The sequence below is a fragment of the Brevibacillus reuszeri genome (genome assembly GCF_002897295.1).
Taxonomy (GTDB): Bacteria; Bacillota; Bacilli; order Brevibacillales; family Brevibacillaceae; genus Brevibacillus; species Brevibacillus reuszeri_A.
In genome coordinates this window covers 173,015-271,879 of the sequence record NZ_BEXF01000009.1, presented here as the reverse complement: position 1 = coordinate 271,879, position 98,865 = coordinate 173,015, and the positions used below count along the sequence as shown (strand labels likewise).

At 43.6% G+C, this 98,865-nt stretch carries 80 protein-coding genes, 3 pseudogenes, 1 riboswitch and 3 other annotated features (1 of these 87 running past the window's edge); of the genes and pseudogenes, 17 read left to right on the top strand and 66 right to left on the bottom strand.

Features of this window, described 5'->3' with window-relative positions; all coding sequences use genetic code 11:
- Nucleotides 1-1,028 precede the first annotated feature (1,028 nt).
- The 11 genes and pseudogenes from C3B52_RS16745 to C3B52_RS16700 all read right to left on the bottom strand — a co-directional run bounded on the left by C3B52_RS16745 (nucleotide 1,029) and on the right by C3B52_RS16700 (nucleotide 14,153).
- Nucleotides 1,029-2,483 (bottom strand): hypothetical protein, encoded by a 1,455-nt coding sequence (locus C3B52_RS16745; protein ID WP_103107538.1) that lies wholly within the window; start codon nucleotides 2,481-2,483, stop codon nucleotides 1,029-1,031.
- 7 nt (nucleotides 2,484-2,490) lie between these two features.
- Nucleotides 2,491-3,123 (bottom strand): SLATT domain-containing protein, encoded by a 633-nt coding sequence (locus C3B52_RS16740; protein ID WP_103107537.1) that lies wholly within the window; start codon nucleotides 3,121-3,123, stop codon nucleotides 2,491-2,493.
- A 304-nt stretch (nucleotides 3,124-3,427) separates the two neighbouring features.
- On the bottom strand, nucleotides 3,428-4,108 hold the full coding sequence (gene istB / locus C3B52_RS16735) for an IS21-like element helper ATPase IstB (protein ID WP_103107536.1): 681 nt from the start codon (nucleotides 4,106-4,108) through the stop codon (nucleotides 3,428-3,430).
- A 21-nt stretch (nucleotides 4,109-4,129) separates the two neighbouring features.
- A complete protein-coding gene (locus C3B52_RS36490; protein ID WP_164684818.1) occupies nucleotides 4,130-4,345 on the bottom strand; it encodes a hypothetical protein in 216 nt (71 codons plus the stop codon).
- A 217-nt stretch (nucleotides 4,346-4,562) separates the two neighbouring features.
- Entirely contained in the window at nucleotides 4,563-5,549 is a 987-nt protein-coding gene (locus C3B52_RS16730) for a hypothetical protein (protein ID WP_103107535.1), read from the bottom strand.
- Nucleotides 5,550-5,867: 318 nt separating this feature from the next.
- Nucleotides 5,868-7,556, bottom strand: a complete 1,689-nt coding sequence (locus C3B52_RS16725) for a UvrD-helicase domain-containing protein (protein WP_103107534.1) — start codon at nucleotides 7,554-7,556, stop codon at nucleotides 5,868-5,870.
- Nucleotides 7,541-9,607: an ATP-dependent nuclease gene (locus tag C3B52_RS16720; RefSeq protein ID WP_103107533.1), complete on the bottom strand. Its 2,067-nt coding sequence runs from the start codon at nucleotides 9,605-9,607 to the stop codon at nucleotides 7,541-7,543. Before C3B52_RS16720 ends, C3B52_RS16725 begins: the two co-directional genes overlap by 16 nt.
- A 535-nt stretch (nucleotides 9,608-10,142) precedes the next feature.
- Nucleotides 10,143-10,523 (bottom strand): cytidine deaminase family protein, encoded by a 381-nt coding sequence (locus C3B52_RS16715; protein WP_103107532.1) that lies wholly within the window; start codon nucleotides 10,521-10,523, stop codon nucleotides 10,143-10,145.
- A gap of 297 nt (nucleotides 10,524-10,820) precedes the next feature.
- Nucleotides 10,821-13,097 (bottom strand): ATP-binding cassette domain-containing protein, encoded by a 2,277-nt coding sequence (locus C3B52_RS16710; RefSeq protein WP_103107531.1) that lies wholly within the window; start codon nucleotides 13,095-13,097, stop codon nucleotides 10,821-10,823.
- A gap of 249 nt (nucleotides 13,098-13,346) precedes the next feature.
- A pseudogene (locus tag C3B52_RS16705) lies at nucleotides 13,347-13,542 on the bottom strand (dihydrofolate reductase family protein); the annotation flags it as partial.
- Between the two features lie 8 nt (nucleotides 13,543-13,550).
- Nucleotides 13,551-14,153 carry a TetR/AcrR family transcriptional regulator gene (locus C3B52_RS16700; protein WP_123058861.1) on the bottom strand — a complete coding sequence of 201 codons (603 nt, stop codon included), beginning with the start codon at nucleotides 14,151-14,153 and terminating at the stop codon, nucleotides 13,551-13,553.
- 125 nt (nucleotides 14,154-14,278) lie between these two features.
- Here C3B52_RS16700 and C3B52_RS16695 point away from each other — a divergent pair, with 125 nt between their 5' ends.
- From C3B52_RS16695 to C3B52_RS36480, 3 genes are all read left to right on the top strand, one after another.
- Nucleotides 14,279-15,706, top strand: a complete 1,428-nt coding sequence (locus C3B52_RS16695) for an MDR family MFS transporter (protein ID WP_235615751.1) — start codon at nucleotides 14,279-14,281, stop codon at nucleotides 15,704-15,706.
- A gap of 587 nt (nucleotides 15,707-16,293) precedes the next feature.
- Nucleotides 16,294-16,638, top strand: a complete 345-nt coding sequence (locus tag C3B52_RS36485; protein ID WP_164684817.1) for a hypothetical protein — start codon at nucleotides 16,294-16,296, stop codon at nucleotides 16,636-16,638.
- A 115-nt stretch (nucleotides 16,639-16,753) separates the two neighbouring features.
- Nucleotides 16,754-16,945 carry a hypothetical protein gene (locus tag C3B52_RS36480; RefSeq protein WP_164684816.1) on the top strand — a complete coding sequence of 64 codons (192 nt, stop codon included), beginning with the start codon at nucleotides 16,754-16,756 and terminating at the stop codon, nucleotides 16,943-16,945.
- A gap of 275 nt (nucleotides 16,946-17,220) precedes the next feature.
- Here the strand turns inward: C3B52_RS36480 and C3B52_RS16685 are convergent, their stop codons facing one another.
- The 3 genes from C3B52_RS16685 to C3B52_RS16675 form a co-directional block, all read right to left on the bottom strand.
- A complete protein-coding gene (locus tag C3B52_RS16685) occupies nucleotides 17,221-18,408 on the bottom strand; it encodes an MFS transporter (protein WP_103107527.1) in 1,188 nt (395 codons plus the stop codon).
- 67 nt (nucleotides 18,409-18,475) lie between these two features.
- On the bottom strand, nucleotides 18,476-19,525 hold the full coding sequence (locus C3B52_RS16680) for an LLM class flavin-dependent oxidoreductase (RefSeq protein WP_164684815.1): 1,050 nt from the start codon (nucleotides 19,523-19,525) through the stop codon (nucleotides 18,476-18,478).
- Between the two features lie 62 nt (nucleotides 19,526-19,587).
- Entirely contained in the window at nucleotides 19,588-19,869 is a 282-nt protein-coding gene (locus tag C3B52_RS16675; RefSeq protein WP_103107526.1) for an ArsR/SmtB family transcription factor, read from the bottom strand.
- A 597-nt stretch (nucleotides 19,870-20,466) separates the two neighbouring features.
- Between C3B52_RS16675 and C3B52_RS16670 the strand changes: the two genes are divergently transcribed.
- The 3 genes from C3B52_RS16670 to C3B52_RS16655 all read left to right on the top strand — a co-directional run bounded on the left by C3B52_RS16670 (nucleotide 20,467) and on the right by C3B52_RS16655 (nucleotide 23,912).
- Nucleotides 20,467-21,627: a serine hydrolase domain-containing protein gene (locus C3B52_RS16670; RefSeq protein ID WP_164684814.1), complete on the top strand. Its 1,161-nt coding sequence runs from the start codon at nucleotides 20,467-20,469 to the stop codon at nucleotides 21,625-21,627.
- An 879-nt stretch (nucleotides 21,628-22,506) separates the two neighbouring features.
- Nucleotides 22,507-23,133 carry an FMN-dependent NADH-azoreductase gene (locus C3B52_RS16660; protein ID WP_103107524.1) on the top strand — a complete coding sequence of 209 codons (627 nt, stop codon included), beginning with the start codon at nucleotides 22,507-22,509 and terminating at the stop codon, nucleotides 23,131-23,133.
- Between the two features lie 242 nt (nucleotides 23,134-23,375).
- Entirely contained in the window at nucleotides 23,376-23,912 is a 537-nt protein-coding gene (locus tag C3B52_RS16655) for a dihydrofolate reductase family protein (protein ID WP_103107523.1), read from the top strand.
- Nucleotides 23,913-24,359: 447 nt separating this feature from the next.
- On the opposite strand, the pseudogene C3B52_RS37805 reads toward C3B52_RS16655, so the two are convergent.
- The 17 genes and pseudogenes from C3B52_RS37805 to ilvB all read right to left on the bottom strand — a co-directional run.
- Nucleotides 24,360-24,584 (bottom strand): annotated as a pseudogene (locus tag C3B52_RS37805) (ATP-binding cassette domain-containing protein); the annotation flags it as partial.
- Nucleotides 24,585-24,738: 154 nt separating this feature from the next.
- A complete protein-coding gene (locus tag C3B52_RS16645) occupies nucleotides 24,739-26,106 on the bottom strand; it encodes an MFS transporter (RefSeq protein ID WP_103107521.1) in 1,368 nt (455 codons plus the stop codon).
- 151 nt (nucleotides 26,107-26,257) lie between these two features.
- Nucleotides 26,258-27,274, bottom strand: a complete 1,017-nt coding sequence (locus C3B52_RS16640; RefSeq protein WP_373419731.1) for an agmatine deiminase family protein — start codon at nucleotides 27,272-27,274, stop codon at nucleotides 26,258-26,260.
- A 201-nt stretch (nucleotides 27,275-27,475) separates the two neighbouring features.
- Entirely contained in the window at nucleotides 27,476-28,348 is an 873-nt protein-coding gene (locus tag C3B52_RS16635) for a MerR family transcriptional regulator (RefSeq protein ID WP_103107519.1), read from the bottom strand.
- A 121-nt stretch (nucleotides 28,349-28,469) separates the two neighbouring features.
- Nucleotides 28,470-29,342: a carbon-nitrogen hydrolase gene (locus tag C3B52_RS16630; protein WP_235615749.1), complete on the bottom strand. Its 873-nt coding sequence runs from the start codon at nucleotides 29,340-29,342 to the stop codon at nucleotides 28,470-28,472.
- A 41-nt stretch (nucleotides 29,343-29,383) separates the two neighbouring features.
- Nucleotides 29,384-30,338: pseudogene (locus tag C3B52_RS16625) on the bottom strand (agmatine deiminase family protein).
- A 347-nt stretch (nucleotides 30,339-30,685) separates the two neighbouring features.
- On the bottom strand, nucleotides 30,686-32,098 hold the full coding sequence (locus tag C3B52_RS16620; RefSeq protein ID WP_164684812.1) for a purine-cytosine permease family protein: 1,413 nt from the start codon (nucleotides 32,096-32,098) through the stop codon (nucleotides 30,686-30,688).
- Nucleotides 32,099-32,106: 8 nt separating this feature from the next.
- The gene (locus C3B52_RS16615; RefSeq protein WP_164684811.1) at nucleotides 32,107-33,429 is read right to left on the bottom strand and encodes an ArgE/DapE family deacylase; all 1,323 of its coding nucleotides are present in this window, start codon (nucleotides 33,427-33,429) and stop codon (nucleotides 32,107-32,109) included.
- A gap of 22 nt (nucleotides 33,430-33,451) precedes the next feature.
- Nucleotides 33,452-33,565 carry an SDR family oxidoreductase gene (locus C3B52_RS16610; protein ID WP_201264901.1) on the bottom strand — a complete coding sequence of 38 codons (114 nt, stop codon included), beginning with the start codon at nucleotides 33,563-33,565 and terminating at the stop codon, nucleotides 33,452-33,454.
- Nucleotides 33,566-33,861: 296 nt separating this feature from the next.
- Nucleotides 33,862-34,140, bottom strand: a complete 279-nt coding sequence (locus C3B52_RS16605) for a hypothetical protein (RefSeq protein WP_103107516.1) — start codon at nucleotides 34,138-34,140, stop codon at nucleotides 33,862-33,864.
- Between the two features lie 788 nt (nucleotides 34,141-34,928).
- The gene (dapA, locus tag C3B52_RS16600) at nucleotides 34,929-35,801 is read right to left on the bottom strand and encodes a 4-hydroxy-tetrahydrodipicolinate synthase (protein ID WP_103107515.1); all 873 of its coding nucleotides are present in this window, start codon (nucleotides 35,799-35,801) and stop codon (nucleotides 34,929-34,931) included.
- A gap of 111 nt (nucleotides 35,802-35,912) precedes the next feature.
- Nucleotides 35,913-36,093: riboswitch (Lysine riboswitch) on the bottom strand.
- A 377-nt stretch (nucleotides 36,094-36,470) separates the two neighbouring features.
- A complete protein-coding gene (locus tag C3B52_RS16595; protein WP_103107514.1) occupies nucleotides 36,471-38,240 on the bottom strand; it encodes a methyl-accepting chemotaxis protein in 1,770 nt (589 codons plus the stop codon).
- Nucleotides 38,241-38,340: 100 nt separating this feature from the next.
- Nucleotides 38,341-38,802: a DinB family protein gene (locus tag C3B52_RS16590; protein ID WP_103107513.1), complete on the bottom strand. Its 462-nt coding sequence runs from the start codon at nucleotides 38,800-38,802 to the stop codon at nucleotides 38,341-38,343.
- A 78-nt stretch (nucleotides 38,803-38,880) separates the two neighbouring features.
- Nucleotides 38,881-39,504, bottom strand: coding sequence for a 50S ribosomal protein L4 (gene rplD / locus C3B52_RS16585; protein WP_103107512.1), 624 nt, complete (start codon nucleotides 39,502-39,504; stop codon nucleotides 38,881-38,883).
- Between the two features lie 364 nt (nucleotides 39,505-39,868).
- Entirely contained in the window at nucleotides 39,869-40,135 is a 267-nt protein-coding gene (locus C3B52_RS16580) for a CD3324 family protein (protein ID WP_103107511.1), read from the bottom strand.
- A 491-nt stretch (nucleotides 40,136-40,626) separates the two neighbouring features.
- Nucleotides 40,627-40,872 carry an ACT domain-containing protein gene (locus tag C3B52_RS16575; protein WP_103107510.1) on the bottom strand — a complete coding sequence of 82 codons (246 nt, stop codon included), beginning with the start codon at nucleotides 40,870-40,872 and terminating at the stop codon, nucleotides 40,627-40,629.
- A complete protein-coding gene (gene ilvB, locus C3B52_RS16570) occupies nucleotides 40,869-42,575 on the bottom strand; it encodes a biosynthetic-type acetolactate synthase large subunit (protein WP_103107509.1) in 1,707 nt (568 codons plus the stop codon). Before ilvB ends, C3B52_RS16575 begins: the two co-directional genes overlap by 4 nt.
- A 112-nt stretch (nucleotides 42,576-42,687) precedes the next feature.
- Nucleotides 42,688-42,958 (bottom strand) — a binding site (T-box leader).
- Nucleotides 42,959-43,098: 140 nt separating this feature from the next.
- Nucleotides 43,099-43,368 (bottom strand) — a binding site (T-box leader).
- 133 nt (nucleotides 43,369-43,501) lie between these two features.
- Nucleotides 43,502-43,770, bottom strand: a binding site (T-box leader).
- Between the two features lie 555 nt (nucleotides 43,771-44,325).
- On the opposite strand from ilvB, the gene C3B52_RS16565 reads away from it, so the two are divergent.
- Nucleotides 44,326-45,210, top strand: a complete 885-nt coding sequence (locus C3B52_RS16565) for an alpha/beta fold hydrolase (protein WP_103107508.1) — start codon at nucleotides 44,326-44,328, stop codon at nucleotides 45,208-45,210.
- A gap of 309 nt (nucleotides 45,211-45,519) precedes the next feature.
- Nucleotides 45,520-46,713, top strand: coding sequence for an MFS transporter (locus C3B52_RS16560; RefSeq protein WP_103107507.1), 1,194 nt, complete (start codon nucleotides 45,520-45,522; stop codon nucleotides 46,711-46,713).
- Nucleotides 46,714-46,784: 71 nt separating this feature from the next.
- On the opposite strand, the gene C3B52_RS16555 is transcribed toward C3B52_RS16560, so the two are convergent.
- Nucleotides 46,785-47,351 carry a DUF1273 domain-containing protein gene (locus C3B52_RS16555; RefSeq protein WP_103107506.1) on the bottom strand — a complete coding sequence of 189 codons (567 nt, stop codon included), beginning with the start codon at nucleotides 47,349-47,351 and terminating at the stop codon, nucleotides 46,785-46,787.
- A gap of 273 nt (nucleotides 47,352-47,624) precedes the next feature.
- Between C3B52_RS16555 and C3B52_RS16550 the strand changes: the two genes are divergently transcribed.
- Nucleotides 47,625-49,037, top strand: a complete 1,413-nt coding sequence (locus C3B52_RS16550) for a sigma-54 interaction domain-containing protein (protein WP_103107505.1) — start codon at nucleotides 47,625-47,627, stop codon at nucleotides 49,035-49,037.
- Between the two features lie 64 nt (nucleotides 49,038-49,101).
- On the opposite strand, the gene C3B52_RS16545 is transcribed toward C3B52_RS16550, so the two are convergent.
- The 7 genes from C3B52_RS16545 to C3B52_RS16510 all read right to left on the bottom strand — a co-directional run bounded on the left by C3B52_RS16545 (nucleotide 49,102) and on the right by C3B52_RS16510 (nucleotide 58,470).
- Nucleotides 49,102-50,727 carry an amidohydrolase gene (locus C3B52_RS16545; protein WP_103107504.1) on the bottom strand — a complete coding sequence of 542 codons (1,626 nt, stop codon included), beginning with the start codon at nucleotides 50,725-50,727 and terminating at the stop codon, nucleotides 49,102-49,104.
- Nucleotides 50,728-50,753: 26 nt separating this feature from the next.
- The gene (locus C3B52_RS16540; protein ID WP_103107503.1) at nucleotides 50,754-52,235 is read right to left on the bottom strand and encodes a sodium:solute symporter family protein; all 1,482 of its coding nucleotides are present in this window, start codon (nucleotides 52,233-52,235) and stop codon (nucleotides 50,754-50,756) included.
- Nucleotides 52,232-52,432 carry a DUF3311 domain-containing protein gene (locus C3B52_RS16535; protein WP_103107502.1) on the bottom strand — a complete coding sequence of 67 codons (201 nt, stop codon included), beginning with the start codon at nucleotides 52,430-52,432 and terminating at the stop codon, nucleotides 52,232-52,234. The genes C3B52_RS16540 and C3B52_RS16535 overlap by 4 nt, the downstream gene beginning before the upstream one ends.
- Nucleotides 52,433-53,386: 954 nt before the next feature.
- Nucleotides 53,387-54,733, bottom strand: a complete 1,347-nt coding sequence (locus tag C3B52_RS16525) for a glutamine synthetase family protein (RefSeq protein ID WP_103107500.1) — start codon at nucleotides 54,731-54,733, stop codon at nucleotides 53,387-53,389.
- Nucleotides 54,727-55,935, bottom strand: coding sequence for a M20 metallopeptidase family protein (locus C3B52_RS16520; protein WP_103107499.1), 1,209 nt, complete (start codon nucleotides 55,933-55,935; stop codon nucleotides 54,727-54,729). Before C3B52_RS16520 ends, C3B52_RS16525 begins: the two co-directional genes overlap by 7 nt.
- Nucleotides 55,936-55,953: 18 nt before the next feature.
- On the bottom strand, nucleotides 55,954-57,303 hold the full coding sequence (locus C3B52_RS16515) for an APC family permease (RefSeq protein ID WP_235615748.1): 1,350 nt from the start codon (nucleotides 57,301-57,303) through the stop codon (nucleotides 55,954-55,956).
- A 15-nt stretch (nucleotides 57,304-57,318) separates the two neighbouring features.
- Nucleotides 57,319-58,470: an amidohydrolase family protein gene (locus C3B52_RS16510; RefSeq protein ID WP_103107497.1), complete on the bottom strand. Its 1,152-nt coding sequence runs from the start codon at nucleotides 58,468-58,470 to the stop codon at nucleotides 57,319-57,321.
- Between the two features lie 320 nt (nucleotides 58,471-58,790).
- On the opposite strand from C3B52_RS16510, the gene C3B52_RS16505 reads away from it, so the two are divergent.
- Together C3B52_RS16505 and C3B52_RS16500 are read left to right on the top strand one after the other, a co-directional pair.
- Nucleotides 58,791-60,578 carry a sigma 54-interacting transcriptional regulator gene (locus tag C3B52_RS16505; protein WP_103107496.1) on the top strand — a complete coding sequence of 596 codons (1,788 nt, stop codon included), beginning with the start codon at nucleotides 58,791-58,793 and terminating at the stop codon, nucleotides 60,576-60,578.
- Nucleotides 60,575-61,906 (top strand): aspartate aminotransferase family protein, encoded by a 1,332-nt coding sequence (locus C3B52_RS16500; protein WP_103107495.1) that lies wholly within the window; start codon nucleotides 60,575-60,577, stop codon nucleotides 61,904-61,906. Before C3B52_RS16505 ends, C3B52_RS16500 begins: the two co-directional genes overlap by 4 nt.
- Before the next feature lie 95 nt (nucleotides 61,907-62,001).
- Here C3B52_RS16500 and C3B52_RS16495 read toward each other — a convergent pair whose 3' ends face one another.
- The 4 genes from C3B52_RS16495 to C3B52_RS16480 form a co-directional block, all read right to left on the bottom strand.
- Complete coding sequence (locus tag C3B52_RS16495; protein WP_164684810.1) at nucleotides 62,002-63,252, bottom strand: serpin family protein; 1,251 nt, start codon at nucleotides 63,250-63,252, stop codon at nucleotides 62,002-62,004.
- 87 nt (nucleotides 63,253-63,339) lie between these two features.
- Nucleotides 63,340-64,119 (bottom strand): hypothetical protein, encoded by a 780-nt coding sequence (locus tag C3B52_RS16490; RefSeq protein ID WP_103107493.1) that lies wholly within the window; start codon nucleotides 64,117-64,119, stop codon nucleotides 63,340-63,342.
- A 111-nt stretch (nucleotides 64,120-64,230) separates the two neighbouring features.
- Nucleotides 64,231-65,283 carry a DUF4179 domain-containing protein gene (locus C3B52_RS16485; protein ID WP_103107492.1) on the bottom strand — a complete coding sequence of 351 codons (1,053 nt, stop codon included), beginning with the start codon at nucleotides 65,281-65,283 and terminating at the stop codon, nucleotides 64,231-64,233.
- Nucleotides 65,276-65,776, bottom strand: coding sequence for a sigma-70 family RNA polymerase sigma factor (locus C3B52_RS16480; RefSeq protein WP_103107491.1), 501 nt, complete (start codon nucleotides 65,774-65,776; stop codon nucleotides 65,276-65,278). The genes C3B52_RS16485 and C3B52_RS16480 overlap by 8 nt, the downstream gene beginning before the upstream one ends.
- Before the next feature lie 527 nt (nucleotides 65,777-66,303).
- On the opposite strand from C3B52_RS16480, the gene C3B52_RS37800 reads away from it, so the two are divergent.
- On the top strand, nucleotides 66,304-66,423 hold the full coding sequence (locus tag C3B52_RS37800; RefSeq protein WP_123058860.1) for a DUF3977 family protein: 120 nt from the start codon (nucleotides 66,304-66,306) through the stop codon (nucleotides 66,421-66,423).
- Between the two features lie 428 nt (nucleotides 66,424-66,851).
- Here the strand turns inward: C3B52_RS37800 and C3B52_RS16475 are convergent, their stop codons facing one another.
- Nucleotides 66,852-67,883: a Cfr family 23S rRNA (adenine(2503)-C(8))-methyltransferase gene (locus tag C3B52_RS16475; protein WP_103107490.1), complete on the bottom strand. Its 1,032-nt coding sequence runs from the start codon at nucleotides 67,881-67,883 to the stop codon at nucleotides 66,852-66,854.
- Nucleotides 67,884-68,510: 627 nt separating this feature from the next.
- Nucleotides 68,511-69,428, bottom strand: coding sequence for a LysR family transcriptional regulator (locus C3B52_RS16470; protein ID WP_103107489.1), 918 nt, complete (start codon nucleotides 69,426-69,428; stop codon nucleotides 68,511-68,513).
- Nucleotides 69,429-69,589: 161 nt separating this feature from the next.
- Between C3B52_RS16470 and C3B52_RS16465 the strand changes: the two genes are divergently transcribed.
- Nucleotides 69,590-70,564, top strand: a complete 975-nt coding sequence (locus C3B52_RS16465) for an HPP family protein (RefSeq protein ID WP_103107488.1) — start codon at nucleotides 69,590-69,592, stop codon at nucleotides 70,562-70,564.
- A gap of 210 nt (nucleotides 70,565-70,774) precedes the next feature.
- A complete protein-coding gene (locus tag C3B52_RS16460; RefSeq protein WP_103107487.1) occupies nucleotides 70,775-71,683 on the top strand; it encodes an EamA family transporter in 909 nt (302 codons plus the stop codon).
- A gap of 282 nt (nucleotides 71,684-71,965) precedes the next feature.
- On the opposite strand, the gene C3B52_RS16450 is transcribed toward C3B52_RS16460, so the two are convergent.
- Nucleotides 71,966-73,465, bottom strand: coding sequence for an Ig-like domain-containing protein (locus C3B52_RS16450; RefSeq protein WP_103107486.1), 1,500 nt, complete (start codon nucleotides 73,463-73,465; stop codon nucleotides 71,966-71,968).
- 637 nt (nucleotides 73,466-74,102) lie between these two features.
- On the opposite strand from C3B52_RS16450, the gene C3B52_RS16445 reads away from it, so the two are divergent.
- Entirely contained in the window at nucleotides 74,103-74,594 is a 492-nt protein-coding gene (locus C3B52_RS16445) for a hypothetical protein (protein WP_103107485.1), read from the top strand.
- Between the two features lie 305 nt (nucleotides 74,595-74,899).
- Here the strand turns inward: C3B52_RS16445 and C3B52_RS16440 are convergent, their stop codons facing one another.
- The 7 genes from C3B52_RS16440 to C3B52_RS16410 all read right to left on the bottom strand — a co-directional run bounded on the left by C3B52_RS16440 (nucleotide 74,900) and on the right by C3B52_RS16410 (nucleotide 84,153).
- Nucleotides 74,900-75,658: an SDR family NAD(P)-dependent oxidoreductase gene (locus C3B52_RS16440; protein WP_103107484.1), complete on the bottom strand. Its 759-nt coding sequence runs from the start codon at nucleotides 75,656-75,658 to the stop codon at nucleotides 74,900-74,902.
- A gap of 59 nt (nucleotides 75,659-75,717) precedes the next feature.
- Nucleotides 75,718-77,106 carry an APC family permease gene (locus C3B52_RS16435; protein ID WP_103107483.1) on the bottom strand — a complete coding sequence of 463 codons (1,389 nt, stop codon included), beginning with the start codon at nucleotides 77,104-77,106 and terminating at the stop codon, nucleotides 75,718-75,720.
- Between the two features lie 56 nt (nucleotides 77,107-77,162).
- Entirely contained in the window at nucleotides 77,163-78,617 is a 1,455-nt protein-coding gene (locus C3B52_RS16430) for an NAD-dependent succinate-semialdehyde dehydrogenase (protein ID WP_103107482.1), read from the bottom strand.
- Nucleotides 78,618-78,666: 49 nt separating this feature from the next.
- Complete coding sequence (locus C3B52_RS16425; RefSeq protein ID WP_103107481.1) at nucleotides 78,667-80,025, bottom strand: glutamine synthetase family protein; 1,359 nt, start codon at nucleotides 80,023-80,025, stop codon at nucleotides 78,667-78,669.
- 35 nt (nucleotides 80,026-80,060) lie between these two features.
- Nucleotides 80,061-80,822, bottom strand: a complete 762-nt coding sequence (locus C3B52_RS16420; protein ID WP_103107480.1) for an SDR family NAD(P)-dependent oxidoreductase — start codon at nucleotides 80,820-80,822, stop codon at nucleotides 80,061-80,063.
- On the bottom strand, nucleotides 80,806-81,921 hold the full coding sequence (locus C3B52_RS16415) for a M20 family metallopeptidase (RefSeq protein ID WP_103107479.1): 1,116 nt from the start codon (nucleotides 81,919-81,921) through the stop codon (nucleotides 80,806-80,808). Before C3B52_RS16415 ends, C3B52_RS16420 begins: the two co-directional genes overlap by 17 nt.
- Nucleotides 81,922-82,089: 168 nt before the next feature.
- On the bottom strand, nucleotides 82,090-84,153 hold the full coding sequence (locus C3B52_RS16410) for a sigma-54 interaction domain-containing protein (RefSeq protein ID WP_164684809.1): 2,064 nt from the start codon (nucleotides 84,151-84,153) through the stop codon (nucleotides 82,090-82,092).
- 179 nt (nucleotides 84,154-84,332) lie between these two features.
- On the opposite strand from C3B52_RS16410, the gene C3B52_RS16405 reads away from it, so the two are divergent.
- Nucleotides 84,333-86,072 (top strand): methyl-accepting chemotaxis protein, encoded by a 1,740-nt coding sequence (locus C3B52_RS16405; protein WP_164684808.1) that lies wholly within the window; start codon nucleotides 84,333-84,335, stop codon nucleotides 86,070-86,072.
- A 140-nt stretch (nucleotides 86,073-86,212) separates the two neighbouring features.
- Here C3B52_RS16405 and C3B52_RS16400 read toward each other — a convergent pair whose 3' ends face one another.
- Nucleotides 86,213-86,920 (bottom strand): VanW family protein, encoded by a 708-nt coding sequence (locus tag C3B52_RS16400; RefSeq protein WP_235615747.1) that lies wholly within the window; start codon nucleotides 86,918-86,920, stop codon nucleotides 86,213-86,215.
- A gap of 370 nt (nucleotides 86,921-87,290) precedes the next feature.
- A complete protein-coding gene (locus tag C3B52_RS16395) occupies nucleotides 87,291-88,307 on the bottom strand; it encodes a phosphotransferase (protein WP_103107553.1) in 1,017 nt (338 codons plus the stop codon).
- Between the two features lie 358 nt (nucleotides 88,308-88,665).
- On the opposite strand from C3B52_RS16395, the gene C3B52_RS16385 reads away from it, so the two are divergent.
- The gene (locus C3B52_RS16385; protein WP_103107475.1) at nucleotides 88,666-89,118 is read left to right on the top strand and encodes a VOC family protein; all 453 of its coding nucleotides are present in this window, start codon (nucleotides 88,666-88,668) and stop codon (nucleotides 89,116-89,118) included.
- 167 nt (nucleotides 89,119-89,285) lie between these two features.
- On the opposite strand, the gene C3B52_RS16380 is transcribed toward C3B52_RS16385, so the two are convergent.
- From C3B52_RS16380 to C3B52_RS16330, 11 genes are all read right to left on the bottom strand, one after another.
- Entirely contained in the window at nucleotides 89,286-89,558 is a 273-nt protein-coding gene (locus C3B52_RS16380) for a MerR family transcriptional regulator (RefSeq protein WP_235615746.1), read from the bottom strand.
- A 152-nt stretch (nucleotides 89,559-89,710) separates the two neighbouring features.
- Nucleotides 89,711-89,983: a DUF3471 domain-containing protein gene (locus C3B52_RS16375; RefSeq protein WP_103107474.1), complete on the bottom strand. Its 273-nt coding sequence runs from the start codon at nucleotides 89,981-89,983 to the stop codon at nucleotides 89,711-89,713.
- Between the two features lie 385 nt (nucleotides 89,984-90,368).
- Nucleotides 90,369-91,712, bottom strand: coding sequence for an SCP2 sterol-binding domain-containing protein (locus tag C3B52_RS16370; protein WP_235615745.1), 1,344 nt, complete (start codon nucleotides 91,710-91,712; stop codon nucleotides 90,369-90,371).
- Between the two features lie 14 nt (nucleotides 91,713-91,726).
- Nucleotides 91,727-92,305, bottom strand: coding sequence for a TetR/AcrR family transcriptional regulator (locus C3B52_RS16365; protein ID WP_103107473.1), 579 nt, complete (start codon nucleotides 92,303-92,305; stop codon nucleotides 91,727-91,729).
- A 61-nt stretch (nucleotides 92,306-92,366) separates the two neighbouring features.
- Complete coding sequence (lpdA, locus tag C3B52_RS16360; RefSeq protein ID WP_103107472.1) at nucleotides 92,367-93,776, bottom strand: dihydrolipoyl dehydrogenase; 1,410 nt, start codon at nucleotides 93,774-93,776, stop codon at nucleotides 92,367-92,369.
- A gap of 195 nt (nucleotides 93,777-93,971) precedes the next feature.
- Nucleotides 93,972-94,649 carry a deoxyribose-phosphate aldolase gene (gene deoC, locus C3B52_RS16355; RefSeq protein ID WP_103107471.1) on the bottom strand — a complete coding sequence of 226 codons (678 nt, stop codon included), beginning with the start codon at nucleotides 94,647-94,649 and terminating at the stop codon, nucleotides 93,972-93,974.
- Between the two features lie 67 nt (nucleotides 94,650-94,716).
- Nucleotides 94,717-95,460: a GntR family transcriptional regulator gene (locus C3B52_RS16350; RefSeq protein WP_164684806.1), complete on the bottom strand. Its 744-nt coding sequence runs from the start codon at nucleotides 95,458-95,460 to the stop codon at nucleotides 94,717-94,719.
- Between the two features lie 128 nt (nucleotides 95,461-95,588).
- Nucleotides 95,589-96,368 (bottom strand): nucleoside phosphorylase, encoded by a 780-nt coding sequence (locus C3B52_RS16345; protein WP_103107469.1) that lies wholly within the window; start codon nucleotides 96,366-96,368, stop codon nucleotides 95,589-95,591.
- Nucleotides 96,361-97,002, bottom strand: a complete 642-nt coding sequence (locus C3B52_RS16340) for a YczE/YyaS/YitT family protein (RefSeq protein WP_103107468.1) — start codon at nucleotides 97,000-97,002, stop codon at nucleotides 96,361-96,363. The genes C3B52_RS16345 and C3B52_RS16340 overlap by 8 nt, the downstream gene beginning before the upstream one ends.
- Before the next feature lie 252 nt (nucleotides 97,003-97,254).
- Nucleotides 97,255-98,505 (bottom strand): MFS transporter, encoded by a 1,251-nt coding sequence (locus C3B52_RS16335; RefSeq protein WP_103107467.1) that lies wholly within the window; start codon nucleotides 98,503-98,505, stop codon nucleotides 97,255-97,257.
- A 308-nt stretch (nucleotides 98,506-98,813) separates the two neighbouring features.
- On the bottom strand, nucleotides 98,814-98,865 hold the 3' end of the coding sequence (locus tag C3B52_RS16330; protein WP_103107466.1) for an SDR family oxidoreductase. 848 nt of this gene lie beyond the right edge of the window; only the last 52 of its 900 coding nucleotides appear in the window; its start codon lies off the right edge, out of view; it ends in the stop codon at nucleotides 98,814-98,816.

Here is a 98,865-nt window from a genome sequence, read left to right as displayed (position 1 = left end):
CGATTTAAGCAGAGTTTAAAACACTCGTGATCATGAAAAAGTTACCCACCCAACGGGTGGTAATATTTTGCCATGGTGGTCAATTTTTTGATGAGCACGGTGGTCAACTTTTTAGTTGACATTCACATGTTCCAGGCCATTTCTTGACAAAAACATAGCAACAAGATTAAGTGTAAGTCCAAATCTGTACTTGTTTGTGTCACTGTCTGGCGAAATACACGTACTTCTATAACTGTCGAGTAAAAGCTTACGTAAATATATCTATGTACTTGAGTAATTCCAATAAAGATGGGACTATTACAATTAAATAGAAAGTTAGCATGAATTTTTACTTTTTCAGTTTCAGTTCATAAAACAGCCATTTCATGAACTGAAATAAATTATATATTCGGCTATCGTAATTAAATTCTGTTGAACTTTTCCCACTCTTTCTATGTGGACATCAAATCCTTCTCTTTTATTTTACTTCTAACTCATTGATGAGAATTTCAGAAAGTGCTTTTCTTTTTCTCTTACCTTGTTCTCATATGCAAACTACTCCTCTTCTCTTCCCAAAAGTTCCTCTTCTAGGAGACCCGAAGGGTCACCTCCGTTATGAGTTCGTTTGCGTATTAGATTCATTAAACCAAATACTTAATTGCAACAACTGTCGGATTTAGTTGAACATATACTTCACATATTCCTGTGAGTTGAAAAATTTCAGGGAATGATCCAACATTCAAAGGATTATCAAACTCACTCTTTCCGAATTCAATTCATTAATTATCGTTGGCGCTGGTAACGCACGATTCAAATTGCGGTGGAATTGGCTTCAGATGCTTAGGTTACCAGCGCGACACGACTTCCGTTGTTTTTAACCTGCAAACCCTTTTAGGCAAGGGTTGTCCACTTCTGAGGCACTACGGTAACTGATGACACGGCTTTTGGCTAGCCATCGTGTGTAGAACTGGTTGGTAGCAATACTTTCCGTATACTTAGAATATTGCTTGAACGTTGGAATCAATGGGAAGTGCTCCTGGGCATACATTTTAATAATTATCCAAAACAAATGTTTCAAGAAATTCAACATATCCTGGATTTACCTTCTCAATTTTATAAAGTAGTTTTTTATTTTTAAGGCCACTCTGAAATAAATATGAAACCGCAACCAACGTATCTCTAAAAGTAAAAATGTCATTACGAAATAAATAATTTAAGATAGTCTTTATTTTCTTTCCATTATCTATTACAACCTTTTCTTTTTCCAAAAATCTATAAACCATAATATATAAAATTGTAAATTGTGAGGGATTAAACAGTATATACTTCCAGTTTCTAATTAATTTCTTTAAATTCTTTTTGTCCATGTCCTTCCATTTTCTAGAGAAAATAATATTGTTTAATACCTTGTTTTCATCTTCTCCTTTTATTGATATGTATTCCTTTATTAATCTCTTGTACTCTACTAGATCTATCCCATTTTCTTTTTCTAATTTACATAATTCTTGAACTAGAAATAGTAGGTTACCTTCCTCAATAACTTCCATCGCTCTTTCTTCGACTAATTTTTCACTTGTAAATGATGAAGTGCTCTCATCATAACCATAATCTGATAAGAACAACTCATATCCATTTTGATACTGTTCGGGAGTCAATATTTTAGTCTTTGAAGTATTCAAAACAAGTGAATCTTCCCAAAGATAGTAACTAATTACATTCAGAACATTATTAAATTTACTCTTATCTTCTCCCTGATCTAAATCAACTATATACATATCATCAACAAAACGAAGTAGCCAAAAATTCTCTCTTTCCAATATCTCTTGAATCTTCAAATCAAATTCTACTAAATAGAACTGAGATAAAATTGATGATGCTATTGAATAGTGAAGCTGCGGGAGACTATCAAAACCACAAAAGTTAAAAAAGTACTCCAAATCATCAATTATTTTTTTGTTTCCTAATAGTTTTCTTAATTTAAGTATCAAATCATTAATTCTTATTGAATTAAAAAAATCTTGAATGTCAATTTTTAGTACAGAATTACCAAAGTAGCTTTCTCTTTCCTTTTGAAATGATTTATAACTCTCGTTGTACATCGCATATTTATCTATATCTTCCTTTGACGGATCTAAATCAAGAAAACCAGAATAAAAAAGACTCATCCTCTCTCTGGAAAAATCAAGATTAAAGTTATTTTTTAAAAACAAACGTGATAACTGAAAAACCAAATATGTGTAATATGTGTAATACAACGGATTAATAAGGTACATTTTTCTTGGTGTGAAGTAGTCACTTTTGTATACAAAATCTCTTACTTTACATGGATCATAAAGTCTACAGAATTCTTCTACTGGTTCGCTTAATATTTTTAGAATTTTTTCCTTATCATATCTTCTTAAACAGGATGCATTCGAAATTGTCTGCGGGTTATACTTTTTAGTTGTAGACATTTTAATAACATAATCATACGCAAGCTCAATTAATTTTTCTTTGTTTTTCATTAAAAGATCACTCCAACATTAGGAGAATTATTGAAAGAAGAGGCACTACCCATATTAGATGAATATTTATATTTAATATAATGTTGTCAACGGTAAAGTCACGGACTTTTATTAGTTTGTCTTTGTCTATGCCATAGACACTTTTCGCATTATCTACTGGGTCATGGTTTTCATTATTTTTGAGAACAGTTTGATATTCGTGCATTATAGTATTAAAGTGGTTTAGCATCTTTTTTTCATCAGGTGTATTCTCTTGGCTATTTTTCAGTATTAATAACTCTTTTAATCTTAAAATTAAGTCCTCAATATCCAAATGATGATAGTGGACTCTCAAAGCTCTCTCATTATAATTAAGTTCATTAATATAATATTGTATTAATATCACATAAATTGAGAATACTCCCGAAAGTACACTGAACATAGTACCATCAAACTTTGGATTTATGTCCTTACCGCCTAGAGACAACACAACAAAAATTACTGCCTCTATATTTAAAGCAAAAAATATTGATTTCCATTTTTCGCCGTAGGATTTTAAACGAATACTCATTTGAATCCTATTATTCCTAGTCTTATTAAGCGTTTTAATTTTTTTATCTATTTCAGAATAAATATCAATATCCGTATAAATTTTTTCCAAAATTATCTCCCCCAAAACTAATTGTACTAGGTTTGGTCCTAATTTCCTATATGTATGTGCTTAGAAGTAGTTCTATAGGAAGCATGAGGCTATTAATCCGATTAACATCACTGATGATAAGGCTCGGCGTATTGTGTATCTGTATAACGTATAGAGCAGATTGAAGTGCGATTTGATTTGTGGTAAACGAACCTCACGACGTAGGACGAGCACAGATTGTGTCCGGCAGATTCCTGTGTTTTGCAAGTAGAAAATGCTCAGTTTTGCAGCCAAAATTGCCTAAGCACTTGCCAGGGGTTTGAAACTAAACAGGAATCCTATCCACAGCCTGCTTGAAGCGGAAACTCTCACCCGTGAATGAAAGGATATGAGCGTGGTGCACCAGGCGATCAACGAGCGCCGACGTGAGCATCGTGTCTCCAAACACCGACATCCATTGGCCAAACTCTAGGTTGGATGTAACGATTACACTCTGTTGCTCATAGCAATCTGCAATCACGTTAAACAATAACTCAGATCCGGTTTGGCTGAACGGCACGTAGCCGACTTCATCAAGGATGAGTAAATCTATCTTTTTCAATTTCTCTCGAAATCGGCTGAGTGTCTCGGCTGCAAATTTTTCCTGAAGCACAGAGAACAAATCGGAAGCTCGGAAGAACTGTACCGCCTTGCCCCGGCGACAAGCCTCCACGCCAAGTACCGTTGCCATATGGGTTTTTCCTGTGACTAAGGCACCCATTAAGAGTAAATTCTCTTTTCGTTCGAGCCAATTTAATTCCCGGAGAAGCTCTGGACTACTGCCATTCGGGAAAGAGATATGCTCATACACGTACCCCTCGAATGTCTTAATACGGGGGAACCCTGCCTGTTGGACAAGCTTTCCCAGCTTGGCACGACGGCGACCGTCCAGTTCCGCAACAAGGATTTGCTCCACAATGCCGGTGCGAATCTGCTGATTCGATACATACTCAACGACATGTGCCAATCGCCCAAGTCTGTCGGCAACTCAGATCACCCCCACAAGTTGATCATAGCGGTGGAGGGAACCTTCTGTGCGAGTTCCCGGAGGGGACAGTGTCTCCTCCCACATCACAGGAAGATCGCGGATGCGGTATTTCACGCCTAGCACGGCCGTGATGCGCGTAACCGTTGTGTCTTGGCCTAGTAGAGCTATTGCCTCCTGAATTTGTTCGATGGTGTAAATGTTACACCAATGCGACAATGCCTAGAGACGATCTTTCCGTTGCGTCAAACCCTTTACGGTCGCATACCCCTGCAAGATCTCTGGAAGCATAATTTGTTCTCCACGTGCCCCTTCGCAAAAACGCCGGAAACCTTCGGTTAATTGCCGTTCGCTTTGCTTCTCGATATGAACGACAGCAGCGGAAATGCTTGAGTTATCAGATTGATAAATCTTTGTAAAAGCCTTCGATAATGCTTTAATTCAAAATCTTACTTATATTTTCTTCTCCAATTTGTATTAATTCATTCAATATATCATTAGTGATAACTGGCTTAACACGATTGGAGACAATCTTTTGATATTCACTGTGAATTTTAAGTCCTTTGTCTTTACCAAAACACTCAACAAACGGGTTTTTATTTACCTCATGTGTAGTTGCAAAAATTTTCTTTAAATCCTTATCCATTGTACAAAACAAGAAAACTTCATTTGTTTGGTTATCATTCCAATACAAGGTACTCCAAAAAGATAGGTAAGTTAAATCCCATGCTTGATTTCTACATTTCTTTAATACTTCATCGAAATGTTTACTGCTAATCTGTTTAATTTTTCGTGAAAACAGTAGGCACGCATAAACTAAGGTGTATTGACAAAACAATAAGTTATCATTGTTCCAGGTAATGAACTCTATCAGCTTTTCAGTACTTTTTAGTTCTTGCTTTGCTAATAGAAAAGTTAAATGTAGCATTTCAGCATAGTGCATTTTGTAATGATCGCTCTCAACATTAAATTTATATGATTCCAAGTCTTTAGAAAGTTTGATCTGTGGTATAGTTCCTCTAATCCCCAAAGCAAGATCTAGCCACTGAAGAGGAGAATAAAAATTAAATATCTCAAGAAATATATTATTCTCTTTACTAGCCTTCAAATCATCATTTAAATTGTAAGCATATTCATTAAGTGCAATTCCTGCAGTAATTCTCACTCCATTAAATTCAGCCCAAAACATAATGCTTCCTATTACTTTTAGGAGATAGCGATCATTAAGAGTACCTTGTAGACACAAATCAATCAGCTTAGTGAGGATGTTTCTATCTAAGATTAGAATATAATCTCTACCGTAGTAATTAGTGAAATCAGGAATTCCTTTTGGAGAAATTCTAGGATGGAATATTAGTTGGTTTTGGAGAAGGAACATCGTTACTTCTTTAACATGTTGTTCAGATATCCTAATGATCTTCATATCTTCTCCTCAATATATTTGGTAATATTCATTTTGCCGAATAGGTCCCTGCATCCATGCCGGCCGATACAGTTGTATGAGAAAAGCGGTTAGTGACTTTTTTACTGTTTCACAATCTGGCAATCTGGCTTTTACCAGACAAGGTTTGTTGGGTTGTAATTCATTTGTTTAGTTTAGTAGACTGGTGCAAACTTATAAATATTCTTTTCTACCCTTTGCTATATTAAGGCCATTAATAATATCAACTTTCTAATAAGAAAAAGCCAATAGTTGCTTGCAATACATTATTCATCTTACTGTTACCTAACCTAGTTAGACTTATAATTTTTTAATTAAGCAAATATCTTCTAGCTTTTTTATAGCTACCTCAGAAATCTCAGGAACACAAATAAATAAATTCTGCACCGCTCTACTACTAGCTACATAGTAAACTCTGTGGTCTTCATTTCCATGAATATCGGGGTTAAGGAGGAAGCCTAAATCTCGTTCCTCATTGTATTTGTAACCATCTTTACCTTTTACTATTACTAGTACATTATCAAATTCGCTACCCTTTGCTTTATGAATTGTACGATGCAAACTATTATCCTCCGCTATTTTTACATGCAGAGAAATATTCGAATATAATGTGTTTTTGTAATAGTTCTCTGTATCCGATGGAGGTTTTCCGTTCCTACTTTCTCTTATTTTTGTAAGTTGGAAGTATCCTAAAGCTAATACTTTTTCGTACAGTATCCATAGAGAATCATTGCAATATTCCTGGTAATCATTCAGCATTGTCTTAATAACAATTAATGAGGTTTTTTGACCATTATAATTGTCTGTCATTTTCAAATGCCTACTTAATTCTTTAACAGCTTCTTTATAGTGAGAAAGCCTAGCGTACTCAATAGCTTTTATTATTGAAATAAATATTTTTCTCCTGTCGTTGTTGGAATCTATATATGTTTCATCAATGGGCAACCATTTTTGTCCACCATTTTCCTCCAAATTGTTTCTTACGGAATTAGCCATAAGATTCGAATAAGATAGGGTAGTAACTGATCCTCCACTCACTAGTTCCTGCGCATGCTTTAGTGCCTGTAATGGCTTTCCTATAAGAATTACTGGTAGATCACCGGATTTCTTCTGTGGACTTTTTTGAACGAGGTCTTTCCTAATTGCATTTAATAATTCGATTATTTTTTCAGAACTTCGATGGTTATCCTCAATTTTGTAAGAAATAATACCAGGTAGCATAAAATCATTAAATTGCTTTACGTCTGCTCCCTGAAATTCATAAATGGATTGTGCTTTATCACCAATGACACCTGCAATTACTTCTTTACTGGCAATTAGTTTAATTATTTCAGTTTGAACTGGATTTGTATCTTGAAATTCATCGATAAAAAAGTAAGGGAATTTGGAACGAATTATCCGACAAGTGTCGGGAAATTTATTTAGAATTTCCCACGCAAAGGAAAGAACATCTTCATAATGTATTATTCCTTTTTCCCAAAAAAATCCTTTGTATTTTAGTAAACGATTGTGGTGATCACTTTTCCTTCCTTTTATATGCAATTTACAGAGTTCACCATCAATAAACCAAAAAATTCTTTTCAATTCCTGTTCTTTAACATTTTTCATTCCGAGATCAGTCCTACTAAAATAACCTTTCGATACAATGTGCTCATATGGGGAATCTACTTTCATAACGTTAATGTCATATTTATCACTGATCAAATACAAGTAGGGTTTCACAATATGAGCAAAAAGAAAACTATGAATAGTGCTAACTTCTACATGATCTGTTTCATCTCCAAGTCTTTTTAAAATAGTTTCAACTCCAATATTAGTGTAAGTGATACAAGCAATTTTTCTATTGCGTCCTAGACGCTTTGAATTATGGAGAACATTTTTTATATGATTTATTAAAAACTTCGTTTTGCCAGCACCTGGCCCGGCAGATACTTTAAAGTGGTGTTCTATGTCTATCTTCGAATTAGAGGTGATTAACTGCATATCCATTTTATCGCTTCCTTTATGTAATCTGGAACCGTAAACCCAGCGGTATTGCCTACTCGGAGGTTTTCTTCTAATGCTTTAGATAATTCGTAGGCATTATCTCCTTTTTTAATCGAATTTAAATACCTCGAAGCAATTAAATGTTCTCGGCTATCAGAGCCTAGGTACATTTCTATACTTTGAATGATTCTGTTATTTTCCTTCCCTCTTTTACCCAACAAACTAATCATTTCGTCAAGCGTTTTTCCTTGCTGATAATAATCGAATAAGCTGCTAAGCTCTTTAGAGTTTGATATAGAGTCCGTCAAAATTAACTTACATTCCGGATTGGTGTAAGCCATTGTGTACTCAAACGTCTTGCCTTGTCCTTTTTCTTGTGAAAAACAAGCTATATTTATACCTTTACTTTTTTTGTTGGGATCAACGATATACTTATCAACGATATCATTGGAACAAGGTTTGTAAATGTAATAACTCTTATCTAAATCAAGCTCATAGGGGTAACATTTTTCAAAACTTTCCCCATTCTTATTTTCTTTTCTAACTGGATCAAGGTCTGTTATACACACAACCTTTTTATGTATTGTATGCTCATGAGTTGAGTCAAAAAGCTTTAGAAAGTGCTCAAAATACCGTCCACCTATGTTGATGACCGATATGTGGTTACTTTCTAAATCGAACCCTTCATACTGAGCAAATAAAGACATATTTAATTGCTCTGTGATTCCCTCAACAAGAATTACACCTTTAGCAAATAACATGTCTGACTTTGTGGAATCCAAGAATCTTTGAACATACGCCTTTGATTTTAAATCATCACCAAAAGCTCTGCCTAAATATCCGATGTTCAAAGTATTATCATCATTTCTATGAAAACAGATTATCTCATCCAAATTAACTGCTGATGTAATATTGGGAGAATGGGTTGAAACAAAAACTTGTCTGGCCTTGTCTTTTACATTTTCTTTTAGAAACTTCAGGAATTTATACTGCATAGCAGGATGTAAGTGAGCTTCAGGCTCTTCAATAGCCAAGATTGGAAAGACTTTAGCATTACTTCCAAGATAATCACCTGAAGCATCTTTCTGCATTTTTGCTAAAAGAAGTGACATGAAAATTAAATTATTATATCCAAGTCCATTATGAGTTGCTGGTATTGTAATTCCTGTCTGATACTTAACTATTAATCTCAGCGCCGAATACAACTCAGAATCCAATATATGTCCATCAAAATCTGGCTCTGCATTACCAAATGATGCTCCAGTATCATTTGCGTAACTGAGCATCTCTTTTTTTCCTTGCGACATCCTTCTTTTTAACATCGTTATTAACTCAGATGCACTTACAGAGAATTCCTTCCTTAATTCAGATATTTCTTTTTGCTGTGTAGCTTTGTCCTTTGCTTTATCATTCTTTATTTCGTAATCCATAAAGAAATCAATAACTTCACGCAATAATGTATTCTTTCCAGTAAACAGATCCCTTTCAACGTCCCTAATCGCATCCAAAAACTGAAAATCTATCTTTTTTAAATTTTCTGGGTCTGCAGTATGTTTGTAATCAGGATTTCCCCCATAAATATTACTCTTATATTTCCTTAAAAAATTATGTTTTATAGTTAACCAATAGTCCTCGATATCATCAGATAGTAATTCAGACATAATATTTTTATACTCTGCTTCTTCTTTTTCAGGTAGATAGAATACATACGTCAATTGTGCCTGATAAGGACTTTTTAGATCAGTCAACCATGTAGAAACTGTTACTAAGTCCTCAGAAAACTCTGCTTCATTTTCTGATTCTGAAAAATTTATGCTAATTGATACCTTAGGAGACTTTGCCTTCAGTTCCTCTATACTTACTTCTTTATTGAAATCATCTATGGATAATTTTTGAGACGCTCCAAAATTTAAAACTAGATCCAATGCTTTAAATAAGTTTGATTTTCCGGAATTGTTATGGCCGATTACTATATTAATTCCCTCATTAAATTCTATTATGTTATTCGCACCTTTAAAACGATAATTCTGTATGTTTATTTGTGAAATGTACATACACATCCCCCTTTACAGTTAGATCTACTTTCAAAATTACCTATGAGTGCGATAATTATTTAGGATTCCTTTCTTTTGTTTCACTTTCCAAAGAAAATCACCATTTACAAACACTGTATAATTCTTAGATCCTATCCATTTAACGATCTCCTCGTACTCGGGACTCTCTCTACATTAATTACTTAGTTCGACATATTATACTAATTACCTACTTTTTCTTTCGACAGTACAGGGATTTTTTACTAATAAATTTTTGCTTTCAAATCTAAAAAACACAAACGGTAAAGTACAAAGAAAATATTAAATTAATGTCGTTGATCTGAAACATTTTCTGAAGAGGTCTGTTTCCTCGGCAAAACTCTGCACTAAAACAACACAAAAATAAAGTGGTAGACTGGTCTCTTTGTTATTTCACTATCGAACCGGTCGTAATTTGACACTTTTACTAGACTATTGATGTGGCATGAAAAAGAGACTCTTGGCAACGACTCCAAGAGCCTCTTTAAAGCTTTGCGGTGTTCAATAGATTCCTGGCTTATTTACGCCAATCATGCGGCAACAGTTCTTTCAGCGTGACAATCACACCATCATCCACCATGACTTCAGCGCTTAAGTTCTCATCATTTAATTGACTAATAAATTCACGACACCGTCCACATGGTGGCATGATGTTCCCATTGCTTCCGACTGCAATCATTTTTACTACCCGATTTTCTCCTTGCGTTATAATCGTTGCAGCAGCAGTATGTTCTGCGCAAAATCCTAGCGAACATGCAGTATCGATGCAAACCCCTGTATATATTGTGCCGCTTTCAGACAGTATCGCTGCACCAACGCCCCCAGCGCTCGCATATTCCGATAGCTTTCGTGGATTGATAACAGCATTTGCCTTGCTGTAGAGTTCAGAAAACGTCATCTTTTTCAGCTCCCTCTTGTTTTCGTACAATTCAACTATTTGCTATTTATTAAAATACAAACAGCACGTTTCGTACTAATTCTTTCACAATCGTGATCATATTCCTTTGGTCAGTCCAAACGTCAATTGAAATTCAATATGCAGCGTATCCTACAGAGCTACGCCAAATAGACTTAATCTTTTGTTCCCCATTGGGGTGTCCTCTTCTGTTTCCTTTTTCTTATTGGGGGAGACTGGGCGGATACAGATAAAGACATTGTCGACGTTTCGAAATAGGGTCCGTTGCAACGTACCCCGTCATAAAGACGCTTCCTGGCCGGTTTCTGCCTTGCGCAAATACGCCCCCGTTATCGAATGCTCGGCAGCGGCAAGCTGGACAGGAGTGCCTTCGAATACAATTCGCCCTCCCCTTTGGCCGCCCTCGGGACCCATGTCAATGATCCAGTCCGCGCTCTTGATCACATCCATGTTGTGTTCAATGACCACCACGGTGTTCCCCCCGTCGACCAAGCGGTTCATAATGTCCAGCAGACGAGAGATATCGGACATATGCAATCCGGTTGTCGGCTCGTCCATGACATAGAGACTACCTTCCTTGTGAAGTTCCCCTGCCAGCTTGATGCGCTGGCATTCCCCACCCGACAAGGTACTCAGAGGCTGGCCCAGCGTTACGTATCCGAGTCCCACATCCTCAAGCGTCCGCATTTGCCGGAGCAGTTCCTTCCCGCTGAAGAACGCCGAAGCTTCCCGCACCGTCATGGCTAGGACGTCGCTGATGGATTTTCCGTTCAGTTTATACTGTAGCACTTCATCGCTGAACCGCTTGCCCGCGCATATTTCACATGTTGTTCTTACCGGCTCGAGAAAGGCCAAATCCGTATAGATCATTCCAAGACCTTGACAGTTAGGACAGGCTCCCTTGGAGTTGAAGCTGAACAGGGAAGCGCTCACCTTGTTGGCTGCTGCGAACTGTCGGCGGATCTCGTCCATCATCCCCGTGTAGGTAGCTGGATTGGAACGGATGGACGTGCCCACGGCCCTCTGATCAATGACTATCGCTTCCGGATGCGACGGCAGGAATACTCCGTTAATCAGCGTACTTTTGCCTGAGCCGGCTACTCCCGTTACCACAGTTAGGACACCGACGGGTATATCGACTGTGACATCCTTCAGATTGTTCAGGCTGGCGCCAGCTACGGTCATCCGACCCTTGGGCACCCTGGTTGAAGTTTTCAAGGGCAGACTTTGCTTCAAGTACCGTCCTGTCAAGGTATTCGCGCTGAGTAAGCCAGTATAGTCGCCTTCGTAGACGATCTCTCCGCCGCGGGTTCCCGCATGAGGTCCAACATCGATGATGTAATCGGCGATCTCCATGACTTCGCGGTCATGTTCGACGACAAGTACGGTATTCCCTTTGTCCCGGAGCTGACAAAGCATACCATTCAGACGATGGACATCCCGCGGATGCAGTCCGACGCTCGGTTCATCGAAAATGTAGATCATGTCGGTAAGACTGCTGCTCAGATGTCGGATCATCTTGATGCGCTGTGACTCCCCGCCCGACAAAGTTGCCGTAGGACGATCCAGACTCAGATACTCCAGCCCGATGGACACCAGATGGTTCAACCTGATCAGAATCCCGTCAATCATCGGACCGGCAACGGGATCACCGATACCTTCAATCATGCGTATTAGATCACCAATCTCCATCGCTGCACATTCGGCAATATTGTATCCATTAATCCGGCAACCCAAGGCCGCTTGATTAAGCCGGCTCCCCCCGCAAAGGGTACACTCGTTATAGGATAGAAAGCGGTCAAGGGTTTCGCGTTTGGCATCTGACATCTCGCTGCTGTCCCTCTTTACATACAGGCGGGTGAGCTTGGGCAGCAGACCTTCATAATCCGATTCGATATCGCCGCCCTTGGTACGGTATACGATCTTGCTTTCTTTGCCGTGGAGGAGGGTATCCCATTCTGCCGGCGTATAGTCGACAAGCCGCTTGTCGTTGTCGAACAAGCCGGAATGGGTATACGAATTCAAGTACCAGCTGCCCACTTTAAATACGGGGAACAGAATTGCGCCTTCATTCAGGGATTTGGACCTGTCGAGAAGCTTGTCCACATCAAACTGAACCACCTGTCCGACTCCGGAGCATTCCAGGCACATGCCGGCCGGTTCGTTAAACGAAAAAACATGAGAAGAGCCTACAAAAGGCTTGCCGATTCTGGAGAACAGCAGGCGCAGCATCGCATAAATATCCGTGATTGTGCCAACCGTCGAACGGGAGTTGCCGCCGAGCCTTTTCTGATCGATCACAACTGCTGTAGACAAGTTCTCGATGAGATCGGCATCCGGCTGACTAAACCGGGGTATCCGATTGCGGATGAATGCGGAAAACGTCTCGTTAAGCTGCCTCTGAGCTTCGGCGCTGATGGTGTCGAAGACCAGGGAAGATTTGCCCGAGCCCGAGACGCCGGTGAAGATCGTGATTTTTCGCTTCGGGATACGGACATTCACGTTTTTCAGGTTATTCTCGCGTGCTCCTTCAATTACGATATCATGGCCGTTCATAGACTCCACCTCGGATCTCTATTTGCTAAGCTTTAACAATATAACTGAATAATCATGACACCTACTGTCATGATTAGACGAATGTTCTCCGCTGGTAAAGTTTATTCGGCACCTGGAAGAGTTACGATGCAGCGAGACTCGCTAGAAAATAAAGTTTACGACTTAACTCGGTAAAGAAAAAAGCGGAGGTCGAAGACTAGGGAATAAAGTCTTAGACTTGCCGCGTTTAATATGAAACGAACGATTTTATCATTGGAATGGTGCACCGTCAAAATGATAAGTGAGTTGTACAACGTCTGAGGGGGAACGTTCTTTTATAAACCATTTTTAAATTCAGCCTCTGCTTAATATCCACAAACAGCAGTTTTCCTTCTCCCAAGACAACAGGATGAACAGATAATATGAATTCATCGACAAGACCTAAACTGATACAGGTGGTAAAAATGTGTCATGCTATTTTTCTTTTTCTTCTCCAAAATCAAAAATACTTGCATTCACCAATCTATGAAAATATTGATCTATCTGCGTTAAGTCCACCAGATTGGGGTTTTTATGCCACCAATTACTTAAAGCAACCATTGCAGCAACATGGAATTCTGCTAACAAGTCATGAGGGATATCGATCGTTTTGGAATGCTGGATAAAATTTAAGGTGTCTTTTTTCAATAGCCGCATGGAGTAAGTCGACATGCAGTTAAAAAAGAGTTCATCACTTTGCTGTGAACGAACTAACTTATGGGACTCGGAGCCTTCAAAAAAACCATTGGACCAAAAAAAGGGCCTTAAAATTCTTTTTTCTAATGGGATATCCCAATATTGCTCCATCAGCTGATTCAGCCCATACTCCAACAATCTGAATTTATCCTCGAAATGCTTATAAAACGTGGAACGATGAACCATTGCTTCTTCGCAAATTTGGTCTACAGTAATTTTGGAAAATAACATCTTTTTATCTGTCATTAGATCAAACAGGGCTTTCCATAACAATTGCATGGAGCGACGCTTTCTCAAATCCATCCCTATTGCCCCCTCTACTCCACTCAATTTCTCAGACATTTATTTGATTCTGTCTCCTAACTGACCAAAACAGATGTTTTAAATATATTTTGCTGCGCAAATGATCACTACAATGGGAAACGACTTAACACTCAACCTATATGGTACGACAGGGAGGTACTCACATGGACTTGGATTTACAGAAAGTGAAGCGAATGCCAATTATGGTCGCCCTCATGGTAGGAGCGTTTGTGGCGACATTAAACGAAACGTTGCTAGGCAATGCCTTGCCTGTGCTGATGAAGGAGTTCCAGGTAGGTGCCACCACCATACAGTGGCTAACTGCGGCTTACCTGCTCGTTGTCGGCGCGCTCATTCCCGTAACGGCTCTAATTCAACAATGGCTTACAACAAGACAGCTTTTTTTAATTTCAATGATTACTTTTTTAATAGGTACGATCGTCGCTGCAATGGCACCTACTTTTATGTTGTTATTAGTTGGTCGAGTGATTCAAGCCATTGGTACGGGACTAATTATCCCGCTGCTGATGAATACGTTGTTAAATATTTACCCTGCGGAAAAAAGGGGTTCGATTATGGGGGTACTCTTCTTAATATTTACATTTGCCCCCGCTATTGGACCTACACTTTCAGGCATTATTATTGATGCAATGGATTGGCGCTGGCTGTTTTATACCATTATTCCGATTGCTATGATTTCTATCATTGTCGGGTATTACTATCTTGTAAATGTGACCGTGCTGACAAAACCCAAAGTTGATGTGCTGTCCATTATATTATCGACGTTAGGTTTTGGCGGTGTTGTGTATGGATTCAGCGCTACAGGAAATGAAGGCTGGTCTGATCCGCAAGTTTATTGGTCAATTATCACGGGCGGCCTGTTCTTAATCTTATTCACAGTTCGGCAACTGCGTATTTCAAACCCGATTTTGGAATTACGTACCTTCCGATTTTCGTTGTTCTCTCTCTCGATTATACTATTGATTATTGTTATGATGGCAATGTTCGCAACAATCACCTTATTACCTATGTTTTTGCAAAGCGTGTTGCTGGTGACGGCATTTCAATCAGGACTTATCATGCTACCCGGAGGTGTGGTAAATGGGCTTATGTCGCCTGTTACCGGAAAACTATTTGACCGATTCGGTGCCAGAGTCACTATTATTCCGGGTATATTGATCTTATGCATTGCGATGTATCTCTTTACCGGGTTCACATTAGAGTCGACGAGCCTCCAAATTATCTTAACGCACTGTCTATTAATGCTAGGTGTCGCACTCATTCTGGTCCCGGTCCAGACCTATGGACTGAATCAGATTACGCCTGAATATTACGCTCATGGATCAGCTATTTTCAGTACGTTGCAGCAAATTGCTGGAGCGATCGGCTCAGCATTGTTCATAGCGACCATGTCAGCGCGATCCAGTACCCATTTAGCACAGTCATCTAACCCCGATGACGTAACTGAACAATTAACTGCATCTGTTGCGGGGTACAGCGACACGTTCATGCTTGGCTTCATCATTTCGATCATTGCCTTAGTGGTAGCTCTCTTTTTAAGAAAAAACGCAAAGGAAAAACAAGCGGGTTGAACTCTCCGCTAATTTCAGGACTGCTCTGTCGCAACAAGTAGAGCAGTTCTTTTCTCTATCCCAAAGCAAAGGGCAATCATTTGTTCGTAACGTTTGGTCGCGGCCAGGAAAAGCTTCAATTCCGGATTCCTTTTTTTGCTTTCAGATTCAGAACTCTTCTACATCTGTATGTTCCTCAGTCCACCTCCAACGCCACCAACGCGGACACATGAAATTCTGCTAACAAGTCTTGTGGGATATTAATCATTTTGGGAGCTTGAAGATTATGAACATGTCTTTCTTCATATACCGCACGGAGAAATTTGTCATACAGTCAAGAAAAGTTTCATCACCTTGTTGCGTATGCACTAACTTATAGGACTCAGAGCTTTCGAAAAATTTATTGGACTAAAAAAATGGTTTTCCAATCCTTTTTTCTAATGGAAGGTCCCAATATCGCTCCATTAATTGATCCAATTGTTCAGTGATAGTAAAGTTTTAGACCAGAACCCCTTATCGTACAAGGAGTCCCGGTCTTTAAAATCACCAGGTATTTGAAAATTAGTTTTAGACTTAACGTTACAGTGGACGGAAGAGAGGTTTTGGATATGGGTCCATTACGGAGCAGCGAAGCTCGGCAGAGGAGAACTCTACGAAGTGATCGACACGATTACTTTCCTACGACGAAGCGTCATCGGCCCCTGGATCCTCCATCTGAAAGGCCGCCAAACCAATGGCGTCAGAAGGTTGGAGGTGTCTCGCCCGAGTTTGCCGATGCGTTGAACAAAACCGTCCCCGTCCATTCCGCCAACAGCTTCTATCATGCGCTTAAAGCCACGATTCGGTTGTATCGGAATTTGCGGGACCGTATCAGCGGAATCAAACGAAAAGAAGATGCCGAGCAAGCTGCCGTCGCTTACTTGGATAAGGTGTATTCCTCTCTTCCCCGTTAAACAACTTTGGTTAGCAAGAGCACCCACCCCATAGGCTGGTGCTCTTTTGCATGCAGGGGGGACAGTCTTCCTCCCAACATCCTCCACTAGACAACGTTCGCCCGTACTCGCCACGATGGAACTGACATTTCTGTTATGTAGAGGTCGCCATCATGGGGGAGCAGCCGGATCCGAACTTTATACACCTGTACGTTCATACGGAATACAGCCTGTTGGAGGCGGCTTGCAAGCTGAAGGATTTGATCTGGAGGGCAAGGTCGTGAAACATGCACGTGCTTGCGATTACCTACAAGGGAGCGGTTCGTAATATGTCCAAAATACAGATACATATGGGAACTCGGCTTAATTCAGTCCATTATTCCACATCTCTGCCCGTTAGTTGAGAAAACGGTAGCCAATTACGCTGACTGCCGTTCTTCATCCTTATTAAGCAATAGAACCCTTTAGTTTAACACTTTTTAATTCACACTAACTTCATTACTTCTAGCGATGAATTAGATGAATTGAGAAAATACATTCCCCTCTTAATTAAATTTAAATCGCAAGATAATTCTTTATAACGGTAATCTCAGCACCAGTGTATCAAACTTTTGTCTCAGACAGTTCTTGTCCTCTAATATCAGATTGGCTCCGTATGGATAAAGATACCACTGCTGGCAGGAGCGCAAACGCTACACCGATTGCGCCAATCCAACCGACGGCTTGAAGCGATATGTTTTCTACAACCATACCCCCAATTACGGCTCCAACGGCCATGCCCAATTGTACGATGGAAGTGTTCAAGCTCAGAATGATTCCCGAGGCATTGGGTGCCATGTCAATCAAATAAACTTGTTGGACCGGACCAGTCGACCAGGCAAAAAAAGACCACAACATCAGTAAAGGCAGCACGAATACGGAAGAATGGGAGAATGCTGTTATTAGTAGCAGGATCCCGGAGTGGAGAAGCAATCCTCCAATCATAGTACGGGGAATCCCCCATTTATCTGCGCCATAGCCGCCAACCTGAGAACCAAGAAGACTGGCTATACCGAATGCAAATAGCCCGATACTGACCATCTGGTCGCTCATTCCAGTAATGGTCAGGAGGAACGGAGAAATATAAGTATAAATGATCGTATAACCCAGAATCCAGAAAAAGCTAATGGACAAGGCAATAGAGATTCGAGGCGTTTTAAGCAGGGAAAGCTGCTCCTGTATGGGAACTGGAATCTCTCCCTTGGACTTGGGAATGGTCAGCAGAAGCACAAACATAGCGATCAGGCTGAGCACTCCGATACCCGTAAAGATGATCTTCCAATCATAGGAGCCGGCAATAACTCTCCCCAGAGGAACACCTAGAATAAGCGCGAGATTAAAGCCTAAGAGAACCGTAGCAATCGCACCGCCTTGCTTGCCCGGCTGAGCAAACTTAGAGGCAACGGTTAGAGCGACCACCATAAAAACACCGGTTCCAATCGCCAAAATAATTCTAGCTCCGAACAACATGGTGAAGCCAGTCGTTGTAATCGTGACTAAATTTCCTAAAAGAAATAGCGCCAAAGCAGCCAACATGAGTTTTCTTCGGTCCATTTTTGCGGTGATTGCAATCAAAATCGGAGTACCGATCGCGTATGCAAGTGAGTAGACAGTGATAAGCTGCCCGGCTGCTGCTAGCGTCACGCCGACATCAGTTGCGACCCTATCTAATATTCCAGCGATAACAAATTCAGATGTCCCTACCAAAAAACTGACGATGGCCAGTATGTAAATTTTCCATGAGTTTAGCATGTCGATCCCTCTCATTCTATTTTCGCAATTCTAGAAACGTGCGAATAATACCCAGATAAAAATCCTCTTATTGTTTGGCAAGCTCCTTACGAACAATAGGTGCAACCTTAGTTCCGAGAAGCTCGATCGTCCGTAGCAATTCGCGATGCGGCAGTGAGCTGAAATCGACGTACATAAGGAAACGGGTCAAGCTTAAATTCTGCTGTGCAAGCAGAATCTTCTCCGCCACATATTCTGGATCTCCAACATATAAGGCACCACGAAGGTCGCAAGCTTCTTCGAACGAGTTACGAGTGTAATGTGGCCACCCTCGTTCCCGTCCAATCTGGTTCATCTGCTCGGACATAACGGGAAAGTATCGTTCCGCCGCAGCTTCAAACGAATCCGCAATGAAACCATGGGAATGCGTTGCAATCTGCAAATTGCCGGAATCGTGCCCTGCCTTCTCGGCGGCTTCCTTATATAGTTTCACCAAAGGGGCAAACCGTTCCGGCATCCCACCGATAATCGAGAAGATAACAGGTAGTCCCAGCGTGCCGGCTCGAACTGCTGATTCCGGGCTGCCGCCTGTGCCAATCCATACGGGCAGCTGGGCCTGCTGTGCACGGGGGTATACGCCCAAATTGTTAATTGCCGGTCGATGCCCTCCACCCCAGGTCACCTTCTCCGTAGTCCGTATTTGTAATAAAAGCTCAAGCTTCTCTTCGAACAACTCCTCGTAATCGTTCAGGTTATATCCGAACAGCGGAAACGACTCAACGAAAGAGCCGCGCCCGGCCATGATCTCGGCCCGCCCATTTGATAGACAGTCCAGCGTTGCGAAGTCCTGATATACACGGACCGGATCATCCGAAGAGAGCACCGTTACGGCGCTAGATAGCCGAATTCGCTTGGTTGTAGATGCTGCAGCTGCAAGAATGATAGCCGGAGACGAGCTTGTGTAGTCGATCCGGTGATGCTCGCCAATAGCATACACATCGAGCCCAACTTGATCTGCCAATTGAATCTCCTCGATCGCTTGACGCAGCCTCTCTGCCGGCGAGACACCTCCATGATCAGAACTTGTGTGGAGAAAAGTGGTAATTCCCAACTCCATGATCTTTGACTTATCTTCCATCATAGTTTACCCCCTAACTAATTCGTCACTTCTAGAAATATAGAAATGTGTTTTAAAAAAATTTACGCCAGCAAATAGGGCGCAAATTTCTCAGCAACTTCTTGATTAACACTATAGTGAATAAACGATCCATTCTTACGCGAAGTGATTAAGCCAGAGTCGGTTAATTGCTTCAGATGATGCGACAACGTTGAACCAGCCACCGTTTCGAGTCTTTCGCCAATAGCAGTAAAGCATTGATTGCTCTCCTTTGCTAGCAGCAAAGCGATTTTTAAACGCGTGGGTTCACCTAAAGCTTTATATACTTTGACCGCCTGCCCCATTTCTTCTTCGTTTTCAGCCATGATGATCTCCTTCCCAAGTGTTATTCTACATTTCTATAAGTGTCGAAATGATCTTAGCACTTCATTGTTGAAATGTAAAGTGCTACTGTTCAGTGATAATAAAGTTTTAGACCAGAACCCCTTATAGTACAAGGAGTCCCGGTCTTCAAAATCACCAGGTATTTGAAAATTAGTTTTAGACTCAGCTTTAGAATTAAGCAATCCCTGGCTCTAAACTGAATAAAAAAGTCTTAGACTGACTCATTGAACTATCGAACCCGTTAGCGTAACATGCACCGTCGACTTGTGCCAGCAGTGCTTGCCTTACAGATTTTAAAATACTGACTAATTTCGACCCACCTTTTCTTGTACGGTAAAGTTTATCTATATATGTTTTTGATGTTGAAGTATCCATTATTCATTGCTAATATTTTTACTGAAAGGTGGTTGATTTTGATGGCAAATCATTTTGCCTGTATGTCACGCGGCTCATGCAAAGCCTATTCCTTAGGGCGAACCTTTTCATGGGCGGACGATAAGTAACCTGTTCGCCCAAAGGCGTTTAAAAGGATGGGCTTTGCACCTTATTGTTCAATTAAAATAAGGGAGTTGAGTGCATTGACCAATCCATTTAGTAGAAAACGTCAAAATCTCACAGACCTACAGATTCGGGTCAAACAATTGTTGGATGAGCTCGCGCAAGACGATATAGGCGCAGGATTCCAAGTTGCAGCTTATTGGCACGGAGAGCTGATTCTCAATGCTTTTTCAGGCAGCGCTGATTCCGCAGGACGACGATCCGTTGACTCAGATACCTTATTCGTTGTGCAATCTTGCTCCAAAGGCATTATTTCAACTGCCATTCATATTCTCGTCCAACAAGGCAAGCTGGCTTATGATGAACGGATCTCCCATTACTGGCCCGAGTTCGGAGCGAACGGCAAGGAAAAGATTACTCTCCGCCAGGTGCTTACCCATTCGGCAGGAATTCCCTTGATGCCCACGTACGCGGATATGCGGCTCATCACTGACTGGCGAGCAATGGTCTGCGAGATGGAGAAGCTAGAGCCAATATGGAAACCTGGCAGCAAGTCAGGTTATCATGGTCTGACTTTCGGTTGGATTTTGGGGGAAACCGGATCCCGAGCTGATGGCCGGACTTTTGCCCAAATTATTCATGAAGAGATTTGCAAGCCTTTAGGCATCGAAAAGAACCTGTATTTAGGTGCTTCCTCAGAAGCGGAATCCCGTATCGCCGAGATTAGCGGTGAAGCCGTACCCATTGCTTCCATGCCGGATGACATGCTTTTCAAGCGAGTTCTGCCTCCTGCCCTGGTCCCTGTTGCAAATCCGGAATGGAATTCGCCGTGGTTCCATGCAGCGGCCGTACCCGCCGTGAATGTTATCGCTACAGCGCAGGCGTTAGCGTGCATGTATGCCTCACTGATTGGTGACGGTGTGAATGGTAGACGTCTGCTCGAACCAGCATCCGTAGCGGAGGCGACGTCACTACATTTCGAAGGTATCGACGAAGTTGCACTCGCTCCCAATAGGTTGGGACTTGGCTATAGCCTTGGCCAAGAGGGTGATGTCATGGGAGGTAAGCCGACGGCTTTCGGCTATGCAGGTTTGGGTGGCATGATTGGGTATGCCGATCCATCGAATTGCTTTGCCGTGGCTGTGCTGTGTAATCGTATGAGGGTTGGACGGGGAAATCGGTCCCCTGATCGGCTTGTATCTGATCTAATCCGCGAGACACTTAGTAATGCTGAATCATAATTCTATGCCTTAAAATGAAGGGCCCGACATCGTTTTAGAGTCGGGCCTGTTTACTTTATATAGGGCAGCCGAGCAATAACTAATTCAACTATTCTGCCCGTTCGTATTATGAGGTCAGCCAGTTTTTACTGGTTGACCATTTTTTATTTGGTTCTACGATTACGGTAGCCGAGGTAGAACGTCCCTGCCCGTGGGGCATTGACCCCGTCAGCTAAACTGTTCACCCCCTACTTGTAGAAACATGCTTGAGGCTGGTTGGGACAAGATCCCGTATAACAAGCGAAGCTATGATACTACAAGCAGGACTAGGGGTTACCGGCAAAATATCTTGGAAAAGGAGCGATACAATGAATCCAGTTGTTGGTTTGGATATATCTAAAGGGAAAGTCAAGTTCAAGCATTTTTAGACAAGAGTCAGCCATACGGAAAAAGCTTTAGTATTTCGCATAATCGTGAGGGACTAGATACTTTTCCTCACTTTCTCAAGAATGTAGAAAGTATAACTGGTAAACAACCTCCGGTTGTTTTGGAGTCAACTGGACATTATCAGACTCCAATTACTCAGTTTCTAGTACGACGTTTTCTTAAATCCGTCCTCATCGCTCCTTTACTCCTATTTATTTCTCAGACATTTCTCTGATTTTGTCTCCTAACTACCCAAAATAGATATATTGAATATATTTTTCAAAGAATATTTTCACTAAAATGTGAACGAATCAAGCATACTTTCGTACGAAAGGAAGAAACACTTGCACTTACAAAACGTGAAGCGATCACAGATCACGGTCGCCACTTATAGTGGGAGCATTTGTGGCAACTTTAAACGAAACCTTGCTATTGATATCTTAAATATGGATTCATGAACTGAGGAGGATTCTAATGTCTACAGTTTTATTTGTGAAAGCAAATTTTCGTCCAATCGAACAAGCTGTAAGTGTAAAACTTTATCAGGCTTTTCTTGAGTGTTATAAAGAGTCCCATCCTGAGGATTTGATTATCGAGCTTGATCTGTTCTCAGAAAATCTACCCTATTATCATGCGAATACACTTAACGGTATTTATAAATTGGCAAAAGGTATGGAATTGAATTCAGAAGAAAAAGAAGCGACAGATACTGCGAATAAGTATTTAAACCAATTTCTCGAAGCTGATAAGGTTGTATTTGCTTTTCCTCTATGGAACTTTAGCGTACCTGCTGTATTGCATACGTATTTTGATTATTTATGTCAAGCGGGTAAAACTTTCCGATATACTTCAGAAGGTTCAATTGGTTTACTCTCTGACAAGAAAGTAGCTCTCTTAAATGCAAGAGGTGGTGTCTATTCTGAAGGACCTACAGCCTCAATGGAAATGGCCGTAAATTATGTAACGAACATGATGAATTTTTTTGGTGTAAAAGACCTTACAACAGTTATCGTAGAAGGCCACAATCAGTTCCCGGATAAAGCGGAAGATATTATTCGTAATGGAATTGAAAGAGCAGTGAAAGAGGCAGAAACCTTCTAAAATGTTATAAGAGTTTCAAAGATCTATAGTATGTGTACTCTTCTCTTCGTGGGTGATGTTCAGACAACCACCATTCCCCACAGAGTTGAGCACTTTTTCGTTTGTCAACCGATGCATTTCTTAATTGGTCACCTTTCTGTTCGTTCTGAGTATGACCTATTTAATGCTATGATTAAATAAGTAGCAAGGAAATACTGCTTCCCCAAAAAACAACTCCATCATGAAAAAAGGAGTAGATCAAAATGCAACGACCTGTCGTATTATTCATCGCAACAACTCTGGATGGGTATATTGCGCGCGAAAACGGTGAGATTAATTGGCTATATGAGGTAGCGGGAGACGGAGATAACGGTTACAGTGAATTTTACGAAACGATAGACACAGTCTTAATGGGGAACAAAACATACGAGCATACTTTTGAATTAGCTGATCAATTCCCCTACCCAGATAAAAAGTGCTACGTGTTCTCACGCTCGAAACATGATCCAAATCCACACGTTACATTTGTAACCGAAGATGTGCCTAGGTTCGTCGAGAAAATGAAAGAAGAAGAAGGCTCCAAAATCTGGATCGTTGGCGGAGCAGAAATTCTGGACGTTCTTTTAAAAGGAAGACTGGTTGACGAGTTTATCATCTCGATCATGCCAACGATATTAGGAAAAGGCATCCCGCTGTTTAAGAAAGATAATCCGGAATTGAAGCTCTTCCTGAGAGAGTCAAAACGCTTTGGTCAAATTGTTCAGCATCATTACGTAGTGAACAATGAGTATCAATCATAAAAAGAAATAAGTCCCTGAAGGTGACAGTATCCCGTCTGAGTAGACAGTGACAACCCCGCCCACCGCAAAGTAGGTGGTACACTCTACTTGGAGGGGATTTTTTTGAATAAATTTATCAGAAAAACCAGTTATCCTCAGCTGTTCATATGTCATCTTATAGTCTATTGGGCATTACCAGGCTGCTGTTGTTCAGTTTCTGGAGGTCTTCACTGTTGTGAATCCGTTGATAGTTCAATAAACCCAGCTAGTCAAACACTTTTACGAAGATTAAGAGCTTTTCTTATACAAAAATAGCGTGAAATCAACAACATCAGTCTACTACTTTAGTTCCTCTGAACAACAGCTGGTAGCCATATAAATAGACAAAGGACACTTCTTTTACATCAAGAAGTGTCCTCCGAGAGTAGAGAACGCCACCTTGCGAAAAATGGGGACTTTAACTGCCTAATCGAGTATTATAATCGACGAATTTTTTAAAAAGGTACCCGCATGCGAAATTCTTTGTTTCTCTCCACCTGATAAAGTGGAACCTCCTTCTCCTACAATTGTGTCGTATCCATGCTCTAATTTCATTATAAAATCATGACAATCTGCACGGTGACAAGCTTGCTCGACTTCTTCACTCGCGGCATTTTGCACGTGTCTGGTATGAGGAGTTGAATTTTGACTCAACTAGTGACCACCTTTTGTCTGCAACATGATCATACTAATTACAAGCTACGATTGTTTTATCCAAGGCGTTAAATAATTTGGACGTTTCTTCCTGGGTGTGGTCAATCCAGTGATAGGCAACCGTTACCGTCCCATAGAAAAAGGCGGATAACAACTATAGAAAACGCTTAGCCTCCTGTACATTAAGATGATTTTCACTGTTATGTTTTTTCGCTAATGAATATCTCCAGACAAAAATAATACTAATTCCACAAAATACTGCTGGTATGATCGTACTCATATTACCTAATCCATTAAGAGCTGTATTTGTTACCCTTGTTGGTTCGTATTGATAAAAAGATAAAAGGAATCCCTGAAGCCACATTCCCAGAGCAGTACCTAATTTAAGTACGAAATTGGAAAAAGCGATGATCACACCCTCATTTTTGATCCCAGTCTCTGACTCCGTCACATCCGCAACCTCATAAAGCATACCTGTCGAGTTTACAAAGAATCCAGCTTCACCTACGGCACAAGCTAATAAAAGGCCCCAAATACTCACTGTTGTCAAAGGGATGAATTTAAATATTCCGAAAACTACTGTTATAAAAATGGTTGAAAGCAGTACAGTATTTCGATTCCCAATTTTAGCGCCAAGTTTCCCCATGACTGGTGAAATGAAAATCACCATGAGGGCAGCTGCCAATATCATCGTTGAAATAATTCCTTCACCAGCCCCCAATACATTTTCAAATAAATAGATTTGATTTACAGTAAACAATGTATCACCGATAAAAAAAAATAAGGTATAAAATAGTACATTTCGATAAGCTTTGATACGTAATCCTTCTCTTATCGATCTGAAAATGGAGACTTTCACTGCTTCGTTCGTTACTTGATGAATAGGTTCATTTCCGCTGGTTGAAAAATAGGATACCAGAAAAGAGCCAGCAATTAATACACCCATTAGAAGAGCGGTTATACTCCAAGCAGAATCAGTACTTCCAAATACCTCCTCAAACTTACTAACAATTAAGATAGCATAGCCTGCAATCGCATATCCCAAATAATTAAAGCTTGTAGACATCCATCTTAGAGAAAGTCGATCACGTGGATCCCTGCTTATTTCAGCCCCTAAGACCAAGTATGGTACATCTACTGCGGATAGCATAAACCAGAAGAGCATATTCATTACGGTGAAGAATAACACTTGAGCAACCCCAGTTAATGGAACATTTGAAAATAAGAAGAATACTACAATTGCTAATGGAATACTAAATTTGATGATCCAAGGTCTTCTTCTACCTTTTGGATTTTTGCTATTATCTGAGAGATGACCAATATAAGGATCTATAACAGCACTCCAAATGACTGCAATTAAGGAGATGGTCCCCGCTATTAATGGATTAACTCCTGCATAATCAATTAAAAAATACATAAAAAAGAGATTGTAGAAATTGTAAGCGATATTTTCTCCAAAGGTCCCAAAAGAGTATCCTATTTTCGTTCCGAGCGAAAGCTTGCTGTTAGTGTTCACACTCATAATGACTGCCCTCCTTGTTTGATAGTAGTTGTGATAAATTTCCCTAGTATTTGATCGGAAAGTTAATCCTAGGGAAATCTATCACTACACAATAACTACAGTGGCTTTTACACATTTCTTGTGAAAGCGTACTCAAAAAATGAATTGCTGTTTAATACGGATGTTGTTGCGTTACGCAGTGAATCATGCCACCGTACTCGTACAATTTACTTACATTTACACCGACAATTCGTCTCCCCGGAAATTGCCCTTCAATGATTTGAAGCGCTAGCTTGTCGTGCTCATCATCATAGATGGGAACCAAAACAACCTCATTCCCGATGTAAAAATTTAAATAAGACCCTTTAGAGCCGGCTTCTTCTACTATTTTTCTTGTTAGTGGTAACGGGATGAGTTGAAATGGCGCTCCATCTGTATTTCGCGCCTGTTGTAACTCGTGATAATGCTTTTCGTACGCTTCCATAAGATACGTTTCACTTTCGCCAAAAGGGTCATTCTCATAGAGAATGGTATTTTCATTTGAGAATCGTGCTGCCCCATCGATATGGAAATCCGTATCTTCGTTATAGTTATCCTCCCCACGAAGACCAGTTATCCAGATAAAATTCGTTACCCCTAAATGTTTGGTTAACGCTCTTTCAATTTCTTCCTGATGAAGTGTGGGGTTTCGATTTTCATTGATAATCGATGTTTTTGCTGCCATCAAGGTGCCTTTTCCATTCACTTCGATTCCCCCACCCTCCAGACAAACATTTACATCAATTTTTGGCAGGCAATAGTTTTGGCTGATTTTTTTTGGTACCTTTGCGTCGTTTTCATAAGGGTATTTATTTCCCCAACCGTTGAAATTCCAATCTGTTAGACAAAGATTCCCTTCATGGTCTTTCACAAATATAGGGCCATTATCTCTAATCCAGATGTCGTCGGTTTCTTGAATCAAGAAATCAATTTTATCCATATCCACTTTTGCTTTCTTCAGTATCGTTTGAACATGCTTTTTTTCATTTTCATTACATACAACAATGTGCACATTTTCTCCATAGTGAAGCTCTTTTGCCATCGTTACCCAAATATCATCAAGTTTTGCCCTGTATCCCTCGCCTCTATGAGTTCGATCATGGGGCCATTGGAGCCAGGTTCCCTCATGTTTCTCCCACTCTGCAGGCATATAGTATTCGATGTCTTCTTTCCTTTTCACACGGTTTCACTCCTTGTACGAATGTAATGTAAACTCATTCTATTCGTTGCCAATGTGTCAAGGTCAACCACATTTTCCGCTAACACTTTAAGAGCACTTTGTGAAGGAAAATGCTTTTAAACAAGAACCAAACTATAAAAGCGAGGTACTGGTTTATCCCAGCTACCTCGCCTAGATCAATTTGCTTAAAATGTCGATTACTCCCTGCTTTTGTTTTGCAATCGGAATACAAATTTCTGTTATATATTCAGAGTGATTATTTGTTACTCTGATATCCCTATAATATCGTTCTACTGTTGGTCCTATGATCGAATAGTTATTCTGCTTTGCCCAATTAATAAGCGTTATGTACGCGTTGCCAATGCTGTCATAGCTGCCATAAAAAATCGTACTCATATAAAAGCCGCCCTCGATCAATTGTGTGTAAAATGCATCAGTCTTGTATTCTGCGTTTACGGGTATACAAACTTCGATGTCCGTTTTATCTGGATCATAATCGGAATAAGATTGATGAAAGATCGTCATATGCGTTCCAAGAGACACCAAGTCGTTGCTTGCAGCAATGACTCCGTAAAGCTCGTCGATCATTTGATCTATTTCTACGTCTTTGGTTCGTTTTCGTTGACATAACGCTAGAAATTCTCCTCGATGTCCGGTTAAAACGTCGTAGCTTCGTTTTGCACCAACTATTTTTTCTTCCCCTGTTATCCCTCTAATTTGCTTTTCCAGCTCTACTACTAAATAGTGATTTTCTGTTGTAGAGTGTTGGAGATAGTCGATTTTGAGTTGAAGCATTTGTTTGGTGTACTCAACGTCATTTTTACTGATGATTTTTTTTACCTCATCCAATGAAAAGCCATACCTTCTAAATTGTTTGATCATTGAAATGTTGTACATTTCCTCATCGCTATAATACCTATACCCGTTTTGATCGACATAGCTAGGCTTTAATAATCCAACCTTGTCATAATGCCTCAACATCCTAGAAGATACCTTACTTATTTTCGAAAATTCACCAATTGTATAAATGCGGTTCACCTTCATTCTTCAAGAAATACTGTTTATATATAGGGCTACAGCCACATCAGAGACTGTAACCCTTTACCGGACAAAAATTATTTATCTCAGGAAAAAATCCGATCGTCTACAATGAGCTTTTCATTTGTCATAGGGAAACTTTAAGTATTTCACTATAGGAATCGGGTCTTCTGTCCCGGTGGAATTGCAGGATATCTCTTGTACGTTTTATTTCGTTCAGATCTATTTCTTGCACAAGGACTTCATCTTCGTTCGTTTTCGATTCAATTAAGATTTGGCCCAAAGGATTGCTTAAAAAGCTTCTACCATAGAACGTCATGTGCCCACTTCCATCTGTTGCATCTTCCCTACCAACTCGATTCACGGCAGCGATAAACATTCCGTTGTGAATACCATGTGCTTTGATTGCGTCCATCCAAGATTGTGATGTGTCTAAATCTGGGTGATCCGGTTCTGAACCAATTGCTGAGGGGTAAAAAACGATTTCCGCACCTTTTAGGGCCACAATTCTCGAAGGCTCTGGGAACCATTCATCCCAGCAAATGAGCACTGCGATGGTTCCGTGTTTTGTTTTGAAAACGGGGTAGCCTGTATCGCCTGGAGTGAAATAGTATTTTTCAAGATATTGCGGACCTTCAGGAATGTGATGCTTTCTGTATTTTCCCAGATATTGACCATCCTCATATACGGCAACCGTATTAAAATACATTCCAGCTGCAGCATACTCATAAAGGGAACAAATTAGCGTGACACCTAATTCCCTGGATAAGTCCCTGATTGTAGTCCAGGTAGGACCATCTAACGGTTCTGCCCAGTTGTATTTCTCGACATCTATGACTTGCGGAAAATACATGGCATCAAACAACTCTTGCGTGCAAATCACTTGTGCTCCTTGCTCCGCCGCTTGCCGGATCAACGCAATCGCCTTATCTACGTTTTCTTGTCTATCTGCTCCACAAGAATGCTGGATCAAACCTACTTTCACCTTTCTTTCCATCATGAAGCATACCCCCTTCTTAAAATTCTATTAAATTGAAATAATTACTGAGGTTGTTGCTGAGTTACGCAGTGAATCATGCCACCGTACGGATACAATTTACTGACATTGATACCGACAATTCTTCTTCCGGGGAATTGCCCTTCAATAATCTGAAGACCTAACTTGTCATGTTCATCACCATAGATAGGAACCAAAACAACTTCATTTCCTATGTAAAAGTTTAGATAGGAACCTTTAGAATCAGCTTCTTTCACTTTTTTTCTTGTTACAGGTACAGGAATGAGTTGAAAAGGCTCTCCATCCGTATTTCTTGCTTGTCGTAGTTCCTGATAATGCCTTTCATACGCTTCCAAAAGCTGTGCTTCACTTTCTCCAAACGGGTCATATTCATAGAGGATCGTATTTTCATTTGAGAAGCGGGCGGCACCATCGATGTGGTAGTCTGTTACTTCATCATGGTTATCCTCCCCACGAAGCCCCGATATCCAAATAATGTTCGTTACACCTAAATACTTGGATAACACACTTTCGATTTCTTCCTTGCGAAGCGAAGGGTTTCGATTATCGTTTAGGATGGAGGTTTTTGTTGCCAATAAGCTACCTATTCCATTTACTTCAATTCCTCCGCCTTCCAGGCAAACACTAGCCTCAATTCTTTAGTACAAGATTACTATTGTCATCTTTCACAAATGTTGGACCATTATCTCTTATCCAAATGTCATCCGTTTCTTGAATCAAAAAATCAATTTTATCCATATTTACCTTTGCTTCAATCAATTTAGATTCAATATGCTCTTTTTCTGTATCGTTGCATGCAACAATATGCACATTTTCTCCATAGTGCAGCTCTTTGGTCATTGTTACCCAAATATCATCCAGCTTCTCTCTGTAACCATCGCCTTTGTTTGTTCCATTGTGGGGCCATTGGAGCCACGTTCCCTCATGTTTTTCCCATTCTGCTGGCATATAAAAGGCCATATTTTCGTTACTTCTCACAAGGTTTTCACTCCTTCTCCGAATGTAAAACCCATTCTATGCCATAACAATGTGTCAAGGTCAATGACGATTCCACGAACTCTGTTTGATGAATATCAAAAAGAATTGGTAGTTTTGGACCCTAAATTAAAGTCCTCGATTACTATAATGCCCGGCTACCAAATCCGTTGATGCTCCTTCACTATTAGCTGGACTCGGGATTAAAGGAGATGTTTTTATAAAATTCATCTACCTTTGTGTATTTCTTTACATATTTTTTAAAGAGAGAAAAAGAGAAAGAGCTGCGGTTTGTTCGCAGCTCTTAGGCAATATCGGTCCGTATCATTTTCTATAAGTTTCTCTCCTCTTTATGCACTGATCCTTGTCAGTTTCTCCTGCTGTTTACGGACTTGTCCAGTTAGCCTTTGATGCAAATAATAGCCCAGCCCCGTGAGGATCAGGCAAATAGCTGATTGGAAGTATTCTGGTGGCGTTACTTGATAGATAAAGAATCCGAATACTGTCCAAATGAGTGCCGGTACATTCCAGCCGTTTGTATACCGGTAGATGCCATGATCATCAAAGAGCTGATCGACAACCAGCCTTCCTTTTTTCACCAACACATAATCAGTTATCAAAATGGCAGCCAATGGCGCGTAGAAAATTCCGGAGACCGTCATCGTCCCTTGCAACTTATCTAACATCGTTGGGAAAATGGACAAGCCGACCCCAATGACGGAAACGATCAGAGTGGCCCAAAAGCGGCCGAGCTTTGGAATCATATTTACAACCGAGAGCGATCCGGTATAGATGTTCAAGACGTTGATCGTCCAGTTATCCAGCACGACCAGAAGCAGGATGATGAATAGGGCTATGCCGCTGCTCGCAATAGAAGCTGCTCCCTCCAGCCCATTTGGCACTTTTCCAAGTGTTGCAGCCGCAGAATAAGCGCCGACAAACGCTGAGGTAAATGTACCTATGCACGCTGCTGCCATGGTGCCGATCCACATGTCAACGCGGGTTCGCGAGTAGCGGCAAAAGTCCGCCGCATCGGTGGTCATCGACAGCCAAATCGCTGTCAATGAGTTCAAGGAAACGATGAATGCGCCCCACCCCCAACCGATTGTTCCTTCGTATCCGAACACTTTGGGTATCGCATAGTTCGGATCATCATGGGTCATGAACAGATAACAGACGAAAATCAGTGCGATAAGTTTGATTGGCAGTGCCACGCGAGATAGAAACTTAAGCCAGTTGTAACCGAAAGTGGCGATAACAATTTGGAATATTGCAAAAGTTAAGCTGACAGCGACAACGCTCACTTCCGTCTGAAACAGCTTGTTGATGACCACTACGATAGCGGCCGCTCCCACGATAGTTTGAATGGAAAACCAATAGATGGCCGTGATCGCACGAAAAAGCGACACTGTGTATTTTGAGCCTCTGACGCCATAGACCATCCGCGTCGCAACCGCACCTGATACGCCGTGATCAACGCCGATCGTAGCCATGACGAGATAAGCGCCAAAGGCGACCGCGATCCCCAGGACAACGGAGGTAATCGCCGCCCAGAATGATAAGCCAGACGCAACCGCCACGCCGCCAATCAGAATCATGCCAGGATTCATTAAAAAATTGATAATCATGAAAAAAATGTCATACCATTTCACTGTTCTCTTTTCTTCAGGAACTTGTTCGATTCCATACTGCTCTACGTTTTTCGGTTGGCGATATTTTTTGAACACATCAGTATCAGTATGAGGACTCTGATTTATTTCCACGCGCTTTATCACTCCTTTTCTTTTTCGTCATCGCCTAAGATTCCATACCATTTCAATGCTGACAAAATCAGCACCTTGGTCACCTCAAACAGCGAGTCCAGCTCCACGTACTCATCTGGCCCGTGCGGTTGTGCACCGACCGGTCCGTAAATCACGCCCGGAATGTTGCGACCTGCATACCAGGCCACATCGCACACGGCTACAAATCCTTGATACACTGGTGAGATCCCAAATCCTGCTTGACCGTCGGCAATGATTTTGACAATATCATGATCCAATGGCGTATTGACTGGTGGGAAGTCGACACCTCGTAGCCCCCATTCCACTAAAGGCGGATTTTCGCGCAACCAGCTGTCGGTAATGGCCGCTGCACTAACGGCAGCTTCAAATTCTCGCTTGATGGCTTCCGAGTTCTCCGTCGGTAAATACTTGATGTCGTACTCAATGACGCAATAATCCGGAATAATCGCTGGATTCGTTATCGTTTCGGGAATTCCGTTTTTGACACCCGCTCCAGCCAGCATGACGCCCGCATTGATCGCGTTTGCCCCTGGAGGCAACAGCGGGTGACGTCGATTCAAACCCCAGTCTCGTTCCAGCTCCGAGGTTGCCTGAATGATTTTCATTGCCTTCTCAATCGCATTCACACCGGTCCGCTCATAACCAGGATAAATGTGACGATAGCGCCAAGCCGAGTGTGCAGCGACTCCTTTTACCGAAACCCGCGCCCAATGAAGCCCGCCTTCTACCGGATTGATGGTGCCGTCGGTCGGTTCCGTGACGATTACACCGGCACCGCGATACCCGCGGTCCAGCACAGCGCGAGTGCCAGCTCCGCCGTTCTCTTCATCAATGACGATATGAAGATCCAGATCAGAATTCAATTCCACGCCCAAATCCGCGAGAAACTTGGCCACCATGATATTGCTCACCACACCCGCCTTCATGTCCATGGAGCCTCTACCATACAACCTGCCTCCATGAATCTCAGCCTTCCAGGGATCGACACTCCAGCGGCTTATGTCCCCTTCTGGGACGACATCGACATGGCCATTCAGGATAAGCGTATTGTCTCGAGATTTTCCTTTTATGGACGCCACTACGTTGGGTTGTCCCTCATATACATCCCACTTATCTACAGTAAGCCCCATCGAAAGCAAGTAATCCTTCAGGAACTCCTGTAGTTTGTCACTTTCACTCGCTTCAGGTCGTTCCAAAAAATTCGGATTCACACTTTTGAAGCGGACCAGTTCTTGCAACAGCTCGACGATATGCTGCTCATTGCGCTCGACCCATTCCTGTACGATTTCTTTCCAATCTTTTGCCGCCATATTGATTCCTCCCTTTTTCAAATTAAGCCAGTTCGCCACCATCAATCGGAATCAGCTGTCCTGTGATATAAGCCGACTCATCGCACGCAAGGAAGGCGAATAGCCCTGCCACCTCTTCAGGCAAATCAACTGTCACTGTTGTTTTCCTCCTTTATTTCGAACTTGCAAGAAAAGATTTGCAACAATTATGCCATCGTTGTTTGCACGTAAAATCAGCAATTTAGACGCTCATATTGCGACAGAAATTTTTCGCCGAAAAAAATTATATGAAAGATATTTTTCTGAACATTTTAAATTTGATATACTTCTCGAACGAATGGAATAAGGAACTTAACACTGTTCCTCAATGAAGTTTCTTCCTTCACAAGTTAAAGAGGTGCAGGTTCTCCCCTGCACCCCACTATTCATCACTAATAGATTGTATTGCTCTACTTATTCTGTTCGATTCGTGGCAGCGTCGTTACCATCAGTATCCCTCAAGTTTTTGGTATCGTTGTTGCCACTCCCTGCACCCTCACCCATCTTGTTACCCAATGCACCACCTGCAACGGCACCTGCAATGGTGCCAATTGGTCCAAAAACAGAACCCAACGCAGCTCCTACAGCAGTACCGCCAATGGTTCCTACAGTTTCACCTGTGTCTCTGCCGACCGTATTGGTAGTGCTAAGGTCATCAGCATCGTTCTGATTACGCTCGGTGTTTTCAGCCATGCTACTCACTCCCGTGTTTTGTGATTGGGAAGCTACCCTTCAAGCGACAGTCCCATGGAATATTTTGCCCACCAGAATAGTTTGTATTCCAAAAAAATACCTGTATTTGTTGATTCGATGGATCGATAAAGGAACTTTATTCGTTATTAGTAATTAGGGTTACTGCTTCGTATTATGGTATGTGCACCACGTATCACACCAATGTGCTACTAACCCCTTCACGGTTGCAACCGGCGCCACTTCGGCCACAATCGTAGCCATGCAATGATCCACATTCGACTTAATAACCGGTGTAATATCTTTGTAGGCGTAAGGCGCTTCTTTCTTCAATTCGAAAAAATTGCAGATGGATTTTGGAAATTCCCGAACAGAAACGCGCTTGCCTAGCGAATTAACCGTTTCAGTTCATTTATAGCGGTGTTGATTCCGACCTTTTTCCTTGCAGAAATCTATAAAAGGTTCGATCCGCTTCACGACTCGAGCTGCATTATCGTAGTTTGGTTGCCGTTCGTTATGCGTTTGCCAAATTAGTAGGAATGTCAAAAACCCGATAATAAACATTATCGGGCTGATTAATTAGGGCTTTCTTAGTATTGTAACTGGCCAGGCTGGACGCGATAACAATGATGATGGAAAGCTCCTTATTCACTGAATTAGAGTTATGCGTAAAATTTTCGTATGCGGTCTATCTCCTCCCCCGTTTTGGGGTGTAAATGTTCGATAGGCTGCTCTACGAACGAAATGAATAACCGTAAATGGCATTGCTTGAGAGGAGCTCCCTTTGTGAATTATACGAGCTGCTGCAGGACGCTTTGTAATGTGTTTGTTTCTTCAGCGGTTAGTGGAACCATTGGAAGGCGGACGCCGCCGACGTTGATTCCTTTCAGATTTAGCGCTGCTTTCACCGGTGATGGGCTTGGGGCAGCAAATAGTGCATTCATAATCGGAAGCAGTTTGCGATGGGCTGCAGCTGCTGCTTCGATATTTCCGTTTTTAAAGAGGTTGATCATTTCCTGCATCTCATTTCCAATGATATGGGAGGCGACGGAAACAATTCCTGCACCGCCAATGCCTAAGACAGGCAATGTTAAACCGTCATCACCGCTATATAAAGTGAAATCATTTGGTGTTTGGCTGATCACATCTGCCATAGCATCTAAATTGCCGTTTGCTTCTTTTATCGCTACAATATTTGGAATCTGGGATAGGCGAACAATTGTCTCAACGGACATATTTACTACGCTGCGCCCAGGAATATTATAAAGCATAACTGGTAGTGATGTTGATTCAGCAATGGCTTTAAAGTGCTGATACATACCTTCTTGGGATGGCTTGTTGTAGTATGGAGCCACAAGCATAATTCCATCAACACCAGCTGCTTCAGCCTGTTTGGTTAAACTGATGGATGCCCTGGTATTATTCGAACCAGTTCCTGCTATAACAGGTATTCTACCGCCTACTACGTCTACTACAAATTTAAATAACTCTACCTTTTCCTCATTTGATAAGGTAGGGGATTCACCTGTTGTTCCTGCGACTACCAATCCATCTGTGCCATTTTCAATTAAATAATTTACTAACGTTCTCGTCGCGTTAAAATCAACATCACCATTTTGATCAAACGGTGTAACCATAGCGGTTAAAACTTGGCCAAAATACATTTTTCCTCACCCTAACTATTATTTTCTATAAATCAGAGGCAGAATCAACGCAAAAAAGCAGCAACGAAGGCTCGCTGCTGCAATAGAAACATAAACAAATCAAGTTCCCGTGCGTGAGATAGCCCTCCATATAGTTCCCTATATGACAGTTCTGTATTTATTCAATAGCAGAACCAGCCCTAAGACAAATGAGAATCTTATAGGCTTCGGCAAATCCCCCTTTCCACAATCATCTCAGGACCTCATTATCCTCCAACTGTGTACTAATGGTCTTTGCGCCTCTATCCTCACTTCAAATGGTTTGAAGTAAGAAGATATTTAATTAACACTAAATCTATCAGATTTGTCCTTCTAATTCAAGGGGGCAAATTTTCAGAGATTACATGTCCACGTCAGAAATAGAGGTGCATGAATTCTCTCCCTATCCAAAAAGCCGTTCTCTCCATCAAGAGAGATTAGTTGCTATGGGTGCACTTTACGCAGTTCGATCATAATCACGAAAGAATCATATGACTTTTTCAATACTCACTGACTATAGATATCTGCGTAATTCTCCACAAGCTGACTCATTCATGCATGATCTAAAACCATAGTAGCTATCCCCGTTTCAAAGGAACCCTACAACATCGCATAAGCATATAGGGTTTGATTTTCTCCCAGTTGCCGGGCTTATAGTTTGAACTGCTTCACGAGCTGAAGCAGTTCTTCTGATATCCGACTCATCAAATCCGCTGATGCAGAGATTTCTTCCATGGCTGAAAGCTGTCCAGCAGTGTTGGTGGAAATCGTCTGTGCCAGATCGTTGGACCGAACCGCCATGTGATCGATCTCCAGCAGGGAAGCATGGAACTCCTGGGAGCTTGCGGATATTTGTTCAGCTGCAGCTGATGTCTCCTGTACGTGATACACGGCGCTACGTGTTGCGACCAGAATTCTTTGGAACGCTTCCCCCGAGTCCCGGATGGAATCAACGCCAGTCTGCACCTCCTGCTCCCCTTGATCCATAGCAGTGGCGGCTTTATTAATATCGGCGAGAATAGCCTGAATCAGCTCAGTGACCTCCATCGCGGATATCCTGGAGCGCTCCGCCAGCTTTCTGATCTCATCCGCAACAACTGCAAATCCTTTGCCCTCCTCACCCGCCCGTGCAGCCTCGATCGCTGCATTCAGCGCCAGCAGATTTGTTTGCGACGAAATGGTCGTCATCGCATTAATGATCTCTCCAATCTGATGCGACCGTTTGTTTAGCTGATTAACGATCAGTGAGAGGTCGCCCACCATTGTGGATACGGCAAGCATTTGCTCCGCTGACTGTCTAATCAGCTCGTTTCCATGTTCAGCATGGCTTAAGGTAGCCTGTGAAGCCTCAAAGGCTGTCGATGAGGTGGATGCGATGCGCTGTGCGCTGGCCGACAGCTCCTCCATGGCATAGGTGCTCTCCTGCAGGCTTCTTTTTTGCGTTTCATTGCTCATGGCCACTTCTTGTGCAGATACGGAAATTTGGTCTGTGGCTGCTGTCGTCACCCCGAAGGTGACAGACAAGTCGCGGGAGGACGATGACAGGGCAGCAGCATGGGACAGTAGCCCTTGCGTCAGCTCTCTTAATCGGCTGTGCATGGTCTGGAAGGAGGCGGAGAGGTCGCCAATTTCATCCCGGCTATGTATGGCAATCGCTCTTTGTGACAAGTCGCCACCAGCGACCTGTTTGGCCAGCTGCGTCAACTGGACTAGCGGCTTGGTAAGACGCGTCGCGAGAAGGATAACGATAATCCCTCCGACTGCAATACAGCTCAGTAGCGTATAGACTGTGCCTTGCACAATACGTTGCTGCCCCGCGTTATAATCCTTGATATAAGAGCCAGCTACAATCGTCCATCCCCAGTTTGGGTCCCTTAGAGAATAGGCAATTTTCATAGCATCAGCTTTCGAGTCTGGCAGCGGCCACCTATATACGGTAACTCCACCTCCTGGCTGCTGACCCTTCTGAAGCATATCCCGGATATGATAAAAGCCGTCACTTGTCTGCATGTCCCAAAATTTCTCTCCCTCCTGTGTCGGGTGGGCAACCAGATCACCCTGGTCGTTTAGAACAAAGAAATACCCGTGCTCGCCAATATCTATATTTGTATTGATTGTCCGTGTACCATCCGCCTGCTTTGGCCCGAGAAGCAGCTGCTTCATCTTCTCCTGTGCCTCTTCCTTGCGTAATGAGCCTATCTTGACAGCATCCTCTAATGAAACGATCAGCTCCGCAGCCATATGAACCGTGTTTCTAAGATTGGTCTGTGTCTGCAGGTCGCTTTCACGGGCTGAAACCCAGATACTCATAACTCCTACCAGCAATGCTGGAATGATCAGGATTGCGAGCGAGATGACCAGTAATTTATTACGTATTGTGAACCGCCATTGATTTCTCGTTGGTTTTGTCTTTTTTTTCATGTATATCCTCCCGTAAAACCATATAGATTCTGCCACGGATGATCAAAAACAGCAGTCCAAAGTACCCTTTGAACTGCTGTCATGGATCAGAATTTGAAGATTATTTTAATGCCTTCAGCATGGCAGAGACAAAGCCGATATGATCGGTCGCATGCAATACAGTGGAGACAATTAGCTCGCTATACGTCTCGGCCTTCAAAAAGTTTTCTTTTACAGGTACGTCCAGCTTACCCTCCAGCAATTCCCGGATCTCGTCCGGCTGCTTCCTCAATTGGTCAATTAGTACATCCCATGCAGGCGATTCGCCATGCCAATCTGAGGGCTTGGTTCCATAGGCAAAAAAGTACTGGTAGCTTGCGGGAAGCCGCTTATTCAGTGAGAATTCCGAAAGGTCGAATACATGAAACTCTGTCACAGCAAGCACATGACCTATATGCCAATGTATGCTGTTCTTGAAGCCTTCCGGCACAAGATTACGCTTGTCCTCCGGGCATTGGGCAACCAACTCTATCAATTGATTGTGGCGGCTCTTTAAAATATCGAAAATAAAATCTGTTCTCATGCTTCATACCTCCTCAGAATGGTCAATCTGATATGTGATTATCTACAGCTGATTTGTTACACCATTTGATGTCTTTCGTTACGAGTACATTTCCGTAATCATGGTGACAGCTTGTTTAGTGATGATTAATTTATTACAATTGAGAACATTGTAAACATTAAGTGAATCAGCTACGGTGGTTTCTACACCGGGTATGTTATTGGCGCTTTTAAAAACAAAGTTATTTATCATAGGTGTAACAATTAGCACCTTTTTCTCTGCTCCAAGAGCATTCAGCATGGCTACTATAGACTTTGTCCTGTAATTTTCTAACTTGATCTCGTCGACGACAATGAATTCTTGGTTCTGTACTTTGCTGGATAATGCAGATTTTATAGCGAGCTGCTTAACCTTTTTGTTGAGCTTGTAGCTGTAATCGCGAGGTTTAGGAGCAAACACAACTCCTCCGCCACGCCAATGAGGCATGCGAATCGAACCTGCTCTAGATTTATCAATTTTATTCTGCTTATAAGGTTTTCTGCCGCCGCCTCTAACTTCACCACGTGTTAATGCAGATTGTGTTCCACTGCGATTATTTGCCAGATAATTTATAACTGCATCATACATTACCGATTCATTGGGAATAATCCCGAAAATGGATTCTTCAAGTTCCATTTCACCAACATGACTACCTTCCATATTAAAAATGGTAACATTCAACATGATTCTTTCCTCCAGATCTTAAACTTTCACGATATTGGCACCCACATCTGTTGATTAACGTTTTTTGTATATTCACAATAGCATCCATTATTTTTAACCTCCGTTTGACCTGCTACATTTTAGAAGAACCTGTAGTTATAAAGCTATCAGATAGAAATCCCATAAACTATATACAAAACGGTTCTGTAATGTTTGGTATAACCTTTAAGATAAGTCCTTTAAATGTAGTTTTGAGCTTTATTCAAATACTCATATCACTTTTTCTTTCTACATCAGGGGACATTAAAAAAGATGATCCCATGTAAGTACAGGGATCATCTTCACAACGTAGTGTATTTAATTGGTCCAAAAATAGGATCACATTTCAGCGATATTTATATATTATTTTTCTGATCGCATAAACAGAGAGGTGGTAGGTTTCTGCAAGTTCTTGAATCGAATTACCAGAAGTATATCCTTTTATTATTTCGCTATTTCGCTTATCAATTTCTTTACGAAAACCGGATTGTTCTCCCCAATTTTTATGTTGATTTTTTATTGCGGGAATATAGATGTATTCACCTTGTACATAATCTTGCAATTTTTCAACCAACTCTTTTGGGAGAATTTCATTAGCGTTGATATATCTCATGTAGACTCACTCCTTGAATAAATGAAATATCTCAAGTAGCAAAGCCAGCATGATTGGTGACGGTGTTATTCCATGCAAATATCACCACATATCTGTCTTTGCATGGAATGGAACATGGGTGATTGTAATATTTTTATGAGACAAAATTCATTCTCCTTTATAGATTGATACCCGCAACCACACTGGGTAAAAATGCAGTATGATTACTTGTCAAAATAAAAAGAGCTACAAGAAAGTTACCTTTCTTATAGCTCAAAAAATACGGCACATCCAACCCAGTACAGGGTAAAAAGGATATATTTTCTGAGTGAAAAAGAATAAGGTAACTAACTTGCCAACAAAGAATAAAACCATGCTTTATTCTTTAAAAAAGCGGCAAGGAATATTACATTACCCTCTTCAACTCCATTCGTTAAGTGTCAGCAAAATTTTAGCATACTGGCTTTTACATTACAATTATAAAGAGAAGGGTATGGAACTAAAAGTTGTTTTTAAGATGGGTCAGAGCATTTGAAAACGCTAATCACGTCAACTTGCTTTTCTAACTGCTTGCTGAGGTGATCAATCATGCTGGAGTCGCATTGGACGGTAATGCTTACGTTGGATAGATGCTGTTGATCCGCTCTATTTATAGACATACGATCAATCTGAATTCCTCGACGAGAATATACACCCAGGATTCGCAGAAAAGTTGCTGGGTGATTGACCACCATCATTTGTATCGTTTGTTCGTTCATTCTTCCCACCCTTTCATGATTAATTCGCTATTTGCTTTGCCTGGTGGTACCATGGGAAACACATTCTCGCTCTCTTCTACCAAGAAATCGACAACGACAGGGCCCGGATGAGCTAGGGCTTCTTGGATGACAAGTACCGCATCTGCCCTCGTTTCGGCTCGTAATCCTTTCACACGAAACGCCTCAGCTACCTTGACAAAGTCTGGCCCACCTATCTGTGACTCTGACAAACGATTTTCATAAAACATTTCCTGCCACTGCCTAACCATTCCAAGGAAGCGATTATTGATAATAAATACCTTCACAGGAATGTCTAGCTCGGCAATTGTCTGCAATTCCTGAATATTCATCTGAAAAGAGGCGTCTCCTGCGACACAAACAACGGTTGATTCAGGTTTAGCGATTTGAGCGCCTATCGCGGCAGGAAAGCCAAATCCCATCGTACCGAGTCCTCCGGATGTAAGAAACGTTCGAGGCTTCTTAGCACGGTAAAAGTGTGCCGCCCACATCTGGTGCTGTCCTACTTCGGTTGTGACGATTGCATTTCCATTCGTGATCTTGCTCAACAAATCAATGACGAATTGTGGCTTCAATGCACCATCTTGATCCTGATCATACGAAAGTGGATACTCTTGCGCCCACTGCTGCACCTGCATTCTCCAATTCTCACAATCAGGGGTTGGAAAAGGTAGTAACAAAGCTTGTAGAGCTGTTTTCACATCGCACACCAGTGCATAGTCAGCAGGAACGATTTTACTCAGTTCAGATGGGTCAATATCGATGTGAATTTTTGTAGAGTGTGGAGAAAATCTCTCTAGTTTCCCTGTAACCCGGTCATCAAAACGAACACCAAATGCTAACAAGAGATCACAATGATACACAGCCATATTGGCGGCATACGTTCCATGCATACCCAACATCCCAAGGAACAAGGGCTCATCAGGAGGATACGCTCCCAATCCCATCAATGTCGAGCAGACTGGGATGCCGGTTTCCTTGGCAAAATGGAGTAATTCCTCGGAAGCGTTACCACTTACAATTCCTCCACCGATGTAAAGAAGCGGTCGTTTTGCCTGTGAGATTGTCCGACGGATCGCTTCCATTTGATCCCTATCGATTTCAGATATTTCTTGCTTGATTCGTGTCGTCGCAGGTAAGGAAGTTTGGTACATGCAACGGGTACTCGCGATGTCCTTTGGGATATCAATAAGTACCGGACCTGGTCTACCCGTTGAAGCAATCTGGTACGCTTCCGCAAGCAAGCTTGGCAGTTCTTCCGGAGTCCGCGCCTGAAAGCTATATTTCGTCACTGGTGCCGTGATTCCGATAACATCCACCTCTTGAAATGCGTCTGTACCGATGAATGAGGAGGCAACCTGGCCTGTTATGACTACAAGCGGAACGGAATCCATATAGGCGTCTGCAATACCTGTTACCAGATTCGTCGCTCCTGGACCTGAGGTGGCAATGACTGTCCCAACTCTCCCGGTCGACTTGGCGTACCCTTCTGCAGCGTGGATTGCTGCTTGTTCGTGCCTGGTCAAAATGTGTCGAATCCCGCTTTGATACAGGGCATCATAAATCGGTAAAATCGCCCCGCCCGGGTAGCCAAATACGGTATCAACCCCTAATTGTTTCAAGGTCTCAATTACTTTCTTGGCACCTGTCATTTCCACGTTGGCATCGTTTTTTGATTGTTCCATACTTGGTCATCATCCCCTTCAAATGTTTAATTTGGGTTATTTAATAAAAAAACTCCCGCCTCAGACAACCATACGATGACATTGAATTTGATCCAATGTACGACCGATTGGTTGCTGAGGCGAGAGTTTCGCGGTACCACCCAGCTTCTCCGCCACTGTTACAAAAGGCGGACTTAAAAAGATCGTCCCTGACTGATTGTCAGTTCAGACCTCGGTTCAGTAACGAGAACCATGTCGTTGTCCACTACTGATACACAATTGTGTCGTTCGCAGACAAAGCTCAGAGGTGATATTCGAATAAGGGTAATGACCGTCCTTTCAGCTCACGGGACAGCTCTCTTGCATTAGAGCCTGATTCTACTTGTCCTCTTCAACGCTATTTTTTCATCTATGAATTTTAGTAGGATAATCTCAATTTCTCCATCAATCATGAACCGTCATCCTTTCTAAACTTTCAAAAAAACTCCCGCCTCACACAACCAAGCGATGACATTGAATTTCATCCAATGTTCGACCGATTGGTTGCTGAGGCGAGAGTTTCGCGGTACCACTCAGCTTCTCCGCCACTGTTACAAAAGGCGGACTAAGAAAGATCGTTCCTGACTGATTGTCAGTTCAGACCTTGGTTCAGTAACGAGAACCATGTCGTTGTCCACTACTGCTACAAAGTATGTCGTTCGCAGACAAAGCTCAGAGGTGATATTCGAATAAGGGTAATGACCGTCCTTTCAGCTCACGGGACAGCTCTCTTGCATTAGAGCCTGATTCTACTTGTCCTCTTCAACGCTATTTTTTCATCTATGAATTTTAGTAGGATAATCTCAATTTCTCCATCAATCATGAACCGTCATCCTTTCCACTAAAAAACTCCCGCCTCACGCAACCAAAGGCGACATTGAAATTCATCCAATGTGCGACCAATTGGTTGCTGAGGCGAGAGTCTCGCGGTACCACTCAGCTTTTCCGCCTTTTTCAAAGGGCGGACTTAAGAAGATCGTCCCTGACTGTTCGTCAGTTCAGACTTCGGTTCAGTAACGAGAACCACGTCGTTGTCCACTACTGCTACAGAAGTTTGTCGTTCGCAGACAAGGCTCAGAGGTGATATTCGAATAAGGGTAATGACCGTCCTTTCAGCACATGGGACGGCTCTCTTGCATTAGAGCCTGATTCTACTTGTCCTCTTCTACGCCATCTATTAGAAAAAGTTCTCTTGCTATTGTTAGAATTGATTATAATTTTTAGAAATCATTTTTGTCAAGCTGGTGACCTACGTTATCCATTAGCTTAACCGGTCAGAACTGTAGAACTTTTGCCATGCACCCCTTGAATGTCCCACAGGTTAATGGCGTTATACCAAGCAAAGGTTCGATCAAGGGTTCACTCTGGGTACGGAAAAGCCACCCGAAGCTGCACCTATCATCCAGTCCCTAAAATTTAACACCCTGGTCTTACAACCATTTCATTATCGGTCCGCCCCTCGGTCTGCCTTCTTCGGTTAACATCTCCTAATTAAACGACTTAGCCGATGAATCAAGTGTATGTACAGGATCGATGCCAGCCATCTTCAACGAGAACGAACTGTTATATACAAATAATTTATCTGTTACAATCGTATTTTTCTCTATAATAAAACGATTAATTGACACTTTTTTAATACTGTATTATATTTTTAAAAAGTCTGTATTAGTAAAATTCAGATTCCCAAATTTATTTACACATCATTATAAACACGATTAGGAGGAAGAATTGTATGTCTAACCATGCATCGAGCATTCCATCACTAAGTAACAGCGGCATTCACTATTATCAAACCTATGAAGAAAGCCTTGCTCTTTGGCCAGTCGATTATGAAGCATTTTATGTATCCTCCCGTTTCGGTCAAACACATATCATTGCAAGTGGACCAAAGGATGCACCACCACTCGTATTGCTTCATGGAGCATTGTTTAGCTCCACCATGTGGTATCCAAATATTGCTGATTGGAGCAGCAAATACCGGACCTACGCAATTGATATCATGGGTGATAAGAACAAAAGTATTCCTGAGGATTTAAATGGTACCAGAACTGGTTACGCCGACTGGCTTCTTGATGTGTTTGACAATCTGGGTATCAAAAAGGCAAATATGGTTGGACTTTCGCTTGGTGGGCTTCATGTAATGAATTTTGTTTTACGTGCAGCAGAGCGAGTGGAGAAGGCAGCATTACTTAGTCCTGCGGAAACATTCGTATCCTTTCATCCAGATTTCTACAAATACGCACTTGGCCTTGTTCAGCCTAACGGCGTTAGTGATTTTTTACAGTGGATGATGGGAGAGCGATACGAGTTACACCCGAATTTTGCAAAGCAGTTTCATGCTGGAGTTATGTGGGAGGATGAATTAAGAAATCCCAAACCTAAAGTTGATGGATTTCCGTATGTTTTCACTGACGAAGAATTAAAATCAGTAAAAATTCCTATTCTCTTGTTACTTAGCGAGCACGAAGTCATTTATGACCCACAATCTGCTTTAAAACGTGCTTCAACTTTTGTTCCCGGTATTGAAGCGGAAATCGTTAAAAATGCCGGCCACGTTTTGTCGATGGAACAGCCAGAATACATTAATGGACGTGTACTGAGATTTTTAGATAAATGATAGACAGAAAAAAGTTGAATTCAGAGGTATATGAAGGCACCGGTATCCATGCGGCGCCTTTTCCCTACACATAAATTCGCGTGAAAACGGGATGGTATCTCAATATCACGCTGTTTCAGCATAAATTACACCATTAGCTCTACCTTTATGTTTAAAAATGTTATAAAATTGTATGTCTCTGCCGAAATTTACTGGCATAATTAATACCCCTGACGGTATGATCAGCGGTAGTGGCTATCCCCATTTCGCTTGGGTCTTATTAATCCAAAATTCAAGCCACATAAACTGCAGAAAGGTTGTATTCCATTTATGGAGCTATCTCACCTCACTTCTAAGGAACAAGCTAAGAAGGAATCGTTTTCTATCTCCTTACTCTCTCTTACACTAGGTTCTTTTTCCATCGGGATGACTGAATTTGTCATAATGGGTCTCTTACCAAATGTAGCTGAAGATTTACAAGTCAGTATCTCATCTGCAGGCCAACTGATTACCATGTATGCTCTTGGGGTAGCTGTCGGTGCGCCTATCATGACAATCCTTACTAATCGAATCCCCCAAAAGAGATTACTATGTCTGCTTATGGTTCTCTTTATTCTCGGCAACGGAATCTCAGTTTTTGCTCCAAACTACGCTATATTGATGGCGGCACGTATGCTAACTGCGCTGACGCATGGGACATTTTTTGGTGTAGGTGCTGTCGTCGCCTCCAATCTTGTGCCTCCCCATAAACGTGCGAGTGCCGTTTCCATAATGATGGCAGGTCTGACGATTGCCAATATTATAGGTGTTCCTCTGGGGACGTTTATCGGTCAACACATGGGCTGGCGATCCTCGTTCGGTTCTATTGCCATTATGGGAATCATCGCATTGATTGGCATTCTTATTTTCGTACCGCAAACCCGTCAAGAAAAAGCGGGGAGCATGATTGGGCAAATCACCGCTCTTGTCAAGCCAAAGCTCCTTCTGTACCTCCTTATCGGTGCACTAGGAAACGCAGGGCTATTCACCGTATTTACTTATATTGCGCCACTACTTATAAAAGTTACTGGATTCGCAGAATATCATGTGACATGGATTCTTGTCCTCTTCGGCTGCGGGGTGACCATTGGAAATATCGTTGGCGGTAAGCTGGCCGATTGGAAGCTGATGCCTTCCATACTAGGTCTATACTTTGCTGTTTGTATCATCCTCACCCTTTTTACGTTTACCATATATAGTCCAATAGCTGCCGTCGTGACCATCTTTCTATGGGGAGCTGCTTCTTTCGCAGTCTTTCCCGGGCTGCAAGTACGGGTGATGAGCCTAGCAGAGCAAGCACCAGCTCTTGCCTCTACCTCCAGTCATTCTGCTGGTAATCTAGGAAATGCAGCTGGCGCTTTCATCGGGGGATGGGTGATTACTCATCTTGCAATCACTTCCCTTCCATGGGTCGGTGCCGTACTCGTAGGATTGGCTCTTCTTTTGGGGATCGCTTCCTATATGGTTGAACGAAAATTCGCTTGAAAGATATGATCATTCTATTTTAAGCGACTATACAAGAATAAAAACCAGCTTTCCATAGCTGGTTTCTTTGTTTAGAAATAGTCATTGTATAATTCTTGCTGTTGTTCCTCTGCAATGTTCTGTAAATCATATGCGTTAATTCGAAACAACTGATAATCGCCGATTTCCGCTTTTTTTGCGGCTAGCTTACTTAAAAACTTCGGGGAACCTTCATTTTCTTCATCGTAAACTAACAAGATACCGTCTGAATTAGCTAGCAGGAATTTGTCTTTCTCTCCAAGCTGCCAAACTCCTTGGTAAGGTGTTTGATAGACACTATTAATATAGTCGGCTTGCATCACAATAGTTCGGTAGTAATCCTGGGTCTCTTCCTTCCACTTTTCCTCTTGATTCAAAAAAGGAGTAATTACCGCCAGTTTTAGATGTGGATACTCCTTTTTTAATTCCAGAACAGTTTCGGCTGCCCACATTTCTACCCCGAGTTGACCTGATATGATAACCCATTCCAATTCTTCCTCGAGAAATCTTACGAGTTCCCGCTTCAGTGCTGTCTTAATAATGGCTAATCCCGGATTTTTTTCATTAAAGATACCAAGCTCGTGAGCTTTATATCCTGAAACAAATAACCGCTTTAACATGATGCCACCTCTAGTTTAAAAGAAGCTCAAGCAGAAAAAAGATTGCTTTTCACTCGCCGTCACTTCTTTAAGTATAACGTCTTATATTTTTTCTTATCTTATCACAAATGTGAATGTCACCACTGTCCAAATGCGGTGATTGCAAATTTCGAGTTCGGGGCCCAGCAAATACAACCGTTCCTTAGAGAGGTCCAATCAATTTCACTATGCTATACTGATTAAAGATTCAAAAAAATATGACTCTTTCTATTTCTGTATCGAGGAGGTTTTCTTTTGGATACACACCATTTCGAATTGGAATCCGACTACTTTCTACAAATCCTGGATACGATTGATAGTGGCGTACATATCGCCGATCATAAAGGCAATACGTTATGGATCAATAGAACTGTTGAAAAAATGATAGGAATAAAACGGGAAGATCTGATTGGTATAAACGTGTCTCAGCAAGAACAAAATGGGATGTTCTCCCCTTCCGTTATTCGGACAGCGCTTGAACAGAAGAAAAAGAGCACATTGGTCCAGCGCATGCAAAACGGGAAAAAATATATGGTTTCAGCTCATATTCTCTATAATCAAAAAAATGAACCGCAGTATGTGATCGCGCACGGACCAGATTTTAACAAAGTCCTGCTGGAGGGTTCACCAGCCGAAGTCGATGAAATACGGCTTCTTTTGGAGCGCTACATTCGGGAATTGAGGCGAGCAAATGTAAAGCAAAGCTATTTCGGTAAGGAAGAGCATGCCTTCATCGGAAAAAGCAAAGCGTTTGACACGTTGACGGAATTCATTGAGAAAGTTTCTGATGTGGAGACAACCGTCCTGATTGCTGGAGAAACAGGAGTCGGCAAGAATGTTGTCGCTGAGCACATTCATCAGCTGAGTGAACGTCAAGGTCATCCATTCATCCATATTAATTGCGCAGCGATCCCCGAAGCGCTGCTGGAATCTGAGTTATTCGGTTATCAAAAAGGAGCGTTTACGGGCGCAAATAACAATGGCAAGTTAGGCTTGGTGAAAATGGCTGAAAAAGGAACGCTATTTTTAGATGAAGTTAGCGAACTGCCCCTCCCCCTTCAGTCAAAGCTGTTACAACTTCTGCAGAATAAAACCTATTTGCCTATTGGTTCTTCCGAGACTGTGAAAGCAAATGTCCGCATCATCGCTGCAACCAATCAAGATCTGGAAATGCTCGTGGAGCAAGGGAAGTTTCGTGCGGATTTGTTTTATCGGCTGAATGTGCTACCGATCCAAATCCCACCTTTACGCGAGCGTCAGGACGATATCTTTCCGCTGCTTTGTTTTTATTTACAGAAATTCAATAGCAAATATAATCGGAATCGAAAGCTAACCAATGAAGCGATTCATGCTCTACAGCAATATCGTTGGCCAGGGAACATTCGAGAGCTGGAAAATGTATTGGAACAGCTCGTCATCATGTCCAAGCAAGACGAAATCACGCTCCCCGATCTACCTAAGCGCTACCTTGAACAAGCAGAGAAGGAAGCTCACAGCTTCTCTGTCTCGCAAACCGCATGCTTAAAACAGACCCTGCATGATATTGAGAAGAAGATAATCATTCAATCATATCAAGAGCACAAAACGACGCGAAAGACCGCGAAAGCTCTCGGTATTACCCAATCTTCACTTATCAGAAGACTGGCCAAATACAATTTGGACGTATAAAGTTTATGACGAAAAAAAGCAGGTCACGTGCAAGGGGAATCCTCCTCGCGTGACCTGTTTATTTCTAACAGTAAGTTACCGCATCCGCATCTCTTACATACTCCAGCTTACCGCCAATTACCGTCATATCCACCTGAATCTCTTTTATGCGATCTTTCGCAGTTTCGAGTATCCGTTCGCTTAACACAACGAGGTCAGCCAGCTTCCCGACCTCGATACTACCCTTGATGTTTTCTTCAAAGCTTGCATAGGCTCCGTTCCAGGTGTACAGCTTGATGGCTTCCATGACGGTAATCCGCTGATTAGCTCCGACCGCTTGACCTGAGCCGCTCATTCGATTCACAGCAACATGAATGCCGAGCAGTGGATTGTAATGCGTGACAGGACAATCTGAGCTTCCCGCCGCAATGATTCCGTTGTCGATAAAATCACGCACTGGATACATGTGATTTACGCGCTCTCCGTAGTTTTTCACGTAGCCATCTCCAAATTCGTAAAAGAACGGTGGATTCGGAATAGGCACAACCTTAAGCTTTTTCATCCGTTCCAGCAAATCTGGCGTGGTAATACCTGCATGTTCAATGCGATGGCGGTGGTCGTTACGCGGATATTTTTCCAACGATTCCTCTATGCAGTTTAACACCATTTCAATCGCTCGATCTCCTTGCGCATGGGCGGTAATCTGGAACCCTTTCTTATGAGCCTCCCCAAGAATCTCATTTATTTTTTCTTGGGTGAAATACAGGATTCCATAGTTGTCAGGATCGCTTGCGTAAGGTTCTCTCGTCGCAATCGTAGGACCGCTGCTGCTGCCATCGGTAAAGATTTTCGCTGGCCCGATCCGAAAACGTTCATCTCCCAATCCTGTAATGACGCCTGCCTGAACCATTTTCTCGACAAAATCCTCGGAGCGATTTAAGGCGCCGATCATGGCATACACTCTCACTTTAATGTCATCCGCATTGACAGCCTGCTGGAGCATGCGCAGATTTTCTGGGCCGAATCCTCCCGCATCATGTATACTCGTAATACCAGCCGCAATAAAATCAGCGGATGCCATCACCATTGCTTGTCGAATCTCGTCCTCTGTATAAACCGCTAATTGCATCAAGCGTGAGTGAGCGGTTTCAATGAGCAACCCTGTCGGAATCCCTTCCTCATCACGATCGATTCTTCCTCCATCTGGATCAGGTGTTTCCTCTGTGATTGTCCCTAATTCCAGCGCATTGCTGTTTACGACTGAAATATGAGAGCATGTACGTGTGATCTGAATTGGATGCTCGGTGGAGATCGCATCCAATTCCCAGCGGGAGGGATACCGTTGTTCTTCTATTTTCGTCTCGTTGAACCCTGACGCACGCAGCCATTCTCCTTTCGGGGTATGCTCAGCAAGCGCCTTTAATTCGGCAAACAGGTGCTGCAGCGTTTTGATATGGGGCGCTTTGCAATCCACGCCGAGCTTGACGGTTCCATACGAGGTAAGATGCAGATGGGAATCGATAAATCCTGGCAACAAGCTATTACCATGCAAGTCGATTTTTTGGGTCTGTTTCCCAATCCAGCTATCAATCTCTTGATTTGTGCCGACCGCGACGATACGACTTTCTTTAACTGCTACCGCCTCGGCGATACGATTTTTTTCATCAACTGTAATCACTTGCCCATTGACAAAAACCAGATCTGCAAACATTTGATCACCTCATTGAATTTTTTACACTACCTTGCCTTTGCATATTCATGGGATGGTAGTTGATGCCTGAGCCCTTTGGTCAACATGCTGACAACAATGGTGACGAGCACGTTGGCGATAAGCGCGATGATCCCCACATTCAAATCCAGCACCCATTGTGGAAAAAATGTGAATAGAGAACTGATCGTCATTTTTGTAATCGTGGTATACGCAACGATGCTCACACCGACAATGATTCCGGCCGCTCCCCCCTGTTTTGTGATAAAACGATTCTTGGTCAAGCTAAAAATCAGTGCTGGAAACAATTGCGTCACAAAACTGTATGCCATCAAGAGCAGCGTTACGATGGTATTGCCGCCATTTAACGTAAAAAAGACGGAAGTCAGCGTTATAACAGGGACCAAATATCGCGCCAATTTCATGACTTGTACATCTGAGGCTTGCGGAACGAATGTTTTATAGACGTTCTTTGCCAGAAGCGTTGCACCCGATAACAGAAGCATGGAGCCAGGAACCAATGCGGTTAGCAGCCCTGCAGCTCCGATCAACCCAACAAACCATGGCTCAAACGTTTGAATGGAAATTTTCAATAAAGCCAGATCCGCATCAGGCCCTTTCAAGCCAGGCACCTGGCCTATAGCCGCAAACCCGACAAAAAACACGAACAAGAGCATGAGCGTATACAATGGACTGATTATGGTATTTTTACGGAGCGCGCGTTCACTTTTCGCGGCAAAAATGCCACCAAATCCATGCGGCCACATATAGAAGCCGAGAACGGTCAGCAGGACGGTTGAGATAAACCACGAAATGCTAAGCCCTTTTTCCGGTATTGCCAAAAATCCGGGTGATGCTTCCGCGATGCTTGAAAACATCGACGAAATGCCACCGTAGTAATGAAAGGGAATGTAGAATCCTAAAAAGACAACGATGCCAAAAATCATGATATCTTTGATAACGGCCGTCCATGCTGAGCCGTGTAAGCCGGACACCATCACATAAACAGTAACGGCTATGGCTCCGATCCAGATGGCGAGGGTCGGTGAAATGGAGCCATACGAAGCTTGTGAAACGATGATCCCTAACCCTTTTAATTGAAGGACAAGGTATGGAATAATCGAAATGATGCCAACAATCGCTACGAGCACCCCAAATAAAGGACTGTCGTATTTCTTTTCATAAAAATCGGAAAGGGACATCAGCTTGTGTTTGTTTGCATACCGCCAAATGGCAGGCAGCAACCAGTACCCGAGAACACATGACAATGAAATGTAAGCAAGGATATAGTAAGCAGGTCCTCCTTTCCCGTAGGCCCACGCACTTCCGCCGAGAAATGTGAAAGTTGTATAAATCTCCCCGGCCATGAGAAGGAAGACGAACAAGGCGCCGAACCCCCTACCGCCAACTGTCCATTGCTCCAAATCCATTTTCTTGCCCTTTTTTGCCCGAATCCCCAAAAATATCGACAAGAGCAAAAATCCAAAGATCATAAGTAGGGCTGCATTCATGACTGGTCACCCTCCCGATTCGCTGGATCAATGCAAAAAATTAATGCCAAAATGGCGGATGTTAGAACGACCCACAGCACAATCCAGAACAGAATGAATGGCATCCCTAACACGAATGGCGTAACCTGATTTATCAGCGGCAGCAAGCCTAGCATGCCAATAAACGGCAGCGCGCCAAGAATGTGAATGAGCTTCATAGCAATCCTCCTTTGTTGGTAATAATCACGAATCAGCTGTTTCTCCTCCTTTTCAATGGAATATTGTCTGAATGTTTCAGCTGTTCGTCAGTCTATTTAGCAATTTGCGTGCCGATAGAAAGAATGTTTTTCGATCGAATATTCCGAAAACAACACCTGGAACTGCTTGTTTTTCCGACCGGTTATCTCCTTTCGCTTCAATATTGGTTCGCTCGATTCGATTTTGCAGCACTTTTGATCAGTTTTTCAGCGCGATTGACGACAAAAGTGAATCAATTTCGAAGCGATAATCTAAGTGCCATCTGAACCTGGCGTCGATCTCCACCATTTTCGAAAAAAATGTATCTGAATATGTTCAAGACTGTTTCGACATCCTGATTCAATACACGAATGGAACAACAAACAATTTTATTGATTTTCTTTTATTACTGCATCTAACTCTCCCGCACAAAAAAGAGAGCGAGACGCAATGGTCCGCTCTCTTCTCTGTTCCCTTTCCCTATCAAGCCGTTAATTTTCTTAGAAAATGGGCATTTGCTCTTCCGCGACGTGAAAAGCAGAACACCGCTCCTTCTCTTTGCTGACAGTCACTATATCTGCAGGTGTATAGCTAGCTTTCCCTCGGACAATCATGGTCGCGCTGCCCGAAAACAGCAAAAGCGAGGTTCCACCTATGGTGGTCCTCGCTTCGCTGTGGTATGAAGGTCTCCCTATCTGGTTGCCAGTTCGATGATCATCACAATGAGCATGAGTAACTGGATGAGAATATCCATATTCATTCTCATTTTCGTTCCCTCCTGACAAAGTAGATGCCCTTCCTCCTGGCCTCTCCATCATAGAGAAGAACTTCACGTTTCCCCACTTCCATCATACTGCTAGACTTTTCGATTTATTCTTTCTGATTTACAAAGGATCGACCCTTTTCATCTGGCTGAAGATACCATGTACAGACAGCTAGAACAGATTCGAGAATAGTTTTCTCTCCCAGTCACTCACATAGCGATTAAATTTATCTGACTCTGTCCGCTTGATGTTGATGAACTCCTCCCAAATCGAACGGCCGATCGTTTCTGCCAAGATCGTATCCTCAGACAAATGACTGATTGCTTCCGGGAGAGAACGCGGCACCCAGCCGATTCCTCTCTCCTTTAACTCGGCGTTGCTCATTTTACTCACATCGGTAGTGGCTGGCTCTCCTGGCTCCATTCGACTTTGGATGCCATGCAATCCCGCTGCCACTAAGCAGGCAGCCAACAGATACGGATTACAAGTGCCGTCTGCTCCACGAAACTCGAAACGCCTCGCTCTGCGCTTTTCGGGAATGCGCACGAGTACGGAACGATTGCCTGAGCCGTAGCAAATGTGAGCTGGAGCCCATGTACCCGGCTGCATACGTTTGTAGGAATTGACGCTCGGCGCACCGATCGCAATCAATGATGAAGCATGCTTGAGAAGCCCGCCGATAAAATGGTACGCTTTCTCCGACATATCGAGTCCCCGCTGATCCGAAGTATCTTCAAAGAGATTTTCCCCAGCTTCGTCAAAGAGACTAATATGCACATGCAAACCACTTCCGGCCAGGTGCTGGAAGGGCTTTGGCATCAACGTGCCGATCATTCCCTTGTCTTTTGCGATTTGTTTAAACAGGTGCATGAACGTTACCTGATTGTCAGTTGCCTTCAGTGCTGGTGTGTATTTCAAGTTGATTTCCAATTGTCCCGGGCCGTATTCACTGGAGATTTGCTCGGTTTCCACGCCCATCTTTTCTAACGAGAGAACAAAATCCTGGACAAATTCCTCCTGGACGTCTACACCTACGGTAGAGAAACAATGGCTGTTGTCGGCTGGCTGGATCTTTTCATCTACTTCCTTGAGCAGATACGCCTCCTGTTCAAATGCCATGTACATCTTCCCGCCAAGCTTGGACTCTACCTCTGACAAAAGCCGCTTCAATGCATTTCGCGGGCACCCAGCCCAAGGATCTCCATTAGCATCGACGAGGTCACACAACATCCGTGCTGTATTTTTCCGGTACGGAAGGATAGCAAATGTCTTAGGATCTGGTATGGCAAAAAAATCTCCATCATTTGCTCCGTACGTCGGATTGGGGATGTACTCGTCAAAGCAGTCAAAACTCATGATCGCTGTACTGAAATTGACCCCTTTCTCCATTGCACTTGCGAGTTGGGCTGGGCGAACGGTCCTACCTCTTGTGACTCCGGCGTAGTCAAGAAATTCGATCCGAATAAATTCAATTTGCTCTCTCTCTACCAATGCCAGTACTTCTTCTTTTGTTAACATATCTCTTTCTCTCCTTTATCCAGCAACAATGTGAGAACTGTATGGGTAAAAAGCTTTACGCCAATCGGGATAATCTCCTGGTCAAATTGAAATTGTGGATGGTGCAAATCGTACACGGGGCGATCCGCTTGTTGGATACCTAATCGGAAATACGTGCTCGGGACCTGTTCAGCAAATGCTCCAAAATCATCTGCCCCCATAGATGGTTCTAGCAGGACGTAGACACGAGAATCACCCAATAGCTCTGCCGCGCACTGTTTCACGCAGTCCGTCAAAAGCGGGTCGTTGATGACAGGAGGCAAGCCGTCGGAGTAAATGATTTTTGCTGTCGCTCCGTATGCCTCTGCGATTCCTTCGACGAGCGCGATGAATTGCGAGCGCAATTTTTTTCTCGTCTCTCGTGAAACCGTCCGTGTCGTTCCTTCCAAGACGACCCGATCCGCTACGATGTTGTTCGCTGTCCCTCCCTGAATCTTGCCTACGTGTACAACCACTGGGTCCACGGGATTGGTATTCTTGGTTACGAGCAGGGAGAGTGCCTGAAGAATCTGACTGCTGATCGCAATCGCATCGACCGCATGATGAGGTCTGGCGCTGTGTCCACCCTTCCCTTCGATTTCAATCCGAAAATCGTCACAAGATGCCGTGATCGCTCCAGTCCTGACCCCTACCGATCCAAACGGAAGATGCGGCCACAAATGCAGAGCCAGCATCCCGTTCACTGGAGGATTCTCCAAGACACCTTGCTCGATCATCTTCTGTGCAGCCCCATCTGCTTCTTCGCCCGGTTGGAAGATGCAGCGCACGCGTCCCCTCCACTCGCTTTTCAATTGGTACAACTGATAGACAGTACCGAGCAAAATCGTGGTATGTCCATCGTGTCCACATGCATGCATGACACCCAGTTGTTTGGAAGCGAATGGCAGCTGCGTCTTTTCTTCGATGGGGAGTGCGTCTATATCGGCTCGAACTCCGATATGCGGCCCCTCTCCTCCATCACCGAGCAAGTCGACGACGACCCCCGTCTCTCCAAAACGGCTATGCGGGATGCCCCACTTTTCCAACCAAGACACAATATACGAGCTGGTCTGGTATTCCTTGAAGGATAGCTCTGGGTTTTGATGGAGGTAACTTCTGATTTCGGTCAGTTGCTGCAGGAGTTCCTCACTCAGTGAAAGCTTTTCGTGAATGGAGCTTTTCATGGTTGATCCCTTCCTATCTTAGCTTCGATGAGTAACCGTGGATTGACCTTTTTTCTGAAACAACTTGAACACAAGGAACAACGCCCCCATCCAGATTGCACCGCGCAACAGCGTCATCGGAGACCCAACGAACGAGCCGTAGCAGACAATACCGATTCCAATAAAGCCCAATATCGGGAAGAGTGGGTACAAGGGTTGTTTCCACGGCAACCGCTCGATTTCATCTGGATGCTTTTTGCGATAGAGAACGGCGGCAATCAGAGCCAATGTCCAGGATACCATCCAGGCCAGCACCAACTGATTGGATAGCTCGACATAGAGAAAATCAGGATTCAAGGAGCCCAAAATTACAAGAGCGACCGAGCAAGCCCACACAAACAAGATGCCGTACACTGGTGTTTTCGTTTTTGGATGGAGATAGCCGAAAAACGCCGGTAAAAATCCCTCGCGAGCCTGAGCATAAAAGATGCGAGAGGCTGCGTATAGCGTCCCCATCAAAATGCAGGTGGCTGCGGCAATCCAGGCGACGGCATTCATGACAAATGCCCCAGCAAAGCCAAATACTTGTCCTGCTGCAACCGTAAACGGTGAGCTGTCCATCGTAATCTGATCCCAGGGAATCAAGCCTTGCAAGACAGCCTGAGCAGCCGTATAGAGAATCAAAAACGTAATTCCGGACCAGATCAGCGCTTTCGGCAAATCTTTCGGATCCTTACATTCGCCCCCGGCAGTTGCCAGCGTGACTGCTCCCAAGTAAGCGTACGTTCCGAGCGGAATGGCCGACCAAAAGCCTTCCGATCCGTGTGGGAGAAAGGGTGTGAAATTCTCCAGATTCATATCTTTTAATCCAATAAGCGAGAAGATAGCAATAACAGCCGTCATGATAATCACGAGCAATAATTGCGTGGTTGCAGCGATTTCTGTCCCCATGATATTGAGTACAGCAAACACCGTAATAAAGAAGACGGCGAAAATGACTGACCAGTACTCTCCTTGCAATTGCGGAAAAAACCACATTGTAATTTTTCCTAGTGCCAAGCCGACGCTACCACCTGCAATGACCCATCCGAGTGCAAATGTTACCCCGGATAAAAAGCCCCACCATCGCCCCATCATCCTCTCTACCCAACGGGACATGGCTCCGGCATTGGGCATTCCGACTGCGAGTTCACCTAGCGCAACCATGAGGAAAAATTGTGACAGCCCCGCTATAAAATAGGCGAGCATGGCTCCCGGACCTGCCATGGCGATTCCCTGCCCCATTAGCAGGAAGACGCCGTCCCCTACGACAGCTCCTACCCCCAGGGCCCAAATGTGCCAATACCCCAGCTTTCGCTCCGGTGCAAGCTCCAACACTCTTTGTTCCATCATGGCACCCCCAAATTATTTGATATAGATGCTCTCAAAATTGCGGTACAATACCATTTCTCCGATATATCGTGCTGTCTCGGCATCAACGTAGTCCGACTCCACCCATGATTGCAACACTTGTTCAAAGCACTCCTTGAATAGATGCACCCCCAGCCAGTTCATTTCCGGAACGGTAAAAGCATCGGAGCCATACATCACCTTGTCAAACGGTGCGAATTCAAATACTTGTGAGAGAATCCGTTTGACTCCGTGACCGACAAATGGATTTTGCAAGGAAATGTCCATGTAGACATTTGGCAAAATACTGACGATGAATGCCGCCTCCTCCACCCAAGGATAGCCCCCGTGAACGAGATGCACCTTGGTTTCGGCGTATGCCTTGTGACGCAGCAACGGGAGCAGGAAGCTAGGGCTTGCTTTCGGCAAGACAACATCGCCATCCCCTACACCTGTGTGAATATGCATGACTTTGTTTGCAGCGGTACATTCCTCCATCGCAATGTGCAGGCAATAGTCCCGCAAAGCTTTGGCTTCAGCGCGTTCATTTGCCTTGAATTCCTCCCATTGCGAGGAAGCAGCCTGCTCATTTTTATCCATCACTTCCAGCCCACTGCGGTAGGCAATAATCGATTTTAATCCGACAACGTCTGCTCTCTCTAACGCGGTCCGCAAATCTGCACGATACATCTCGACGAACTCTCCAAAGCTGGCACATTCCTTACGAAGGCGCACCATGACAGGTTCGATCCGGTGTATTTCCCAGATTCTCGCGCCACACAGCTCTGTGTACGCCTGCTTTTTCAGCATCGGTGTCGGATACCCGAAATCGGTGATTACACCTGTGATTTTGGCATCTTCAAACAGTTCTCTCGTGTAAGCCTGGAAGTTTGCAGCTCGCTCATTTCGCACTCTTACCACTTCCGCCAGTGTCGGTTCGCAATCAAAATACCGAGCCATTCGTCTGGTCAGGATTTGCATCCACATGATGGAGCCCGGAAAAGGCTGGTGCGGCGAAGAAACTTGTCCTTTATGCATTTGCTTTGGGAGTACGGACAAGGACAGCTTGTGAATAAACTCCTCGGGCGTGTAAGGTCGTTCATTCGCTACATATGGATGGGCATGAACATCGACGGCTTGTACATCACGCAAAGATATTTCTGACATAATGACCTCCTGTAACATGTGATGCCATGTCTTCAAGCAACATTCGTGCCAACAGATACAAAACACAAAAGCGCACGAATATTCACTCTTTTCTTCCGGCACACGAAAAAGAAAACGAAAAATAGTCTTCAACTGACGAATATTTTTCGAAATATTTTTTTCTTTCTTAATTTAAACTCTTTTTGTGGTTTTCACCTTCCAAAAGACCAGATGTTTCTGCTATAGTTTACAAAATAAAACTCTGCTTCCTCCTTGTTAGAATAAAAACGCTCATTTTTTTTCATCATATTTTTTCGATAGTTTAGGGGTGATAGATACACATGAATGTTTACTCCGGTCTTCCTTTACACGATGTGTGGAACGTAAGCTTTGACAGTATGGTGATTACCGATGACAAAGGAGACATCCTCTCGTTGAACCGATCAGCTACCCGACTGTTTTCTAGCAGTCCGAGCAGCTTGATCGGGATCTCCATCTTTGAACTGATCCCTTCCGAAGAATTGCGCAAATGTATCCAAATGAGCAAAAACATGACTGGGATTTCCCTTTCATTCGGCACTCAGCAGCTGATTGCGAATCTTTCCTGTCTGAATATCCCACCAAATTCGTTACTGTTTCTGCTTATTTTCAAAAACATCACACAAACGCAGCAATTACAGCACCAGTTGCAGCAAATGAATGAAACCAAGGCTATGTACGATTCCATCTTAGACCAGGTGGAAGAAGGCGTCTGCAGTATCGATTCGCAAGGAAAAATCATTTTCTATAATCGGAAAATGGGTGAATTGGATACGCTCGAGCCCGATGCAGTCAGGGAAAAAAGGCTGGAAGATGTCTGGTCCTTGGACGAAGAAAGCAGCACTTTATTAACATGCTTGCGAACAGGCAGGGTGCTTAATCATCGGGAGACCCATTTTACGAACAATGGAAAAGCGGTGACGACACTTTCTCGTACCATGCCGTTGTATGTAGGAAACAAAAAGGTGGGAGCCGTCGAAATCTCCAAGGATATTACGGAGCAAAAGCAATTGACCGAAACGATTTACCATTTGCAAAAACAGACACCTGGGGCAACGGTTCCCCTACTTCCCACAGTTGAAAAAAGCAATACCCGCTACCAGTTTGAGACAATCGTCTACTCTAGCAAGGAAATGGGATATATGATCGAGCAAGCACGTAGATCTGCCCGCTCTCGTTCGAATATTCTGATTGTGGGGGAAACTGGGACAGGCAAGGAACTAATCGCCCAAAGCATCCATAATGAAAGTCCACGCAAGCACAAGCCCTTCATCGCCCAAAATTGTGCCGCTCTCCCGGAAGCACTGCTTGAAGGGTTATTATTTGGGACGAGTGTCGGGAGTTTTACCGGTGCCATCGATCGGGCAGGCCTCTTTGAACAGGCGCATGGGGGAACGTTGCTCTTGGATGAAATCAATTCCATGAATCCAAACCTGCAAGCCAAGCTCCTCCGTGTGCTCCAGGAGAGAAAAATCCAACGGTTGGGATCGTCAAAGGTACTCGATATTGACGTTCGGGTAGTTGCCACCATGAATGAAGATCCGCATGAGGCCATTGCAAACGAAAGGCTACGGGAAGACCTGTATTACCGTTTGGGTGTCGTCAATATTTTCATCCCCCCCTTGCGAAAGCGCAGAGAAGATATTCCTGTCCTTATCGATTCTTTCATCCAAAAGCACTCGAATGGATTGGGAGTTGACGTAGTGGGTGTGGACGTTGACGTTTTCCAATTTTTCTTGAATTACAGCTGGCCTGGGAATGTCCGTCAGCTGGAACATACCATTGAAGGCTCACTGAATCTGGTTTATGACGAAACGATGATTTCGTTCGATCACCTCCCCCCTGACTTTAAACAAAAAATGAACCAACTAGTAGAACCCTCTCTACCCTCCCAGCCGTCTGTCCATGATTATCGGGGGAATTTGCCCGAACAGATTGAACATCTGGAACGGGTCATGATCGAACAAGCCTTACGTGACACTAAGGGAAATATCACCAAAGCGAGTGAGCAGCTAGGGATTCCCCGCCAAAATTTGAATTACAAGCTGAAAAAATACGATCTGAAAAATGTTAGGGGGATACTCCGGTGAATCAGGGCACACTGCTTTCTGCCGAAGACAAAGTCATTTCCAATGCGTTGAAAATCCGCTTTTACCCGATTGCGGTAGCCTCGGCTTGCGGGACCAGACTGACAGACGAGGCAGGTGTGTCCTATCTTGATTTGAGCGCTGGGTGGGCAGTCGCGGGAATTGGATATGGTCATTCGCGTATAGCCCAAAAATTGAAACAACAGTATGAGACCCTATCGTTTACATCACAGCTCACGATTCCGGAGAAAAACATGGTCGACCTGGCGCAAAAGCTCGTTGAGATAACGCCAGGTTCGTTTGAGAAAAAGGTCTGGTTTGGCCATTCAGGTTCGGACGCGAACGACTGTGTATTCAAGCTGTTGCCTCTCGCTCGGAATCGATCGAGAATGGTTTCCTTTATGGGTTCCTACCACGGACAAACGATGGGTTCTCTTTCCTTGTCCGGCCATCCCGCTCAAGCCAAATTCATCGGTAGCAGCAATGTCCTAAAGGTACCGTATCCCAATCCGTATCGACCTCCATTTGGAGACACAACCGAGCTCACCTCACAAGTCATTCAATACATCGAAAATGAAGTGTTTCGAACAGTCTGTCCTCCTGAAGATACCGCCGGATTAATTGTCGAAGGAATCCAAAGTGACGGTGGCTTGATCGTACCTCCTGATGATTTTTTGCCAGAATTGCAAAGACTGTGTCACCGATACCAAATATCCTTGATTTTCGATGAAGTGAAAGTAGGTATGGGCAGAACCGGGAAGTGGTTTTCCTTTGATCATTTTGGCCTGTCTCCCGATGCTGTCGTATTGGGCAAATCACTTGGAGCTGGCTTGCCGATCAGCGCGGTCGTGGCAAGAAAAGAACTGCTTGATACAGGCAACGGCGTCCATATGTTCACTGCGAGCGGGAATCCGTTATGCAGCATAGCTGCTTTAGAGAATATCGCCATTCTGGAAGAAGAGAGGCTCATTGAGAATGCAGCAGAAAACGGAGCCTACTTTTTGAAAATGTTGGAGGAACTGAAGCAAAAATACGAGTGGATCGGCGATGTTCGAGGACGCGGATTGGCGATCGGGGTCGAGCTTGTAGAGGATCGGTCCACCAAAGCTCCTGCTGCTGAAAAAACAGCCGCTGTTTGTTACCGCTGCTTTGAATTGGGCCTGATCGTTTTTTATGTCGGCATTCATAGCAATGTCATCGAGATTACTCCACCATTGACCATTTCCAAACAAGAAATTGACCTAGCGATCTCGATTCTGGATCAAGCTTTCAAGGATCTCGAAAGTAACAGCATTGATATGGAAAAGGTCAAACAATATGCGGGTTGGTAATCGATTACGGATTATTACACGGTAAACCGGCGCTCCTCGTGAACGCCGGTCATTTCGCTTACTATGTTATTATTACTTCACTCTTTCTACAGCGTTTATAGTTCGACCACAGACCCTACAAAAAGCCATGCGTTGGTCTGACGGTCTTCAATCGCGAAGAAGAATGGCCGGTTAATTGTCATCTGGAACGGTGTAGCTGTCGGAGCGGAAGCCTGAGCCATCTCTACCGCAGTGACCGCAGCAGCCTCGGTTCCTTTTTCATTGACCTCAACGAATGTTTTGTGTGTTACCGCACTAATGAACAGGTTGGGGGGAATAGGCGCCATGCCGGAAAAATCGGCCATCATCTCGTCAAAGGGTAGCTCCATGCCCAGTGCCTTAAGTGGTTCTTTCAACTGTTTTTCGTATTCTATCTTGAAGCGGGGAAGCTTGATCTCGCCCTCGTTTTGCTGGAACGGCTGTTGCCATTTGCTGTGATCTGCCCAAAGCTGGTCATGGAGAGCACCTAAAGAGGAAGCTTCATCTGGCAGAATGACAAGCATGTCCATCTGCCCGTCACCGTAAGGCAGGCGGATAGCTTGAAATTCCTCTTCCTGTAAATATTCGTAGGTGCCTGTCTGCACCATCATCTGCACTTGCTTGGTGGAACCATCATGTTGCTTGAAGCTTTCTTCTTTCGTATCGGAAAGCTGGAATTCCTTTTTCCACCCGCCATTGAAATAGACAGCATTTGCAAGGATCAAAACTTCCGTGGGATCGATGGATTCAATCACCTTGGGAATTTTTCCATTTGTATTCTTGTTTACCCAATCATTAATATTATCAGAAGCCTCGGGATTATTGAAATCGAGCTCGGTTACTTTGGCTTGGTAAAATTCTTGATTCGTTTTCATGAAATTACTGTGAAACGGCGTTCCTTTACGTAACCAAATCGAATTGGCAATGTTCATTTGAACGCCATTACCGGGTTGATTCAAAAGAGAGATGAGCGCTTCGTTGCCCCGATTTAATTCATCAATAGACATGCCTTGCCAGCCCATCGTTTTGGCCATGGAGGTTTGTGATTCCCCTCTACTACCGTTGTATGTCATGGCGAGCGCCAAAGAAATGCTGGTAGGCGAAATGAATATGTTTTTCTTTTGGTTTTGTTCCTTTTGAACTAACTGCTGATGGAGCTGCATACCGAACTTATTGCTTGCATCGACAATACGCGAGTCAACCGCGGACGCCTCGGCTTGTCGATTTTCCAATGCTATCCCCTTTGTAGAATGTTGGGTACACCCAGTTAAAAACAGAACGAGTATAATGCCCGCCGTAAGTACGTTACCTTTTTCAAACATTGTCATTTCTTTCGATCCCCCTGTCATTCCTATGCTTATTTGACGGGGTACCTTTGGGTAATGTTTCCATGCTATCGTTTTAATTCAAGCAGTTTACCTTGTTTGCAAGTATGGAGGATGCTCACCACTTCCTCCCCTTGCAGACATTCTTCCGCGGCTAACCTCATAGATCATCTGGTAAAAACCACTTTCTTCTCTCTTACGCCATCTTTCCGTGAACACCACTTTATATGTTTCCTTCTCAGCCGTTTCCTCTACCTCTGTTTCCTGTTCAACGTCATAACCTTCAATTTGCAATTTAATCACACCTTCTTTACTTGGGAACCTGTGGATGGTGTCGGTAGCATATCGTACAGCATCTTTTGCGGTAAATGGCCGCTTCGGAGGAGCTGTCGCATAGATCACGCCCACTATAAGAACAACCAGGAAAACAGGGGCAATAAAAGAGATTACTCGGATCTTCATTTTAAAGCCCAAGATGGCAGGAACGATAATTCGATCCAAGCTATAGAAAAGGATCGCAGCTACTCCACCCATGATGCTGAATAGAGTAGACTCAAGCACGATTCCAAAGCAAAGTCCAAAAATGACATGAAACGAACAGGATATCATCGGCTCAGCGCTGCCTTTGACTTTTAACATCGCAAAAACTGCTTCGATAAGCGATGATACTATAATTCCATACAGAAAAACGGCAGGAACTGCGTATAACGCAACAAAGATAGCTGATGACATATAGTTTTCTGCTGCGTTCCAATTGGCTCCCCCAAAATTAGTAAAGAACACGGACACCAAAAGGACAATTATCCAGGAAGTAAAATATGCGACTACCACCTTTCGGACAAGCATTTGCATTACGTTTGATTTAGGCATAAGATCCCCCATTAAGCTGTAGTAGTAAGCCATCATCATTCAACGCCCAAGCTGAACGGCAGCAGGAACCACCCAGCCTATAAGGAAGACTTACGGCTGAGCGGTTTTTTGTCAGTCGAGCTGGATCTCGAAACGCAACTGTTTGTCTACAGCGATAATCATATAGTCGGATTCTGCGGAAATCGGGTGGAAATCCTTAGCGAAGAAATTAACTCCAGTGATGCCCCCTCGACTCTTGCCCTTTTCGTCTGTAATGCTGGAAAGAGGAACGCCATTTGAATCGAAAACACGAATAGAATCTGACAAACGATCAACCTGATTCAACTTTTCTTGTTCTGTAGATTCACTTTCACCTTGTACCTCAAAAACGATCCTAGTAGCACTTGGGGTTCGAATAATTTGTTTGATCGAGAATATGATGCCTCTCGATTGACCGGAAACTCCTGGCTCCGTCACCTTCGTCACAGCATCTGTGGGTTTTCGAGAAAGAGGGATGTCAAATTGCCATGTTCCATCTACGCCACCTATTTTCTGAAATGCCAATTTTAACGTCCACTCTTCAGGCATTTCTTCAAAGTAATACGGCTGAAATGTTCCGTAGTATGTATTTCCCTCGACGTGACGCCAATGTATCAGATAATCTTTCTTGGCTTCTTCCGTTGTGAATGTTCTCGTTATCGTACGCCCAGCCCATTCATAGCTAAGCTTCTCTATATGCTGAAACCCGTTTTCACTAGGCGGGAATGTGATAGCAAAACCAATGGAAAGGTTAAGGCGATCGTAATAGGCTTCTTTTAGAGACACTGTGATTCCCTGGTCGTTCACTGAGTGATTCAACGGTTGAGTAAGTCCTTGCTGATCGGCTACTTTTATCCCTGACTCCCCAACGAAACCGAAAACGGTGCTCACATAAGGCAAGTTTTTCAGCATGTGTGCCATAGTTGGAGACACAAACCCCGCGCCAATCAATAAGAACATCCCAAAAAGAAGACAAGCAACGGACATCAACCACTTGTTCTTCCTCACAGATGATCGCTTCTGTACAGGATGAACACGAAGAGAGCTCAGTACTTGATCAATTCCAGCAGAAAAATGCATAGGAACATCAACAATCGCTTTCTTGGCCTTTTCGCGAAGCTCTTTATCAACCTGTAATTCATTCATGGCCAGTCCTCCATTCTGTAGACTCTGAAGTGAAATAGGCAGACAACTTTTTTCTCGCCCGACTCAAACGAGATTTTATGGTCCCCTCAGGTTGGTTGAGTACCATCGATATGTCTTTGATCGCCATATCTTCAAAGTAGTAAAGAACGATGCAAAGTCGAAGTTCATCTTCCAAGAGCTGGATGGCTTCTTGTACCTCAATATTTTCTTCAAAACGATAGGAAGATGCTTGCTCATGCCAGTCGTCAAGCAGTACGAGTTTGCTAGTTTTACGGACCAGCCGATGGCATTCATTGACAAGGATTCGCATGAGCCATGATTTGAAAAAACGTGGGTCTCGCAAGGTATTCAACGAATGGTATGCTTTTATAATTGCTTCCTGTGCAGCATCAAGACATTCGCTTTCGGACGGCAAAATGGAACGAGAACTCGATACATGCTCTGCTCGTATTTCTTGACCAGCCTTGTAAAAGCTTCTAAATCTCCGGAACATGCAAGCTCTTCATCGCCATTAGTCATTGGTTCTCTCAATCGATTCACATCCTGTTTGAAGTCTATATACTATAGACACGAGGAGAGAGCAGTTTGGTTCTCATTATCCTAAATTTTTCATTTATAATAATCAATTCCATCTTTCATTTCGCCCTGTAGTAGATCAGGATTAACATAAGACTACCTCGATATTCGAAATAAAAAGGACTTGATTTAGTACATATTTGTATAATCAAATTCCAACCTTTGGTAAAATGGTGATATTCATGTTGATCGATTTGAGGTGAATATGTGCTTCTCATAGTACACGTCCTTTCCGTCTTAACTTGTATGTTCCTTATAGCTCGATTGGCTAGCCTATTCGGTGGCAAATGGAGTCCTTTTGCGAAAACGAATTGGAGGCAGGATTTCACTGCTTCGCTTGTCGGGACAATGATTCTTATTTGGATTAGCTACATTTGAACAGTTTAGGCAATTTGTCCATCAACATAATTTCGCGATACATTTTTTGTAATGTAGGTTAAATCAATTTATCTTCGTATCTGGATTGGTAAAACAGTAGTGCTCCTTGATTCGAGAGAAGGATTTAAGAAAATGAGTAAAAATCGTAAGAGCTTCAAGCTCATCATTGGAATAGTTAGCACATAGCCCTAGTACTACAATAACTATAGACAAACGGAAAAGGAGCCACTCAAAGTAGCTCCCGTTCCCCCAAAAAGATAATCCCCTTCCTTGCCGTCTACGCAACTTTATAAGTTTCATCCACGATCGCACGAATGGTCGTGCATACATCGGTGAAGCTGGTACGTGCTTTTTACACCATCGAGCAATGCTAAAAAAGTACATACGCGGCGAGTAAGTTATGATTTACAAAAGAGAGTCAAGAACGACCAGAAGCGGAATCATAGTATGAAGGTCAAGTCCTACTATAAGGTTAGATTGTTAAGGAGCTCTGCTCTGGTCTTCTACTTATTGTCTTGAACGACATTTCGAAAACGGCTGCCCTCTTCATAGCAGCCGTTCTCTTTACAGTCGCGGATCCGCTAGGTCTATGGTAATGAATTTTTCGATCCCGATTATTCAGAGCGATATAGCTGACCACATGCCGCGTTAATGTCCGAGCCGAATTGAGTTCGGACTGTAACGTTGATACCCCTTGACTTTAAGATCCGAACAAACGCTTTAATTTGAGTCGGATCAGATTGCCGATAGCTCTCTGGCGTAACTTCTGTCGAATTGAATGGAATCAGGTTAACGTGGTAAAGATGTTCCCCAGGTCCCCTTCCCCTTAGCAGCTCGGCAACTGCTTCTGCATGCGCTGTCGAGTCGTTTACTCCGCGAAGAAGAATATACGCAATATACACCTTTCTTCCTGTTTGCTGAATGTGACGATCCAGTGCCCTCAGCACGTCGCGGACGTGGAATCGGTCGTTGATCGGCATCAGCTCGCTTCGCTGTTCGTCGAACGGAGAATGCAACGAGAAGGTTAGATTGACCTGCGGAAACTCCCGAGTCAGCTTTTCTATCCCTGGCAACAAGCCAATAGTGGAAAGTGTAATTCGTCGATGTCCTAAACCAAAGAGTTTCGGATCGGTCAAAATCGTCAAGGTATCAAAAATATGTGGGTTAGCCAGCGCCTCGCCCATGCCCATGAATGAGATACTGTCTAACGCGTGGCCGTTCAAGCGAAAGTACAGCAATTGGTCGGTAATTTCGTCGGCGGTCAGATTTCGTTTCAGCCCAATGGTACCGGTAGCGCAAAACTTACACCTGAATCCGCAGCCGCACTGCGTAGAAATACAATACGATTTCCAACCCCGCTCATAAGTAAGTCGTACGGCCTCCACGCGTTCATCGCCCGCAATGGCAAACAGCACCTTGTTAACCTGTTTCGACGCGAGTTCCTTTACCGGAACGATACTGCAAACGTTCGGACCAAGTATCCGGGTCAACTCGTCTCGCAAAAATTTGGGAAGTATAGTCATCTGTCCATATTCTCCGATATTTTGCTTGAAAATTGCGTCCATAATCTGAGCATACCGATACTCAGGCTGCTTCAAGTCGGACAATATTCGCCGAATCGTTTCATATTTCGAGGTTAGTTTCATGTCTTCTCCTTACTGCCGGAGAAAACGTAAATAGCAACCGTCAATTGGCGCTATGACACGTCATTAGTCAACTATACGTAAAGAGGCGCATACGTTTGCAGACAGATTGCTACGTGCACCTGTCGATAGATTGATAAACCTCCGGCAACCGATTTGTTTTTTTGTGAACCGCTTCACACAACAGGAACCGATTCACATAATCATCTACAACCTCAATCTCCATCGTTTTCATCCTCCTAGAAATGATGTATCCCTTGCATTGTCAAAATAAAAAGAGCTACAAGAAAGTTACCTTTCTTGTAGCTCAAAAAATACGGCACATCCTACCCAGTGTAGGGTATGAAAAGGATATATTTTCTGAGTGAAAAGAATAAGGTAACTATCTTGCCAATAAAGAATAAAACAAATTCTGCTTTATTCAATAAAAAAGTGGCAAGAATGATTACATTATCCTTTTCAACTCCAATCGTTAAGTGTCAGGCACAATTTTAACATAACAGTTTATACATTACAACATTGACCGACCCCCGCAGCCATTAAATCAAGGTTTTCGACACTCTGATGTCCACCCTTGATTAGCTTACATACAGTATGCACTACGCTGGGAACGAGGGAACGGTCCGTTCACTAAACCCTTTGCTCAAGATTGCTTTTGGCAATCGAAATAAAATCACGAACATAGTTTTCAAGTAAGGCAGGATCGTGCGTCGCCAGCATAATTTTGTTGGTGATTCCTACCCCATGAACGATAACCCCAGCCAATTCACCCGACTGTATATATGGTTTTGAAGCTAGGGATGGTACAAAGCTAACTCCATAACCAGCAACAACAGCTTGAATTGTCTCATTCAACCCATTGAACTCCAGCTCAATTGCCGGTGGCGCAACACTATTCGCCTCGCATAGTTCAATCAACCGCTTCCGGGTAGTGCTCCCCTCCTCTCTCATAATGAATGGCTCCTTCATTACAACTTCAACAGCAATGCTCTGATTGGCAAACTGATGTGAGGGCGCTACAACGAATTGAAATATGTCCCTGTAAAGCTCAAGACAATAAAGCGATTCAAGCCGTTCATCGGGAAGTCCATCATGGCCAAAGATAGCAACGTCAGTCTCATATTGGAGCAGACTATCCAATGCTTGTGCGGAATTGACCGTGGTGATCTTTACCGCAACCTCAGGGTATTTTTGCTTGTACAAAGATGCCCACTTGGGAATGAGTATACTGGTTGCCATGTAATTGCCTGTGATCCGGAGTTTACCTTGTGGATGACGATGGTAATCCTCCAGCATGATCCGTATTTGCTCTTCTAAAGCAAACAGCTTCTCCGTAGGTTGAAGAAGTCTTTGTGCAATCGGAGTCAGTGCGATCTTTCTTCCTTTTTTCTCAAATAAAATTACCTCATGCTGTCGTTCAAAACTGCGAATTTGAGCCGAAATGGCGGGCTGACTAATTTTCAGTTTCCTGGAGGCTGCCGTTACGCTCCCAGTCAACGCAACAGTGTGAAAAAGCAGCAGTGCGTGTAAATTGAGCGTCAGCTTCATCACCTTCTATAAATAAAATGTATGTAACATATAAAATCTATATTTTTAATTTATACATAAGGCTTCTATAATGCAAGAAAAAAGAGACGTTTTTGCAGATCCAATCTCAGCGCCATTTGAGCCGAACAGGATCGTCCCTTGTATAGAAAGAAGGAAGAAGTATGATTATCAAGATTACCAGCGATGTTGTGAAGAATAGACGAATGTTGTTCGCTTACGGTTCGGCGTTTGCTTTTATCATCGCAATGGTTGGTGTTTCGGATATCACTCAAACTCATGAATTTATCTTACCTGAGTTTGCAGCCATGGCCATTGCGATGTGGGCGTTTCGAGACGCAAATTGGCTTAGGAAGCCGTTCAACATTTGTCTTGCTCCAACGATCACGTCTTTGATCGGCTTTGTCATCACTCAGTTCCCTTTGATGTATCTGTTCAAAGTCGCTTTGACGTTACTCGCCATGCTGCTAGTGCTTGCAGTTCTGAAGTCCAATTTTGCTCCATCTCTGGCCACCGGCCTGTTGCCGCTCGTTACAGATGCTCATGATTGGACCCTCGTTTTGATTGTGTTCTTACTAGCTCTATACTTTATGGTGGTTGTCCTTGTATTCCAGTTGCATAAAAATTTGGATCATAAGCAATCTCAGCATGTCCGACCAACCACTGCCTTCTTCATAATTATGGTCGCTTGGCTTGTGATTTGCTGGCTGTGTGGCTTAGACCAGCTTGCAGCGATTCCGCCTGTCATTGTTGTGGCGTATGAGGCGATTCATAAACGAGAATATGGCGTAAAAACCGCTTTTAAACAAGGTTTTTCCTTGACTCTGTCGGCAATGATTGGGAGTTTCCTATATATTAATATCCCGTCATGGCCAGTGGTCATCATAAGCGACCTACTACTGATGTTGCTGCTATCAGTGACGATACGCGTCCGTATGCCTGCTCTTTACGCGTTTCCGCTTTTTCCTTTTATTCTTCCAGGAGATACGGTCCACTTTCTGCCACTCATGACTTTATTAGCTTCGATTTTTACATTTACTTGTCTGTCAATCTACAAAAACCGCGATGCAGCAAGGAGTCTCATCACATTAAAACACGATAAGGAAAAGATGAAGTCAGGTTCATGGCCAGGACAGTAATATACAATTCCGAACTAAATGAGTGTCCACTTTCTTGACCATAGTCCAAACATTGACAATAACTAAAATTGTTTTTTATAATGTTACCGGAACCGAATACTAAAACCGATTTGGGACGTGGACTTTTCTGGAGAGTCATCTCTATTTTCGCCACACAAAGGCCTTACTGGTCATTGTGTGGTTTTTTGCGTTCAATAAAGGAGGATTATGATGAAATTATGGCACTATGCACTAATTGTTTTTTTAGGAGGCTGCTGTTATGGGATATTATCCACATTTGTTAAATTGGCATATCTAGCAGGTTTTACGGTGCCAGCAGTAACCGGTGGGCAGTATTTTTTCGGAGTTGTGCTTACGTGGCTTGCTGTTTTATTTACTAAAAAGAAAAAACTAACGTTGAAACAAACTTCAAAGCTTATTCTATCTGGAATTCCATTTGGGTTGACAGGAGTATTCTATTACCAAGCCTTACAAACCCTGAACGCTTCGCTTGCCATTGTTTTTTTGTTCCAATTTGTTTGGATCGGAGCACTATTGGAATGGGTTTTTCATAAGAAGAAGCCGACACTAATAAAGCTCGTTTCCATCGCACTGCTTCTAATCGGTTCCATTTTAGCAGCGAATATACTGTTTCAGGAACAGATGGCGTTATCATGGATAGGAACCTTTTGGGGACTGCTTGCGGCATTAACCTTTTCCGCATTCATTTTTTTAAGTAGCTCAGTGGAAAAAGCAACCCCTCCCATTTTGAAAAGTGCTCTTCTTTCTTCGGGTGGACTAATAACCGTATTTATCATTTTCCCGCCAACGTTTTTGTTTGATTTGGATGTGTTAGTCGGGGTAATTCCTTATGGATTGGCATTGGGTATATTCGGTGTTGTTCTTCCTCCTCTTTTGTTTTCCATTGGAATGCCGCATGTTGGGTCAGGCTTGGGCACGATTCTGACAGCATCTGAACTGCCGGTTGTCATTGCCATGTCATCTTTAGTACTGGCGGAACCAATAAGCGTACCTCAGTGGATTGGGGTTATCATTATTTTGTGTGGGATTGTCAGCAGTAATGTTAGATTTAGAGATTCGAAGAAGGAATCTTTACATACGCAGAATACCACTTTATAGCTGGAACATATCCATCTCCGCATCCAAAGACTTGGCGTTCTGAAAAGCTTCCTTTACGCTTCGGTTGTTCTGAATGAGGTCGTGGAAAAGTCTTTTTCTTGTCGTTAAGATGAGTTTAAAACATGATTATCAGTGAACACCATTTTATTGGTATCTTCGTTTGTGAATACTCTATTCAAGTGTGATCAACTCTTTTTCATTTATCGACGAAGTAAAGGAGCAAAACCTCCTATCTCTTTGATAGGAGGTTAAGTACGTTGTTCATTGACGCAATTTGAGTACCTACCCTTTCACCTGGATCGGAAATATTGCTTTTTTTCCCTGAAAGGTTGCTGTGATTTGCACTTTTCCCTTCTCTTTGGCCGTAACTCGTCCATTCTCGTCAACCACGGCAATTTCTTCGTTAGAAGAGGTCCATCGAATCCCTTTCGTCAAAGCTTCTTTGGTATCGTCGTCATAAACGGCCGTAACCTGAAGTTCTTCAATGTCTCCTTTATCCAGTTTCATTTTGTTCTTTTGCATTTGCGGCTCAAGGGAGACGATCGTTTTTGTTTTGCCGTATTTAATTAGATAGATGTCACGCTTGTCCGCAAAGGTTGTGCCTTTTTCCCAATATTCCCCCAATAACAAATACTGGTCATTTCCCTGGGGAACCGCATTCGCCACACGTATTTGCGGGAAAGAGATCGTTTTCTCCCACAAAAGGTCGCCAGATTGATCCAACTTCTTGAAATTCCATTTGGAAGGGTCAGCATTTATCGAATCAATCATCCCAATCAGCATATAGCCGTCATCCGCTGTTTCGGACAACGATAAGCCCCTTTCTCCATCCGACACTTCTCCATTTCCCACTTCGGTATCGTAAAGCTTCTGCCAAACAACCTTCCCCTCCGAATCGATATGCCACGCCACAATGTCATCTAAACCCGGGTCAGAGTGGAAGCGGTTGGTGTATCCGGTCACGAGAAGTCCGCCATCAGTCGCTGGGAGTACGGATTTGATACTGACCGAACCCTTCTGTTCGTAGGTATGTTCCCAAAGCTTATCCGCTTCCTCGGACAGTTTTGCCACGTACAGGTGAGCATCACCGGAGAACACACTGCCTTGGACAAACATTTCCCCGCTTTTGGTAACAAAAACCCGATGAGCCGAGTTGCTCAACGGCTTATCCCATTCGATTTCACCTGTTGCTGTGATCTTCACGATATTGTACCGATACTGTCCACTCTCTTCGAGGTATTTCTGGCCTACTGCGACCACACCACCGTCGGATGTTTCAGCAAAATCACTGTACAGCAGGACGTATCTGTCCGGTATCATCGCTCCCCCCTCTACTTCAATGGCTTGAGTCCACTCCTCATCTCCGGTTTCACTCAATTTGATCAGCTGCAGCTTGTCTGGCTTTGAGCGCAGCGCTCCCATCACTAGATATCCTCCTTCTTTCGCCTGTTCCACATCGGTGATAAAGAACTCTTCCGGCATACGCTTTGACCACTCTTCCCGTCCCGTTCCATCTGCTTTCACCAGCAAAGGGGGGACTATGCGATATTCACTGTTCGTCCCGTTTGCCCAGACCAGCCCGCCTCCATCTTTCGTCGGAATGACTTTTTGGACCAATTCCCGCGTCTCCTCTTTGTTATAACGCTGTTCCCACTTCAGCTGGATTTCATCACCGGCAGCAGAAGCTTGTCCGATCAGACAAAGCGATGCCGCCAACGAGGAGGCAACCAACCGGACCAAGAACCGCCTGCAACTGAAATGATTCTGTTCCCTTGTTCTCATGTTTTCCACACTCCCTTTTTAGAGATATTGGAAATGTTTTTCCAACCAATTACTCCTTAATATAAGAGCATGAGCACGGTAATCTTGTACAGTAACCTTATTCCTAGGCAATAAATCGGAAATCACGTCCTCGTTCAACTTTTTCCTGTATTTTCCTACTTAGTGACTACTCAGGCGATTACGCATACGAACGGGGTCTCGACGAATACAAAAGTCCCGGGAAGACCGGCGGCACAAATAGTAAAACTCTCTTTTTCCCAAGTACTAAGACACAACTATTCTTCCAAAAAATAAAAAATTAAGACCGAAACCCCTAATGGAAACAGGAATTCCGGTCTAATTACAGAAAGTCATCGAATAAAATCACTGTTTGGCCAGAATAAAATTTTTAGGAATTTGTTTGGTATCATTAACAAAAGGATATAAATCTACAATATCGGAATAGGAGGAAAATGGACCAAGCAAAGACAAATGATGATATTCACCTATCTCGGTAATTTCACATAAATTAATTTAGAAGTAGGATTCTATATCCGGTATTGCATGTTTAATTTTTTGGAGGAACCATTAATGGAAAGGGGACTATCTCCAAAAACAATAGGCCGACTACCTGCCTTTAAGCAATGGAGGTATTTGTATGATCAATTTCTATTCTTTTCAAGGGACCGTTACGATGATAAGTGATTTCATTACAGGGGGAAATGGTGAAGGGGAAGGCTGTTATAAATTAATATCTGTAGACAACGGTTTAGGAGCATCAGTCAACTTCGTAGTATCGCCTACAACTTACTTTGTAGACCATGTAATGGTGGCAATAGGAGATCATGTAACTGGATATTATGATGGGAATGCGCCTGTTCCTTTTATTTATCCTCCACAATATCAAGCATTGGTCATGGTAAAAAATAGCTCATTTCAGAATGTAAAAGTAGATTATTTTAATAGTCACATGGTGAGTAGTGACGGGCAATTACAACTAACTATTGCTCCAAATACCCAAATCGTGTTAATAAATGGGCAACCCTTTTCTAAAAGCCCCGTGAACCGAGATCTTATTGTTATCTATGGACCTGCCACAAGGAGTATCCCAGCCCAAACTATACCTTATCGAATAATCGTTTTGTGTTAAAAGTTATTTGCATCTGCTTTTTTCCATAAAATTAGGTATAAAAACTCGTACATTTTGGGCGAGTTTTTTGTGCTGGAATTAGGGTCTGCACCTTCCTCTACCATTAGTCTCGAAAAGAATCCTTTGGAGAGAGAATAAGAAAAAACAAGCCTACCCCTTCTCACCCACGGGATAGACTTGTTTAAACTACTTCACCAAAGCCCATTAAAAGCATCTCGCCGACTAACCCCTGCGCCCGATGATTCCCAACGTATCTTTTCGAATAATAAACATAGTTACTCTTTGACTCTTCTTTCAATTTATCATTACTTCGCTGATAAACCACCATCCACGACGACGGCACTGCCTGTCATGGCGGATGATTCGTCAGAAGCCAAGAACACAGCTACATTCGCGATCTCAATCGGTTGGATAGTACGCCCGATCGGTTGGATATCATGGATGCTCTTCAGCACATGGTCACGCCCGCCAAACAAATCGGCATGGGCGTCATTAAAGGTCGTATCTACCCACCCCGGGCAAATGCAGTTCACCCTTACATTCTCTGCAGCAAAATCCAGCGCCATTTGCTTGGTGAGCATATGAATAGCGCCTTTGGAGGTTACATAGGCAGACAAGCGCGGCTCCGCGACAAAGCTGTTGGCGGAGGCCATATTTACCACAGAGCCTCCCCCTGTCTTAATCATTTCTGGCAGGAAATATTTTGAAGTGAGAAACATGGATTTCACATTGACTTCCATCGTACGATCCCACACTTCTTCCTCCGTTTCGACAACGGAGCCCGGGATATTGATCGCCGCGTTATTGCACAGGATCGTAGGAATCCCGTAGTTTGCCTTGGCAAAAGCCAAGAGTGCCTGCACTTCAGACGCTTTGGATACGTCAGCCTGAAAAAACACGGCGGTGCCGCCCCTCCCCTTGACAGCTGCTACTACTTCTTCCCCTACACTACTAACATCGGTCGCGACTACACGGGCTCCCTCTTCCGCAAATCTGTGAGCAATGGCAGCTCCGATACCACGTGCCGCGCCTGTTACGACTGCAATTTTGTTTTGTAAACGCATCGATGTGTACCTCCTCGTCCTGTATTTTCCTTTACATGTCCTTGATAACAGGGCCTTTTTTACAAATCTCTCATTGTTGGCGGCAGCTCTCTAAATCCTTTTGTTTTAAATGCTAGCAGAATGACACCTACAACCATCCAGCTTGTTCCTACAGCAAAGGTCTTCCAGTCAAAGCCCCACCATACGAACCCAATAACCAGGAAGCCCAGCCATGGGAGCAGGCAGTAGTTGATGAAGCCCTTCATGTCTCTCTTCCGTTTTTTCATGAAGAAATAAGCGAATACGGAGAGATTCAGAACCATAAAGGAAGTCAATGCACCGAAGTTGACCAGTTGAATAATCGTTTCAATTGGCATAAACATCGCGATAAAGAAGGAAGCCACACCAACGAAAATGGTCGCATTGAATGGTGTTCTGTATTTCGGGTGAATTTTGCCCAAAAAGCTTGACATCGGGAGCAGCTTGTCGCGGCTCATCGAGTAGATAATACGCGAAATGGCCGATTGAATCGCCAAAGCATTTGCAATCCCTACTGCAGCTACGGCAATCAGAATGAAAGCATAGTACAGGAACTCTCCACCGACTTCTCGTGCGATATCAAAGTACGCCATATCCGGGTCGAGGTTGGTGTAATCCGGGTGGGCAAGCGCAGCCAGATACGTTTGCGCCATAAAAATCACACCAATCAGCACCAGCGTTGACACCGTAGCTCGTCCAACAGTTCTGCCTGGATTTTTCACTTCTTCAGAAAGCGTCGAAATGACGTCGAACCCTAAGAAGCCCAGAACGGCGATAGAAGCTGCGCTTGCGATAAATCCGAGGTCAATCTTGTCCGCTTGGAACAGCGGTGCCAAAGAGAAGCCTCCCGCCCCATGACCGTCAATAAACACGAATTTAATAGCTAATCCCATAAATAAGAGAAGAATGGCGATCTCAAAAAACAGAAAAATTTTGTTCGTCGTTGCTGTCAGCGTAATTCCACGTGCGGTCACAAATGTATTAATAGCAAGAAATACCAAAACAATGACGGGGGTAGGTATGGCTGGAATAATGCTGTTCAACCACATAGCCGAAAATGCTGTCAGCAAAGCTGGTGCCATTAAATAATCGACGGCGATCAGCCATCCGGTTACAAACCCGACATGAGGGTTCAAACCGCGCTGCACATACGAATAAACAGAGCCTGCAATCGGAAACTCGTTGCTCATTTTGCTATAGCTAAGCGCGGTAAAGACCATCGCGATGATGCCCACCAGATACACGATCGGAACCATTCCTGATGCTTCATGTGCAATCATCCCATACACCTGAATGGGCGCGATGGGGAGCATCGTGATCAATCCGTAGATGACCAAATCCTTGAAAGTAAGGGCTCGCTTCAACTCCTGTTTGTAGCCAAGGTTTGTGTTAGTCTCGGATGATTGCACTTCTGCAGTGGCATTTGACATTTGCAGCACCTCGTTTTAAAAATTGTCGAAGCGAAAAAACCACCGAAGGGGTGGCGTTACTCAATCGTTAACGCCACATACTTCAGCTCCATGTATTCCTCAAGCCCTTGGTGTCCTCCAACTCTGCCAATTCCGCTTTCCTTTACGCCACCGAATGGCGATTGCGGGTTGGCAAGTGAGGTACCGTTAATAGCTAGATTCCCTACCTCAAGTCCGTCAATCATGCGGAACATGCGCGCTGCATCCTTCGTAAACACATAGGCAGCCAATCCATAAGGCGTATTGTTGCACCTGGCAAGCACTTCTGCTTCATCGGTAAAAGTCAAAACAGGGGCGACTGGTCCAAAGATTTCACGCCTCGTTACATCCATATCTGCGGTCACTTCATCCAGCAACGTGGGAGCATAAAAATAACCGTCTTGCAACCCTTCATCCGTCACACGTTTGCCGCCTACAACGAGCTTGGCCCCTTTTGCCACGGCATCGCCCACCAGTGACTCGACCTTATCGAGATAGCTTGGGTCAATCATCGGGCCGATTTGCGTGCCTTCGTCCGTGCCGACTCCTACTTTCAGATTGCGGATTTTTTCAGCCAGCTTTTCCACGAGCTCTGCTCGAATGGATTCGTGGGCGTAGATCAAGTTGATCCCGTTGCAAACTTGTCCGCAATTCTCGAACTTGTTGCCCATGATCGCATCGACAGTCTTGTCTATATTGGCATCTGGAAAGACGACGACCGGCGCATTTCCGCCCAGCTCAAGGGTAAGACGTTTTACATTGTCAGCCGCTTGGCGCATCAAGATTTTGCCTACCTCCGTGGATCCAGTAAACCCGATCTTGCGCACGCGAGGATCTGCTGACAAGGTTGATCCGATTTCCTCGGCTACACCCGTCACGACATTCGCAACACCTGCCGGAATGCCTGTTGCCATCAAATGATCGAGCAAGGCGATGGCAATGAGGGGAGTCTGTTCTGCAGGCTTCAGTACGAACGTGCAGCCGGCTGCAAGTGCAGGTGCAACTTTGTTCGCCACGATGGCGCTGGGGAAATTAGCCGGAGGAATGAGTCCCACCACACCAATAGCTTCTTTAAATACCATCAAGCGTTGTCCCTGACGAGAAGCGGGAATAATCTCCCCATACGCACGCTTCCCTTCTTCGGCATACCAGCGAATGTAGATTGTGGTCCCAAAAATTTCGCCTCTGGCTTCCTCAAGCGGCTTTCCTTGTTCCGTCGACAGCAGCCAAGCCAGTCGTTCCCGATCTGCCAGTATACGATCCGCCCAATCCAGCAGATATGTAGCCCGCTGATCAGCAGGCAGCTTTGACCATGCCGGAAATGCTTGTGATGCAGCATCAATTGCCTGGTTGGTTAATTCCTTTCCACCGCGAGGAACACGTGCCATCGGCTTTCCTGTAGCCGGATTCATGACATCCATCGAATCTTTTACAAATACTTTTTCCCCATTAATCCAGGCATAGTTTAGGTCGTCATGCTGTACCCAGTACATTGTGGATTGTCCTCCTTTTCATCGACTACGAAAAAGCGATTCGACTACGTTAAATAAACTCGAAATACTTTTTCCGTTCCCAATCGGTTACTTCAAGGAAATAATCGTTTAGTTCATTGCTTGCAGCTGTCAGGTAATGATCGACAACGTCATCTCCCAAAAGCTCGCGCGCGATTTTACTGTTCGAGAGTTTTTGAATCGCTTCTGCCAAATTGGCTGGCAAGCGCTTTACGCCAGGAGCACTGGAGGCATCACCTGTTGTTGGTGCCTCAATGTCGATTTTATGCTCGATACCGTACAGTCCCGAGGCTAAGCAGGCTGCCAGAACGAGATAATGATTGGCGTCTGAGCCTGGAATCCGGTTTTCAATACGGCATGACTTGCCTTGTCCATCTACGCGGAAAGCGGTCGTGCGATTATCTTCACCCCATGTCTGGGTATTCGGCGCTCCCCCGGTATTGGCAAGACGCTTGTACGAATTGATGTACGGCGCATAAAAGAGCATGAACTCAGGAGCAAGTGCCATCATGCCACCAAGGAAGTAGCGCCCAGTGTCCGACAATTTATACGGATGGTTTGCATCGTAAAATACGTTGTCTCCTGCGAGATCCCACAGGCTGATGTGCGTATGCCCGCTGCTGCCAGAAGCGTCTGTATCGTGCTTCGCCATGAACGTCACCATAAGGTTGTTCAACGCTGCGATTTCTTTAATGCCATTTTTGTAAATCGCGGTTCGATCTGCCATCTCCAAGGCTTCCGCATACTGTACATTCAACTCAACCTGGCCATTTCCCCATTCGCCCTTCAGTGCTTCCACAGGGATTCCCGCCTCTTCCAGATAGCGAGCAAGCTGCCCAAGGAACCAATCATCCACGTTCAAGCGGTAAATCGAATAGTCTATTGGATACGAGAAGAGCGGCTGAAGATTCGAAAAATTCTTTTCGCGAGCAGTATCTATCGTTTCTTTGAAAATATGAAACTCAATCTCAGATGCGGCATAAGCGCGATAGCCAAATGCTTCTGCTTTCGCCAGCTGCTTTTTCAAGATATTTCTAGGGGCAATCGTTACCTCTGAACCGTCCTTGTTATAAATATCACCAATCACCACTGCATTTTTAGGAATCCAAGGATACGTGCGCAATGTAGAGATGTCCGGTACCACTTTGATGTCGTGCAGCCCTGTGTCAAAATTGCAAAACGTATAGTTCTCTGCGTATTTCAAGCTGACATCCCAGATAAAATTGATGGCGCAGGTGTGAATTCCGCCGACAGCATCATCAAGGAAGTAGCGTACAGGCACTTTCTTTCCGAAAAGCTTTCCTTGCATATCTACACCGGCTACTGTAATCATGTCGATTGTTCCATTTTGGTATTGATCCTTTAATGCTTCGAGGTCAAGCTTCCCCATGAGGCCCACTCCTTTTTATGTATAGTCGACAATGTTTAGTGAATGGTCCAACCGCCGTCCACGACAAGCGTGCTGCCTGTTACGTATGAGGCATCGTCCTGAGCCAAAAACAAAACTGCATTTGCAACATCCTGAGGTTGCCCGATGCGACCTACAGGCAGACGCTCGAGGACCCACTCTTTCACTTCTGGGATAGCCAAGCCTTTTTCAGTAAACGGGGTTTGAATCACACCAGGAGCAACCGCATTGCACGTGATGCCATACGAGGAAAGCTCCAGGGCAATGGCTTTCGTCAGCATATGCAATCCGCCTTTTGACGAGTTGTAATGAGGCTGGCAATGTCCGCTGCTAGAAACGACACGGTGTGCTTCCACAGATGTAATATTGATAATGCGTCCGCCCTGCCCAGCTTTGATCATTTCTTTTGCCACAGCTTGCGAGCAGAGGAACGGGGCTTTCAGATTCACGTCATGTACTTTGTCCCATTCTTTCACATCCAACTCAAGAAACGGTGTAAATGCAACGATACCCGCGTTGTTCACAAGGATGTCCACTTTCCCGAACTCTTGTACAGTTTGAGCAACCATATTGTCTACCTGATCCTTTTGGGTAACATCCACTTTCACAACCATGGCTTTGCTGCCTTCAGGAGCTAGGGAAATCGTTTCATTTGCTCCTGCTTCATTCAAATCAGCGACGACCACCGTAGCTCCTTCTTCGAAAAGACGAAGGGCAATCGCGCGTCCATTCCCTGAACCTGCTCCCGTTACGATCGCAACCTTATTTTTCAATTTCATCTCTACTCACCTTTCCTTCCAGTTGTTTAATGAGATATCTCAATATTTTTTGATAGAGGACAAGTGACTCAATCTCTACATATTCGTCAGGGCCATGATGATTGGCGCCAATGGGACCAAACTCAACGGCTGGAATGCCATACTGGGCGAAAAACCGCGTATCTGCCGACCCGTCCTGTCCAAACAATACGGTTTCTCTACCGAAGATGTGGGCGGTCGATTGATGAAGCGTCTGCACATAAGGATTACATGCATCAGTTGTAACAGGTGAACCATGTCGAAGCATTTCTACGTATGCATCTGGTACAGCTTGACGAATCGATTCAAGAATATCCCCTGGATTTTGCGTGGGAAGATAACGTATATCCAGGTAGAGCGAACAACGATCCGGCACCTGATTTAGCGCACTGCCACCCTCAATCCTTGCCAGGTTAAATGATGGTGCCGGGAAAAAACGGCTACTTTCTTTCATGAAATCAAGGGTCGCTAGCTGGTTGTACTTTTGCATAGCTGCAACAATCGCATTTTTTCCAAGCCACGGTCTGCTTCCATGGGCTGCAATACCTGAAAACTCGACTTTGACCTGCAGTACTCCCTTTGCCTGAACAGCAATATCCAGATTGGTCGGCTCTCCACAAATGACAAAATCGCCGATGCTCCCTTGTTCGACCAGATAGGCACTGCCCAATTCACCGCCTTTTTCCTCATCCGGAACAAGTTGCAGAATGATGCGACATTTCGGCGGCTGCTGAACAAGATCTGCTATGAGAGCCATCATCGCCGCCACGGCACCGAGCATGTCGTAGCTGCCTCTTCCATGCAGTCTGCCTGCTTCCAACCGCGGGATAAAATTCTCGGTATGACCAGGGACAACATCGAGATGGCCATTCAAGACGAGCGTACTGCCAGCGTTAGCTTGACCGATCGTTGCTGTGATCATTTTAAGACCTTGATTCTCCCACAGACAGACCGGAACTCCATGGCGCTGTAACCAATCCGCACAGAATTCCACAGCGTAATTGATTCTCTCAGGTGTCGTGCTTTCCATTTGGATCAGGCTGCTAGTCAATCGAACAAGCGCTTCTTCCAAGATGATCACATCCTTCTTTCACCCATGCTGTTCGTTCTGGTTCTTTTTTCCTATTCGATATCATCTGCCACCTACTAATCTAGCAAGTCCTATGCCAACCAGCTTCGATATAATTCCTATAATTCTGAATGAACAGAAAAGGGGAGAAACGGGCGATTATACACCCACTTCTCCCTTTTATCCCAATTCCCCCATTTCATCATGACCGCTGCAAACTTGATAGCCTTTATCGGTTAAAGTAATCCCCCCACGACCTGTACTTACTTCAATCAGTCCATCCATCCGCAGCTTTTCAACGATCTTTCGGACATTTGTTTCATGAATAACAACACCATTTTGACGGGCCAGCTCGACGAGTGACCGTCGTCCAGCATTCTTTCCATTTGTCTTGGCAAGATAAATCAAGTTGAGTATGAAGTGCTCGTTACCCAGACCTGAGCGATACAATTGAAGTGGCAATCCGTTTGACTGGAGAACAGTCGATTGCATTTCGTTATCATCCCCTAGCCCGGGGATATCCTTGGGAGACAGATTGGGATCATTCATAAAAGCTACGTATTCCATAGCGCTTTCCAGCTCACGCACATTTCCATGCCAATTGTGTTTGATAAGCGATCCGAGCAACGGCTCCAGAAGCGTTTCATTCGCCCCTCTTCTCCGCAAAAAATGAGCAGAAAGCAGCGGAATGTCCTCTTTGCGCTCTCGCAATGGCGGAATCAGCAGCTGAAGTACTTTTAAACGGTAGTACAAATCAGCGCGAAAGGCTCCCTCATTTACCATCCTGGCCAAATCACGGTTGGTTGCCGCAATTACCCGAACATTTACGGGAAGTAAACGGGTTCCACCCACTTTCAACACTTCCTTCTGCTGCAGAACACGCAGAAGCCGACTTTGCATATTTGGTGAAATATCGCCGATTTCATCCAAAAAGATCGTCCCTTTGTGCGCCTGCTCGAAAAGACCCGGCTTGCCTCCTTTACGTGCCCCTGTAAAAGCTCCCTCTTCATAGCCAAACAGCTCGCTTTCCAGCAAATTATCCGGCAATGCACTACAATTGACGGCAACAAACGGAAACGAGGCACGGGCAGAAGCCTGGTGAATCGCATGCGCAAATAATTCCTTCCCCGTCCCGCTTTCTCCAAGAATAAGCACTGCAAGATCGCTGCCCGCCATTTTCTCAGCTTGCTCTACCACTTTCTTCATACGAATCGAGCTAGTCACAAGATCAGAAAAAGAAAATTTCGCATGATATCCTTTTGAATGAAGCCTTAGCTTTAGCTCTTGCTCTTCTACGTGACGAGCCGCTTTTAACGTCAGTACACCGCCAGTAAAATGGCCATTTTCTTCGATCACCTGTCTGCTTGCGAGAACTCTATGCTTTTTTATCTGTAAAAGACAATCGTTGAATTCCTCCGCCATTACTTCTAGATTGATTCTAACCCTTTCAAAAAGGCTTTTCACCGAAAGCTGGTTTGCCTCCTGAACCGAACACTCAAACAAGGCTTGGGCTGCTGTATTAAAGAATGTGATCCTTCCATTCAGATCATAGGCGATGACGCCATCCTGCACCATGTCCAGCGTTTGCTGCAGTAATAGCTTTGTATGAATCAAACCTTGCATCGTAATTTGGATGCCCTGGCTTCTCGTAATAATAGATTCAGAATAAACAGATAAAATATCTTGGACGTCACTATTCAGGAGATTAAAGTGAGTCAGGATGTCGACGAGTGTGCTGACATCGATCACACGTTCTCCAATATCAATTACCCGATTGATACTCTCTGGCACAAGCTGTCCTTCACCTGGTGTAATCGCGGAAGTATACGGTGGACAGCTTTGAATCTCCGGATAATAGGGGGCCAGCTCAATGTGACCTGCACCCAGCTCCCGTAACAGTGCAATGGTTTCTTCTGCTGAATCTTTCTCATCGTTGACCATGAGCAGCTTTGTCCCTACAGGAATCGACATCACCTTTTCCCAACTGGTTCGCAGCAGGGTACGGCGTATGATTAATATCACAGTCCCCGGTTTTATTTTTGGAGCGAGCTCTCTTGTAAAGATCGTTTGTGTACTGATGAGGACCATATCGTAAGTACCTTCATTGTTCCAGGACTTCTGCGAGAAACCGTAAAATTCTATATATGTGCCAAACAATACAATCAATTGGTTGGTTATAGCCTCAGCCGTTTTATCAGAACCCGCGATCACGGCTACCTTTTTCTTTAATTTGATAGGAAACACTCCTTCTTCCTCCACTTGATTTTTAAGAATCTGATTATGTCTCTCTCTATATATTATCGTCATTATTTGACAAATAATTATGTGAATTGACAAAAAAAGAACCCAATAATTGGCACGATTCTTGCTATTTAAATAACAGAGCATTTTTCCCACCAAAATAGATGAAGGAGTTGAAAGAAATGCCACGCAAGAAGATGCAGGTCTCATTCTTTGGGAAGAACTTGGTGCTCGCCTGCTTGACTATTCTCTTGATGGGCTTGATGCTGGGGGCCGCTAGCTTTGTTGTTCAGGATACAATCCTCCAGCAAAATCTGGATGAACAAGCACGTGGATTTGCCTCTTACGCAAAAGGAGAAATCGACATTGCTGACATCAAGAGCGCCATTTCCCAACCTGATCCAAAAGACCCAGTCCAGATCAAACTAACGTCCCAGCTGGACCGAATGTCCAAAGAGAATCCAAACATCGCCCAAGCCTATGTCTTTGGAGCAGAAATGAAAAACGGCAATAGCAACCTCACTATCGCATTGCCGACTCATGTGTACGAAGCGGGTTTTAAAGCTGGCGACTTTTTTGAACAAGCCCCCCAATGGGTTGTCGCTTATGAGAAGCTGATGAAGAGTAAAGATGCGGTGAATACGGGAATTTACACCGACGTGTATGGCACATGGGTTACTATTCTGCAGCCGTTGATGGATGAAAACGGGAATGTTATCGCGATCTTTGGGGTTGACACAAACGCGAATATCGTAGATCGAGGCAAACAAGAGCTATTTCAATGGTTGGGTATCGGCTTCCTTGTATCCTTTATCATTGTGTTCTTCTTACAATACGGCTTCCTACGTAAATTCTTGTCACCGCTGAAAGATCTCGTACACGTAATTGGAAAAATGAATGAAGGTCACCTGGATGTCTCCATTCAAGTAAAACAAAATGATGAGCTCGGCCTGGTCGCAGAAAAAGTGAACGGTTTGATCAATCACTGGCGTACCATTATCGAGAACATTCAAAAGCATGCAGAGCACGCGGCAACCTCTGCACATGAATTAGCGGAAGGTGCAGCTCAGAACACGGCTACCTTGCAGCAAGTGACTGAGACGATTCAGGATTTGAAGGCCGGAACAGATGCTACCTCCCTCTCCGCAAACGAGAATGCCCGTGCCATGGTAGAGATGGCTACAGGAATTCAGCGCATTGCTGAATCTACCTCCTCAGTAGCAGAATCCTCTCTCGACATGTCGAAGGAAGCAGAGAAAGGTACGGATTCTGTGCAAATGGTCATTGATCAAATGGATTCGATCAGCCGCTCTGTTCAAATCTCATCATCTGCGCTAAGCTCACTCGAGAATAGTTCGAAAGAGATCGGCCATATCGTCGATGTTATCACCGAAATTGCTTCCCAAACCAATCTGCTGGCTCTTAATGCAGCGATTGAAGCAGCACGTGCTGGCGAACACGGGAAAGGTTTCGCAGTTGTGGCGGATGAAGTTCGAAAGCTTGCAGAACAATCGTCCAAATCGACAGCCCAGATTACCCTGCTGATCGAGGAAATCCAGCAGGAAATGGGTAAAGCGGTACAAAGTATGAAGCAAGGCACGAAAGAAGTGGAAACAGGTATTCAGGTAGCGAAAAACGCCGGAGATGCTTTCCAGCATATCCTGAACGCCACCCAACAAGTTGCCGAACAGGTCGAAGATGTTTCCGCTGTATCTGAGCAAATGTCGGCCAGCTCCCAACAGGTATCTGCAACTGTGACCCAATTGGCCTCTATCTCCCAAACGTCTGCCGATCAAATTACAGATGTAGCTGCCGCATCGGAAGAGCAATTCTCCTCCTTGCAAGCGATCTCTGAATCTGCTCAACGTTTGAATCAGATGGCACAGGAGCTTCGTGATACCGTTAACGTATTTAAAGTATAAGCAATAGAAATGTCCTTTTGGTTGCCTGGCAGTCTGCATCCTGTCACTGTGATCAAAAGGGCTTTTCATTTTACGAGCCTAAAGAAAAGGAAAGACAACGTACGAGGTGAGCTGATCTCCCTCGAAGGCCGTTGTCTTTTTTAAATATCTGTTATCATTTCATATTTCACTTCAGAATAATTGTGAATCATCAACTGCTTCTGTATCATGTTCCCCGTGCGTTTATCAATGACTCTTCTCCATATCTCGTTCTCTCTATAGTTCTTCCCTTCTATATGATGAAATTGATGATTTCTTTCTTCCAAGTGATACGAAAATGGTAATTCGTTATCACAAAATACGATTCCTTTTAGATGCTGATCAGTTAACCAAACATGAAATTGAAACTTATGATTGGTAGGATTACAGAAACGCAAATCAATGTAATTAAAAAATACGCTTGCCCCACTTCCAAAAGGCAAAACTCTATGCTCATCCGGAAATGGATCAAAACTATGATGATGTCTTTCCGTAATTTCTAACGGCGTATGTAAGGCAAGCCAAAAAAGTAAATTAGCTAATTGACATAACCCTCCCCCAACACCCGTTTTCACTTCACCTTGAGATAACAACAATCCGTCAATATATCCGTTGCTTGCTTTCGGTTTCCCGATTAAATGCCAAAATGAAAATGTTTCACCTGGTTTGATTACAATACCGTTAATGGATTTTAAAGCAATGCTTAAATTTGTAATTTTATTTTCCTGTAACACAGGATCGGATGCTCCTAATTTTCTTCTTAAAAGAGATTGATGCCGTTTTACCACATAGGGAAATCGATCGGCTTTTCTTTCTTCTGCAAAATTCACGAAAAAGTTACAACTAGCTCTCTTCATACGAAGCTGAAGGATTCTAAGTCTATATACCAAAGGGAATTTAACCAAGACTTGTTTTATCATTGAGCAGCCACCTATTAACAATTGATTTTTGAGTGTGATGGAGTTTCGGATAATTTGAATATTTGCGAGTTTGTAAATAAACCCAAACAAACCTTACTAATAGAAAATATACCATATAATGTATTTCCGGCATTTGTTTTTATTACCAATGGCATCAAATCATAAAATGTATCACATTTACGCAATGGCTTTGGAAAACCGCCAGCGACGATCGAAAGGAAGTATGAAAGAAACTCCGAAAACCCACTACATTCAAGGGGTTTCGGAGTTCTTTTTTGAGTCAACCCCGTGCAGGGCTGGTTTTCATTTCATAGATTTTTTGGAGCGTATAGACAAGCTTCGTCTTCTCGTCATCATCCTCTGTGTGGAGATACCCCTCCACAAGCCTGTACCCGAATACGAGAAGGATCAGCTCGTAGACGCAATGATCGACGATCGAAGATACATCCGCATACTCCGAAAAGCCTTTGTAATACGCTGGGACACACCGTTGGTAGTTTTCGACCATGTGATCGATATCCGCTTCATCCGCAATCAGGCTTGCGAGATCCTCGCCCAGGTAGCCCCATCCGGATGTATCCCAGTCGATGAGCACGATTTTCCCATCGGCATAGATCAGGTTGGACACCCAGAAGTCCCGGTGGCATAGCACGAGGGGTAATTGTTCGATGCGGGCGAGTATCTCGTCTGCGTGCTCATCGATGTCGATGAGCATTTGCCGCACGTGCTGCGGGAATACGCAGTCCTCCGAGCGTATATAATCGTAGACGACCGGCCATGACCGGTAATGCAGATACGTTTTCTTCATGAGATCCGCATGACTCAGGTTGGTCAGGCTCTGCAGCACAGCGGGCCGCTCCGCATACAGCTTGCCTTGAAAGCGTCCTAACTCCAGCGCAGCCTGTTCATACATGTCACCGGTCAAGTCTAAACCGGTTACGCCATCGATATATTCCAGCCACAGCTGGAATTCATTTTCTTCGGCGTTGATCTCAGCGTGATAACATGTCGGCCAGCGGAGGGCATCTGAGAACGTTGCTCCCAAGTCAGATGCATAGAGATCATATTCCCGGCGCCATGAACTCGGATCGCCGTAACGCTCCCATTTCTTCTGGATTTTCAGCACGATACGGTACGGCAATTTTTCGCCATCCGCGGTTTCGGCGATCCCCGTTACCAGGTACACATTTCCCATAGTTCCACCCTGTAATGGCATGGTTTGGCAGTCGGCCGAGATGATATCCTTCTTGAAACGTCGTCCTAAGGCATAGATCAGCGTTTCGAATTTACTATTTATTTCTTCCAACCTCCATTTTTCTTCGTTTGCTTGCTCCACATGTTTTATCCTGGACATACTTGTTCCCATGCTGCTGGGCAATATACTGTACCCACCGTTCACGCGGCAACGAACCGTCAGCAAGTGCGGCGAAAACGTCACAGCCTGGCTCGGCCTGATGGCGGCAATCCGTATTTCAGCATTGAGGGAACCATTCCCCCACATCGGTAAAACCTTCACATTTTACTATACGGCGACTTATCTTTGTTATCATGAACTGTGACAAGCTGTTAATTGTTTGGAAGGAAATAGTAGTTCTTGATCAAATAAATATGAAGATGATCAGGTAATACATTTTTACACATGAGGAGATAAAACTATGGCAAAAAACAAATTATTAAGAATGGACAATGTTGGCATCGTTGTAGAATCCCTTGATGACGCAATTTCTTTCTTCGAGGAGATTGGCTTGAAGCTCGAAGGACGAGCTACTGTAGAAGGTGAATGGGCTGGTCGCGTAACAGGGCTGGGTTCACAGTGTGTAGAGATTGCTATGATGGTTACCCCAGATGGCCACAGCCGACTTGAACTTTCGCGATTTCTCACCCCACCTACTATATCAGATCACCGAACGGCTCCTGTAAATGCCCTCGGTTATCTACGCGTCATGTTCACCGTTGAAGACATTGACGAAATGATATCCAGACTCACTAAGTATGGTGCTCAGCTCGTTGGCGAAGTGGTTCAGTACGAGAACTCGTATCGGCTCTGCTACATTCGTGGAATTGAAGGACTTCTAATCGGTTTGGCGGAACAACTCGGTAATAAATAAGTGACGTTTAAAAGAAGACTTACCTGAAATATACATTACTAGAGTAAAAATAGAAACAGAAAAGCAGTGTGAAAGTATCTCAAAGAAGTCGGTTGCATCATATAAACCCCCCATTCACACTCCGGGTCTTGGCGATCCTCGGTCCCGGAAGCAGCGTCAGCCTTAGACTATATCAATGTCAAGGCTGACGCTACCCTTAAGCCAAGGTATCGTAGAGTGAGAATCAGCTTTAACCTCCAAATTTCCTCTGCGGTGTACAGACGATATCTCCCTGAGGTAACCTCTGCAGGCTTAAGCAGCCCAATTTCGTCGTAATAACGAACCGTTCGGACTTTTGAATCGGTCAATTTGGCTACTTCGCCAATCGTATACTTTCTGACATAAGTGGTACGTTTGCATGTACCCTGTGGATTGATATCTTTTCGGCTATCTGATTGCAAGCTAGCACCCCCCATATTTATCATAAACTCTCCAGTGATCGGAGACTCAATGTAATTTTTTGGTAAAACAAAAGGGAGACTTTCGCTAACAGGAATTTAATCGGTCTGGGAAGGTTAGGTGCTGCTATTATTTCACTGTATTTGTCTAGTTGTTATACCGCTATCTCTTTGATCAATGGCATCATGCCGCCCAAGTTTATACGATTCAGGTTACCTTGCGAGTCTCGGGTAAATCGCAGCACGTTTTCGTTGCCACCCACGTTTAGGGCAAAGCCATCCTCTTCAACTGATCGCAACGGAATTTTCGCTTTGTTCATCGTCAACATCAATTTTCCTTCTTCCACTTCTACTGTCATCCCTATGCCGGCATGTGCCTTGTAGTTGCCTACATACTCAGGCAAACGATTTGTAGGCCTTCTCACCATGATATAGTCTCCAGTGGTTGGAGACTCAATGGTTTTTTGAAAAATTGCATAAAAATTCCCAGAAATGAATTTCAGCTCATATCCGGGAAGGTGATGTTACCCTAGTCCAACTTGAGCTTGCTTAAAATCAAAGCAGCTTTCGTGCTCTCAGCAAGGCGTATTCACTTGATTTAGCGTCTTCTTGAGAAAAATGCGCATTGGAAACATGGGGCTAAATGATGATATCCAGGGTTTATTGAAAAATTCCCGTAAACTCGTGACATTTCGTTCATAATCTTCATGAAATATAAAAGTGCTTCCTGGCTTTCCGATGGCAGAATACTTACCTCGGTAACGATTCTGTTCCACTCCTTGCAAAAGAGGGCTACTTCTTGCTTGTCTGCTTTTACGACGGAAAGCATCTGCTAAATGCCTTTAGCAGCTTTACAGGGCCTTTCGTGCGAATTTTTCGAGAGAGGACAGCTGATAATATCCCTGTTTCTTTGGATAGCATGCGAATCCATGTTTGACTGTCCGCGATAAGCTGGAAATCCGCATCCCCGATATGTCCCATTTTTACAGAAATGGTCTTGTCAGAAATGACAATCGTTGCTTGAGCTTCCTCTTGTCCCGTAAAAGTAAAATGATAGGTAGCCACTAAATCTTTAGCTTGATTTCTTTGAAACATGTGGGGAAGACCGGCCAAAAATGCCCGGATTGATTTTGAGCGCAAGCCATTGCTCACAAGACGAACTTCTTTATGCGGAAAACGCTTTCTGACATGTTCCTCGGCATCGGATTTCGGTACGACATACACCATTTCCTTTTTATCCTGTAACGGTTTGGCAACCTCCTGGAAAAAACGCTTGCGATCAGCAAGAAAAGGGCCAATCACATCTTCTCCAGCAGGACAAACAGATAAGCAGTATGCAGCTTTATAATTTGCTCCAAATGAGAGACTTTGCCACATGGAAGCCGTTTCTGCGTCATTGACTCTGGCTCTGTAATTTTTTGAATTTTTGCTGTCGGCTATTGTTTCCACCCAATCAGTAAAGCCTCCGGAAAACTCTCGATAGTTGTGTGTATAGCAGGCAGAGAAATTAAAGTGACCGTCAGAGCCGATCGCCCCTACCGGACAGGCAGCCACACACAATTTGCACTCCAAACACGGATTGTAATCAATCGGCTGGCTTTCTGAGGTCAATTCCGCATTCGTCAGGATCGTTCCGAGCAAAATGAAGTTACCAAACTTGGGATGAATGACATTTCTGTGAATACCGGTTTGTCCGAGTCCAGCTGCAACCGCAATCGGTTTATGAGAAATGACCCATGACTTGCCGCCACTTGTAACCTCCATCGGGAACCCAGCAGGCGGATTCAACGCCTTGATGCCTCTCACTTCAAGCTCTTTCACGATTTGATGTCCGATATGCGTCACGTCATCAATCACATAATGAAATTCCGCATTGGCAATGGACCTGGCAGTTGAACGCAAAGGTTCACGATTCATTTTGCAGACGAAACTGATCAGTGTCCGGGCTTGGGGAAACAAACTTAAAATTTCTTGGCGCTGGGCATCGAGTTCAGTCCGGCTGATAGAGACGAATCCGACATCGTCAGCTCCTGCATGGAGACATAGATCCCGCAACCACTGCGTATCAACAGGGGCTATGTGCATCTCCTCTCCCGCTTCTCGTTTCATGTGGTACAACCTGACAGTAGGATGGTCATTCATTATTGACTTTGCCACAGTGCACAACTCCCTTAAGAAGAGGTATGGATCGAGACGAGCTCCTTGGCATAACGTTTGCTTGCATCAAGAATGTTCTGGCTTAATTCGGAGTCATTTACCGAACGTGCAAGCAACAGAGCGCCAACCATTGTACTAATCAAAGCCATGCTTTTCTGATCGCTGTTTCCAACCATTCCAGAAATAAAGGAAATGAACCGCGTGAGCTCCTCCGTAAATGTCTCACGGATATCTTCGGATGAACGCGAGATTTCACTGGACAAAGTGGGAAGAATGCAGCTTTTTTCCAACATGTCCCGATGAGCTGTGCTTAGGTAATAGTCAATGACGGTTTGTATCTTTGAATCATCCGCTTTATGCTTCGCAGCATTTCGCAGAAGATCTATCGTTTCTTCAAGCGCTTTCCGACACGCTTCGGCGACAAGCTGATCTTTATTCGCAAAGTGAGCGTAAAAACCGCCGTGGGTTAATCCCGCACCCTTCATGATTTGCGGCACACTCACTTCTTTGATGCCGTTCTTGCGGAAGGCTTCCGCAGCACTTCCCACGATTTTTTCGCGAACCTTCATTTTATGTGTTTGGGTATAAGGCATGCCATTCACTCCTGTAAAACATGATTTGTTACAAAAAATTATAACCATCATATTTTTGCTGTCAAATAGGGACAACCTTTTCTCTGTTTCCATTTTTCATAATTTTTCTAAGCGCATTTTCTGCTGCCTCCATGATCACCTCTCCCAAAGTGGGATGAGGATGAATGGTCAAAGCTAAATCCTCAACGGTCGCTCCCATCTCGATCGCAAGTGCAAGTTCCGATATGAGTGTTGAAGCCTCTGCTCCAACGATTTGTGCACCCATTACAATTCCTGATGCCTGGTCTGCAATCATTTTGACAAAACCTTCTGGTGCTTTCAGCGCCAATGATCTGCCATTTATGGAGAATGAAGATTTGCCAATAACAACCGGAATCGCTTTTGCTTTGCATTCTGTTTCAGTCAGTCCAACGCTTGCAAGCTCTGGTTCAGAAAAAACGACAAGCGGGATCGCTTTGTAATCAACGACAGAAGGCTCACCAGCAATGGCTTCTACCGCAACCTTAGCTTCATAAGATGCTTTGTGGGCAAGCGCCGGACCCTTAACAATATCTCCAATTGCGAAAATATGCGGAACCGACGTCCTGCACTGTTCGTCAGTTTCGATGAGTCCATTGCTCGACATCTGTACCCCTATGCGCCCGAGCCCTAAGTTACCGTCTGTGTTCGCCTTTCTTCCTACAGTCACGAGCGCATACTCCGCTTTAACAAGATGCTGTTTTTTATTTTTCAAATAATGGAGTGTAAGCGAATCAGCATGCTGTTCTGCTTTAATGGCTATCGCCCCTGTAATGATGGTGATGCCATCATCGTTCAATTGACGGATAACAGGTGCGGCAAGATCGGCCTCAAACCCTGGCAGCACTTGTCCTCCTCCCTCCAGAATTGTCACCTTGGTGCCGAATTTGGCATACATTTGTCCCAGTTCAACCCCAATATATCCGCCACCGATGATAACCAAGCTGGTCGGTATTTGAGAAAGCGAAAGAGCTTCTGTGGAAGACAAGATACGTCCTCCAAACGGCAATGCCTGCAGTTCAATAGGTCGGGAACCCGTTGCCAGAACAGCGTGTTTAAATGAAAGCTTTTGATCCGCTCCCGCTTTTTTTATAGCTACTGTGTGTTCATCGATCAAGCTTGCCTCTCCTGTGAGAATCGTTACTCCGGCCGACTTTAACAAATAATTGACTCCGCCGGATTGCTTGTTGACGACAGCTTGTTTGAAAGCCTGAGCATGCTCAAATGAGATGGAAGCGGCAGCATTGTTCCATTGCCTGTACGTATTGTAGCGATGCGACTCTGCAATCAACGCTTTAGAAGGTATGCAGCCCACATGGGTGCAGACTCCGCCGATCTGATCACGTTCTATAATTGCCGTCTTCATTCCAAGCTGTGCGGATTTTAGCGCCGCCATATAGCCTCCCGGACCTGATCCAATAACCAATGTGTCCACTGGATTAAGCTGGTTCATTTTTATATCCTCCTGCGTTTAAATATGATGGTCATAATATATTATAGGCATCATATTTAAACGTAGTCAATGTCGCTTTGTCTTGCATTGCACTTGGGACTGATTCAAAGCAATAATACCAACACAAAAAAGGTAGGAAGAGCTCAGACTCTCCTACCCAGCGTGGTAATTTCCTCTTTCCCAACAAACAGCTACTTAGTAAGCAGACTGCGATTGCTGACCATTTACGATGGCAATTCCCGAGCTTGTACCGATACGGGTTGCCCCAGCGTCAACCAGCTTTTCCACATCCTCCAGATTTCGGACGCCTCCAGAAGCTTTCACACCAACATCAGGTCCAACTGCTTTGCGCATCAAAGCGATATCCTCAGCGGTTGCTCCTCCAGTAGAGAAACCCGTCGAGGTTTTGACAAAGTGTGCACCTGCTTTTACCGAAAGCTCACAGGCACGTACTTTTTCTTCCTCCGTCAATAAGCATGTCTCGATGATCACTTTTGTTAATGCCCTACATCCTGCTGCCTCAATTACAGCTTTAATATCTTGCAAAACGAGTTCATCATTTTTATCTTTTAGCGCACCTATGTTAATGACCATATCGACCTCCGTTGCGCCTCGTTTGATCGCATCAGTGGTTTCGAATATTTTTGTTTCCGTAGTAGAAGCCCCTAACGGAAATCCGATCACCGTACAAACCTTAACTTCAGGTGTATCTTTCAATATTTCGTATGCCGTTTCAATTTGCCCAGGATTCACACAGACAGAGGCAAAACGATACTCTTTGGCTTCCATCGCCAATTTAATCACGTCATCTCGGCTAGCGTCTGGCTTTAAAAGTGTATGGTCAATCAAGCGAGCGATTTGTTCATTACGCATAGTCGTCCTCCGCTAATTCATTTGTAAGTGATTCCTGATTGAAAGCATCACCATGCTTCCTTCGCATCTACAATTTCCTGCGGTTGATGTGGAAATTGAACATCTCCGACCTACAATGCGACTTGGAGTAAATGACGGGAATTCCGAACTCCGAGTACATGATTTCAATAAAACAGATGAGCATTTTGTCTTTTTCGACTTTCATCCGTTCTGCAATGGATTCGCGTGCCTCAACTACCCTTACTTCCGTTTGAGCGCTGACAACATTCATATCAATGTAATTCAATACAAAGGTTTTCAGCTGTTCCTTGTCTTCCAACGACACGTTACTTTCGTCTAATTTATCATAAGGAATAAATAAGACAGTGTTGCACGAGATTTGACCTTCGGATATGAAATTCAGAGTAAATACAGCTACAAGCTTGGAATTTCCAAGCTGCAAATTTTCCTGTACTTTTTCAGTTGCGGGCTGAAAAGTAATGTCCTCCAATATAACCGTGCAATCCGATTTACTAAACCCTAAGGGGATTAATGAGACTTTTTCTAAACCGGCTTCCAATCGTTTAAAGTTAGCCGTTACAAAATTTCCCTTGCCTTGCCAGTTAAAAACAAGACCGTCCTCTTGTAGTAGTAAGAGCGCCTGACGCAATGTTCCCCTGCTAATATTGAACATTTCTGACAGTATATTTTCACTCGGCAGTTTTTCGCCCGGTTTAAATTCGCCAGTCTTGATTTTATTAAATATGCTGTCATAGACAGAAACGTATAACGGTACTTTATGACTCTCTGGACCGGTTTCTGTGCTCCCCATCATAATCCCTCACTCTCAAACAGTATATCAACTAGTATAGCAAGGATTATCGTTTACACAAAACGGAGGATGAAATAGGAAAAGCCGTCCCCTTCCCGATTAGAGGAAGGGAGCAGCTTTATGACTCTTTATTCTCCTCTTCCGCTTTGATCTGCTTTAATCACTTGACGCATTGCCTCGATTGCTACTTCAATCGGTCTGCTTTCAAAATCAGCCGGATATGTTTTGGCATCGGAGCTGTAAATCTTGTAATCTGTCGCGGACACGAGAACCGCTGCCGCACGACAATTCAAAGTGGAGGCAAGTACAAACATTGGCGCACATTCCATACATGTATTCGTTGCCCCGCTCTTTTCATACGCATTCCACTTGTTGATCAATTCATAGGCTACCGGCTTTGTCTCCGGTTCAATTTGTGTGTAAAAAGAGTCCTTCGTGATACTGACCCCAACATTATAATCGTACTTTAGTTTTACTGCGGCTTTTTCCAATTCTTTTAATAGAAAGAAGTCAGGAACCGCAGGATATTCAACTGGCACGTAATGATTGCTTGTACCTTCCATTTTCACAGCACCATTAGGGATGACGACATCGCCTTTTTTAACTTTTACAGAAGTGGATGCACACGTGCCAACGCGAATGAATGTATGTGCGCCAAGCTTGATTAATTCTTCCATGCAAATGGCTGTAGAAGGACCGCCCATGCCTGTTGAGGTAACCGAAACCTTCACTCCATCGAGATAGCCTGTATAGGTCGTATGCTCCCGATGCTGGGCTATTTTCTCGTAGCTATCGAAATATTTTGCAATCTTAATTGTTCTCTCAGGTGACCCGGGCAAAAATACGTACTCTCCTACTTCACCCTCCCCGCAAGCGATATGCAGCATTTTTTTCTTCGTCTCAACCATTTTCCATTCCTCCACTTTGCCACTTTTTTTTGTAAACACTGATGAAATGAAATGTTCTTGACATAATCACGCCGGTCATGAGAGTACCAATGATGGTGCCGATGCCCACGTTGCCGCCAAGAATGATCCCTAAAACAACCAGGATGATATCAAGCACGATACGGGCATTTTTCAGGTTCACGTTAAATCGGTCCCGAATAATAATCATGAATGCGTCGACGGCCCCTTCTCCCAGCCCCGCCGAAACATACATGGCCAGCCCCACTGCGAATGCTAATACTGCAACGATAAAAATCATCGCTTCAAACAGCAGTGTTTGTTGGTGAAAATTGATCCCCATAAAAAGATTGATAAACAAACCTGTTAAGAAAGCGTTCGCGATCGTTCCAATACCGATTCGTTTTCTGTCAATGAAGAAAACGACGATGATCAAGCCAAGCATTATCACTTGGGACGCTCTGCCAACGCTTAAGCTAAATGTTTTGGAAAATCCGTCGGTCAAAGTCGTCAGCGGATTTGCTCCTAAACCGGCCTTCAAATACATGGCAATACCAAAACTCATAATCAATAAGCCTAGTAGTAGTAGCAAGACATTGGTAATGGTTTGCCTTGTTTTTGATAGTGATGTTTTCATGCCACATTCTCTCTTCCAATGTTGTTTCAGCTGAAACTTGCATTACTTTTGTGTGGTTGTACAACATACAATTAATAATATAGTACAACTATTTTTAGTTGTCAAACACGTTAGAGTAAATTAATTAAACTTGTACAAACAAGTATAAAACCCTGCTCATTACCACGCCCATCATTCCATAAAAAATCCCACTCTCTCACGAACTGTACTCGAAGAGATTGGGATTTTATGATGCATCCATTGATATTTATCTTAATGATTTGACGCTATACTCTCATCCACCGCATGTTCCTGCTTTGATTTCCTGTTTTTATCTTTAAAGAATAACGCGAAGAAAATGAGCATGATTCCTGCAACAATGGCAGGATACATCCAAAAAACAGTCCACTTGGAAAGGGATTCGGCTTCTTGTGTAGCAACCGTACTGTTGAAGATATTGCCAGCGATAAAAGAGCCGATGAACATACCGATGCCCCATGTGAACGTTTTCAACAAGCTTTGAGCTTGTGCCTTGATTTTTTTATCGGCTTTTTGACTTGTATAAATTTCACCTGTCACGAAGATAAAGTCTTGGCAAGTTCCATACAGCGCAATCGCCATGATCATGAACACTACATCTGGTGCACCAAATCCGAGTAAAAGAGCTCGTAGGATAAAACCAAGCATTCCGAAAAGCAGCATATACTTTACGCCGAAGCGTTTGAAAAACAAAGGCATTAACAGCATAAAAATAACCTCTGACATTTGACCAATCGTCATGATGCTAGCCACATTGTCGAATCCTACAGCATTGAAAAATACCGATGCAAACGTCGAATAGAACGTATTTACGATAAACAATGCCATTGTGCAGATCATAAACACGAAATAGTTTCTATCTTTTAATAAGGCAAACGCATCAAGAAAAAGCAAATCCCGAATAGAAAATGGCTTCCCTTTTGCGGGTGCTGGTGTATTCGGCAGCGTAAAGCTGTAGATCCCGAGTACGAATGACGTGATGGCAGCAATTTGAAAAGTCATCGTACTCGTAGATAAGCCCATTTGTCCGATAAAGAGACCAACTGTGATAAACCCAATCGTTCCAAATACACGGATAATCGGGAAGTACTTTTCTTCCTTATCCAATACGCTATTAAAAACAATATTGTTCGAAATAGCACCAGTAGGTTGATACAGAAGCTTGTGCAAAAAAATTAACACGAGAATCATGGCTCCGTTTCCAGCTTGAATCTGGGAGGGAACCATCCATAACGTGACTCCACTGATAATATGAAGAACTCCCATTATTTTTTCAGATGGGAAGAAACGATCGGCAAGCATTCCGATAAAAATAGGTGATAGAATGGTAGCTATTCCCCCTACGGAATAAGCCGTACCAATAATGGACGATAGACCCTGCTCGCTTAGAACCAATCCCATTGTGACCATCCAGGAACCTGTAATAAAATACTGTAAAAACATCATGACAGACAGTCGCGGAAGCATTGCTGTATGCGCTTTCATGATTATTCTCCCTTCAATAGATCGAATATTCTAACCCATACTCATGAACATTCAACACGAAACAAAAAGGGTGCTATTCTCTTATTCGCCTTTGTTGTCTTCACTCATTTTCAACTTGTAATACAAGTTTGTATAATTGTACAACACACACGATTTATCGTAATATACTGATTTTAAATTGTCAAACAAGTTATTGTGCCAGCCACTTTTTCAACACAAAAAGCATTAGCTTAAACAGCTAATGCCTAGTTATCATCTGTATGCGTAATGTTAGAAACACTGCTTAAAGCGGCCCCCTAAATCTGACACTACTCTTTCGCTAATCCATACCCTTCTGGGGCTGGAATCCCTCTTTCTGCC

Coding starts and splice junctions, on each gene's coding strand:
- C3B52_RS16745 (WP_103107538.1), bottom strand. CDS start 2,483: ATGAAAAACAAAGAAAAATTAATTGAGCTTGCGTATGATTATGTTATT.
- C3B52_RS16730 (WP_103107535.1), bottom strand. CDS start 5,549: ATGAAGATCATTAGGATATCTGAACAACATGTTAAAGAAGTAACGATG.
- C3B52_RS16725 (WP_103107534.1), bottom strand. CDS start 7,556: ATGGATATGCAGTTAATCACCTCTAATTCGAAGATAGACATAGAACAC.
- C3B52_RS16720 (WP_103107533.1), bottom strand. CDS start 9,607: ATGTACATTTCACAAATAAACATACAGAATTATCGTTTTAAAGGTGCG.
- C3B52_RS16715 (WP_103107532.1), bottom strand. CDS start 10,523: ATGACGTTTTCTGAACTCTACAGCAAGGCAAATGCTGTTATCAATCCA.
- C3B52_RS16710 (WP_103107531.1), bottom strand. CDS start 13,097: ATGAACGGCCATGATATCGTAATTGAAGGAGCACGCGAGAATAACCTG.
- C3B52_RS16700 (WP_123058861.1), bottom strand. CDS start 14,153: ATGTCTGAGAAATTGAGTGGAGTAGAGGGGGCAATAGGGATGGATTTG.
- C3B52_RS16695 (WP_235615751.1), top strand. CDS start 14,279: ATGGACTTGGATTTACAGAAAGTGAAGCGAATGCCAATTATGGTCGCC.
- C3B52_RS36485 (WP_164684817.1), top strand. CDS start 16,294: ATGGGTCCATTACGGAGCAGCGAAGCTCGGCAGAGGAGAACTCTACGA.
- C3B52_RS36480 (WP_164684816.1), top strand. CDS start 16,754: ATGGAACTGACATTTCTGTTATGTAGAGGTCGCCATCATGGGGGAGCA.
- C3B52_RS16685 (WP_103107527.1), bottom strand. CDS start 18,408: ATGCTAAACTCATGGAAAATTTACATACTGGCCATCGTCAGTTTTTTG.
- C3B52_RS16680 (WP_164684815.1), bottom strand. CDS start 19,525: ATGGAAGATAAGTCAAAGATCATGGAGTTGGGAATTACCACTTTTCTC.
- C3B52_RS16675 (WP_103107526.1), bottom strand. CDS start 19,869: ATGGCTGAAAACGAAGAAGAAATGGGGCAGGCGGTCAAAGTATATAAA.
- C3B52_RS16660 (WP_103107524.1), top strand. CDS start 22,507: ATGTCTACAGTTTTATTTGTGAAAGCAAATTTTCGTCCAATCGAACAA.
- C3B52_RS16655 (WP_103107523.1), top strand. CDS start 23,376: ATGCAACGACCTGTCGTATTATTCATCGCAACAACTCTGGATGGGTAT.
- C3B52_RS16645 (WP_103107521.1), bottom strand. CDS start 26,106: ATGAGTGTGAACACTAACAGCAAGCTTTCGCTCGGAACGAAAATAGGA.
- C3B52_RS16640 (WP_373419731.1), bottom strand. CDS start 27,274: ATGCCTGCAGAGTGGGAGAAACATGAGGGAACCTGGCTCCAATGGCCC.
- C3B52_RS16635 (WP_103107519.1), bottom strand. CDS start 28,348: ATGAAGGTGAACCGCATTTATACAATTGGTGAATTTTCGAAAATAAGT.
- C3B52_RS16630 (WP_235615749.1), bottom strand. CDS start 29,342: ATGATGGAAAGAAAGGTGAAAGTAGGTTTGATCCAGCATTCTTGTGGA.
- C3B52_RS16615 (WP_164684811.1), bottom strand. CDS start 33,429: ATGGCGGCAAAAGATTGGAAAGAAATCGTACAGGAATGGGTCGAGCGC.
- C3B52_RS16605 (WP_103107516.1), bottom strand. CDS start 34,140: ATGGCTGAAAACACCGAGCGTAATCAGAACGATGCTGATGACCTTAGC.
- dapA (WP_103107515.1), bottom strand. CDS start 35,801: ATGTATTTTGGCCAAGTTTTAACCGCTATGGTTACACCGTTTGATCAA.
- C3B52_RS16595 (WP_103107514.1), bottom strand. CDS start 38,240: ATGAAAAAAAAGACAAAACCAACGAGAAATCAATGGCGGTTCACAATA.
- C3B52_RS16590 (WP_103107513.1), bottom strand. CDS start 38,802: ATGAGAACAGATTTTATTTTCGATATTTTAAAGAGCCGCCACAATCAA.
- rplD (WP_103107512.1), bottom strand. CDS start 39,504: ATGTTGAATGTTACCATTTTTAATATGGAAGGTAGTCATGTTGGTGAA.
- C3B52_RS16580 (WP_103107511.1), bottom strand. CDS start 40,135: ATGAGATATATCAACGCTAATGAAATTCTCCCAAAAGAGTTGGTTGAA.
- C3B52_RS16575 (WP_103107510.1), bottom strand. CDS start 40,872: ATGAACGAACAAACGATACAAATGATGGTGGTCAATCACCCAGCAACT.
- ilvB (WP_103107509.1), bottom strand. CDS start 42,575: ATGGAACAATCAAAAAACGATGCCAACGTGGAAATGACAGGTGCCAAG.
- C3B52_RS16565 (WP_103107508.1), top strand. CDS start 44,326: ATGTCTAACCATGCATCGAGCATTCCATCACTAAGTAACAGCGGCATT.
- C3B52_RS16560 (WP_103107507.1), top strand. CDS start 45,520: ATGGAGCTATCTCACCTCACTTCTAAGGAACAAGCTAAGAAGGAATCG.
- C3B52_RS16555 (WP_103107506.1), bottom strand. CDS start 47,351: ATGTTAAAGCGGTTATTTGTTTCAGGATATAAAGCTCACGAGCTTGGT.
- C3B52_RS16545 (WP_103107504.1), bottom strand. CDS start 50,727: ATGTTTGCAGATCTGGTTTTTGTCAATGGGCAAGTGATTACAGTTGAT.
- C3B52_RS16540 (WP_103107503.1), bottom strand. CDS start 52,235: ATGAATGCAGCCCTACTTATGATCTTTGGATTTTTGCTCTTGTCGATA.
- C3B52_RS16535 (WP_103107502.1), bottom strand. CDS start 52,432: ATGAAGCTCATTCACATTCTTGGCGCGCTGCCGTTTATTGGCATGCTA.
- C3B52_RS16525 (WP_103107500.1), bottom strand. CDS start 54,733: ATGTTAACAAAAGAAGAAGTACTGGCATTGGTAGAGAGAGAGCAAATT.
- C3B52_RS16520 (WP_103107499.1), bottom strand. CDS start 55,935: ATGAAAAGCTCCATTCACGAAAAGCTTTCACTGAGTGAGGAACTCCTG.
- C3B52_RS16515 (WP_235615748.1), bottom strand. CDS start 57,303: ATGGAACAAAGAGTGTTGGAGCTTGCACCGGAGCGAAAGCTGGGGTAT.
- C3B52_RS16510 (WP_103107497.1), bottom strand. CDS start 58,470: ATGTCAGAAATATCTTTGCGTGATGTACAAGCCGTCGATGTTCATGCC.
- C3B52_RS16505 (WP_103107496.1), top strand. CDS start 58,791: ATGAATGTTTACTCCGGTCTTCCTTTACACGATGTGTGGAACGTAAGC.
- C3B52_RS16495 (WP_164684810.1), bottom strand. CDS start 63,252: ATGACAATGTTTGAAAAAGGTAACGTACTTACGGCGGGCATTATACTC.
- C3B52_RS16490 (WP_103107493.1), bottom strand. CDS start 64,119: ATGCCTAAATCAAACGTAATGCAAATGCTTGTCCGAAAGGTGGTAGTC.
- C3B52_RS16485 (WP_103107492.1), bottom strand. CDS start 65,283: ATGAATGAATTACAGGTTGATAAAGAGCTTCGCGAAAAGGCCAAGAAA.
- C3B52_RS16480 (WP_103107491.1), bottom strand. CDS start 65,776: ATGTTCCGGAGATTTAGAAGCTTTTACAAGGCTGGTCAAGAAATACGA.
- C3B52_RS16475 (WP_103107490.1), bottom strand. CDS start 67,883: ATGAAACTAACCTCGAAATATGAAACGATTCGGCGAATATTGTCCGAC.
- C3B52_RS16470 (WP_103107489.1), bottom strand. CDS start 69,428: ATGAAGCTGACGCTCAATTTACACGCACTGCTGCTTTTTCACACTGTT.
- C3B52_RS16465 (WP_103107488.1), top strand. CDS start 69,590: ATGATTATCAAGATTACCAGCGATGTTGTGAAGAATAGACGAATGTTG.
- C3B52_RS16460 (WP_103107487.1), top strand. CDS start 70,775: ATGAAATTATGGCACTATGCACTAATTGTTTTTTTAGGAGGCTGCTGT.
- C3B52_RS16450 (WP_103107486.1), bottom strand. CDS start 73,465: ATGAGAACAAGGGAACAGAATCATTTCAGTTGCAGGCGGTTCTTGGTC.
- C3B52_RS16445 (WP_103107485.1), top strand. CDS start 74,103: ATGATCAATTTCTATTCTTTTCAAGGGACCGTTACGATGATAAGTGAT.
- C3B52_RS16440 (WP_103107484.1), bottom strand. CDS start 75,658: ATGCGTTTACAAAACAAAATTGCAGTCGTAACAGGCGCGGCACGTGGT.
- C3B52_RS16435 (WP_103107483.1), bottom strand. CDS start 77,106: ATGTCAAATGCCACTGCAGAAGTGCAATCATCCGAGACTAACACAAAC.
- C3B52_RS16430 (WP_103107482.1), bottom strand. CDS start 78,617: ATGTACTGGGTACAGCATGACGACCTAAACTATGCCTGGATTAATGGG.
- C3B52_RS16425 (WP_103107481.1), bottom strand. CDS start 80,025: ATGGGGAAGCTTGACCTCGAAGCATTAAAGGATCAATACCAAAATGGA.
- C3B52_RS16420 (WP_103107480.1), bottom strand. CDS start 80,822: ATGAAATTGAAAAATAAGGTTGCGATCGTAACGGGAGCAGGTTCAGGG.
- C3B52_RS16405 (WP_164684808.1), top strand. CDS start 84,333: ATGCCACGCAAGAAGATGCAGGTCTCATTCTTTGGGAAGAACTTGGTG.
- C3B52_RS16385 (WP_103107475.1), top strand. CDS start 88,666: ATGGCAAAAAACAAATTATTAAGAATGGACAATGTTGGCATCGTTGTA.
- C3B52_RS16375 (WP_103107474.1), bottom strand. CDS start 89,983: ATGGTGAGAAGGCCTACAAATCGTTTGCCTGAGTATGTAGGCAACTAC.
- C3B52_RS16365 (WP_103107473.1), bottom strand. CDS start 92,305: ATGCCTTATACCCAAACACATAAAATGAAGGTTCGCGAAAAAATCGTG.
- lpdA (WP_103107472.1), bottom strand. CDS start 93,776: ATGAACCAGCTTAATCCAGTGGACACATTGGTTATTGGATCAGGTCCG.
- deoC (WP_103107471.1), bottom strand. CDS start 94,649: ATGCGTAATGAACAAATCGCTCGCTTGATTGACCATACACTTTTAAAG.
- C3B52_RS16350 (WP_164684806.1), bottom strand. CDS start 95,460: ATGGGGAGCACAGAAACCGGTCCAGAGAGTCATAAAGTACCGTTATAC.
- C3B52_RS16345 (WP_103107469.1), bottom strand. CDS start 96,368: ATGGTTGAGACGAAGAAAAAAATGCTGCATATCGCTTGCGGGGAGGGT.
- C3B52_RS16340 (WP_103107468.1), bottom strand. CDS start 97,002: ATGAAAACATCACTATCAAAAACAAGGCAAACCATTACCAATGTCTTG.
- C3B52_RS16335 (WP_103107467.1), bottom strand. CDS start 98,505: ATGAAAGCGCATACAGCAATGCTTCCGCGACTGTCTGTCATGATGTTT.